We start from the raw sequence: 115343 nt of genomic DNA on the forward strand, positions 1-115343 counted from the left end.
AGTCATCGCCAGCTTTTAAATCTAAACACCCCCATTCGTATGAGTGGGGGTGTTTTTTATTGCGTCGAGGAAAATATACTATTAAAACTGAATTTTTAGTTTGAAAATTATCTAAATAACATCATTAAAAAATAAATAATTAATTTTATATTTTTCGCCTTATTAATTATTTTAACTAAATTTATTTTTAAAAAATAAGAGATCAACAAGCTTTAGGGTTTATTTCGCAGTTATTATTAAACTAGGACCATTAAAAGATTACACCTTTTCTCTTCACTGCCTGAAAATGGTGGAAGAACTGCTCAGTGTGTTACAGAATGTCGTTGAGAAAGACAGTTTGATGGTGGTGAAGTATGCGAGTAAAAGGTGCTATAGAGTTAGCTGAAATAGCTGAGCATGCCGAAGTGGTTGCGTGTCTTAAAAGCCTTTAAATGAAGCATAAGAAGAATAGATAAAAAGAAGCCCCATCATCCTGACGGGGCTTCTTCATATTCAGTTTATGTCGTTGATATCCTATTAACGACCACGTCCTGTGTCTGTTCTTATTCTCAATGATACTTCCTGTCTCTCTATGCTTTGTATATTAGCGACCAAGTCAAAAGTGGAATAGACGTAAATTGACCTGATGAATGTACGCTTAGACATACAACTAATCGATATGATATTCCCGTAATTTGGCAACAAGTGCTGTTAGTCCTTTCACTTCAAATTCATTGGCTTCAAATTTTTCGTCTTTATTACGTTTAAAGATGTCGCGAATTTCAATCACAGCATTCGGATCAACTAGACCTAAGCTTGAGGTTACTTGGCGAATTTGACTGATTGAACGTGAGCCATTGGTTGAACCATAGCCGATAAAGGCTGCAGGTTTACCTTGCCATTCTTTACCCACATAATCCAAGGCATTCTTCAGTGCTGGACTATAGCCATGGTTATATTCAGGGCTAATGAAGATAAACGCCTGCGCCTGCGCAATTTTATCTGCCCATTGTTGTTGTTTGGGCTGATCATAGATGCCTGTCGCAGGTGGATGAGAACCGGCAAATAGCGGTAAGTCCCATTTCTTAAGATCGACGATTTCTGTTTGAATATCTTTTAATGCGAGTTCAGTGGTTGCTTGTTGTACCCAATTGGCGACTTTGATCGCTGTACGACCTTCCCGAACACTACCAACAATAATATAAATCAGCATACTTAAATTCCTATGTGTTATTACTTTGATTATAAAAATGAATACTTTTAATGATGTTATACTTTTTTTAGGCGATAAAAAAAGCTCTCATTTGAGAGCTTTTTTGTTACATCAATTTGATGCCTTGCTGGCCTGCAGGGGTAACTTTGAAGATTTCCACTTCAAAGGTAATATTTTTGCCTGCCAATGGGTGGTTAAAATCGATTTCTGTAATGTCATCATTGACCGATTTTACGATTCCAAACAAGGTTGCTTTGGCTTTATCTTCAAATTCAATCATGTGACCAACAATTGGACGTTGTTCAAATTTGACGGTATCGAAGGTTTGAATATTTTCAGGATTCCAAGGACCGAATGCATCTTCTGGCGGTAAATGTACAGTACGACGATCGCCTGCACGTAAACCAAATAATGCCTTTTCAAATCCTGGCAGTAAGTTACCATCACCAATCACAAGATTTACAGGTTCTTCGCGTCCACGAGTGTTGTCGATTTCAACACCATTTTCAATGGATACAGAAAAATGTAAGTCAACTTTTGAGCCGTCTTGAATACGGATTTCTTCGTTAGGTTGGATAATTTCGTTCATCTTATGCATCCGCATTTTGGTTGCGTTTCTTCTCTAAGAAGAAAGTATCAATCAACAGTAAAATAGTCCCTAAAGTAATAGCGCTATCTGCAAGATTGAAAGCAGGAAAGTGGCTGTTTTGGTAGTACACATGGATAAAGTCGACGACATAGCCTAGGCTGACGCGGTCAATCAAATTACCAATCGCACCGCCCAGAATCAAGGCAATCGCCATCGGTAAAATCACCATTTTCTTCGGCATACGCATTAACCAAAACACAAAAATGATCGATACGATACCCGCTAAAGAGGTAAAGAAATAACGCTGCCAACCACCCGCATCTGATAAAAAGCTAAAAGCAGCCCCGTAGTTATGCAGTAAAGTCCAATTTAAAAAAGGTAAAACTGGGATTGGATCGGCGTAATTTAAATGTGTACTGGCAATCCATTTTGTCCATTGATCCAACACAATGGCAAGGACTGAAAGTCCAAGCCAAAGTAAATTGTGCGGATAAAACTGAAACAAGCCTTTTTTTGCTTGTGAATTAGGCATACTTTCTCACTTCGCCACCACCAGTGACGTTGATGATACAACGAGCGCATAAACCTGCATGACCAACATGTGTATTTACATCAGGCAATACATGCCAGCAACGTACACATTTCTCACCATCTGCTGCTGAAACTTGAACGCGCAGACCAGCAAGATCTGTGCTTTCACCTTGTTCAGCATAAGGGTGAACGATGACTTGAGAGGTAATCAAGACAAAACGCAATTCATCGGCCAATTGATTTAACAATATTTGTAATGATTCATCTGCCCAAAGTTCAACTTTGGCAGATAAGTTACTGCCGATGAGTTTAGCGTTACGTGCGGCTTCAATCTGTTTATTTACTGCTGATTTTACGCTAATCAATGTTTGCCAATCTGCTTCTGAAAGCAAGTTTGCAGTTGATGCAGTTGGGATGTCATACCATTCAGCGGTAAATACATATTTTCCTGTTTGTTCAGGAATCAACGGCCAAGCCTCTTGTGCAGTAAAGCTTAGGATTGGTGACATCCAGCGAACAAAGGCTTGAACAATATGATAGAGCGCTGTTTGAGCAGAATGGCGTGCTTGAGAATCTGCTTTGGTGGTGTATTGACGATCTTTGATGATGTCGAGGTAGAAACCACCCAAGTCATTGATACAGAAGTTAGTCAGTGCATTGGTCACAATATGGAAATTCATCTCTTCATAAGCTTGCTGAATAGTTTTTTGAACCTCAGCAGCGCGTTGTAAGATGTATTGATCCAATGCAATCAATTGGTCTACCGGTAGCGCATCTGTAGATGGTTTAAAACCATTTAAGTTTGCCAATAAGAAACGTAAAGTATTACGAATACGACGATAACCATCAGAGGCACGGCTAAAGATTTCTTTACCTGCCGTCATTTCATAACGGTAGTCAGCTGAAGCAATCCAGAAGCGTAAACCATCCGCACCCATATCTTTGATAATGTCTTGTGGGGTAATGATGTTACCCAATGATTTAGACATCTTACGGCCTTTCTCATCAACCACGAAACCATGGGTGAGTAGGCCTTTATAGGGTGCACGTTCATTGATTGCAATTGAGGTCAGCAATGAAGATTGGAACCAGCCACGGTGTTGGTCTGAACCTTCAAGATAGAGATCTGCTGGATCTTGTAGGTCATCACGTTCACGCAGCACAGCGTAGTGTGTCGTTCCAGAGTCAAACCAAACGTCTAAGGTATCGCGTACTGCATTATATTGTTCTGCATCAGCACCGATGAACTCACTCGCTTCACGGTTATACCAACCATCGATACCTTCTTGCTCGATTAGTTTAGCCACTTCTTCGATCAACTCAGGCGTGCGTGGATGCAGAGCATTGGTATCTTTATGTACGAAGAATGGGATTGGCACGCCCCAAGTACGTTGACGTGAGATACACCAGTCAGGACGACCTTCGATCATCGACTGAATACGGCTTTGTCCCCAATCAGGAACAAACGCGATGTCATTTTCAATCGCATTCAAGGCATTTTGGCGTAGACCATTGGCATCCATGCTGATAAACCATTGCGGTGTTGCACGGAAGATAATAGGTGTTTTATGACGCCAGCAGTGTGGGTAGCTGTGTTTAATTGGTTGGTGTGCCCATAAACGACCCACTGCGCCCAATGCCTCAATGATTTGAGGATTTGCTTTATAGATGTGCTCGCCAGCAAAGATCGGAGCTGTTGGCAAATAAACACCATTGCCGCCCACTGGATTATCTACTTTTAGATTGTACTGTAAACCGACTTTATAGTCGTCTACACCATGGCCGGGTGCGGTATGAACAGCACCTGTACCACTTGTTGCGATGACATGCTCACCTAAAATCACTGGTACTTGACGATCTGTTAACAGTGGGTGTTGCAATAACAGATTTTCGATTGCCACGCCTTTAAAATCAGCCAGTACCACTGGATTTTCTAGTTTGTAGCGTTCGATCGCAGATTCAACTAAATCTTTAGCTAGAATAAAGTTTTGCGTGCCACGTTCAGTCGTCACTTGAACCAATTGATAGTCGATTTCAGCGTGTAGTGCTACAGCTTGGTTAGCAGGCAAAGTCCACGGTGTGGTGGTCCAAATCACAATATCAGTTGCATCTTGCACATCAACATTCAAACGTGTGCTTAAATCTTTGAGATCAACAACGCTGAAGCCAACATCAATCGCATCTGATTTCTTATCTTCGTATTCAACTTCCGCCTCTGCGAGTGCAGAGCCACAGTCCATACACCAGTTGACTGGTTTTAGACCCGGTTCAATATGACCAGCTTTGGCAATTGCACCCAGTGATCGTACGATGTCTGCTTCTTGTTTGAAGTTCATGGTAAGGTAAGGATTGTCCCAGTCACCAAATACCCCCATACGCACGAAGTCTTTCTTTTGTAGCTCAACTTGTGAATAGGCATATTCACGGCATGCTTTACGAAAAGTTGAAGCATCAACTTTAACACCGACTTTGCCGACTTTTTCTTCAACTTTCAGTTCGATTGGTAAACCATGACAGTCCCAGCCCGGTACATACGGTGCATCGAAACCATCTAAAACGCGGCTTTTAATGATGATGTCTTTTAAAACTTTATTGACTGCATGACCTAAATGGATTTGACCATTGGCATATGGAGGGCCGTCATGCAGTACATATTTTTTCTTGCCAATACGCGATTCACGAATCTGCTGATAAATGTTGTCGGCATACCACTCTTCTAACCATTTAGCTTCACGCACAGCTAAGTTTGCTTTCATCGCAAATTCAGTATGAGGTAAATTGAGTGTGGCTTTATAATCCACTGCATTTTCAGGAGTTTGCTTATCGCTCATGCAAGTTTTCTTCCAGTTTGATCAGTTTGTAAACTGACATGTATTACAAATGAAAATTAAATTTAAAAAGGAAATTCTGAAGTACGACTACGATAATCACGTAATTTTTGTACATCATCATCAATTCCGACTTTGAGTGCTTCAAGCGAAGGGTAATTCAATTCACCATGTAAATAGTGAAGAAAAGTCACCCGCATCAATAAGCCATACAGATTAGCAGAAACATCAGGGAAATGTACTTCTAATCGCCATTCTGGCTGTGCTTGTTGGATGGCAGGACGTGTCCCCACATGACCTGCACCAAATAAACTATCATTTTGATAGCCTGCAATACCGTTGAGCGCAGGATCTGAATGTTTAATTTTTTCACTCAATGACGCGTTTTCACAGACCACATCTACTGCATAGATGCCATTTAAACAGGGTTTATGGCGATTTAAACGCACATTAATGGTTGGAAAATCAAGAGTACGACCAATCTGATCTCCATATTGCACTCGACCTGTAATGCTATAAGGACGACCCAGTAGTTTTGCAGCTAAAGCAAGATCACCTTCTTGTAGCACTTGGCGAATACGGGTAGAACTGACGCGTTCACCTTTTAAGGCAACGGTATTTAAATTTGTGACATCAAAACCATAATCACGTAAAAATTCGCTATTGCCCTGACGATCTTTACCAAAATGAAAATCATCGCCCAACACTAGACTTTGTGCATTGAGTTTTAATTTGAGCAAGTCAGCAAATAGTGTTGCGCTGAGGCTTCTAAAATATTGATCAAATTTTGCGACTGCGATGTAATCGACACCCAGTTCAGTTAAATATTCGACTTTTTCACGTAATGAGCTAATGCGCGGAGGTGCGTCATAACCTTTAAAAAATTCAAGTGGTTGCGGCTCGAAAATCATGACTAATGTGTTTAAGCCTTGTGCTTTGGCTAATATTTGCAATTGAGCAATCATCGCCTGATGACCGAGATGGACACCATCAAAATTGCCAATCGTTACCGCAGTCGGAGGTAACTGAAAATCTGGCGATAATGCGTTGAGACGAAGCAACTTCATGGGCGTTAAATACAGTGAATTTTGCAAAGGCTATATATTGCCATAATCTCGGCGTTTCGTCTTGTTGTTGTGTTTTTACACAGAAAAATTTCAATATTTAAAACTTTTATATCAATTTAATTTATTCATTAAATAAAAATAAATCAATTTTTCTTATTTAAAATCTCTTTTAATATAACGTTATTGTCGCTTTATATCGAGATAGAGATGAAAAAGCCATTTTATCAGCTAGAACAGAGCAGGGATGTAATTCGCCATTTTACCCCAAACTGGTTTACTGCAACCATGGGAACAGGCGTTGTCGCAATGATTTTAGCACAGCTGCCTTTTGCTTCATCTGTTTTGTTTATGCTTGCAACTAAATTATGGCAGTTTAATATTTTGTTATTTAGCACTTTTAGCGTGCTTTATGCTCTACGTTGGATTTTATTTCCAAATGAAGCAAAACAGATTTTTAATCATCCCAACATGAGCTTGTTTTTAGGTGCTATTCCAATGGGTTTAGCCACTATTACCAATGGTTTCCTCAGTTTTGGTATTCATCTCTACGGGGATATTGCAATACATATTGCTGAATACCTTTGGTATCTCGATGTTTTGCTCGCAGTGATGATCGCATGGATTGTGCCGTTTTGTATGTTTAGCTGCCAAGATCATCAGCTACATCGTATGACGGCAGTATGGTTACTCCCGATAGTGGCGTGTGAAGTTGCAGCCAGTTCTGCAGGCCTTTTATTGCAACATTTAGCTGCTGACCAACATGCTTTAGCGATCTTGATCACTGGTTATGTGTTGTGGGGGATTTCAGTACTACCTGCTTTTGCGATCTTAACCATTTTAATGTTGCGTTTGGCCTTGCACCAATTGCCAGAGAAAGAAGTCGCGATTTCTAGTTGGTTATGTTTAGGACCGATTGGAACGGGAGCATTAGCGTTATTATTGCTTGGTGAGCAAGCGCCACGAATTATGCAAGCGATGGGTTTTGATGGCTTAGCGACATTACTGCCAGCCTTGGGTATTGTGGCAAGTTTGGTGCTATTAGGTTTTGGCTTATGGTGGTTTGGGATTGCGATTTTGACCACACTGCGTCATATGAGTACTGGCATTCCATTTAACTTGGGTTGGTGGGGACTGACTTTCCCATTCGGTGTGTTTATCTTGGCGATCTTTAATTTGGCACATCAGTTACATATCGACTTCTTACAGTATGTAGCGGTGGTTTTAAGTGTATTGTTGGTTGGCTTGTGGGCGTTAGTGGTGAAGAAAACCATAGCGGGGGCGTATAGTGGTCAATTATTTTTCTCTCCCTGTTTGGTCGCCTTACAGCAGAAGATGCAATAATATTGAGGTGTGCCGAAGCACACCTTTTTTGTGTCTCTATTTTGATTTGAACGAGTTTTTTTTATGAATGCTGATATTGCCCTGATTATGGCGTTGCCAAATGAGTCGAAAGGTTTATTTGAGCAAGCAGGCATTGACGTTCATTACAGTGGAATCGGCAAAATTAATGCAGCATTCAAAGCCTTTGACGTGATTCAAAAAACAGGCTGTAAAACGCTGATCAATTTAGGTAGTGCAGGCAGTTCGCACTTTGATGCGCATAGCTTGGTCGAGGTTACGACTTTTGTGCAACGTGATATGGATGTCTCACCTTTAGGTTTTGCTGTTGGGGTGACACCGATGGATGAGCATTTTCCAGCAGAGATTCATGCACAACCCCACTTTGAATCCTTACCAAAGGGAATTTGTGGTACGGGTGATTCGTTTGAAACAGGAGTACCAAAGGTCAGTTGTAATCTTGTGGACATGGAAGCCTATGCCTTGGCTAAAGTGTGTAAAAAGCTCGGTGTACGATTGATCTCAGTCAAATACATTACTGATGGTGCCAATGATACTGCTCATTTGGATTGGGAAGAGAACTTGTTGCTTGGCGCACAAAAATTATTGGCGTTGTATCAGGCACATTTTTAAAAGGTGTTAATCTTGGGCTTTTTTGGGAACGATTAAAGGCAGAAATCATTCAGGAAGCGATTGCAAAAAAGTGGTGAAGCCATCTTGAAAGCTCCGCTGTATCCTCTTGTAAGCCTGTATTTAGCGATTTTCATACGGTGCTATGGTTTCTCCCTTTGGTCAAACCAATTGGCTTTGTGATAGGTTTGTGCAACAAAGCCGTTTAAGGTCCAATAGTGCCTTCAAGATAAATGTCTGGATAACCATCATTAGACATTTTAAATTGGTTAAAATTTACTGTTAAATTGATTGGATTAAATGAAATATTTCCAATATTAGTATTACTTTTACGCTCCCATATAGATAAAGGAAGACCTAGACCTATTGGGGTAGCGTACCAAACTTCATTCACAATGCTATTGATAGTTTTAATATATAGAAAATTTTCAAAAATAGACTTTGATGTTATAAAACGATTAATATTATGATTAGTAAAAGAATAGAACCTAAAGTTAGGTTGTGTCATCGGTATATCTTGATTATTATCGGAAATTCTATATATCATATTATATGAACCTGATGTTGGTATATTAACAACTGTCGGATTCTGCTGGAGGTGACCTGAAATTGAACCTGATAATGTTAAATATTTTTTATCGTAATCATAAATTTTAGATTGGTTAAAAATAATTTTACTACTGCCTGTTTTATGATCTATTTTCATAGAAATATTATCACAAATAGGCACTTGTTGATCACCACAAGAAAATACTGAAGCCAAGTCGGGATTATTATTATCTATCCATAATTGCATTTTTGAAGGTTGATTTTTTGAGTCTTCAAAAGAAATACTAAGAGAGTAATTACTTTCAACTTTAAACTGATAAATCAGCTCATAACTTTTCTTGTAACTTTCCTGTTCAAAATCAAAATTTTGAGAATAAAGATATACTGGTTGAGTATCATCTATACTCGTTATTTTTCTTTTGAGTAATTTCAATTGTGAATTTTCATCACTTATTTGTAAAAGCGAGTTAACAGAGTTTTCTCTTTTAATTTGATTTTCATTGCCATTAGTAGAATTATTTTCCCCACAGGCTGTTATTAAAACGGGTATAAATATTGCAAGGATGTTTTTTTTCATTGTTATACTTCATTTGTAAAATGATTAGCTATTACATAGCTTACTATAGATCATGAATTTCTTTTTTATTCTAAGCATAAAAAATCACAATTATTTTTAAACAGAGAAACAGAATTCAATATGACAGTAATAAACTATACGGTAATTAATGCTATTAAATACTCTGCAATATCTAAAAAAACAATAACTTGGTTATCTATAGAACCCCCAATAGTCTGAGAAAATGAATAAAATATTCGAACACAACACATAAAATATCTAAAAAAATGTACTCAACTTCTCAATTCGTGTCCCAAAGCGTCGCACTTCGTGCTTTGACTTTACTAAGCGGTTGAGAGAGTTTCAGCAATACTCCTTATTGACTGTGCTAATGGAACAAGTATTTCCTAATCCATCACAGCTTTTTCCTTTATATAATTTTTACCTCATAGATAGGTAAACAGGTTGCTATTGAAAGCTGACCAAAGAATGCTGTTGTTCCCGCAGGGAAATCATTGTTTTAAACTGAAGATGATTGATATTTATTCAACATAATCCATCCTATTTTGTATAGATATTAGTTGGCTAATTTGTAAGTTTTTTTAAAATTAACATAACACAGCTTATACGAAACCTTGAATATTTTATATTTAGTATCAATATCTTAGTAAATATCATTTCTGTGTTCTGCTCACGGAAACTGATTTTACATGATATAGGTCTATTTATCATTGTTCCATTATTTTGTTTAGATCAACTTAATAACATCCTCATGTATTGAATAAAAAAGCGACTATCGAAGTCGCTTTTTTAATGTATTTCAATCGTTAAAATTAAGGCTCTTAACTAAAGAAAATTTAACGTGGTAATACGCCGTACAACATCATATGCACAGTGTGCTCAACCGTGCGTTGAAACATGCTACGGTTACGCAAAGTTTTACCCGTGACCATTTCCATTTGCGTCGAAAAGTCCGCGTAATTCTGGGTGATAGCCCAGATATTGATAATCAACAATTCAGGGTCAATCTCTGCTGATAATTTACCTTGCTCTTGCCAAGTTTGGATCACTTTGGTTTTACGCTTAAATAGCTTTTTCAAAGGCCCTTTTAAAATAGGTAGAATATGCGGAGCACCCTGAATAATTTCTAAAGCAAACAAACGAGATGCTTTAGGTTGGTCGCGTGAGCTTTCGAGTTTTTGAATGAGATAATCAGTAAGTGCTTGAGTAGGCTCAAGTTCTGCTTCTAAAATTTGCAAAGGTGCAAGCCATTTCTGTAATACAGTTGTCAGCACTTCAACATAAAGCGATTCTTTATTTTCATAGTAATAGAAAATATTCGATTTATGCATATTTGCAAGCTGTGCAATCTCATCCAAACTTGCTCCGCTGAACCCATAGACGGAAAAAACATCTAGGGCAGCATTCAGCAATTGATTGCGCTTTTGTGTACTTTTTTTCTGTTCCATCTGAGAGCTTGATTCAAAAAATGTCATTGACATTGTAAGATAATTTCTTATATCTGTGCACAACAACACATTTATTTTAGCAAAAAACCTATAGTTCTAAGATTAACGGTAATGTTCGGTTGATTAACGGTAAAAATACCACTAAGTTTTAATCATAAATTTGGTTATTTTGTGTTCAATATGAATGGATAGTCATTTATTCTAATCATACTATATTGAGTAACTAACGCTCTAAAACTGCATCTAGTACTTGTTGTTCAAGCTGAGCGAAAGCAATGCTTTTTTTACGGGGACGGGGGAGGTCGACTTGGAAATTCCGTGCGATGTGACCTTGATCCAGCAAAATGATTCGATCTGCCAATTGCACTGCTTCACTGACATCATGTGTGACTAAAATTGCAGTAAAACCTTGTTCTTTCCATAGACGTTCAATCAAATTTTGCATTTCTAAACGCGTCAAAGCATCTAATGCGCCTAATGGCTCATCCAGCAATAAAATACGTGGTGTATGTGCAAGTGCGCGTGCAAGAGCAGCACGTTGGCGCTGTCCACCAGAAAGCTGTGCTGGCCATTGATTGGCTTTGTCTTTTAAGCCTACTTTTTCTAATAATGTTGCTGCAAGCGCATATTGTTCTTTAGCTAAACCAAGTTGAGCATTGTGCAGAACACTTTTCCACGGTAATAATCGAGGATCTTGGAACATCACGCGAATATCAGCGCTCGTAATGCCCTCACGGAAATTGCGAGCTGATTGAAATTTAATTTCACCATAACTGACATTTTCTAACTGAGCAATCAAACGCAGTAGCGTACTTTTGCCGCAACCACTGCGTCCAACAATGGCAACAAACTCACCCGCTTGAATGTTGAGGTCTAAATCCTCAAGAACTTTGACATCACCATAAAATTTATACAGTTGCTCAATCAAAATATCAGCGCCATTGGCGGGTACTGTGATAGTTTCTGGTTCTGTTATCGGTTGGATCAGACCGTTATCGTAAAAGTTTAAATTTAAGTTACTCATGTTTCTGTGCCTTTTATTTTTGATAGCCTGCATGCCAACGCAATAGATAGCGTTCTAGCGCTTGTGCCAATACATCTGCTAATTTACCCAGTAGGGCGTAGAGTAAAATACCGACTAAGACAATATCGGTCTGTAAAAACTCGCGTGCATTCATGGTCATATAACCAATTCCTGACTGTGCTGAAATCGTTTCTGCAACGATTAAGAGTACCCAAACCAAACCTAGAGAAAAGCGCAGTCCAACTAAAATCGAGGGCATCGCACCCGGTAAGATAATGTCTCGATAAAGCTGCCAACGATTCAGACCGTAGCTTTTACCCATTTCGATGAGCTGTGGATCGACGGAGCGGATACCATGATAAGTATTGATGTAGATCGGGAAAAACACGCCGATCGCAACCAAAAATAACTTGGCAGTTTCATCAATACCAAACCATAAAATCACCAGTGGAATTAGTGCTAGTGCAGGGATATTACGGATCATTTGCAGGGTAGTATCCAGCAAGGTTGAAGCCACACGCGATGAGCCATTGAGTAGTCCTAGTATCAGACCGAGTCCACCACCAATTAATAAACCGAGTAGCGCCCGACCTGCACTGACTTTGACATGCAGCCAAAGTTCGCCACTGACTAGCAAATGCCAGAAAGCACTCACAACAGCAGTTGGGGCAGGTAATATTCGATTTTGTAGCAACCCAGAGCTAGATGCTGTTTGCCAAATCAGAATCAGCAGAATTGGGAATAACCATGGCAGCAGACCTTTACCAATTTTTAGTGTTCCACGTGAAACATCATTCAAAAAAGGTTTTGTACTCATGCCTCCTCCTTGACCAAGGTTTTTGGTACTTTCTCTTCTGGCACATAGTTATTGGCAATGATTTCTCCGAATGGACCTGTGAGATGAGGTTGCGCCAATTTTTCACGAGTTTTAAGTGGGAGTAGTGGGAACACCAATTCGGCAAAGCGGATTGATTCTTCCAAATGCGGATAGCCAGAGAAAATAAAGGTATCAATGCCTAAGTTTGCATATTCTTGAATACGAGCGGCAACTGTTTCAGGGTCGCCAACTAAAGCAGTCCCAGCACCACCACGGACTAAGCCAATGCCTGCCCATAAATTCGGAGATACTTCTAATTGATCTTTACGTCCACCGTGTAGTGCAGCCATACGTTGCTGACCGACAGAGTCCATCTGCGCAAATTTTTTCTGAGCTGCCGCAATTGTGGCATCATCCAAATATTGAATCAGTTCATCGGCGGCGGCCCATGCTTGTTCATTGGTTTCGCGTACAATCACATGTAAGCGAATGCCATAAGTGAGTGTGCGACCTTTAGCAGCTGCTTTAGCACGGAGATATTCAATTTTCTCCTTTACCGCAGCAGGTGGTTCACCCCAAGTCAGATAGGTATCAACCTGTTCAGCTGCCAACTCTGTTGCAGCTTCTGAAGAACCACCAAACCAGAGGGGTGGGTACGGCTGTTGTACAGGTGGATAGAGCAGTTTGGCATCGTCAACTCTGAGGCGTTCGCCATGAAACGTAAAAGATTCACCCGTATGTGAGCAGGTTAGGATTTCGCACCAGATTTTGACATATTCGGATGCGGTCTGATAACGGGTACTATGATCTTCATATAGACCATCACCTTTCAGTTCTTGTTCGTCACCGCCAGTCACCAGATTCAGCAAAATACGACCATTGGAGAGGCGGTCAAAAGTGGCTGCCATACGTGCCGCAAGTGCAGGGGTGGTAATACCCGGGCGTAGTGCTACTAAAAACTTAAGTTGCTTAGTCGCATCAATCAGACTTGCTGCAGTGATCCATGGATCTTCACAAGAACGGCCAGTCGGAATCAATACCCCTGCATAACCGAGATTATCCACGGCAACGGCAATTTGTTTCATATAAGCATGATCGACCTGACGAGCACCCTTGCTGGTGCCTAAATAACGACTGTCACCATGAGTGGGAATAAACCAGAAAATATTCATGTCGATGTTCCTTATAAAATGAAAAGTATGACTATTGGGCAGACCAGACGCTGTGCTGAATATTGATGTGCACAGGAATGAGTTGCTCTTGTTTAAATAAATCGGCGATTTGCTGCTGACTTTTGATCACTTCACTGTTGAGTGCATATACAGGTGAAGGTTTTGGACGTTTATTGAGAACTTGTTGGGCGACAGGGGTACTGAGACCTGTGCTTTGTGCATAAATCTGTAAGGCTTGATCTTGATACTTTACAATCCATTGATCTGCGCTATTTACACTGTTAATGAGTTTCTGCACTGAATTTGGATGCTTTTGAATGAAGTCAGGATTGCCGATATAAAAAGAATAAGTGGTTGGAAAAGCAGAGCCATCGACCAAAGTTTTTGTAGGGCCTTGTAACTCTGCAGTTCCTAAGTAGGGTTCCCAAATTGCCCACGCATCTACGGCCTGCTTATCAAATGCTGCTCGTGCATCGGCAGGAGGTAACCAAATCGGTTGAATATCTTGCCAAGATAGCCCCGCTTTTTGCAGGGTTTTGGCGAGTAGTTCATGTGCACTGGAACCTTTTTGTACTGCAATACGCTTACCTTTTAAATCTTGTAAAGTGTTGATCTTGTTGTTGGCATGTACCAGCACCGCTTGACCTGTCGGTGCAACCATCTCATAAGCTACGTAGCTCAGTGGCTTGGCTGCGGCTTGAGCAAAGATCGGTGGGGTATTGCCCACATAGCCAAAATCGATAGCACCGACGGCAAGTGCTTCTAACATTTGCGGCCCAGCTGGGAATTCACGCCATTCAATTTTGGCGTTCGGAAATGCTTGCTCAAACAGTTGTTGCTGTCTAGCTACCAATAAATTCAGTGATGATTTCTGAAAGCCAATAGACAGGGTTTTGACCGCCGTATTTTCTTCGGCTGAAGTTACTTTCTCCGTACTTTGCGGCTCAGTTTTTTGGCAGCCGCTGAGTAAAAATGCAGAGATCAGTAAACTAAGAACAGAAATCTTCGCTAACAACGTCATGATGCTCTCCTATTATTGAACGTTGTTCTTTAATACGGCATCTTGAATCACAAGCTGCTTGGGAATCAGTTTTTGTGAAAAGAAAGCATCGGCAACATATTGCTGTCCTATTGCGACTTTATTAGAGATGGGTTGAACTCCGAAACCCATACGTGAAATTGAGCTTTTCAAAACATCAAACTCAAGCCCTGTTGGTTTTTCCAGTAATTTTGCTGCATCGTCAGGATGGGTTTTGACCCAATCTGTCGTTTGATTGAGTGTTGTCACCACGGTATTTAAAACCTGTGGATGACGCTCAGCAAATTGACGATCAGCCAAATAAAATTGGTGATTGCTGACTAAATGTTCCCCCGTTGCAATGACACGCGCATGAATTTGATGTTCAGCTGCGGCGAAGAATGGATCCCAAATCACCCATGCATCTATCGCACCTTTTTCAAATGCCGCACGAGCATCCGCTGGTGGAAGATAAACGGCTTGAACATCTTTTAAACTGAGATTGTTTGCTTCTAAGAGTTTGAGTAGAAGATAGTGAACATTGGAACCTTTATTCAGCGCCACACGTTTACCTTTCAGATCTTGGATGGATTGAATAGGAGAATTTTTTTGTACGATCAAGGCTTCGGCTTGTGGTGCTGCAGGTTGGTTCGCGACATAGACCAGATTGGGATTGGCGGCTTGAGCAAAGATTGGCGGTGCTTCACCTGCTTCGCCAAATACCACGCTACCTACATTTAATCCTTCCAAAAGTTGTGGGCCAGCTGGAAATTCAACCCATTTAACATTTACACCTTGAGCAGCAAGATTTTTTTCTAATTCACCTTTTGCTTTAACAATCGGCAGGATGCCATACTTTTGAAAGCCGATATTTAATGTTGTGGTTTCTTGTTTTGTTGTCTCTTGCTGCTCTGGTTTTTTTGCACAACCTGCAACACCCATTACACTGGCAAGACTTGCTGCAATGATTGTAGATGTTGCCCATGAACGATGAATAGAAATAGCCATGTGAGTTGCGCTCCCCGACAAATCAAAAGATTTAAATAAGATGAGCAACTAAGCTAAAACTTTTTTTATTGCATAAAAAATAACTAATTAGGCTTTGCTTATGATGAAAAAAGCAAAATAGAAGATTGCATAACTTTATCGATAGTTAGAATAAGAAAAACAATACTTTATTTAAATAAAGTATTGTTTTTATATTAAATTTTAATCTTTTAGTTTAGATGGTATTGATTTCTGATCTACTAGTTAAGCAGAGATTATGATGATGAAGAGAGCTATTTATCAGAAATAAACATATCTCTTCACCGTATTTAGTCTTCATATTAGCGTTTTTTTAAACACCAAAGAGTTCCGCTGATAATTATAGAGTGCTTGGCGTGCATTCGGTAAATCATCTACGCTGGCAGGAATAAAGCCTTGTTCCAAGAACCAATGCGCCGTCCGAGTGGTGAGAACAAAAAGTTGCTGAATACCTTGTTGCTTGGCTTTGGTTTCTAAAAATTGCAAAATCTGGCTACCACGATTCGATTTTCGATAGCTTGAATCGACAGCAACACAGGCAATTTCCGCTGAACGAATTTCATCTGATCCAGCAGGAATTGGATATAGTGCAGCGCAGGCCAAGATCATGCCGTCTCGTTCAATCACTGCAAACTGTTCAATTTCACTTTCAAGGCGTTCGCGTGAGCGATAAACCAGAATACCTTCTTGTTCCAAAGGGCGAAGTAAGTTAATTAGACCACCAACATCTTGAATATTGGCAATTCGCACCTCTTCATAGTGTGCATCTGTAATCAGCGTACCAATACCATCACGGGTAAATAGCTCTTCAATCAAAGCACCATCATATGCATAAGAAATTAAATGTACGCGATGGACACCAGATAAAGAGGCTTGTTGTGCTTGCTTTAGGTGTAAAGCAAATTCTGGATATTGTTGCTGATTTTGTTGAATATAGGGTTCAAGCTGCCGAGAACTTAGTTCACGAAGTAACTGTTTTTGCTCATTCATTAGCCCTTGTTTTTCCCCAAGGAAAATCAACTTATCTGCTTTCAAGGCAATCGCAGTTTTGGTCGCAACTTCTTCAGCGAGTAAGTTAAAGACTTCCCCTGTGGTTGAATAGCCTGTTGGACCAAGCAGAACAATATTGTGATTGTCTAAATGACGTTGAATGGCATCTGTATCTACGGAGCGAACTTCTCCCGTCAGCTGGAAATCAATACCTTCACGAATGCCATACGGTTTGGCTGTGACAAAATTGCCTGATACGACATCAATGCGAGCACCATACATCGGTGAGTTGGCGAGTCCCATCGACAGCAGCGCTTCAATTTCGAGGCGAATTGAGCCGACAGCATTCATGACACCACGTAGAGATTCGCGAGTCGTCACGCGACGGTTTTGATGAAAAGGTGTTTCGATATGACGTTCGAGTAGATTTTGATTGATCTGTGGACGTGCTCCATGCACGAGAATCAAGCGAATACCTAAAGAATGTAGCAGCGCAATATCGTGAATAATATGTTGAAAGTTATGGTGTTGAACGGCTTCACCACCAAACATTAACACAAAAGTTTTATCACGATGCGCGTTAATATATGGTGCAGAGTGGCGAAACCAATGTACATAATCTTGCGTTGTACTATTTGAAGTTTCAGTCATTTGGTTCGCCATGTTCATCTCAGAGATACATCAATTTATCTGATTCTAACCAAAAAAATGAAAAGATAAATCTATTCTCAAACTCACGAGGCAACTTTAATTGAATTGGATGATCAAAAAAACTTAAAAGCCCATGATACGAATAATACTATTATCGTCAGCATTGACTAAAATAAAGTCATTATTGATTTTATACCATTGTTGGTTACGGCCTGGTTTTGGTAAATTATTATCTTTATAATCAACCTTATAACCATTTCCACGGTAGTGCTGAGGCATCACATAGCCTGCTTGCCAACGATGTTGTTTTAAACGCTCGACACCACGTTCTTCGCGCATACGACGTTCACGTTGACGATTTTCACCATCTGGACGATCAAAGCCACGACCATTTTGCCAGCCACCACCACGCTGATCTTCATCACGATCAAAATGCGGACCTGCAAAACTAGCCATACTGCTAAAGATGGTCGTTGAACCTAAAATCAAGATAATGAAAAATTTTTTCATGATGCACCTTATGTATTTCGGATGTCTCTCATGTGAACTACTGTACGTTAAAAATGCAGAGAAACTGTGAAGATCAATTCATTATTCGATTAAAATAATGAAGAGACTTTAGTCCTTTCGCTGAAAACAACATCTTTAACGACAGTGTTCAATGTTATTTAGAATTATTCTATAAAATTAATTAACCTTGTGCATCAATACTTTGCCCGTTCATCTCTAAACTATCATCACCCATAAGGTAGAGATAGGCTGGCATGATGCTATCAGGCGTTGGAAGCACTTTTGGATCTTCTTCAGGATAGGCTTTTGCACGCATTGCAGTACGTGTGCCACCTGGGTTGATACAGTTAAAACGAATGTTTGGATACGTATTTTCTGCAGCAAAGATTTTGCTCATGGCTTCAGTTGCAACTTTAGAAACAGAATATGCTCCCCAAAGTGCACGTGCTTCACGGCCCACACTTGAGCTAGTGAATACCACAGAAGCGTGTTCCGATTTTTCAAGTAATGGCAGCAACGCTTGGGTCAATGCAAAAGGCGCACGTAAGTTGACCGCCATTACATCATCCCAAACATCAACAGGATAATGCGCAAGTTCAACTCGATCGCCGAGCATACCTGCATTATGCAAAATGCCATCAAGGCGACCAAATTGTTGTTCAAGCGTATCGACTAAAAGTTCATAGTCGTGGCTTGATGCCGTTGAAAGTTGTAAGGGTAAAATCGCAGGTTGGGGTGCTCCTAAGCCTTCGATTTCATCATAAATCACTTCAAGCTTATTGAGGGTACGGCCATGCAAAACAACTGTTGCGCCGTGAAGGGCATAACTCATAGCAGCAGCACGTCCGATCCCATCACCTGCACCAGTGATCAGGATAATACGATCTTTTAATAGATCAGGACGAGGTTGATATTCTGAATATTTCATTGTTATGCCTCCTGTTATGATCTTCAATATAATGTTTAACCCATCATACCCTGATTTTCTGACAAAACAGTGATTTTCTGTTTAAGCAGTTGATGGAGTTCAGGGATGGTGTAAATAATGGCATCAGCTTGCCATGCTGCGAGATCGTCACGTGATTCAACAGGTAAATAACCATAAGCTGCTAAGATGGTGTACATGTCCGCATTACGACCTGCATCGATGTCACGCGGATGATCGCCTACATAAATAATCTCTTGCACATCAATATCGAGCTGTTTTGCTGCAAGATACATGGGTTCAGGATCAGGTTTGGTCTTGCTGACATCCTCAGGGCAAACCAGCACTGCACAGCGTTCAGTGAGATTCAATTTTGCCAATAGTGACTCACTTAAACTGCGTGGTTTATTGGTGACAATTCCCCAAGGAATTTGATGTGCTTCAAGCTCCTCAAGCAAAGGATACATCCCTAAAAAGAGATCGGTATCGACCACAATATTGTCACCATACACATCTAAAAAGCGTTGGCGATGTGCTAAAAATACAGGATCAGTGACATCTAATTCTGGATAAACCAGTTTGACCATCGCACGCGCACCTTCAGACACTTGGGTGCGAATGGTCTCAGCATCAACAACAGGGCGTTGTTCATCACGACACATCTGCTGGATGATGCGGATAAAATCCGCAGCAGTATCGATTAAGGTACCATCAAGATCAAATAAAACAGCTTTCATTAAGCACCTGTATTCGTAGTATGAACCATATAATTCACATCAACATTTGGTGCTAACCAATAGTGTTTGGTAATTGGATTGTAATGAAGCCCAGTCATTTCCTTTAAGGTCAATCCAGCATTACGAATATCATGTGCCATTTCAGAAGGGCGAATAAATTTATGATAATCATGCGTACCTTTTGGTAGTAAACGCAGCACGTATTCGGCACCAATAATGGCAAATAAATAAGATTTAGGATTGCGGTTAATGGTTGAAAAGAACACATGGCCACCTGGTTTGACTAAGCTTTGGCAGGCTTTTACGATGGATGCTGGATCAGGAACATGCTCCATCATTTCCATGCAAGTCACTACATCATATTGACCTGCTTGTTCTTGAGCTAGTTGTTCAACAGGAATCTGGCGATATTCAATATTTTGTACATTGTATTGTTGGGCATGTAAGCGACCAACAGCAAGTGGTGCTTCGCCCATGTCGATACCGAGGACATTGGCACCGCGGCGAGCCATACTTTCTGCCAAAATTCCGCCACCGCAGCCGACATCGATCACTTTTTTGCCCGGTAACCCGCCAACACGTTCATCAATCCAATTTAAGCGTAATGGATTAATTTGGTGTAGAGGGCGGAACTCAGAATGTTGATCCCACCATTTGGCAGCCAGTGCTTCAAATTTTGCGATTTCTTGTGGGTCAACATTCAATTGCGACATGGTGTCACCTCTATATTTTAGGATGATTATTTCGGTTTAATCTGTTGGTAGTGTAGCGATTCTAGAAAAAAAAGCGATAAATCCAATAAAAAACTTCACAGAAGCAAAACGAATTGGTCGTGTTTGTTTTATATTTAGCATATAAACTTACGAAAAATGCTTAGAGGAAAAGCAAACTCAATGAAAAAGTTAGTATTAGGTGGTTTAAGTGCGGCTGTAATGGCATTTTCAATGAATGCAATGGCTGCGGATTTTGTTGCTGGTAAAGATTATATCGTGGTTGCAAATCCAAGTAAGACGGCCGCACCTGCAGGACAGCTCGAAGTTCGAGAATTTTTCTGGTACGGTTGCCCGCACTGCTTCAAGCTTGAGCCACATATGCAAACGTGGTTGAAGAAAATTCCAAAAGATGTTTATTTCCTTCGTACACCAGCGGCAATGAACAAAGTATGGGAACAAGGTGCGCGTGGTTACTACGTGTCTGAAGCGCTTGGCGTGCGTAAGAAAACACATATTCCTTTGTTCCATGCGATTCATGAAGGTGGTCAGCAGATTTTTGACCAAGCATCACAAGCGAAATTCTTTGCGCGTTATGGTGTCCCTGAAGCGAAATTTAATAGCATGTTTAACTCTTTCCCGATCACAGCAAAAATTGCTGAGTCAAATAAATTGGCTCAACAGTATCAATTGACGGGTGTACCAGCAGTTGTTGTAAACGGTAAATACGTTGTACAAGGCGAAGACGGAAAAGTGACTCAAGTTATTGATTACTTATTGGAAAAAGAGCGTAAAGCAAAATAATTTGTATTTCGCAAAGATTAAAAAAGGACTGTTAATACAGTCCTTTTTCTTTTAATTCTTTTCGTCGAGATGAAATTCTTTTAAATCAATTTGCACGGTTTGCGTTGGCAAAGAGAGTGCTTGACTGACATAGAGGTTGATTAATTTCTGGCGTGAACCAATTGAACGTTGATAATAACTTGAGTTTAAAAGCAACGCAGCGCCATAAGTTAGTGACCAGATATAAGATAAATAGTCACGAATCGACATATCATAGTTCTGCGATTTTAAATATTTCTCAGTCATATCTTTCAAAGAAACAATACGTTGCTGGCGAACTTCATAAAGCTCATCAAATAGATGCTTTAACTTTGATTCGGTCATCGTTAAATGCTCTTCGAGCTGATGCAGCAAAATCGTACGACTAGGTGCCATCAGGTGATGCAACATATAACGAGGTGCGTATTCTTTGAAGTCAGTGTTGTACTGGTCTGAAATCTTTAGAATTTCTTTTTCATTTTGAATGATTAATTCAAGTAGCAATTCATTTTTGCTACGAAAATGCTTGTATAAAGTGCCCTTAGCAATATCTAGTTCGGCAACCAGTTCATCTAAGGTCATTTCTTGGTTGTTTTCTAATAATAATTTTTCCGCAACCTGCAAAATTTTTTCTTTACGAATTAAGAACTGGGTATGACGATCAGGATTCATGATGCTTATAAGCTCCTCATAGTGTTCTAAACGGCATCGCATAATTGTTGAACACAATCATAATGCTAAGCAATGCTTTTATATATCAAACTTTAGCTTTGATATGATCAAGCGTTTTGTGGTTCCCAATTTGAGATACCGCGGAATAATAAGCGTACTTGCGTCGCTGCATTATCAATAAAGAGGTTTTGCTGTTCCAGTAGATGATCAATCGTAAATTGTTTTGGTAAATTGATCCATGTCATTGCCCATGTAAATGACATATTAATTAAGATGGTGGATAAGACTTGCAGATCTTTGGCTTCTTTGATGTGCTTAAAGGTCTCAAGCTTGCATAAGTCGATAGCAAGGTCTTCAATTAAAAACTCAATTTCGCGTGCGATTGCGATCCGGACGGATTCTGAACCACCCCAACGCTCCGCAATCATAAACTGCCATTGTTGTGGGCTGTGGTTAACTGCCTGTACAAATAGCTCAATACTAGTACGTGTTTTCGCACCGCCACTATGCTGTAAATAACTTTGTCCAAGTTGATGAATCAAACTTTTTAAGTGCAGCGAAACTTGGTCAACAAGCTCTTGCCCCAAAGCTTCCATATCTTGGAAATGACGATAAAACGCAGTTGGTACTAAACCAACTTCACGTGCAACTTCACGCAAACTAATACTACTAAATGAGCGCCCTGAAGTACTCAGGTGAAGTGCCGCATCTAGTAGAGCCTGCCGACTTTGTTGTTTTCGTTCATCTCTAATCGACATGAATAAGACTCATTGAAACCGTACAGCAGAGTCTAGCAAAAAAAACAGGATTTTTTTAGCCCTGAGCGAGGATTAAACAAAGCAACTTTTGTCCTGAGAAGCGTCTAAAGCTTCGCAAGAAGATGAACAGCTGTGCTGTGAATATGGGATTAAATAAAGCTACTGTGTCTTGAGAAGCCCCTCCGAAGCCTCGTAAGAAGAAAACAATCTGAGCGCTGAGAAGTCTTTATCAGCTTATCAAAAAGCTGATTAGTTATTTGAACGGGAGCGGATGATGCTCAATCAAGATGCATAGATGTATTGGTGCAGGACTGAATACAATGTGATCAAAAACTATTTTCTTAATCTTTTTAAAAACTTATTAAAAAGTATAAAAAATATTCAAAAAATTAGTGAACAAGTGTTGACTCAGTGAACACAAATAAATATAGTGTACATATGTTCACTACATGAACATTTGTTCACTCAATATAAATAGCCAGATACAAAACGAGGAACGTATGAATGCAAAGTTAGGTTATCAGCCACATTGGGTAAGAGAAGATTTCGTTGATTTTGTTTTGCAAAAAATAAAACCAACATTTGCTTGGAAACGCATTCTTGCTGAAGTGACAGCTGTGCGTCCATTAAGTACAGATATGGTTTTATTGACCTTAAAACCAAATCATAACTTTGACCTTTCTCGTGTATGTGCAGGGCAAAGTGTTTTGATTACCTTGATGATCCAAGGGGTATATCACCAACGTAGCTACTCTATTATAGATATCACTGAACAAGGTGAAATCCGTTTAGGCATTAAAGTACAAGGTCTTGTATCAAGTGCAGCACAACTTTTACATGTCGGTGAAAGTGTTGAGATTTCTCAAGCACAAGGTGATTTTGTACTCCATCAAGGACAGCAACCTGCGGTATTCATTGCCTCAGGTTCTGGGATTACTGCAATTTATTCATTAGTGAAACAAGCAATTGCACAACAGTTAAAAGAAATACATGTGGTGTACTTCAACCGTGCTGAAGTCTTCCACCAAGAAATCTTGGATTTGGCGCAGCAATATCCACAAGTGAAATATCACTTTTTTAATACTGCTGAACAAAAGCAGCATTTAGATGATGTGTTATTAAAGCAATTGGTTCCGAACTTTGCTGAATTGCAAGCCTATGCTTGTGGTCATCACAGCATGATGCGCCAAGCACAAGAAATTTATACGCAACATGGTGTAGTAGAAAATTTTCATCAAGAGTTTTTCCAACCTGTTCAACTTGAACAGTCGAATGAAGCTCAGAACATTACATTCCGTCGTTCGCAACAAAACTTTATTGCAACGACAAATCTTTTAAGTAGTGCAGAACAAGCAGGATTACGTCCACAACATGGTTGTCGAATGGGGGTATGTAATCGTTGTAGCTGTACCAAAGTCAGTGGTGTAACGCAAAACGTGCTCACAGGTGAAATTGATGATCAGCCAAACCGTGCGATCAAATTATGTGTGAGCCAAGCCCTTAGCCCAGTCACGATTGACCTATAAAAACAAAGACATTTGAGGATTATCGCAATGAATATGGCATTAGAATTTAAAGCAGCATCAAAATCAGCTCATCTAACACCAGAGCAAATAGAAGAGTTTGGTCGTCGTGTAGAACAGATTCGTTTAGATGTGATGCAGAATCTAGGCGAACAAGATTCAAAATATATTTATAAAGTACGTAATTTCGTGCGTTATACCGAAATCGCATCTCGTGGAATGTTGATGTTCGGTGGTTGGATCCCACCAGTATGGTTGTTGGGGACAGCCATGCTTGGTGTGTCTAAGATCGTAGAGAATATGGAACTTGGTCATAACGTGATGCATGGTCAGTTTGACTGGTTGAATGATCCAAGTTTACGTGGCGAAGATTATGACTGGGACAACACTTGTTCAGGTAATGACTGGCGTTATACCCATAACTATATGCACCATACTTATACCAACATTGTCGGTAAAGACCATGATGTGGGATATGGCATCTTACGTGTAACAGAAGATCAGAAGTGGGAAGTGCGTCATCTGTTCAATATCCCATTGGCATTACAATTGATGTTCTTCTTCCAATGGTATGTGGGCGTGCAAAACTTACATCTTGAAGATGCTTTGGTATATAAAACCAAAACGTGGAAACAAGTTTGGGCAGATGCAGCTGAGTTCCGTAAGAAAGCTAAACGTCAAGTCTTAAAAGATTATGTGTTCTTTCCAGCGATTGCGACTATTAACTTTATTCCTGTATTAGCAGGGAATGCGGTGGCAAATATTATCCGTAATCTTTGGTCATCAGCCGTGATTTTTAATGGTCACTTTACTGAAGATGCTGAAACATTTGAAGCGGATAACACTGAAAATGAAAGCAAAGCAGAGTGGTACTTACGTCAGATCCGTGGTTCGAGTAACTTTACAGGCGGTAAGTGGATGCACTTTATGAGTGGTAACTTGAGCCATCAAATTGAGCATCATTTATTCCCAGATATGCCAGCCAATCGTTATGAAGAAGTTGCACCAAAAATCAGAGCTTTATGTGCTGAATATGGCGTGAACTATAACGAAGCAAACTTTATGAAACAGTTCTGGACCGTTTGGGTACGTTTAGCGAAGTGCTCATTGCCAAATGATATGGGTGCAAACCTAACTCAAGCATTCAGCAAACTGAAAGCAAAATTGAAGCTTGCTTAAACTGGTGAATTGTAACGAATAAGTAAAACTGAAAGTACGTGTAATTGAGCTATACTATGGCGCAATGATATTTGAGCCATAGTTTTAAGGAATCGTTATGCGTATTGACCAAAGAGCATTAGACCAATTACGTGAAGTAAAAATTACGCGTAATTATACCCGTTACGCGGAAGGTTCAGTTTTGGTTGAGTTTGGTCATACCAAAGTGTTGTGTACGGCGAGTATTGATAATTCAGTACCGCGATTTCTGAAAGGTCAGGGTCAAGGTTGGGTCACTGCTGAATACGGTATGTTACCGCGTTCAACACATACCCGTAGTGACCGTGAGGCAGCACGTGGTAAGCAGACAGGTCGTACTCAGGAAATTCAACGTTTAATTGGTCGTAGCCTTCGCGCCATGGTTGATTTGAAAAAGTTGGGTGAAAACACGATTACGATTGACTGTGATGTTATCCAAGCTGACGGTGGTACACGTACTGCAGCAATCACAGGTGCAGCGGTTGCCTTGGTTGATGCGATGAATGTGTTACTGAGCAACAAAAAAATTAAACAAGACCCATTAAAGGGTTTGGTTGCAGCAATTTCGGTCGGGATGTATCAAGATGAAGTCCTACTCGATCTTTGCTACGAAGAAGATTCAAATTGCCAAACGGATTTAAACGTGGTGATGACACAAGCTGGTGAGTTTATTGAAATTCAAGGAACGGCTGAAGAAAAACCGTTCACACGCCAGCAGTGCAATGCCATGTTAGAGCTTGCAGAGAAAGGAATCTTGGAATTGATTCAGAAGCAACAGCAAGCACTCGGTTGGTAAGTTCCAGTTGATAGTGCGGGCGGTCTGGTTTTTTTAGACCGCCTTTTTTTATCTTCGATGTCATTGAATTGCTATAAAACAATCATTCAACTGTCATTTATATTGTATTGACTATCTGCACGAATATTTTAACGGATAGTAAAATGCGAAATTTCCTTTTAGTGCTGCTGAGTAGTAGTGTCTTCTTATTAAGTGCGTGTAATGACAATAATAATGGCGATAACAATAAACCTACGCCAACACCAGAGCCGCCAACCTCGAACTGTAAAATCCATTGCGCCCCATAATAAGAATAAGGAAATAACAAATGAACCGTCGTGATTTTTTATTAAATTCAACCAAAGCACTTTTTGGAACAGCCGCTTTAACAAGCTTTCCAATGAGTATTCAAAAAGCATTAGCGATTGATGCCAAAGTAGAAACAGGAACAATTAAAGACGTTAAACATGTGGTGATTCTGACCCAAGAAAACCGTTCGTTTGATAATTATTTTGGTACCTTGAAAGGTGTACGTGGTTTTGGTGACCGTTTTACCATCCCTTTAACTCAGGGACGTAAAGTTTGGGAGCAATATGATGCGAACAAAAACAAAGTTTATCCCTACCATTTAGACAGTACGCGCGGTAACGCACAGCGTGTCAGTGGAACACCGCACTCATGGACCGATGGGCAGTACGCGTGGGATCATGGTCGTATGGGAAATTGGGTTCAATATAAACAACCTCAGTCTATGGGTTATTACAAACAGCAAGAAGTTGAGTTTCAGTTTGCTTTAGCCAATGCCTTTACTTTATGTGATGCATATCACTGTGCGATGCATACAGGAACTAACTCGAATCGTATGATTATTTGGACAGGAACGAATGGCCCAACTACAGGAAATGTGGCTAGTGTAGTCAATGATTTAGATGCGATAGGTCCATCAACGACAGGTTATGATTGGACAACTTATCCAGAACGTTTACAACAAGCAGGTGTAAGCTGGAAAGTTTACCAAAACATGCCAGATAACTTTACAGATAATCCTCTAGCAGGATTTAAACAATATCGTCGTGCCAATGAATTGTCTGGGAAACCCGTCAGTAACAGTACCATTTGTCCTGCCTATGATCCTGCGATTGATCCAAATCAACCATTATATAAAGGGATTGCCAACACCATGCCGGATGGCGGATTTCTTGGGACATTTAAAGAGGATATTGCCCAAGGTCAATTACCTCAAGTGAGCTGGTTGGTCGCTCCAGCGACCTATAGTGAACATCCTGGACCTTCAAGTCCAGTTCAGGGCGCGTGGTATATTCAAGAGGTTTTGAATGCTTTAACGGAGCGTCCAGAAATTTGGAGTCAGACTGTCTTTTTAATTAATTTTGATGAGAATGATGGTTTCTTCGACCATGTGCCATCACCAAGTGCACCATCAATTGATGTGTCTGGTGAGGTCTGTGGTAAGTCGACATTAACTGAAGCGCAGATGTCGTATGAATATGCAACACATGACAAGGCATCATCGGGACAGCCAAACTTTACCGATCCAAAAGTAAGTAATGGGGTTGGGGTATATGGACCAGGGATTCGTGTTCCAATGTACATCATTTCCCCTTGGAGTCGTGGTGGTTGGGTCAATTCACAAGTATTTGATCATTCTTCGGTGATTCGTTTCTTGGAACAGTGCTTTGATGTAGAAGAACCGAATATCAGCCCTTATCGTCGTGCAGTATGTGGTGATTTAACGACAGCTTTTGATTTTGAAACACCGAATATTGTTCCATTGCCAGATCTATCAGGGAAGAAAACCAAAGCTGAAGCTGATGCAATCCGTAAAGCACAAGAAGGTTTAGCTCAGGTGAGTCGCCCGCTGAATCAAGCTTATCCAATACAAGAAACAGGTATTCGTCCATCACGTGCACTGCCGTATATTCTTCATACCAGTGCCAAAGTTAATGTTGCTGAGAAAACTGTAAAGTTGATGTTCTCCAATACAGGTACACATGCTGCAGTTTTCCATGTCTATGACAAATTGAATCTGGATGCTGTGCCGCGCCGCTATATGGTTGAAGCAGGCAAACAATTGGATGACATTTGGCAAACCAAAGAAAGTCGTTATGACTTATGGGTACTTGGGCCAAATGGTTTCCATCGAAGTTTTACTGGTGATTTATCTCAAGCAGAGCAGTCTGCTGCCTTACCTGAGATACGCGTGTGTATGGAAGAGTGTGATCCGAAACTTTTCTTAAAAGTGCGTAATGATGCAGCTCAAACTGCAAAATTCATCGTAAAAGCCAACGCGTATTTACCAAGTCAAACATGGCAAATCGAAACAGATGCAGCAGAGAAAGAGTTAAGCTGGGATATGAGCGAGTTTGGTGGCTGGTATGATTTCACGGTGACTATGATCAACGAGCCAAGTTATAGCCGTCGGTTTGCTGGTCGCATTGAAACAAATGAAGATTCAATTTCTGATCCATACATGGGCTTTGTTGGTTCATGATGTTTTAATTCTGCGATTGCAAAAAACAGTCTAAACACAGTTTAGGCTGTTTTTACTTGATTCTAGTTGGAGATGTAAAACATGATGTTATCATTTTCTACATACCTTAACTGACGCATTTCATAATGTAACAGAGCACGCAAATTTGACTCATTTTGCTTTGTTAAATTTATAAAATTGAAAGAAAACAAAATAGGGATGAGAATGTTACAAGTATTTCTCGTATTTTTGACCGCAGTTACTTTTGTCTTGATGGCTGCTGACCCCAGACCTACTGATTCAACCGAAGCCAAATCAGCATGGACTGAGCGAGCTGAAGAAAGAAAAATAGAGATGCCTGAGGTTTCGGCTCAACCAAAACGTTCAGAGCAAGAGAATAAATCTGAACAAGGTTAAGCGTTAAAACGCATCGATAAATCGACAGCGGTTACATCTTTGGTGAGTACGCCCATCGAAATATAATCCACACCTGTCGTTGCGACTTCACGTAGATTTTCAATGGTGATATTACCTGATGCTTCTAATTTACAGCGTCCAGCGACATGCTTCACCGCATCAATCATTTGTTGTTGGCTAAAGTTATCCAACATCACAATATCAGCCCCAGCTTCAAGCGCCTGATTCAGCTCGTCCCAAGTTTCAACTTCAACTTCAACAGGTTTACCTGGTGCAATGTCATGTGCTTTGACAATCGCTTGGGCAATACCACCAGCTGCCATGATGTGATTTTCTTTAATTAAAAATGCATCAAATAGACCTAAACGATGGTTTTGTCCACCGCCAACAGCCACAGCATATTTTTGTGCGATGCGTAATCCGGGTAAGGTTTTACGCGTATCCAATAATTTTGTATTTAATCCATCAAGCTGTTTAACGTAGTTTGCTGTTTTGGTCGCAACGGCTGAAAGCGTTTGTACAAAGTTTAACGCTGGACGCTCAACGGTGAGAAGGCTACGTGCTGAACCAGCAAGCTTTAGAAAAGCTTCATTTGCTGCAACAACATCACCTTCTTGCTTTAACCATGTAATTTGTACAGTTTCGTCATATGCCTTTATTAACGTATCAACCCAAGGTCGTCCCGCTAGAACCATCTCTTCACGAGTAATGATCGTGGCAGTCGCTTGTTCATCTACAGGTGTTAACATGGCAGTAATATCGCCATCCCCAATATCTTCTTGTAATGCTTGTTGAATATTGATTTGAATAGATTGTTCAAGCAAAGATTGAGGAATACTCATACCATTTCCAGTATATTTTTGGCCAAAAAACTTGTGCGTTATATTAGCACCCTCAACATAAAAAATAAGTATTTCGTCTCGATTATTCGTGATAAAGCATGTCAGAATGCAGCATAGAAATATTAAATTGCTGATTCGAATGACAATGCAACACTCTAAATTTGCTCAAGTTCAGGATGGTGTATTAATTGGGGCAACTCAAATAGCATCTCCAAATTTTAATGTACGTCCAGATGGCACTGATATCCAACTGATTGTAATTCATAATATTAGTTTGCCTCCTTCACAATTTGGTGGGGGCTATATTCAGCAGTTTTTTCAGAATAAATTAGATTGGTCATTGCATCCTTATTTCCAGACTATTGAGGGAATGCAAGTTTCTGCACATTTATTGATCTTGAGAACAGGTGAGGTCATCCAATTTGTGAATTTTAATGAGCGTTCTTGGCATGCGGGACGTTCTAGTTATTTAGCTCAAAAAGAATGTAATGACTATTCGATTGGAATTGAGCTGGAAGGAAGTGATGATTTACCATTTGAAAAAGAACAATATCAATCACTGGTAGAGGTTGTACAAACGCTTCAGCAAGCTTATCCAAAAATTCAAAATCATATTGCAGGACATTCTGATATTGCACCAAAACGTAAGACTGATCCCGGACCATTTTTTGACTGGCAGTTGTTCCGTTTCCAATTATCAGCAGCAAAATTATCCAAAAAAACATCGTTCGATTTATGATTTCACAACGAAATCTATTTGGACTTTCATTACAATAACGCTTTTTAAAAGATAAGCCGTAGGTGAATGCGATGGCATTGTGGCGATCGACTGTCATTGTCAGTGCAATGACGATGTTATCCCGAGTGTTGGGATTAGTACGAGATGTAGTACTACTCAACGTATTTGGTGCAGGGAAGGACTTCGATACATTCGTTGTTGCATTTCGTATTCCTAACTTTTTTCGGCGTTTATTTGCTGAGGGTGCATTTTCACAGGCCTTTATTCCTGTTTTAACAGAATATAAGACCAGTCGTGCACATGCCGAAGTTCAGATTTTAATTAGTCGGGTATTTGGCTGCTTATTAACAGCCATGACCCTATTAACGTTTGTGGCAATGGTTGCTGCACCTGCCATTATTTATCTGTACGCACCTGGTTTCCATAACGATCCTGAAAAATTTGCATTAGCTGTTGATATGTTTCGTTTAACGATTCCATATTTGATGTTTATGTCATTAACGGCATTTGCAAGTAGTATTCTGAACAGTTATGGCTCTTTTGCCTCACCTGCATTTGCACCTGTTTTATTAAATGTTGCCATGATCGCAGGGGCATGGTGGTTAACGCCGTTCATGGCTGAGCCAATTATGGCACTAGGTTGGGCAGTCATTGTGGCAGGTGTATTGCAGCTTGCGATTCAAATTCCTGAGTTATGGAAGAAAAACTTACTTATTCCACCAAAAGTAGATTTTAAACATGAAGGTGTAGATCGTATTTTAAAGCTGATGTTGCCAGCTTTATTTGGTGTCTCAGTAACGCAAATTAATTTATTGCTCAATACAATCTGGGCATCATTCATGCAAGATGGTTCAGTCTCTTGGCTTTATAGTGCTGAGCGAATGACGGAGCTTCCATTGGGATTGATAGGTGTGGCAATTGGTACGGTGATTTTACCGTCATTATCAGCACGTCATGCCGAGCAAGACCAAGCCAAATTTAAGAGCATGATCGATTGGGCCGCTAAAATTATTATGTTAGTCGGTATCCCTGCCAGTATTGCTTTATTTATGTTATCGACACCGATTATTCAAGCATTGTTCCAACGTGGTGAGTTTACGTTAGAAGATACTCAAATGACGGCTTTAGCATTGCAATGTATGAGTGCTGGCGTGATTTCATTTATGTTGATCAAAGTATTCGCACCAGGATTTTATGCACAGCAAGATACTAAAACGCCAGTGCGTGTGGGTTTAATGGCGGTTGCGGCTAATGCTATTCTAAACGTGGTATTTATTGGTTTCTTTAAATTAATTGATTGGCATGCAGAGCATATGGCACTGGCCCTCGCTTCATCAGGTTCTGCTTTAGTGAATGCAGGAATGCTGTATTTCTATTTACATAAGCGTCATATCTACCGTTTTGGCGCACATTGGAAGAAATTATTTTTCCAATTTGCGGTAGCGAATATGACCATGATTGCAGCCTTGAGGTATGCCTTAACATGGTATCAAGGTGATGTTTCACAATGGTTCCGTATTGTAGAAGTGATTGGTCTATGTGTGGTTGGCGTTGTGGCCTATTTAATTGGTTTAGTGGCTATGGGTTTTAGACCAAGACATTTAAAACATTAATACTCAATTATTCTAAAATTGAACCCTCCGAGATGGAGGGTTTTTTGTTATTTTACTTCGATCAGTTCGATATCAAAAATCAGTGTACTGTTCGGGCCAATTCCATCACCAGCACCAATGTCGCCATATGCTAAATCGGCAGGGATAAAGAAGCGGCTTTTACCACCTTCTTTCATGGTTTGAACACCTTCGGTCCAGCCAGAAATGACTTGATTGAGTTTAAACTCAGCAGGATGATTGCGTGCAATAGAACTATCAAAAACAGTGCCATCAAGCAAACGGCCTTCATAATTCACTTTCACCATAGAGGTGGCTTTAGGTGATTTACCTTTACCTTCTTGTAAGACTTGATACTGTAAGCCTGATTTTGTTGTGATGATGTCTGCTTTTTTGGCATTTTCCGCTAAAAAAGCTTGACCAGCTTGCTCGTTTTGTTGCGCTAATTCTTGAAATTCAATCAACTGTTTTGCTTCAAGGCGTTTTTTATATTGATTTAAAACATTCGCCATTTCTTCATCGCTTAATGATGCTGTTTTACCTTGGGTCGCATCCTTTAAGCCCTGCACAAAGGTTTCAATATTTAAATCTTTCAGGGTTTCTGCATTTCCTTTACCCATCAAGTATCCATAACTATAGCCCAACTGTTCCTTTTGGGGGCTTTTTAATGTTGTCGGTGCTGCTTGAACCGTACCAATAGCTGATGCAATTAAAATTAGACTTAGTTTTTTCATTATTTCTTCCAAAATAAAGGAGAGCACATGCTCTCCTTATATCAATTATTTTACAGAGATTAATTCAACATCAAAAATTAATGTACTGTTAGGTGGAATAGAACCCGGTACGCCTTGCTCACCATATCCAAGATTTGCAGGGATGTATAAAGTTGCTTTACCGCCTTCTTTCATCAGTTGTAGACCTTCAGTCCAACCAGGAATCACTTGATTAAGCGGGAATTCAATTGGCTCGCCACGATCGTAAGAGCTGTCAAAGACCTTACCATCAGTGAGCTGACCTTTGTAGTGAACTTTAACGACAGAGGTGGCAGATGGCTGTTTACCAGTACCTTCTTTAATAATTTTGTACTGTAGACCTGAAGCAGTTGTTTTGACACCTTCTTTTTTGGCATTTTCTGCTAAAAAGCTATTGCTTGTCGCCTCTGCTTTTTTCGTTTCATTTAACTGTTTTTGTTGAATTTCTTTTTGAAAATCAACATAGGCTGCTTGTAGCTCTTCTTCTGTATATGCTGCCGGTTTTTGCGCATGTGCATCGCGGAAACCAGTAATAAATGAATTTGTATCTAATTCAGGAGGTGTTTGCTTTGCAACTTCATAACCTAAGGCATAACTGATTTTTGCTACAGGTGCTGCATTTTTATCAGCTTTAGCCCCAAGTTCAGTTGTTGGATGTTGTGTAGCGTAATAAACAGGAACAAGCGCTGCACCGCCTAAAACGGCTGCAACAACAAAAGGTAAAGCTTTACTCATGAGATGTCCCGATATGAGTTCTTAGTAAAAAATATGGCATTGATCTTAGCATGTCTATGCTGATCCATTGAATAACCCATTTGAATAATACGTGTATTTTTTATTAGGTTTTTGTTTTTAACAAAAAAGCCAGATCAATTGATCTGGCTTTTTACTCACTTTAAAGCTAGTTAAAGTTAGTCTTCTTTATTGGCTTTATAGGCATAAGCATAGTTGTAGCTATAACCAGCACCAGCCGTACGTTGGATATCGTTTAAGATGAAGCCATTCACTTTGACACCTGCCTGCTCAAAACGATTCAAGCTGAGCTCAAGCTCTTTCATTTGCGATTTAGAATAACGAGCAATCAATAAATTTACGCCAGCATATTGAGAAATAATAATACCATCCGTTACAGCCAAGATCGGTGGTGTATCAATGATGATATGATCATATTGTTGGCTAAGTTCATCAAGCAATGCTTTAAATTTTTGAGAACCTAACATTTCAGATGGATTTGTTGGACTTTTACCACGTGTGATGACATTCAGTCCATTTACCTCAGTCTGATGAATTACTTGGCTTAACTCAGCTTGATTGCTTAAAAACTCAGACAATCCAGGTTTCACCTCAACATCAAAGTATTTATGCATATAACCACGACGCATATCTGCATCGATGAGAAGAACTTTTTTATCGCTTTGAGCAAAAATGGTTGCTAAATTCGTTGAAATAAAAGATTTTCCGACCTCTGGAGCTGGACCAGCGATCATAATGATATTGTTTTTTGCACTCGCAAGGGCGAAATGGATTGCCGTACGGATACTGCGTAAGCTCTCAATTGCAATATCATCACTATGTTTGACAGCCAAAATCGGGATCGATTTTTTCTTTTTCAAGATACTCATACGAGTTTCCTGAATTGGTGAGCGTGGTACTGTAGCATAAACGGGAAGATCGAATTCTCTCTCGATTTGTGTAGAGTCTTTGACCCCCGTACGTAGCATATTTCGTAATAACGCAAGTAGTGTTCCTAGGAAGCCACCAAGGAAAATAGAAAGAATTAAAATTTGTAATTTCTTAGGTTTGATTGGTTCTACAGGTTCTACAGCAGTATCCACAATCCGAACATTACCAATTTCACCTGCTTTTGCGATACGTAATTGCTGATATGAATTAAGCAATGCTGTATACAGTTGGGTTTTAACTTCAACCTCTCGATACAACTGTAAGTATTGGCGCTGCAAATCTGGTAGGCGTTTAAGTGTGCCATTAAGGTCTGAGATTTGTTTATTTAATGCTGATAGCTGAGCATTAATTTCACGCATTGCAGGATGTTCAGACGTATACTTAGCAGCAAGATCAGCTTGCTGTTGCTGCAATTCTATTTTCTTTGTTTCTAAAGTAATACTTTGAGTCAAATAAAGTTCTGATTCTTTAGTCACATCAACCGTATTGTATTGTTGACGAAACTTATTGAACTCGCGCTCAGCATCATCTAACTGTTTTTTTAGCTCAGGAAGTTGCTCATCTAAGAATTTCAATGTTTGTGCTGTCTCCGCAGAGCGACGAGCAACGTTTTGTGCACTATAAGCTGATAAAATCGCATTTAGAACTTTGGTAATATGTTCTTTATCCAGACCTTGAAGGCTTAATCCTAAAATTCCAGTCAGTTTACCTTTTTCTGCAACTGAATAATTTGCCAAAATAGTGTTGACTGCAGCAGGTAAAGAACTCTTCTTTACAAAATAATCTGAATCAAAACTATCTTTTGTAAAAATTGCAATTTTCCACAAACCGTATTCGGTATTAACATGATTTAACTGATTCAGAGGAGCATTAAAAACAACCTCATCTGTTTTTAGATCCGTAAGACTAAAGCTATTATTTTTAAAGCTTAAGCTAAGTTTTTGATCGAGATAGTAGTTAGGGATTTCAAATTGCTTGATATCAAAAGATTTCTCCCCATCGTTAAAAATAACAGCTTTTGGAGTATATTCAGTCGTGTAATCTAGTTTATTAAATAAACGATGGGAAAAGGTATCTTCAGTGCTAGAAATATTAAGATCGAGATGAAGTGCCTGAATGACTGAACCAAGAACCAAGCGAGACTTCAAAATCTCGATTTCAGATTGAGCTGGGGATTTTTGCTCAATCATTTGTGAAAGATCACCAAGTAATGCAGCCGATGCACCTTTGCTGTCTTCTACTTGGACCAAAGCATCAACGGAATAGGTATTTGGAGTTGCGCGTAGGTATAAAAAAGCAAAGACCAAACTCAAAATAATACACAAGGCAATCAGCTTCCATTGTGCAATCAAAGCAAAGAAGAGCTCTTTCAAGTCAATCGTGTCTTCAGTATTGGTGTTTTGGCTCATAATCTTAAATCTAAAAGTTAAATATAGTTTTTCCAGTCAGAAACACAGTCTTGAATCAACTGACAGGTGTGATCAAAAAAAGTTTGATCGTGTTGGTAAGGGTCAGGTACGTTCTTGTTTTGCCAATGACCTAAACGGAAAACTTTCCCTTTTGCAAATGGCCAAGTTTGTTCGATATGTTTTTGTTGATTATGACTCATCACAAGAACTAAATCTGCATTTTTTAAATGTTCAGCATTTAACTTTTTGGCAACATGGGCACCCATATCAATATTGAGTTGATGCATACATAGTATTGCTTTTTCATCAGCAGGATGTCCGATTAAACCAGAAATGCCTGCTGACTCAATGTGTAAGTTAGGATAATCGGCTTTTAAAAAGTACTCTGCCATTGGACTACGACAAATATTACCAACACATACAACCAGAATATTTTTGATATTCATTTGAATTATTGTCCTAAGCGATCAATGTTATACAAAGCGCTTGAGAAAGGAATCATTTGATTCACAACACGTTGCCAGCGCGTTAATCCTGTCGCATCTACATAGACAATATCGTTACTGCGTAACTGGAATTGATTGGCTAATCCAAAGTCACCGAGACTCAACAAATTCATATGATACAGAGCAGTACTGTGATCAGTTGGGTTGGTTCTTAGTACATAAATGCGACTAGCGCTAGCGGATAAAGGGTTTAAGCCTAAACTTTCACCGAGTGCATCACTCAAAGACATGCCTTGATCACGCATAGGTAAAGCCTGATTCTTACCAGATTCACCCATAACGTAGATTTTTTGATTCTCTCTTGTACTGACATAAATCGTATCATTAGGTTGAATTAAAAGGTTATGCAGCGAATATCCTGATTTTTCTAACTCTATCGTATTGAGGTTATAGGTTTGACCATTTCGAATAAGTTGAATGTAAGTATTTGCACCTTTATCATTGATTCCACCAGCAAGACCTAATGCTGTATAGATACTTGTGGGTTTATCATTTAAATAGAACTGACCTGCGCGAGTTACACTTCCTTGGACTGAATAACGTTGCCCTTGATAGGAAAGAACTCTTACGATGAGATCTGGGTTTTTTAAATATTGTGCAAAGTGCTTTCTAAGTTCTACATTTAATTGGCTGAGTGATTTACCTGATGCCTTATATCGACCTACCAATGGCAGTTGAATATATCCATTAGCATCAATTGGATAACCATTTGCTTGGATCGCTTGGTCATTGCTCATCGTCACTGATGGCGGCGTAATTTCAGGGTAGGCCCATAACTGAATAGATAAAATATCCCCTGAGCTTAAGCGATAAGTTTGGGGGTGAACCTTAAAAAGTGATGTATAATTTTGTTGTGTGTTTACTTGTTGAGAGAGAATAGTCGTTAGGCTATCTTGAGTAATTTTTACAACATTAATATGTGACCCTAGATCAGTTGTATAGCTTCCTTCACTGGGAATGTCATAAGTTTGCAAGCCAGAAGTAACGGCACAACCTGTAGCGCTAATGCTAATTGCGAGGATAGAAAAAATTTTATAATGCTTCACACTCGACCCTTGAATACTTATATCTCATTGATATCAGTTGTTGTATAACAGTCTGACTTTAGGCTTAGAATTTCGACCATTCTAGCTGAAATTCTTAAAAAAAGCATGGAAAAATCTTTGAGCTTTGTATGTTTAGTATTTCTAATCTAGTAAAGAGTGTGTGAATAGTAGTTGCTTGTAAGAGGTATCTATTTAACTCAATTATGGTGAGGAGTGAGTCAAAGATTTGATAAGGAATATAACTGATTTATTGATGTGGTATACGCTTTAGCCTGACGCAGTTACGGTGTATGTTGTTGATTCATTGGTAAGTGATAAAATATAAACAATTTAGAAGTTGGTTTTTAAATCATCTAAAATATAAGTGTTTATGTTGAAATTAATGAGGCTAAAAATTTTTGCTTGATCTTGTTTTTAGCTTATTAGTCTCAATTAAAACAATAGTATAGATTGTTGTTGAGTTGTATAAATCTTTTTTTATATTTGATCGGTTTGAGTAAACACATTCATACAATTGAAATTAGGTATTCTAAAAAAATTTGTTATAGTACGCACGGCGTTTAATGTGAAGCATTAAGCCTTCAAAAAATCATTTGATATTGATGTAAACTTTATAAAGGAATAGGCTGATTGTGATGCAACTTGCCGAATTGAAAATAGCAATTATTGGTTTAGGGTATGTAGGTTTACCATTGGCAGTCGAGTTCGGTAAAAAAACTCCTGTCGTGGGATTTGATATTCATCAAAGACGTATAGATGAACTCAGAAGTGGGCAAGATCTTACTTTAGAGGTTTCACCAGAAGAATTAAGTCAAGCAACACAATTAACCTATACTGCTAATTTAGAAGACTTAAAAAGCTGCAACTTTTTTATTGTGACAGTCCCAACACCGATTGATGATTATAAACAACCAGATTTAACACCGTTAATCAAGGCTTCTACAAGTATTGGTAAGGTTCTAAAGAAAGGAGATATTGTTGTTTATGAATCAACGGTTTATCCAGGCGCAACAGAGGAAACCTGTATTCCTGTACTCGAACAGGTATCAGGTTTAAAGTTCAACAAAGACTTTTTCGCTGGTTATAGCCCAGAACGAATTAACCCTGGTGATAAATTGCATCGTGTCACCAATATTTTGAAAATTACGTCAGGTTCAACACCAGAAGTTGCTGAATTTATTGATCAAGTTTATAACTTAGTGATCGAAGCTGGAACGCACAAAGCAGAAAGTATCAAAGTTGCTGAGGCTGCAAAAGTTATTGAAAATACCCAGCGCGACGTAAATATTGCATTAATCAATGAGCTTGCAGTTATTTTTAATAAAATGGGAATAGATACGGAGAGTGTGCTTAAAGCAGCTGGTACGAAGTGGAACTTTCTTCCTTTTCGCCCAGGTTTAGTTGGTGGGCATTGCATTGGGGTTGATCCATATTACTTAACGCACAAGGCACAGTCTATAGGCTACCATCCTGAAATTATTTTAGCTGGTCGTCGTTTGAATGACAGTATGGGGGCGTATGTCGTGACCCAGCTTGTTAAAAAAATGATTAAACAGAAAATCCAGGTTGAGGGAGCAAAGGTTTTGCTACTGGGTTTGAGTTTTAAGGAAAACTGTCCAGATATACGAAATACAAAAGTTGTTGATATTATTAAAGAGTTGCAAGAATACAATATTGAAGTTGATGTTTACGATCCTTGGATTTCTGCTGAGGAAGCTCAACTTGAATATGGCATCACACCCGTGACAGTTGTGAATAAGGCTTGTTATGATGCTATGATTTTGGCTGTTGCCCACAATCAATTTAAGGAAATGGGAGAGACAGGAATTCGTGCTTTGGGTAAAGAAATCCATGTGCTTTATGATTTGAAATATGTGCTTGATCAATCTGAATCTGATCTTCGTCTATAACATCAATTATAAGAGGAACTTAACATAATGTTTCAATATCAAGTTGTTTGTGATCAATTAAAGCAAACCCCAAAAATTTGGTTAGTGACAGGTGTGGCGGGTTTTATTGGTTCCAATTTATTGGAAACCTTATTAAAACTAGATCAGAAAGTAGTTGGGGTGGATAACTTTGCGACAGGTCATCAGCATAATTTGGATGAAGTAAAAAGTAACATTAGCCCAGAGCAATGGGCTAATTTTACTTTTTATGAGGGGGATATTCGAAACTTAGTTGATTGCGAAAAAGCATGTCAGGGTGTTGATTTTGTGCTACATCAAGCCGCATTAGGTTCAGTTCCTCGCTCGATTGCAGATCCGATTACAACAAATGCAGCAAATATTACGGGTTTTTTAAATATGCTTGTTGCTGCACGTGATGCACAAGTCAAAAGCTTTACCTATGCTGCTAGTAGTTCAACTTATGGAGATCATCCTGCTTTACCTAAAGTTGAGGAAAATATTGGTAATCCATTATCACCATATGCTGTGACTAAATATGTCAATGAGCTATATGCAGAAGTATTTGCTCGTACATATGACTTTAAATGTATTGGACTACGTTATTTCAATGTATTTGGTCAGCGCCAAGACCCAAATGGTGCCTATGCCGCAGTAATTCCAAAATGGACGGCAGCCATGATTCAGGGTGATGATGTATTTATTAATGGTGATGGTGAAACCAGTCGAGATTTTTGCTTTATTGAAAATACAGTCCAAGCAAATATTCTGGCAGCAACTACACAAAATGATGAAGCGAAAAACCAAGTTTATAATGTTGCTGTCGGTGATCGTACAACGCTAAATGATTTATTTAATGCTATTAAGCAGGCCTTAAATGAACAGGGTGTTAGTTATAGCAAAGCACCTGTATATCGTGAGTTTAGAGCAGGTGATGTAAGACATTCGCAGGCAGATGTCACAAAAATAAAAACATTATTAGGTTATGAACCGCAATATCGAATTATGCAAGGCGTCGGATTAGCAATGACTTGGTATGTGTCAGATTTACATAGTGCTTCTAGGTAGAGAAGTTAAGATGTTTAACCTGTTTGTAGAGTAAAATTCTATTTTAGAGGTTAAAATTTGGGTAAGTATTTGATTCATATTCTAAAGAGATTTAAGATTTTCCATGAGTATAAAAGACCTTTTGAACTGGAATCTTGTCAAAACATTCTTAGGTACTTTTATTGTTCGTATCCTAGCTGTGGGAGCAACTTTTGCTAGCTCTGTTTTGCTGGCAAGGTCTCTTGGAGTTGAGGGTTTTGGTACATATTCATATGTTTTTGCTTTAGTAAGTCTTTTAGCGTTGCCAGCACAAGCTGGGATGCCTACACTAGTATTAAGAGAAACTGCAAAAGCAAAAGCATTAAGCGATTGGAGTAAGATGAAAGGTATTTGGCTGTGGAGTGGTTCTGCAGTCATGATGATATCTCTTATTACTTATAGTGTAGCTCTTCTTGTACAAAAGCTTTTTTTTGATGAAGCTATACAACAAGCTGGAGGTACCAGTATATTTGCTTTAGGGCTCATTACAGCACTTCTAATTGCTATGGGTAATGTTCGTGGTGCTGCGCTTAGAGGTCTTGGCTTTGTCGTAATGGGGCAACTACCTGAGGCGCTTATACGTCCGCTTTTACTCGTTATTTTTCTTTTAATTGCTATTTTAGTAAATGTTGAGTCCAATCCAAATTCCGCAATGAAGATACATCTTTTTGCTGCTGCGGTGGCCTTTTTGATAGGCGCTTGGCTATTAATCAAAGTAAAACCTACAGAGTTAAAAGAGGTAAAACCAGATATTCATATGAAAGTCTGGTTCTTTTCTATTATTCCCTTGGCAATGATGACTGGTATGCAAGTTGTAAGTGGGCAAATTGATATTGTGATGTTGGGTCTTTTGGGTACACTTCATGATGTTGGAGTTTATAAGGTTGTGGTATCAGGAGCTGCCCTAACACTATTCGGTTTGCAAGTTGTAACCATGATAATTACGCCTAAGCTTGCTAGTGCATTTGCTAAAAAAGATTCCAAAAGGGTTCAACAAATAGCTTCAGTAGGCTCATTAATTAGTTTTAGTTTTACATTGCCATTGGTTTTAGTTTTTTTCTTTTTTGGAGCAGAGATACTTCGATTTGTTTTTGGTGATGATTTTATACTAGGTCATCGAGCTCTTTATATAATAGCTATTGGGCAGGCTATTAATGCTTTTTTTGGCTCATCAATTTCAATTTTAACCATGTCTAATAATGAGCGATTTGTAATTAAGGGGATGATTTTATCTGCGCTCAGCAATGCCATATTAAATCTATGTTTGATACCTCGACTAGGTGTAGATGGTGCTGCGATAAGCGCATCAATGTCTATAGTTGTATGGAATCTGTATTTGTGGGCGGCAATAAAACGTCAAATAGGGGTTGACAGTACGTTCTTTTGGATTTTTATGAGAAAATAGATATGAGTAATAAAAGAGTTGTGGTTGTAGGAGAAGTATTTAGTGCTAATCTTGGAGATTACGCTATATTTGATAGCCTTAAGAAAATTTTGATATCAAAAGATATTGATGTTATACCGTTAGATCTCTCATTTAGAAAAAATTTTTCTAATCATAATAGGTTGATGGAAGTATCTTCAGAAAATAAAAGCTCTTTGAAACCTACCTTAGTAAATAGATTAAAGAATAGTCCATTTATTCAATATTTTATATCTAGGGTTATATGGTATTTTTCAGTTAAAGCAAGATCTGATCAGTATTGGGATACTTTAATAAAAACCTCAGATGGAGTGATTATTGGTGGGGGGCAGTTGATAACTGACAGTACATCCTTTTTTTCACCAAAATTAGATCAGATTGTAAAAATAGCGCAGAGAAACAACAAGCCATTTGCAATCTTGGGCTGTGGGGTGGGTGATAATATCGGTGAGCGGGCAAAGGGTGTATATAAAACTATTTTGAAGCAAGCTAAGTATGTTTCTTTTCGAGATCAAGGTTCCGTAAATAAAGTCGAGTCTTTTATTGATAATAAAACTTCTTTAAATGTATATCCAGATCTAGCATTTGCTTTGAATGCTTCAATAAATGATTTATTGAATAAGAAAGAAATGACTTGTGGCTTTAACGTGATGCCTCTATCTGTGTTCAAAAAGTACGATGCTCAATTAGAAGATATGGATGAATCTGACTATTTACTTTTCTGGAAAAAAGTAGTGAAAAGTGCTATTGATGAAAAAATGAGAGTTGTTCTCATGACTAATGGCAATCCCAATGATTATGTATGTGCTAAAACTATACACCGAGCATTGTTGGATGACTGTATTGATGTAACTTTATTAGATAGACCAGAACAACCTAGTGAACTTTATGAACAAATTGGGCAAGTAGATTATTTGGTAGCAATGCGCATGCATGCTGGAATTATTGCTCAAGCATTCGGAAAAAAAGTTGCAACTATCGTATGGGATACAAAAATACCAGATGTTTGGAGAGTTGTTGGTGGAGGGGGGGTCGTAGTTGATTGTAACGTTTTAAAAGATGAAGACCCTTGGCAGAAGTTGAATGTATCTTTTAACAACTCAAAGGTTCTTTTAGAAAATAGAAATGACTTGAAAGTTGAAGTGTTGGATGGAGTAGAGGACTGTTTACAAGCAATGTTTTAATTAAGAAAGACTATCTTTTTAATCACTAATTTTGGTACTCGGATTGAGAGATTGCCATTTAGCTATTAATTTTACATTTGGATTTGGTGTTCGCTATTACATTGAATAAAAGTTTTGCATATTTTTTGGCTTATGTAATGCTTTTTTTGAGGGTTAAAGGGCAGACCATATAATTTTGTGGATAATCATAATGACAGATATCGCATTGTTTGTGCCTTCAATGAATGGGGGCGGTGCTGAGCGTGTAATGTTAATATTAGCAAATACTTTAGCAGAGAAAGGATATTGTGTTGATTTATTGTTAGCAAAAGCAAAAGGTAACTTTATTAAAGATGTATCTAACAAGGTACGAATTGTTGATTTAAATTCATCTAGAGTTTTTTTTGCAATAAATCCATTAATAAAATATTTAAAAAAAGAACAGCCAAAGGTTGTTTTATCAGCAATGCATTATGTCAATGTTGTTGCAACTATTGCTGTAAAGTTAAGTGGTATAAAATGTCGTGTCGTGATAAGTGAACATAGTACTTTATCATTGAGTCTTGCTGGTTCATCTTATAAAAATATTATATTAAAAAAACTTATGTATTTTTCATATCGCAGAGCTGATGGAATCGTGGCAGTTTCTTCAGGCGTAGCAAAAGATTTGGCTTTAACGTTAGGTTTAGATTTTGAGAGAATTAGAGTTATCTATAATCCTGTAGTGACCTCAGAGTTATTAATAAAGAAAGAAGAAGAGTTGAATCATTTTTGGGCAAAAAAGAATCTTCCATTTATATTGGCGGTAGGGCGTTTAACGGAAGCAAAGAATTTTCCCTTATTAATTAATGCTTTTTCAAATGTTGTAACTCGGCAGAAAAATATTCATTTAGTCATACTTGGAGTAGGAAAGCTTGAGTTCGAATTGAAAAAGCTAGTAGAAAAGCTTGGAATTGAAGATAGAGTACATATTTTGGGTTTCATGGAGAACCCTTATTCTTGGATGAAAAAGTCTGAGTTATTTGTATTATCCTCCTTATGGGAAGGATTTGGTAATGTTTTAGTTGAAGCTATGGCTTGTGATACGAGGGTTATTAGTACAAATTGTCCCAATGGACCCTCTGAAATTCTTGAAGGTGGTAAGTGGGGGGTACTTGTTCCAACGAATGATCCTGATGCTTTAGCTGAAGCTATAATTACAGAACTAACTAATAAAAGCGCTGTAAACTTTTCAGAGCAGCTCTTAAAATATAAACCTCATAATATTGTAGATCAATATTTGACAGTGCTGCTGCCTTGAATTTGGTTTTATAAATAATACTTTGAGGTTTTGTTTTGAGAAAACTTTTAATATCCAAAAATATGATTATATATTTTTATATATATCTTATTTTTATTTCAGTTTTATTGTTGGTTTTTAATGATAGTAAGATTGGTGATTTTTTTGTTACCTCTCATGATGAATATCGTTATTATGTTTTATCTAATTATGTGATGGCTGATTCCAAGAGCTTGGGGTGGTTGTACATTTTTCAAAACTATTATGATTATAGTCAAAGTTTACATTTTGGTTATTATATGTACTTGGGTTTTGTGAGGAATTTTATAAATGATAATCTGGGGCTTTGGTATGTATTTCAAACTACAATATTTTTCTTGGCAAACTTGTATTTTTCAAAGTTTATATGCTTGGAATTTAAGTTACCTGAAAAAGATTCTTACTATTTAAGTATTTTAATGATTTTTTATTTACCCTTATTTTATTTGACTTTTTCTTTGATGAGAGATGTGTCAATTTTCTTTTTAATCAGTATATCTTTGTATTTGTATAAAAAAGAAAAGTTTTATTTAATGGGTTTTTTTATGCTAGTGCTAATAACGTATAGGATGAATGCTTGTCTTGGTATTGTTGTATATGTTATTTTTGATCTAATTTTATCTAGAAAAATTCAGTTCAAAAGTTTGGTATATGCCTTTCTTTTTGTTTTTTTTGTATCTTTGTATATTTTAAATAATTACTTTGATAAATTTATGGAGAGAATCTACTCTTTAGATTACCTTTCAGTTTTATTCGAGTCTTTTAGATTTATGTTTTCACCTATTCCTTGGCAGGTGGATGCTTATATTCCCTTCTATTTATATATTTGGTATTATATTTCCTTTTTTGCATGTATTTTTGGGGTTTTTTTATACATGTTGTTTTTTTCTTATAATAAAAATAATATTCTTTTTTCAAAATCTTTGGTTGCAATGATTTTATTTAATGTTTTTGCATATAGCACAGAGGTAGGGGTGGGTTTTAGGCAGACTGCTGTTTTATCTCCATTTCTATTTGTTCCAGTTTTTATTAGTGTAATTAAACGAGTGAAGATTTGATGAAAATTATTTTTATATTTCCAAGCTCTAAGATTGGAGGTGCTGAAAGAGTTATGCTTAATCTAGCGAAGTATCTTTGTCAGATTAATTATAGTGTTTTTTTATTCTTTATATCGTCAGGGGAAAATGATAAAATAAATTCATTCTTTGAAGGAATGAATGTAGATATTACTTATTGCCCCACAACAAATAGTAAAAGTATGTTTTCTTATATAAAGCTTTTTAAGAAAATAAATAATTCTGATTTTGATTACATCTTCACTTCACATATTATAACAAATGCACTGGTTAGTTTTTTTAAGAAGGTTTTTAATATCAAATCTAAACTAATTTCTAGGGAGTCAACAGTTCCATTTGAGCGGTTTTCAGGAATTAAGCTTATTGTTATAAGGTTATTTTATAGGTTTTTCTATGGGGGGCAGAGCCTACTTATTTATCAAACTGATTTTATGAAAAATTCTTTATTTAAAAATATTGGATTTTACCCTGCCCCTAATAATTTGGTTGTACCAAATTGTGTGGATATTAATAATATTAACATGCAAGTTAAGAGTGGGCTTTTAAAAAAAAATGAAAAAATATTAAATTTTATTGCATGTGGTAGGCTTGTTGAGTTAAAGCAATTTGATATACTTTTATATGCATACTCGGATTTTATAAAGAGTTATAAGAGTCCAAGTCAATTATGTATTTTAGGTGATGGCCCTCAGTTAGAGAGGCTTAAAGAAATAAGCTTTGAACTAAGGTTAAGCAGCCATGTTATCTTTATGGGTAATGTTAGTAATCCAGCTTCATATTTTGCAGCCTCTGATATTGGTATAATTTCATCAAGAGTAGAAGGGTTTCCAAATGTTGTTTTGGAAATGATGGCATCAGGAATTAAACAAGTAATATCTACTCCTTGTACTCCAGCGATAAACGAATTGCCTAATGTTATAGTATCAGATGGATTTTCAAAAGCTGAAATACTAAAGCTGTTGACTTCTAGTGCTGAAAGTAATTGCGACTATTCACGTGAATACAAAGAATACATTGCTAATTTTAGATCGATACCTTCATTTTGGGATGCTGTAATTCATAAAGTCTCTCCGACTAAAGATAAAGAGCTTTAATCTTTCAAGGAATTTAGAATAGAAATATTATATGAAAATTGTATACATAGTAAACGTGGATTGGTTTTTTATTTCACATAGACTTCCATTAGCATTAGAAGCAATAGATCAAGGTCATGAAGTTTATATTTTTGCTAAAGATACAGGTAGAATGGATTATTTGAAGTCTTTAGGAATTAAAGTATATCCTATTAGTTTAGAGCGTGGGAGTCTTAATCCATTTTCTTCTTTAAGTTTATTATTTGATTTAAAAAGAAAGTTAATAAAAATTCAACCAGATGTCGTGCACTTAGTAACAATTAAACCTGTTCTTATTGGGGGAATTGCATCAATTCTAGCTAAAGTCCCTTCGATAGCTTATGCAATATCAGGACTAGGTTACATATTTACAAATACAAGGATAAAAGCAAAGTTTTTGCGTTTAGGTGTAATTCCATTATATCGCTTAGCTTTAAGCGCAAAAAATAAAGTCGTTATTGTTCAAAATTCTGATGATTTAAGAATTCTAAGACAATATGTCTCAATACCAAGCTCACAAACAGTTCTCATTCCTGGCTCTGGAGTTGATCTCGCTAAGTTTAGTGCTCATAATTTGCCGTTAGAAAATAAAGTGGTGCTAATGGCTTGCCGTATGTTGGCAGACAAGGGTGTATATGAGTTTTATAGAAGTGCCTTACTGCTAAAGGATAAATATCCTCATATTCGCTTTGTTTTAGTTGGAGGAGTTGATCCAGATAATCCTGCATCTTTAAGTGAACCAGAGTTAAATGACTGGGCACAAAGTGGGGCGGTCGAATGGTGGGGTCATCAGAGTGATATGGCTGCAACTCTAAGCAAAGCAACAGTAGTGGTTTTGCCTTCATACCGAGAGGGAATGCCTAAAGTTTTATTAGAGGCTCAAGCTTTAGGAAGACCAGTAGTTACGACAGATGTTCCAGGTTGTCGAGAGGCTATTGAAGAAGGAGTGACTGGTTTTCTTGCAGAAGTTAAAGATGAGAATAGTCTAGCTACAGCAATTGAAAAGTTGATCAGTAATGATAGTCTTTGTGAAAAATTAAGCCATAATGCGCGTCAACGTGCTGAAGAAAAATTTGATATAAAACACGTTGTAAAAACCCATTTTGAAGTATATGAGTCATTAAAGCGAAATGTAGGTTTAAAATGAAAATATTAATTACAGGCAGTAATGGTTTTTTAGGGAAATATTTGTGTCAATATTTTTCTAAGCAAAACTACTCGATTTTGGCACATACCCGATTATCTCAAGATTTTAATGATCTTAGAATTACAAATCTAAATTTTGATTTAAATGATGATCTAGATGGTGTAAAACTCTCAGATGTCGATGTTATCATTCATTGCGCTGGTCGTGCGCATGTTATGAACGAAACTGCTGCTTCGCCATTAGAAGCATATCGTCAAACTAATGTTCTAGGCACCTTAAATCTTGCGCAAAAAGCAGTAAAAAGTGGTGTAAAACGTTTTATTTACTTAAGTAGTATAAAGGTAAATGGAGAAGAGGCTACTCAACAGAAGCCTTTTACTGCCGATGACTCCATTAATACAGATGATCCCTATGGTTTGTCTAAATATGAAGCCGAACAAGCTTTAATGGAATTGGCTTACGAAACTGGTTTAGAAGTTGTTATTATCCGACCTGTTCTGATTTATGGGCCAAATGTAAAAGCCAACTTTAAGAGTATGGTCTCTCTTGCGACAAAGAAAATTCCCTTACCAATTGGTTGTTTAGATAATAAACGCAGTATGGTGAGCGTGTATAATTTAGCAGACTTGATCCATATATGCATGACGCACCCAAATGCAGTTGGTCAAGTCTTTTTAGCGAGTGACCAAGATGATATCTCAGTGAAACAACTTTTTGAGAAGTTAGCTTTTTTGCAGAATAATAAGTTAATTGTGGTACCAATACCTAAGTATCTTATTTGTTTTCTCGCAGGTCTTATTGGTCGGTCTGCAATGGCATCTCGTTTGTGTTCAGAGTTAGTTGTAGACAGTTCAAAGAATACGCAAGTCTTAGGCTGGAAAGCTCCATATTCGACAGAAAGAAGCCTAATTAATATGTTTAAGGGAATGTGATACACCTATGGTATTTGCTCTTATTTTCTTCTTGCTCACCTTTATGTTGACCTATTTTATGAGGGTGTATGCATTAAAGAGAAATATTATTGATAATCCAAATGAGCGTAGCTCCCATAGTATTCCTACCCCTCGAGGAGGGGGAGTTGCCGTTGTTGTTAGCTACATTTTAGGGGCGATATTATTTATTTATTTGGGTCATTTATCTCCACACATTGGCTTAACTCTTATAATTTCTGGTTTCATAATCGCTTTATTAGGCTTTTTAGATGATCATGGACATATTAACGCCATGCTTCGCTTAGCAATTCACTTTATGGTGGCTGTTGGTGTTGTGATCAGTTTAGGTGGTTTCTCAGAAGTAAAGATTTTTAATAATTTTTCGTTAGGTTTTAGTGCAAATATAATTGCGGTTATTTTTTTAGTTTGGCTACTGAACTTGTATAATTTCATGGATGGAATTAATGGTATTGCTAGTGTTGAAGCAATCACGACGCTGATGAGCATGGCTATAATTTATTCTATATTTAACCTCCAATTAAATATAGAAATACTCTGGTTATTGTCCGCATGTGCATTTGGTTTTTTACTTTGGAATTTTCCTAAAGCTAAGATTTTTATGGGGGATGCTTGTAGTGGTTTCCTTGGCTTGACACTAGGTATGTTCGCTTTAATAGCACTAAAAGAAAATTTAGCTTTATTTTGTGCTTGGATCATTTGTTTAGGTGTATTCATCGTGGATGCTACTTTTACATTGATACGTCGTGTGTTGGGCGGTTATAAAATGTATGATGCTCATCGTAGTCATGCATACCAAATTTTGTCTAGGAAACTCAGTAGCCATACTCCAGTAACGATAGCAGTTGCTCTGGTTAATGTCCTGTGGTTACTTCCTATCGCATATTGGACAGTAAATACAGAATTTAATTATCCTGAGCTTGGTGTTCTTGTCGCTTATCTACCATTAATACTAGTCGCTATCTATTTGAAAGCTGGTACTTCTAATGAATAATAAAAACAAGCCAAATTTACTGATTTTAGGGGCTGGTGGCTTTGGAAAATCTGTTGCTGAATTAGCGAAGTCTTTGAATCTTTGGAGCGAAATTTGCTTCGTGGATGATAGTTGGCCAAACACACTCGAAATTAATAATCATAAGGTTATTTCTGATATTTTAGGCTTAGGTAAGTTAAATTTAGATGCTCATCAAGCAATTGTTGCCGTTGGGAATAATGAATTGAGACAAAAATGGTATAGTCTCTTACATAGCTTAGATATACCTTTCGCTTCTGTTATTGATTCTAGTGCTATCATTAGCCCAAGCACAAAAATAGCAGATGGTGTAATCATTAAGGCTGGTTGTATTGTGGGTGCATCAGTAAAAATTCACAGTGGCGCTATTTTAAATTTAGGGACTTTAGTCGATCATGATGTCGAAATTGGTTCGTGTGCCCATTTAAGTATCGGGGTTAAGGTTGCAGGTGGTAAGAAAATTGCCCCTCTCACTTTTTTAAAGGCTGGTACTCTTGTAGCGGATTAAAAAGTTACAAATTTGATTAAGAAGATATTTAATGTTTATTAAGGCAATAATACAAAAGTTTTCAGTAGCACCAAGGCTTTTTAAACAAGCTTTTCTTGTCCTTTTAGATTTAATGGCTTTTCCTATAATTTTATGGCTTTGTTATGTCATCCGCCTATTTGATTTGGGTGCCAAAATTATCCCAGGCATTGACCATGGCATTTTGCTTGTCACTTTAATTGCAATTTTGAGTTTGGCAATCACGGGTGTTTATCGCTTTATTGTTCGAACCTTTAATGAAGTATTTATTGTTAAGTTGGCGATTGCTGTTAGCTTAAGCATGATCGCGCTCTACACTCTGAGTACGTGTACACAAGCTTATATCCCGATGTCTATCCCATTTATGTTTGGGTTTATGATGTTTGCTTGGGTTTGGACTAGTAGAGCATGCATACGTTTTATTATTAAGGCATCTTTTTATTCAGAAATTGGACGGAAACGTATTGCGATATATGGTGCAGGTGATGCAGGACAACAAATTGCAGCTGCCTTGCATCGTTCAGATGATCATTTACCCATTTTCTTTATTGATGACTATGCATCATTACAAGGCCAAATCGTTGGTGGTTTAAAAGTATATTCTGTTGAAAAAGCATTACAGCGTTTTGAGAAAGATCGGATCGAGGAAATTTTACTGGCGCTTCCTTCGGTTGGTCGCGTAAGAAAAACTGAAATTATTCAACAATTTGAAAGTGCACATTTAAAAATCACTGAATTACCAGGATTGACGCAATTAGTCGATGGTGAGATTAAGATTACAGATATTCAGGAGGTTGACATTGTTGACTTGTTGGGGCGTGATCCAGTTCCTCCAATTTCGCATCTACTTGCAAAGAATATTCAAAATAAAATTGTGATGGTAACAGGAGCGGGGGGCTCTATTGGGTCCGAATTATGTCGTCAGATTATCAAAAACAACCCTAAAATTTTGGTGTTATATGAGTTAACAGAGTTCGCATTATATGACATTGAAAAAGAATTGAGACAGACAGCGAATTGCGAAATTATTCCGATTCTAGGGACTGTACAAGACCAACAAAAACTAGAGCGCATTATTGAACAGTATCACATTCAGACGGTTTACCATGCTGCTGCTTATAAACATGTACCACTCGTTGAGTGCAATCCAATTGCTGGTTTAAAAAATAACGCGATTGGTACAGCAAACAGTTTGAATGCCGCTGTTAAAAATGGTGTTGAGACTTTTGTTTTAATTTCTACAGACAAAGCTGTACGCCCAACCAATGTGATGGGTGCTTCAAAACGAATGGCTGAATTATACTGCCAAGCGGTTGCTGATACACAACCCAATACACAAATTAGTATTGTTCGTTTTGGTAATGTGCTTGGGTCTTCGGGTTCTGTTGTACCATTATTTAAGCAGCAAATTGCACGTGGTGGCCCCATAACAGTGACACATCCAGATGTTACACGTTATTTTATGACGATTCCTGAAGCATCACAGTTGGTGATTCAGGCTGGCGCACTCGGGACGGGAGGAGATGTATTTCTGCTTGATATGGGTGAGCCTGTACGTATTCAAGATTTGGCTCGACAAATGATCAAGTTAAGCGGCTTAACTGTACGTGAAGCTGGATCATTAGACGGTGATATTGAAATTGCATATAGCGGATTGCGTCCAGGTGAAAAACTGTATGAGGAATTATTGATTGATCAAGAAAATACAGAATACACAGAACATACTCGTATTTTACGGTCTTTTGAGAAACATTATCCATTAGCTGAAATTCAATTGATTTTTGATAGAATTAATCAAATGACTGCGGTCGAACATGACGTTGATTGGGCATTAACCCAGCTTGAATATTATGTTGATGGCTACAAGCGTAGTGATGAAGTTAGAGTGAATTAAACTGAGAAATTAAATGATTAAGAAAGCAATTTTGCCTGTCGCTGGTCTTGGAACTCGTTTTTTACCAGCGAGCAAATCAATTCCAAAAGAAATGGTGACTGTGGTTGATCGCCCAGCAATTGAATATGTGGTGCGTGAAGCAGTTGAAGCAGGCATTGAGCAGATCATTTTGGTGACTCACTCATCAAAAGCATCGATTGAGAACTATTTTGATCGTAATTTTGAACTTGAAACGATATTAGAACAAAAGAAGAAGTTCGATTTACTGAAAGAAATTACAGATATTTTACCGAAGCATGTTAGCGTGATTAGTGTACGCCAACCGCAACCATTAGGTTTGGGACATGCGGTTTTATGTGCCAAAGATGTAATTGGGAATGAAGCTTTTGCAGTGTTATTACCCGATGTACTGGTCAAAGATGTTGAAGTGGACAATGATTTATCGCGAATGATTCGCCGTTTTGAGCAGTCGAATGTTGCACAAATTATGGTTGAAGCTGTTCCTGATCATCTGGTTGATCAATATGGCATTGTTGATGTCGCAAATTCGCCAAATGAAGGTGAAAGTATTGCAATGCAAGGCATTGTAGAGAAACCAAGTGTTGGAACTGCACCATCCAATTTGTCAGTCGTTGGCCGTTATATTTTACCAGCACAAATCATGGCACTGTTAGAAAATACACCGCGCGGTGCAGGAAATGAAATTCAATTGACTGATGCGATCGCAGCATTGCAACAATCAGAAACTGTTGAAGCCTATCGTATGAAAGGGCAAACTTTTGATTGTGGTAGCAAGATTGGGTATCTTAAAGCTGTACTACACTATGGTGTTGAACATCCAAAATTGGGTGAAGAGTTTAAGGGCTTAATTCGTGAGTTAGCCCTATAGTTTAGGGTTAACGGTTATGAAAATTGCAGTTTTTGGCAATACCCTATATGCAGGGGTCATGTCTGCATTACTATCAGAGTCTGGGCACAGTGTTTATTGGTGTTCAAACACCGATGATAAAGAAAACACTGTGCAATATTCATTTCATGATGAAAATGTAAGCCGTTTGCTTGATAAGCAGCTCAACAGTGGTTTTTTATATTATGCAAATTTCAAGCATATTCCACTTGATATTGATGTCTATTTATTCAGTTTTAATCAGACACAAGAGCAGCAAGTTTTAGCGTTATTAACTGAATTGCAGCAACGTCCGATTATTCATCCTAAGCTGATGGTGAATGCATCAACATTTGGTTTGCATAGTACAGAAAAATTTAAGCAAATTTTGCCTGAAGATGAATGGGTTTATCTGCCAGATATTATCCAAGAAGGAAATGCTTTACAGAGTTTCACTCAAGCAAAACAACTCATTGTTGGGTATACAGAGCCATCGGCACAGCAGAAAGTCAAAGAATTGTTACGCCCATTTTTTCCGTTTGAGCAACAATTTTTATTTATGCCTGTATTAGATGCTGAGTTTACCAAGCTTAGTATTTCAGGCATGTTGGCGACACGCATTAGTTATATTAATGACTTGGCTGTAGTCGCTGAAAAGTTGGGTATTGATATTACTTCGGTTCGCCAAGGGATGGCAGCAGACAACCGTATTGGTACTGCTTATCTATCGCCTGGTGCGGGTTTTGGTGGAGAAAACTTTTCCCATGATGTATTGACGCTTGCGAATACCGTTGCCAATACAGGGGTAAAGAGCCAGTTGCTTGCTCAAGTTTGGGAAATCAATGAGCAACAAAAAGAAATTTTATTCCGCAAATTATGGAATTATTATCATGGCGATTTGCATGGTAAGACGATTGCAATTTGGGGCGCTTCGTTTAAGGAAAATACCTCAAGCATACAACATTCACCGATTCATTTGATGTTAAAAGCTTTATGGGCGCAGGGCGTTAAAGTGCAATTACATGATCCTCAAGCGCTAGAAGAGATTCAGATGATCTACGGTCAGCGTGATGACTTGATACTTTGTCAGCAGCAGTATGAAGCGCTTGAAAATGCACATGGGTTGTGTGTGCTTACTGCATGGAAACAATATTGGAGTCCTGATTTTAAACAAATGATGCAACGTATGGCTCATCCTTTGGTTTTAGATGGCCGTAATATTTATGATCCCCAATATGTCAAAGCACAACAGTTTGCTTATATGGGGGTGGGGCGTTGATAATGAATTATAAGCAGCCTTTGATAGTTAAAAGCCAGCAACAAGCACTTTCAGCGTTGCGCAACCTTAAAATGCAAACCCAAGACACGCACTTGAATCAATTTTTCTCAGATGATTCAGGGCGCTTCGAGCGCTTTTCAGTCGAACAAGAGCAAATCGTCTTAGATTTCAGTAAGCATCGTATTGATCAAAATGTTTTAAATGGACTTGTTGATTTAGCTCATGCTCAAGACCTAACACAATGGATTCAAAGATTATTTTCTCTTGAAGAGATTAACTATACTGAACAACGTGCTGCAATGCATTGGGCTTTACGTGTGCCTGAGCAAAATCAGCAAGTACTTCCTGAAATTACGGCACAAGTTCATACTCAATTAGAGCGGATGTATAGCTTAGTTGAGAAAATTCATGCAGGCCAATATCGTGGTGCAACAGGTGAAGTGATTCAGGATGTGGTGAATATTGGGGTCGGTGGCTCTGATCTCGGCCCATTAATGGTCACACATGCGCTTTCGGATTTTAAAGTCGTAACAGCAAAGCCTTTGGATGTTCATTTTGTATCGACGATGGATGGCAGTCAGCTTTCTGATTTGCTGCATCAACTTCGACCAGAAACAACGTTATTTATTATTTCGTCTAAGTCCTTTGGTACGATTGATACGCTGTCGAATGCACAAACTGTACGTCAATGGTTAGAAAAAGCTTTAGGTAAAAATAGTCATGTGCTGAAGCATCACTTTATTGGTGTATCAACCAAACCGGATAAGATGTCTGAGTGGGGTATTGCACCAGAAAATCAGTTACTACTTTGGGATTGGGTCGGTGGTCGATACTCACTCTGGTCATGTATTGGTTTACCGATCGCATTAACTGTGGGTATCGATGGTTTCAAACAATTGTTGTCAGGTGCATATGCCATTGATCAGCATTTTCAAACGGCACCGTTTGCTCAAAATATTCCTGTTTTAATTGGATTGCTAGGTGTTTGGAATAATAATTTTCTAGATATTCAAACACATGCAGTACTCCCTTATGATGGGCGGCTCAAATATTTTGCTGCTTATTTGCAGCAGCTGGAAATGGAGTCGAATGGTAAGTCAACACAGAGAAGTGGTGAAAAAGTTGATTCCACGACTTGTCCAATTGTTTGGGGAGAGGTCGGGCCGAATGCACAACATGCTTTTTATCAGCTCCTTCATCAAGGCACTCATAAAGTCAGTTGTGATTTTATCGCACCAGTTAAGCGATACAATGCTAATCATTTTACTTATGCTGAAAATGCAGAAGCTTTGATTGAGCAACATCATTTGGCATTATCAAATTGCCTAGCACAGTCACGTTTATTGGCGTTCGGTAATCAAGCATTAACGGCTGATGAAATTGAAGATTTACCTACTTACAAACAATATGAAGGCAATCAGCCAAGTTCAACGATTTTATTAAAAGAGCTCAATCCATATAGTTTGGGAATGCTCATTGCGACTTATGAACATAAAGTATTTGTACAGTCGGTGTTATGGAATATAAATCCTTTTGATCAATGGGGCGTTGAAAAGGGTAAAGAAATTGCCAATCAATTATTACCTATTCTTAATTGTGAGCAAGATGATTTATCTACATTTGATGCATCGACTCAAGGCTTACTTAAAATCTTATTAGGGAAAAATAATGGCTAAAATTTTGGTCACGGGTGGTGCGGGCTATATTGGCTCGCATACGTGCATAGAGCTATTAAATGCAGGGCATGAGGTGATTGTATTTGATAACCTTTCAAATAGCTCGGAAGAAGCCTTGCGTAGAGTGCAGAAACTCACCAATAAGAGTTTGGTTTTTATACAGGGAGATATCCGAAATCAATCTGAGTTAGATTTGGTCTTTCAAGATCATCAAATTGATGCTGTCATTCATTTTGCGGGTTTAAAAGCGGTTGGAGAAAGTCAGCAGATTCCATTAACTTATTTTGATAACAATATTGCGGGTAGTATTCAGTTAACTAAGTCAATGGAAAAAGCAGGTGTGTTTAAATTAGTTTTTAGTTCATCTGCAACGGTTTATGATGAAGTGAATACTTCGCCACTAAATGAGGATATGTCAACAGGCATACCAAATAATAATTATGGTTATACAAAGCTAATTGTGGAACAATTATTACAAAAACTTGCACACGCTGACCGACGTTGGTCAATCGCATTATTGCGTTATTTTAATCCTGTTGGTGCACATAAGAGTGGTCAAATTGGAGAAGATCCTCAAGGGATTCCAAATAATTTAATGCCTTATGTAACCCAAGTCGCTGTTGGACGAAGAGAAAAGTTATCCATTTATGGCAATGACTATGACACTGTTGATGGAACAGGCGTTCGTGATTATATCCATGTCGTAGACTTGGCTAATGCCCATTTATGTGCATTAAGCAATCGCTTGTCAGCACAAGGTTGCCGAGTTTGGAATATTGGTACTGGAAATGGTTCATCAGTGCTACAGGTAAAAAATACTTTTGAACAAGTTAATGGCGTCTCGATTGCTTTTGAATTTGTGTCGCGCCGTGCAGGCGATGTTGCAACTTCATTTGCTGACAACACTCGTGCACAATTAGAACTAGGTTGGAAACCGCAATATTCTTTGGAAGATATGTTGGCTGACAGTTGGAATTGGCAAAAACAGAATCCAAATGGTTATAACTGAACCATTTAAAACAAAAAAGGAGCAAATTGCTCCTTTTTTGTTCGGGTATTAGCCTTGAATCAATCTCGTTAATTCATCTACATAATGTTGCATTGGTTTTGGATTTTTATCCACGCGACTTTCGATATTCAGTCGAAGCAATGGCTCAGTATTCGATGCACGTACGTTTAAACGCCATGCGCCAAAATCGAGACTGACACCATCTGTACGGTCTACTTGTGGATTTTGGTTGGCATAATGATCAAAAATCTTTTGTACTGTTGCTTGTGTGTCTGCAACTTTAAAGTTGATTTCACCGCTACATGGGAACTTCGCAATCATATTTTCAACTAATGACGAAAGCGATTGTCCTGTTTCTGAGAGAAGGGCAATCGTCAGTAACCAAGGAATCATGCCACTATCGCAATAAGCAAAGTCACGGAAATAGTGATGCGCACTCATTTCACCGCCGTATACTGCATTGTGTTCGCGCATCACATCTTTAATGAAAGCATGTCCTGATTTGGATTGAACTGCGATGCCTTGGTATTGTTCTACGATATCAAAGGTATTCCAAACTAGACGTGGGTCATGCACAATTTTTTCGCCAGATTGTTTGATCAAGAATGCTTGTGCCAGTAAGCCAACAATGTAATAGCCTTCGATGAATTGACCTTTCTCATCAAATAAGAAGCAGCGATCAAAATCGCCATCCCATGCAATGCCCATATCTGCATTGTGCGCAAGCACAGCATCGCGGGTGCTATCACGATTTTCAATTAAAATTGGATTCGGAATTCCATTAGGGAAAGTTCCATCGGCTTCATGATGAATTTTGATAAATTCAACAGGAATATTGAGCCGTTGGAACTTTTGTTCAATCGCATCGATGACATGACCTGCCGCACCATTACCCGCATTCACCACAAGCTTGAGCGGTTTAATCTTTTGTGGATCAATATAAGTGAGTAAATGATCAACGAATTCAGGCAAGATATTATAGTTTTCAGTCGAACCTTTCTGCTCAACTTCACTAAAAGTACCTGATTCTGCAAGGGCTTGGATGTCTTTTAAACCTGTTTCTGCGCTAATTGGGCGTGCATTTTCACGAACCAATTTCATGCCATTGTAGTCCATTGGATTATGGCTAGCCGTCACTTCAATGCCACCTTGTACATCAAGATGGAAAGCGCCGAAATAAACTTCTTCAGTGCCTGTCATACCTAAATCAAGGACATTCACACCCGCATCATTTAAACCGCGAATAGTTGCTTGTTTTAATCCTTCGCTGCTTAAACGAATGTCGCAGCCAATGACGATTTTTTTAGGTTGGTAGATTTGCCCATAGGCACGACCAATGTTATAGGCGATTTCTTCGTTCAGTTCTGTACCTAATTTTCCGCGAATATCATACGCTTTGAAGCAAGTCAGTTGAGTCATTTTGAAAAGTGCTGTTGTGTGTGAATGCCTTGCAGTATACAAAGAGATGGGGGAGTTGAACACTCACATATATACGTCTAATGAAGATCAAATTTGATAGATATGCTCATGTTCACTTGTTTAAGAATAAACAGGCACAGTCTCATTGACTGTGAGTAGCAAATTAGTTTTGTATAGGCATTGCCTGACTTTTAGGGGGGCAAAAGTAACAAAAACCTTGCGCAGCTTTAGTCGCTGCTCATGGACTGACGGCACATCCTGAACAATTTCAAAGCACTGCTTTGAAAGCAGAGCAAGGCAGTCCAACCAGTCGGCATTCATACCAATTACCACGGTAGCAAGCAAGGTCTGGATTTAAATTAAGGATAAGAGCTTGGGCTTAATAAGGCAGTGAAAAATAAAAAAGGTTGTTTCACGTGAAACAACCTTTTTTGATCCATAAAGTCTCCCTTTTAAAAGGGAGATTTAGAGGGATTTTAAGCTGACTTTGCTAGAACTTCAGCCATTGCTTTTGCAACTTTATAAACATTGTTCATGTTTAAACCAGCCACACAAATACGACCACTACGGACTAAGTAGATCGCATATTCTTCACGCAATGTATCGACTTGTTCAGCCGTTAAACCTGTATAGCTGAACATCCCTTTTTGATTCACAAGGTAACTAAAGTCACGATCAGGTAAGGCTTTAGTCAGTTCATCTTTGAGGATGCTACGCATTTTAATAATACGCTCACGCATCTCTTTCACTTCACCCTGCCATTGTTGGTTTAAATCAGCATCATTTAATACTTGATCAACCAACCATGCACCTGTTGTTGGTGGGCTAGAGTAGATACGACGTACTGTTGCTTTTAACTGGCCGAATGTGCATTTTGCGGCTTCAGCATCATCACATACGAAAGTTAAACCACCAACACGCTCACCATACAGTGAGAAGATTTTAGAGAAAGAGTTGCTGACAATAAAGTTCAAGCCCGCTTGGTCTAGAGCACGGATTGCATAAGCATCTTGTTCCATACCATCGCCAAAGCCTTGATAAGCGATGTCGAGGAATGGAATCAGATTACGCTCTTTTAACACTGCAATCACTTGATCCCATTGTGCTGGATTTAAATCCGCACCTGTTGGGTTGTGGCAGCATGGGTGTAATAACACGATGCTTTGTTCAGGTAGCGTATTTAATGTCGATAACATGCCATCAAAATCAACACCACGTGTTTCAGCATCAAAATATGGATAGAAGTTGCTCTTGATGCCTGCACCGTTGAAGATCGCAACATGGTTATCCCACGTTGGTTGGCTCACCCAAACTTCTGAATTTGGGAAATAAGTTTTTAAGAAATCTGCACCGACTTTTAATGCACCTGAACCACCCAAAGTTTGAATGGTAGCAACACGACCTTGTTGAGTTGCAGGGCTATTTGCACCAAACAATAATGCTTGAATCGCATCACGGTATGGTTTGAAGCCTTCCATTGGGAGATAAAGTTTGGTTTTATCATTTTTAGGCGCAATACGTTTTTGAGCTTCGATAATGGTATCAAGCTGAGGAACGATACTGTCTTCGTTGTAGTACAAACCAATACTCAGGTTAACCTTTTCAGCGCGAGAATCAGCATTAAACTGTTCCATTAAAGAGAGGATTGGATCGCCTGCATAAGGTGGGATATGTTGAAACATTAACAATGTCCTTTTATTCAACAAGGTGCATGGATGTGTCTTGAGGAGCGCTGCTCCAGATGCCCAATAATGTACCAATAAAGCGATGATGAAGCACGCTGTTATTTACATCTAGTGCAGTATTTACTTACAAATTTCATGGTAAATGGATCAATTATAGAGATTGTCTACAATCAAGCTGTCATACCATGGTCTTAGGATAAAGCCTAGTCAGAGTCAAAAAGCGGAATAATCTAAATCAAAGAATAAAAAATAAATTCTATTAACCCATTGTTATGTAATGAAATTATTCATAATTTCCTCTGTTTATCGTGTGTTGTAAACGTTGTATCTAGATTATAGGGTTGACTGAGCAAGTCTATTTTATTGTCGACAATCCTATTGCATTTTTTATTGTATCTCGTTATAAAATCATCAAAACTGTAGAGATTGTCGACAATATGCAAGATACCCTTGTTCCTCAAGCCATCAGCACAAGTCAGGGAATGACCCTGACGGAACATGTATTTAAGCAAATTCAATCGGCGATTGTATTAGGACAAATTCCTGCGGGCAGTAAGATTTCTGAGCCTGAGTTAGCACGTATTTATGGCATTAGCCGTGGCCCGCTACGTGAGGCGATCCATCGTCTCGAAGGTCAAAAACTGGTTGAGCGTACCGCCCATGTCGGTGCACGTGTTGTCTCATTGTCACTACAACAATTTAAAGAACTGTACCAAGTGCGTGCATCCTTAGAAGGTCTAGCTTGTAAACTCGCTGCACAGCATATTGATAAAAAACAAATTCTAGCCTTACGTGATGTATTGCGTATGCATGCCGAAGATGAAAACTTTAAAGCAGGTAAGGGTTATTACTTGCAAGAAGGCCAAGACGATTTCCATTACTGCATTATCAAAAGCAGTGGCAATAAAACCTTAGAAAAAATGTTATGTGATGAGCTTTATCACCTCATCCGTATGTATCGAATTCAATTTTCAAATACCCCAGATCGACCAAGTAAAGCTTGGGACGAACATATCCGCATATTAGATGCGATTGCTGAGGGTGATGGTGAGTTGGCTGAAATGCTGATGCACCGTCACATCAATGCATCCTACAAAATTGTTGAGCAAACATTGCTGCAAACTCAAGGAGAACATCAACATGGCTAAATCTGCTGGTCAGCTATTCCGCGACGCGGTCGCAAATGAAAAACCATTACAAGTGGTCGGTGCGATTAACGCCAATCATGCATTGTTAGCAAAACGTGCAGGCTATAAAGCAATTTATTTGTCTGGTGGTGGTGTGGCTGCTGGTTCGTTGGGCTTACCTGATTTGGGTATTAGCAACCTTGATGATGTATTGACGGATGTACGCCGTATTACTGATGTATGTGATTTACCATTATTGGTTGATGTGGATACAGGCTTTGGTGCTTCAGCATTTAATATCGCACGTACCACTAAATCAATGATTAAGTTCGGTGCAGCAGCAATGCACATTGAAGACCAAGTGGGTGCTAAGCGTTGTGGTCACCGTCCAAATAAAGCAATCGTGACACAACAAGAAATGGTGGATCGTATTAAAGCGGCAGTGGATGCACGTACTGATGAAAACTTTGTGATCATGGCACGTACTGATGCACTTGCAGTTGAAGGCTTGCAGGCAGCGATTGACCGTGCAGGGGCATACATTGAAGCAGGTGCGGATATGTTATTCCCTGAAGCGATCACTGAATTGGCAATGTACAAGCAGTTTGCTGATCTGACCAAAGTTCCAGTATTAGCGAACATTACTGAATTTGGTTCTACACCATTGTTTACGACTGAAGAATTGGCTTCTGCGGATGTGAGCATTGCGTTATATCCACTTTCAGCATTCCGCGCGATGAACAAAGCAGCGGAAAATGTGTATGAAACTCTGCGTAAAGAAGGCACACAGAAGAACGTTGTTGACACCATGCAAACCCGTCAAGAATTGTATGAACGCATTAATTATCATGCGTTTGAACAGTATCTTGATGCATCGTTTGAAAAGGCAAAATAAGAAATCCCCCTAAATCTCCCTTTGGAAAGGGAGGGCTAGGGAGGGATTTTAGAACTCATAATTCACATAGAAAGAACAGAAAAGGACAATCTTATGAGCAGTAATGAAACTCCAACAGGCTTCAAGCCAAAAAAATCAGTTGCATTAAGTGGTCAAGTTGCAGGTAATACAGCACTTTGTACCGTAGGTCGTAGTGGTAATGACTTGCACTACCGTGGTTACGATATTCTTGACCTTGCAGTGGGTAGTGAATTTGAAGAAGTTGCACATTTGCTTGTACATGGCAAACTGCCAAACAAAGCTGAGTTGAAAGCGTATAAAGCAAAACTTAAAGCACTTCGTGGCTTACCAGCAGCATTAAAAACTGCACTTGAGCAGTTACCTCCATCTGCACACCCAATGGACGTCATGCGTACAGGTGTATCAGTTCTCGGTTGTTTAACACCTGAACATGAAGACCACAATGAAGCAGGCGCAAAAGACATCGCTGACAAATTAATGGCAAGCTTGGGTTCAATGTTGTTGTATTGGTATCACTTCAGCAATAACGGTCGTCGTATCGAAGTGGAAACCAATGATGACTCAATCGCTGCGCATTTCCTCCATTTACTTCATGGCGAAGCGCCATCTGAAGAATGGATTCAAGCGATGCATACCTCTTTGATTCTGTATGCAGAACATGAATTCAACGCTTCTACATTTACTTCACGTGTTGTTGCAGGTACAGGTTCAGACATGTACTCAGCAATTACAGGTGGTATTGGTGCGTTGCGTGGTCCAAAACATGGTGGTGCTAACGAAGTTGCATTCGTGATTCAACAACGTTATGACAACGCAGACGAAGCAGAAGCAGACATCCGTAGCCGTGTAGAGAAAAAAGAAGTTGTGATCGGTTTTGGTCATCCTGTCTATACCGTTTCTGATCCACGTAACGAAGTGATCAAGAAAGTGGCGCGTGAACTTGCTGAAGCACAAGAAAATACCAAGATGTATCTGATCGCTGAGCGTTTAGAAGCAGTGATGAAAGAAGTGAAGAACATGTTCCCGAACCTCGACTGGTTCAGTGCGGTGAGCTATCACTTAATGGGTGTTCCAACAGCTATGTTTACACCATTATTCGTGATTGCACGTACAGCAGGTTGGTCAGCGCACGTGATTGAACAACGTCAAGACGGCAAGATCATTCGTCCAAGCGCGAACTATACTGGCCCTGAAAACTTAGAATTCAAACCATTGGCGGAGCGTGGTTAATGTCAAATCAATACCGTAAACCGCTGGCAGGTACCCAGCTCGAATACTATGACGTGCGTCAAGCCGTTGAAGATATTCAGCCAGGCGCATACGAGACCTTGCCATACACCTCTAAAGTGTTGGCAGAGCAGCTTGTACGTAAAGCTGATGCAGAAAACTTAACTGATTATTTAAAGCAATTGATTGAACGTCGTCAGGATATGGATTTTCCTTGGTATCCTGCACGTGTGGTATGTCATGACATCTTAGGTCAAACAGCGCTCGTCGACCTAGCTGGTTTACGTGATGCGATTGCTGACAAAGGTGGCGATCCTTCTAAAGTGAACCCAGTAGTTCCGACACAGTTGATCGTGGATCACTCTTTGGCAGTGGAATATGGCGGCTTTGATCCTGACGCGTTTGAGAAAAACCGTGCAGTAGAAGATCGTCGTAACGAAGACCGCTTCCACTTTATCGAGTGGACGAAAACCGCATTTAAAAATGTCGACGTAATCCCTGCGGGTAACGGCATCATGCACCAGATCAACTTGGAGAAAATGTCTCCAGTGATTCAAAATCGTGATGGCTTAGCATTCCCAGACACATGCGTAGGTACAGATTCACATACACCACATACGGATGCACTTGGTGTGATCTCAGTGGGTGTGGGTGGTTTAGAAGCTGAAAATGTAATGTTGGGTCGTGCATCTTGGATGCGTCTTCCTGACATTATTGGGGTTGAGTTTGTTGGTCAGCGTCAAGCAGGCATTACTGCAACCGATATCGTTCTTGCATTGACTGAGTTCTTGCGTAAAGAGCGTGTGGTGGGTGGCTATCTCGAGTTCTTTGGTGAAGGTGCTGACAGCATGTCTGTGGGCGACCGTGCCACGATTTCGAACATGACACCTGAATATGGCGCAACTGCGGCAATGTTCTACATCGACCAAAACACCATTGATTATTTACGCCTGACAGGTCGTGAAGATGCACAAGTGGCATTGGTTGAACAATATGCAAAAGAAATCGGTCTTTGGGCATCGGATATGACCAAAGCGCAGTACCCACGCGTACTGCGTTTCGATCTTTCAACAGTCACTCGTAACATTGCAGGGCCATCAAACCCACATGCACGCGTATCGACGGCTGACTTGAAAGAGAAAGGTATTGCAGGTGTGGTTGAAAACCGTACGGATGGTTTAATGCCTGATGGCGCGATCATCATTGCCGCGATCACGTCTTGTACCAATACCTCAAACCCACGTAACACAGTGGCAGCAGGTCTATTAGCACGTAAGGCCAATGAACTTGGCTTAGTGCGTAAACCTTGGGTGAAATCATCATTTGCACCGGGTTCTAAAGCGGCTGCACTTTATCTTGAAGAAGCTGGCGTACTCAAAGACCTAGAGAAACTTGGTTTTGGTATCGTGGCGTATGCATGTACAACCTGTAACGGTATGTCAGGTGCACTTGATCCAGTGATTCAACAAGAAATCATTGACCGTGATTTGTATGCGACAGCGGTACTTTCGGGTAACCGTAATTTCGATGGTCGTATCCATCCTTATGCAAAACAAGCGTTCTTGGCATCGCCTCCGCTTGTCGTAGCGTATGCAATTGCAGGTACGATTCGTTTTGACATCGAAAAAGATGCACTGGGTACAGACAAAGACGGTAACCCGATTTACCTTAAAGACATCTGGCCATCTGATGCTGAAATTGACGCGTTGGTCAAAGAAGCGGTGAAGCCTGAACAATTCCGTAAAGTCTACATTCCAATGTTTGACCTCGGTGAATTTGAACAAGCGGAAAGCCCACTTTACGACTGGCGTCCGCAAAGTACTTACATCCGCCGTCCACCCTATTGGGAAGGGGCGTTGGCTGCACCACGTACTTTAGCCAATATGCGTCCGTTGGCAATCTTGGGTGACAACATTACCACCGATCACTTGTCACCATCGAATGCGATTCTGATGGATTCGGCTGCGGGTGAATACCTACACAAAATGGGCGTACCTGAAGAAGACTTCAACTCATACGCAACCCATCGTGGTGACCATTTGACGGCACAACGTGCAACCTTTGCTAACCCGAAACTGTTTAATGAAATGGTGGTTCGTTCAGACGGTACCATTAAGCAGGGTTCAAAAGCGCGTGTCGAGCCAGAAGGCGAAGTGATGCGGATGTGGGAAGCGATTGAAACCTATATGAACCGTAAGCAACCGTTGATCATTGTGGCGGGTGCGGATTATGGTCAGGGTTCAAGTCGTGACTGGGCGGCGAAAGGTGTTCGTCTTGCTGGTGTTGAAGCAATTGTGGCTGAAGGTTTTGAGCGTATTCACCGTACTAACCTAGTGGGTATGGGCGTGTTACCGCTTGAGTTTAAACCAGGTGTGAATCGTAAAACATTAGGTTTAGATGGTACTGAGCTTTATAGCGTGATTGGTAATATCTCACCGCGTTCGACTTTGACTTTAGTGATTGAGCGTTCAACTGCTGATGGTAAAGAAGAAATTCTTGAAGTGCCTGTGACTTGCCGTTTAGATACAGAAGAAGAAGTTTCTGTATATGAAGCGGGTGGGGTATTACAGCGTTTTGCACAAGACTTTTTAGAAGGTCAAGTGGCTTAAAATATTATTAAGTCTTGAAATTATAAAAAAAGACTCTATTTTCAATAGAGTCTTTTTAATTTGAATAAATATATATGAAAATAATTGGTTTTAGATCTGGAACTAAAAGTATTAGGTTTGCAATCTTGGAACAAAGTGCTCAAGAAATTAAGTGCATTAATTTAGATACAGAAAATGAAATAAAAATACCTGCAAATATTTCAAATGTAGCAGATCAGATTGAATGGATGAATGAGGAAATAGAGCGAATATTTCGGCAAAATCCAGATATTGTAAAGGCAATGATTAAATCACCTGAATTCACTAATTCAGATACTACAGCAAAACGCACAACTAATTATTTTGATTCTATTCTTCTTCTAAATGCTAAAAAGTTTAAAAAGCAAGTTAGTACAAAGCTTTATAAGCAAATTGGTGTTAAAAGAGTTGATGTTAAAACTAGAGCAGAATCATTATGTGGAGTTACATCAAAAAAATGGGATGAACAAATTGCTGATGCAATTTGTGTTGCCAATATTGGATTTCAATAGGAAAAGAATATGCTTGGGATGCTGGATGTTGGTGATAAACTTTATAAATATGAGCTAGTTGATAGAATTGGTGGTGGAAATTTTGGTCAAGTTTGGGTTGCTAAAGATCATACGTTAGATAAAAATGTTGCTGTTAAAATTCTTGATGATACAAACGAACCTGTTTTTAAACATTTACAAGAAGCAAAGTATGGTCATTGTGTGACACATCAAAATGTTGTGCATGTCCATTATGCAGATGTGATAGAGCATAATGGTTTGAATTTAGTCGTAATAGCCATGGATTTACATCCCGGCTCTGTAGAAGACGAACTAAATTCAGCACATTATGTTGAAATTAAACGAGCTACTAAAATTATAATCGATGTATTGAAAGGGTTGGAGTATCTTCATGAAAAAGATATTTTTCATAATGATATTAAACCTTCAAATATTATTATTTCTAACACTAAAAGTGCGCTACTAACTGACTATGGGATCTCGATACAAACAAAAAATTTACAGCCTATACAATCTCCTAACTCATATCGTCTTCACGCTGCTCCTGAAACATTAATTACACAAAATATTTCCGTTCAAACTGATATTTATCAGCTTGGTTTGACTTTTTATAGAATAATCAATGGTATAGGGAATATTAAAGATATTCGTGCTAAATTAGGTGAGGATGAGTTTAATCAATCAAAAATAACAGGAGATTTATTAACTCATAGTGAATTTTTACCATTTGTTCCTTCTAATTTGAAGAAAATTGTTTTGAAGGCTAGTCATGTTGATCCAAAACAAAGGTATCAAACAGCTTTGGAAATGCGAAAGGATTTAGAGAAAATCTCTTTGTTTGGTTTTTGGACTATTAATAGCACTGGGGAAGAAGTGGGTCACTTAAATAATAATATATATACTTATCAACAAATAAAGAAGAATGGATACTTCGAATTTGTACCTTTAAAGACATCAGCAAATGGCAGGACAACTAAAATGCAAAGTAGAATCGTAAAGTGTAGAGATTTAAATAAACTTGAAAAAACAAAGAGTAAATTTATGCAAGATGTTGTTTTAGGAAATATTTAATAAAACTCTTATTATTAAAAGTAATTGATGAGTTTACCTCAATGATGCACGTGACCGAATTTGATAAAGATGTTGTCGATCACTCTTAACCTTTCCGACACTACCATTTGTCAGAAAGGTCAATAAATAATCAAAACTATCACGCTATAGTATATATACCATTTCTAAAATCTATGGAGAACAAAGATGGTAACTGCTGGCGAAAAACCTGGAACTGGCTTCTATTTTTGTGTTCAATGCGGACACCGCACCTATTTAGAAATTGGTACTGATCGTTTACCTCCGTGTACCAAATGCCTTGGCAATCAATTCAACAGTAAGAATGCCTAAGCCGCAAACACCAAACAGTTACCCACTGTTTTGATGAAAGCCCTGTCACTCGATAGGGCTTTTTTGTTACTTTAAAATATGAAATAACAATAAAGACCGTAAACCTTTAAATAAGGAAAACCATATGGAAACAATATTAGGACTCTGTATCGGCGTAGGATTAAGTGCAGCCTGTGGTTTTCGTGTGTTTGTTCCATTATTGGCGATGAGTATTGCAACACTGATGGGATGGTATGAACCCGCACAAGGTTTTGAATGGTTAGCATTGCCTTCAGTCTGTATGGCTTTAGGTTTTGCGACGATCTGTGAAATTGCCGCTTACTATGTGCCATGGGTGGATAATCTCTTAGATACCATTGCCACACCTGCTGCTGTAGTGGCAGGTACACTCAGTACGATGGCAGTCAGTAGTGGAGAAATGTCCCAGTTTGCGACTTGGGCAGCGGCACTGATTGTCGGTGGTGGAACAGCAGGTGTGGTGCAAATGAGTACGGTCGCTGCACGAGGTGTTTCAACTGCAACCACTGGCGGATTAGGCAATTTTGTGGTGGCAACAGGTGAGTTGATTGGGTCAATTGTCTTATCAATCTTGGCATTTGTGATGCCTGTGGTGATTACGGTTTTGGTGATTATTCTTGTGATTGTAGTGATACGTTGGGTACGTGCTAAAAAGCAGGAACAAATGGGTCATTCAACATCATAAAATTGAAAGACAAGAAGATTACGGAAACTTAAACTGTATTTTCGAGTGAAAGTTTCCACGTTTTATCACCACTTCACACGTTTTAATAAAATGTCTTTATACATAATAAAATCGCAAGCAAGGCTAAAAAACGGCTGCTTAAAGGTCGCAGGTTTATTATGCTCATAAAAGAAATGACCGACCCACGCAAAGCCATATCCGACCACAGGTAAAGCCCAAAGTAATTTGGCATTTCCAGTCACAACAGATGCAGCAGCAATACCAATCACGCAGCTTGTTCCCACGAAATGCAGACGACGACAAGTCGCATTTTCATGTTGCGAAAGATAAAAAGGATAAAATTCAGCTAGGGTTTTATAACGAACATCACTGGCTTCCATCTGCTCAGTATTGTTTTTCATCAGTTCTTGAGTATTGTGAGACATACGACTGCTCCATTCGTTTAAGTCGTATTTATTTTGAACATTCCACCCAAAATGGTCTTGAACGAATATGCTATCTCAACAAAAGGAATCTGATTCAGCGAAGCAGAGCAAAAATTTGGTCTATGCTTGGGATGGTGTGATTATTTATGTGACTCAAGAACATTTGAATAAAGCACATGCGCATTTCCCTGCATTGCTACAAATTAGCTGTGGTTCACCATTTGCAATCACAGTGGATGAGCAGCCCCGCAGTTATCATGAGGTTGTGGTGATGGCATCTAATCTGCCGCACAGCACCGATTCAGAAAATCAGCCTTATATTGCGATTTTGATTGATCCTGATCATGCACTGTATGCTTATCTACATCCATTATTGAATGGGAATGCATTTTGCTCCTTAGCAGCATCCGCACTTGGGTTATTTCAACAACGCTTTCAGCAACTCATGCTAGGGCAGCTCAGCCTAGAGCAAGTAAAACAATTGGTCTCAGATATTTTAGTTGTTTTAAATCCCAAGCCTCTTGCTTGTTTACCGTGGGATCAACGCATCTTGCACGCTTGTGACTACATCAAGCAGTGTGTGCCGCAACATATCCCAACCATTGCAGAAGTTGCAGCGCAGGTCGGATTGTCTGAGTCACGATTGATGCATTTATTTAGTGAGCAATTGGGCTTGTCGATGCGGCAATATATTTTGTGGCTCCGCATACGCTATGCAATCAAGTTGTGGATGCAAGGTAAAAGTTTGATTGAGATTGCAATGGAGTCAGGCTTTTCGGATCAGGCGCATTTCACTCGAACTTTGCGCCGTATGGTTGATTTTGCACCGTCTATGCTGAAAGCCAATACCATTTTTATCAGCGATTTTTCTACTTCAAAATAAATTTAATAGCTTATAAATACGCGGGTTATTCCAACTAAGACTCGAAAAATAATGAGGAAACGAGTAAATTACATTCACATTTTGATCGTGCGTTAGCGTTTATGGCTTTTACTTGGATTCTATTCACTATCATGGCTGCATTTATGCAGGCTTGGCGTAACGCATTTCAAAAACAACTCAGCACTTCAGTGGATGCTTATGGCACAACGCTGGCGCGCTTTCTATTTTCACCGCTTTTTGCCTTTAGTTATCTGGCTTTCCTGTATATGCAAAAACCTGTCACGGCAGCGGTTCATTTCTCAGATAAGTTTTGGTTTTACATTGTCATTGCTGGTGTGAGTCAGATCTTTGCGACTGCTTTGATGGTGATGTTATTTCAACAAAAAAACTATGCTATTGGTGTTGGACTTGCCAAAAGTGAAGCAATTTTAGCGGCAATCGTCGGGGTAATCTTTTTACATGAACATCTCACGACATGGGGCTGGGTGGGGGTTCTGATCGGTGCGGTTGCAGTCTTTCTATTAAGTAAAGGTCGTCAACATACTGAACTTTCAGTGAAAACCTTAATGATCGGTTTGGGTAGTGGTCTATGTTTTGCGATCACTTCATTATTGGTACGTGAAGCCAGTTTAGAGCTGACTATGTTGCCATTTCTGCATCGTGCAGCGTGGGTATTATGCTGTTTGATCAGTTTTCAATGCATCATCATGTTGCTGTATTTGGGAATTTTCAGCCGTGAAACGCTTTATCGAATGTGGCAACGCCTCGGCTTGGTCTTTAAAGTCAGCGTATGTAGCTTTCTCGCGTCGGTGGGGTGGTTCAGTGCGATGAGTATGCAGACGGTTGCGATTGTGAAAACGCTTGGTCAGGTCGAAATTTTATTTAGCCTGTTAATTTCTGCCTTTTTCTTTAAAGAAAAATTGGCGAAAACAGATCATTTGGGTTTGTGGTTGGTGATTGTGGCTGCGATTATGGTGATTTGGGCATAGTTGAGTGATGCATCAACAAGAGTTGAAAATATTGATTGGACAGGAAAGATTGCTTTAGCGTATTCAGGGCAATATGAATTTGAGCATGATTTTTCAGTTTATCTCGAAAATGTGGCGTTTCCTCAGCTGATTTATGATTAAAATTTCGATTAAATATGCTTTGATTAGAATTTTTATATGATTAATTTGTGAAGTATGGGAAAAAATTCGGATTATAAATATAGATATGCAAAATTATTTTATTATTGGCTAAAAATACCATTTTTTAGGAAAACAATCCCATCAGCTTCCCCCTAAACTATATCGCAAGGGTGTGAAAGGGATCGAAAAGAGTAGCATGCACCGACGCTTACAAAGCAAGTGTGTACTTACCCAAAAGGTCTCGATTCGGCTTAGGACGCTATAGATCAAAAGTTTATAGGCAAAGGTTATGGCTTACAAAGTCATAGGTGTTGAAGTAAACAACCTCTGTTTTCCCTTGATACCCTAAAAAATTTAATCTCAACAGAATATGACCAATCAGATATAAATAATAAAAACTAGATCAAGAAAACTAAAATCGAATGTGAAATAAATCGTTAAATCTTCTAATTTTGAATATAAGTCGCTGTTTTTATATTAAAAAACAAAATGATATAATTTGCCTAAAGTTAAAATCAAAAGATGATCATACTGGAATAGGTCAGAAAAATAATGAATGAATTCGATCTAAAAATACGTTATCCGCACCAAACAGGCCGCAATGATGCTGATCATTTGGGCGCATTTGATATTGAAACGATTTTGAAAAAATTTGATGAGGTTGCTTGGCGACAGCAGTTGGTACGTCAGTTGCAATTAGACGGGGCAAGTACCAGTTTTATCGTTACAGATGAACGTTCAGGACAAACCATTCGAATCATCTTGGATGCTTTTGCCAAAACACAGCATTTAGAATTTAAACTAGAAAGTAATATTCCTGTTTTAATTGCAAAAAAGGATGTTTTTGGGTTGCTGACACGGAAAACAAAAGACAGTATTTCGTTTAAACATTTAACGCAAAGTCGTGCCAAAGAATATCTGCTTGCATTTATGAATGGTGAAATAGCGGAACTAGAAACGCTATATCGTGAAAATTTAAGCAAGCCAATGAAGTCGGCTTCTTAATGAATCAATAACAAATCATGAAACCAGATGAATAAATGAGATCAAAGATTCTTTATTCATCACACCTGCTAAAAATAAAAAATCATTGTAGCCGAATGGTTTGGTTGTTCTATCGAGCGGGATGGTTAAATTCCCAAGATAAGCCGCTATAATCATTTGGCTTTTTTGAATCTGTTTTATATCCCATGCCATTAAATGACAATTTTATCTATATGCCACCGCAAGAACCTTTAGAGATCTTGTATGAAGATGATGATTTAGTGGTGGTCAATAAGCCCGCAGGTTTATTGTCGGTGATGGGGCGATTGCCAGAGCATCAGGACAGTGCTTATTTACGCGTTTTGGAAAAATATCCAGCTGCCAAAGTGACGCACCGTTTAGATATGGCGACCTCTGGTTTGTTGATGTTCGCCAAGCATCGAGAAGCCGAAGTCGCGGTCAGTAAAATGTTCCAAGCGCGGACAGTCAAAAAATACTATGTTGCACTGGTTCAAGGACAAATTCAGGCAGAAGGGAGTGTAGAAGTCCCATTGATCACGGATTGGGAAAATCGTCCACGTCAGATGGTGCATTTTGAGTTAGGGAAATCTGCCAAAACCTTATTTCAGTTGATGGATTATGATGCTGCAACGGATCAAAGTCGCGTGCGTTTAGAGCCTGTGACAGGTCGCTCGCATCAGCTCCGCGTGCATATGATGCATATAGGTCATTCGATTATGGGCGATAAACTTTATCATCCTGAACCTACCAAATTTCATTTAAAACGGATGGCATTACATGCAGCCTATCTCGCATTTCAACATCCCTTGAACATGCAGGCGATAGAAATCCGCTCTGATGTGCCATTTTAGTATTGAGAAGAAATGGAAAATACTATGCAGGCAATTCAGCAAACGCATTGGACAGATTTAACTGCTGAACAACAAGCGCAATTGAAAGCACTTTTATTAGAAGCTGATCCCAGTTGGGAGCACATCTCAACATATCTTTTTGATGCGAAGATTTTTGTCGTGTGTAATGCCGAAAATGAATGTATCGCGCAGCTATGTTTGCTCGAAAATCATGATCAAGCTGAGATTAAAAACTTAACAGTAGCGGATGCTTTTCAGGGGCAAAGAATTGCTAAGGCGCTCATTCAACATGCGATTGTATATGCCAAGCAACGATCAACAGTATCTATTATCGTTAAAACAGGCAATTCTAGCTTAGATCAGTTGGCACTCTATCAAAAATGTGGTTTCCGAATGTCGCACATTGAGGTCGATGTTTTTAAAGATTATCCAGAAGCAATCTATGAACATGGTATTCGTTGTCTAGATCAAGTGGTACTGATGATCCAACTCAGTCAAGCTGAGTGATTCTATAAGGCAATTTTGATTATTTTTTAACTACAATAATGATATCGATAGGTCTAAAAACTGACATAAAAATAGGTTAATCTATAGCCAAACAATCAAATCCAAAACATAACAAAGGATACTCATATGACACGCGACTACGATCAATTCCCTGATAACGATAATGGCAATGTACTCTGGCAAATGGTTGAAGATGGCAATGACCTGAGCGAACCGCATGAAGTTGAGTTTTCGGTTGTCTTTGCAAAACAAGAACAAGTGGAAAAGTGTGCATTGCACTTATTACACCAAGAGCAAAAAATCTCCTTGTATCAAGAGGAGCTTCATTCCGATGGTTCTGATTTATGGGTGCTGAATATCCATGTCAACATGATCCTAGAATATGAAGATATTGAAGATCTAGAAGAATGGATGACCCGTATCGCTCAAGAGTTTGGTGGTGAATACGATGGCTGGGGTTGTATGAGCTATATCTATGATGAAGAAGATGAATAGCAGCAGCCTGAATGATTAAAAATATCAGTTCGCTCGTCATCATTTGGAGATTCTTGATTTAAGGATCTCCTCTAAGCTTTTATTTCAATAACAGGATCATTCGTCCTCAAGCGCTTTAAATCATTTATACACCCATATCGAGATATAAGCTTTCTTTCACTTCTTCCATCACCACATAACTATGTGATGAGGCTGAAGCAGGTAGTTTCTTTAATAAATCACCTAACAGTCGGCGATAGGCGCTCATTTCTTTGAGTCTTGCTTTGACAAGATAGTCAAACTCACCCGAAATCAAATGGCATTCCAATACTTCTGGAATATCGACTAAATCTCGAGCCACTTGATCAAATACATCACCAGATTTTGCGGAAAGTTTGATCTCAAGAAACACTAGTAGATTACGATCGACCAGCTCTGGGTTCAGACGAGCGTAATAGCCCATGATGATACCTTCGCGTTCTAAGCGTTTAACACGTTCTGAACAAGGTGTGGTCGATAAGTTGACACGAGAAGCCAGTTCACTAATCGCGATCCGTCCTTCGCGTTGCAGAATATCTAAAATCAGGCGATCAATACGGTCTAATTTACGCATAGATTATTCCCTTTTATTTTAATTTTTGCATGACAAAAAATATGAATTACCTAGATTATAAGCATAAAAACAGTCAAATAAACTATTGATCCAAAAATATACTAGTTAAATAAACTAGTGTGTGCGTGAGGGATCTGTTATGCGCGTAATCGTTTTAGGAAGTGGTGTCATTGGTGTAGCAAGTGCTTACTACCTAGCGCAACAAGGTGCTCAAGTGACTGTACTTGACCGTCAATCTGGCCCTGCCAAAGAAACTAGCTTTGGTAATGCAGGACAAATCTCCCCAGGATATTCAACGCCGTGGGCTGCTCCTGGTATTCCATTTAAAGCAGTTAAATGGATGTTCCAACATCACGCACCGTTGGCAATTAATATTGATGGCAGTATGTGGCAGCTTCAGTGGATGGCACAGATGCTGAAAAACTGTAACCCACAAAGTTATGCGGTGAATAAAGAGCGCATGATGCGTGTGGCGGAATACAGTCGTGATTGTTTACGTGATTTAAGAGAACAAACAGGTATTAACTACGAAAATCGCGCTAAAGGAACACTACAGATTTTCCGTAATGAAGCCCAACTTGAAGCTGTACAGCGCGACATTCAAGTACTCAAAGAGTGTGGCGTTGATTTTGATTTATTAAATGCACAACAACTCGGGTCAGTTGAGCCTGCATTGGCACATAACGATCATTTGGTGGGTGGCTTACACTTACCCAATGACGAAACAGGCGACTGCTTTCTGTTTACCAATGCGTTGGCAAAACTAGCGCAAGACCTAGGTGTTGAGTTCAAGTTTGATCAAAACGTTGAAAAACTGATCGTTGAAGGTGATGAGATCAAAGGCGTTATGGTCGATGGAGCCGTTTTAACCGCTGATCGTTTTGTTTTGGCATTTGGTAGTTACTCGCGTGATTTCTTAAAACCGTTAGAGTTAAATCTGCCAGTTTATCCAGTGAAAGGTTATTCACTCACGATTCCAATTGTTGAGCCGAAATTTGCACCACAATCTACGGTACTCGATGAAACTTATAAGGTTGCGATTACTCGTTTTGATCAGCGGATCCGTGTGGGTGGTATGGCTGAATTAAGTGGTTTTAATTTAGGTCTCAATCAAGATCGCCGTGCAACATTGGAAATGGTGACGCAAGATTTATTCCCAGGCGGTGACTTGAAACAAGCATCTTTCTGGACAGGTCTTCGTCCAATGACCCCTGACAGCACACCAATCATCGGAGCAACACAGTATAAGAATCTATTCCTCAACACAGGACATGGAACTTTGGGTTGGACGATGGCATGCGGATCTGGAAAACTGATCAGTGACCTTGTGTTAAATCATCGTACCGACATCAGTACAGATGGTTTATCGATTCAGCGTTATTCACACGCGGCATAGTAACGAAGTACAAGGAAGTTCATTATGCCTCGTCCAATTACTGCTGTGATTCATCAGCAAGCATTAACACAGAATCTTGCCGTTGTTCGACAGTCCGTGCCGAACAGTAAGGTTTTTGCTGTGGTCAAAGCCAATGCCTATGGGCATGGAATTGAGCGTGTTTATTCGTCATTTAAAAGTGCAGATGGTTTTGCCTTACTCGATATTGAAGAGGGCAAACGCTTACGCGCTTTAGGATGGACAGGTCCAATTTTACTGCTTGAGGGTATTTTTTCTCCTCAAGACTTGTTTGATTGTGCTCAATATCAGCTTAGTTTCACCATTCACAATGAGCAACAAATCGAATGGTTGCAGCAGCACATTTATCCTGCCCAGTTTGATATTTTTCTCAAAATGAACAGTGGAATGAACCGTTTAGGCTTTAAACCACAGCAGTATCGTAAAGTTTGGCAACACCTAAATAGCCTCCCAAATGTGGGCAAAATCACCCATATGATGCATTTCTCTGATGCAGACGGTGAGCGGTTTGGGCATGTCGGCATAGATTATCAAATCAAAGAATTTGAAGCTGCAATTCAATATCTTCCGGGTGAAAGATCCGTCAGTAATAGTGCTGCGATCCTACGATACCAAGATCAACTTCAGTCCAATTATGTACGTGCAGGCATCATGCTGTACGGCAGCTCTCCTGACTTTCCCAAACATAGCATCCAAGATTGGGGACTTGCGCCGACTATGAGCTTACGTAGTGAGTTAATTGCGGTGCAGCATCTCAATCCGAAAGAAAGCGTGGGTTATGGCTCAAGCTTCGTCGCTGAACGAGCAATGAAGATTGGCATCGTGGCATGTGGTTATGCCGATGGTTATCAGCGTATTTCACCGACTGGAACACCTGTGTTGGTCAATGGGATTCGGACGCGAACCATTGGTCGTGTCAGCATGGATATGTTGGCAGTTGATTTGACGCCAGTTGAGGATGCTGAAGTCGGCAGTGAAGTGGTGCTTTGGGGTAAATCCCACACAGGAACAATTTTATCCATTGATGATGTAGCAGCGGCTTCGGGCACAGTCGGTTATGAACTGATGTGTGGAGTTACTGCGCGCGTTTCATTTATAAATCAGCAATAAGGAAAGAACAGTGTCTCATTCAGATATCCAAAAGATAAATACCAATGAAGTGATGAGTGCCGTAACGGTATTTAACAAGGTGGTGTATTTATCTGGACAAGTACCCAAAAATGCAGATCTTGATATCGAAGGTCAAACGCGCGAAGTGCTTGCGACCATTGATACGTTATTGGCATCGGCAAATACAGATAAATCTCGTTTATTGTCAGCACAACTCTTTATCAAAGATTTATCGGATTTCCAAACGGTGAATACGATATGGGTTGATTGGTTAAAAGGTTGTGTCGCTCCCTCGCGCGCGACCATTCAAGCGGATTTAGTCAATCCGAAATGGTTAATTGAAATTGCAGTTGTTGCAGCACAAAAATAAGGCAGTCAGCCTTATTTTTGCTTAAAGAATATTAAAAAAGAAGAAAAATAACGTATTTGCTATAGCTAAAACTAAGTCAGATACGTATTTTCTTGCAAACAGAATGGATTGGTTATTTTAAAAGACAGCTGGGAATAGCGCATAAATAAGCAGCCAATCCATTTAGGAAGTAGTAAAAGGAACTTTTGTTATGACGGTTATTCATAATCAGTCAGAAGGTGAACAAGCACCTCAAGACTTACAACGGAAATTATCCAATCGCCATTTGCAATTGATTGCGATCGGCGGCGCGATTGGTACAGGTCTCTTTATGGGATCTGGCAAAACCATCTCCCTCGCAGGGCCATCCATCTTGTTTATTTACATGATTATTGGCGGCATGTTTTTCTTTTTAATGCGTGCTCTCGGTGAGTTGTTACTGGCAAATTTACAGTACAAATCTTTCGTAGATATGGCGCATGATTTAATCGGGCCTTGGGCTGGCTATTATTTAGGTTGGACGTATTGGCTCGGTTGGGTGCTGGTTGGTATTGCTGACTTAGCCGCAGTGATTAACTATCTCGGTTTTTGGTTACCTGACGGCACAACCTTTACCCCGATAGGGCAGGCGGCGATTAGCGCGGGCTGCGTATTGTTTGTATTGGCCCTCAATTTACTTACAGTCAAATTGTTTGGTGAAGTCGAATTTTGGTTTGCACTGATTAAAATCCTCGCGATTATTGGTTTGATTGCGATTGGTGGTTACATGATTTTCAGTCACTTTACCGCACCTCATGGCACAGTGGCATCACTCAGCAATATTTGGGCGCATGGCGGGATGTTCCCGAAAGGTGCTGAAGGCTTCTTGGCAGGTTTCCAGATCGCCGTATTTGCCTTTGTCGGGGTGGAGTTAATTGGAACAACAGCGGCAGAAACCAAAGACCCGCACAAAAACCTTCCAAAAGCGATCAATGCCATTCCGATTCGTATCATTTTATTCTATGTGCTGGCATTGCTTGTGGTGATGGCGGTTACACCGTGGAATAGCATTAGCCCAGATAAAAGCCCATTTGTAGAGTTGTTCATGAATGCAGGTATTGTGACGTCTGCAATCATCATGAACTTGGTGGTGCTTTCATCAGTAATGTCATCGATGAACAGTGGTGTATTCTCTACCAGTCGTATGTTATTTGGCTTATCTAAAGATGGTCAGGCACCGAACGCGTTTGGTCGTTTGTCAAAAAGTGCAGTTCCTGCCAATGGTTTGATTTTCTCATGTGTATTCATCATGGGTGGCGCAGTACTTCAGTACTTTGTCCCAAATACGATGGAAGCATTTACCTTAGCCAGTTCTTTATGCGTGATTCTATTTATCAGTGTGTGGAGTCTAATTATGGTGTGCTATATCCGCTATCGTAAGTTACGCCCAGAATTACATGCACAATCAAATTTCAAGATGCCAGGCGGTGTGTTCATGTCTTATGTGGTGATTGCATTCTTGCTATTTGCTTTGGTGATTCTGGCACTTGAGCCTGACACCTTAAAAGCATTGTATGTCAGTCCATTGTGGGTGGTCATTTTAGCGGTCACCTATCAATTGTTATATAAGCCACGTATGCGCAAACTTCGTGGTGAACTAGCTTAACCAACTATTGCATATCTCCCATCAAAAGAGCTGATCATGAAAGATCAGCTCTTTTTCTATTTGCCATTTAGTATCTTAATCGACTAATAAATGTTGATATTTATCAGCTTGTTTACGTAAGTAATCCCAAACCAGTTTGATTCGTGGCTCATGCTGTAAATCCACAAAAGTTAGCATCCAAAAGGTATGATTAAAACGGACTTGTTCAGCGAGTACATCATTTAGTTCTGTTTTATCGTGCGCTAAAAACTTGGGCAAAATGGCCAATCCAGCACCTGCGCTGACTGCAATTTGCTGAGCCAAAATACTACTGCTTCGGAAATTTGCTGTCAGTTTGAGGGGAAGGCGCTCTAAGCAATACAGTTCAGGGCTATAGACTAGGTCATCAATATAGTTGACGAAGCGATGTTGAGTTAAATCTTCTAAACGTCGAATCGGTGGGTTTTGTGCTAAATAATTTTTACTGCCATATATCTTTAGAGAATAGTCTGACAACCGCGTAATGATATATGGCCCAGATGTGGGACGGTCAATTGACACCACAATATCTGCTTCACGATGTGACAGCTTAATCATCTTGGGTACAGGGATGAGGTCGATAGTGAGCAAAGGATAATGAATCGAAAACTCGGCAAGTAGACGTGCAAGAAATGCTGTACCAAAACCTTCAGGTGTGCCAATTCGCACACGGCCTTGCAAAGGTTGATGTGGTTTTTCGATTTGTAGAAAGGCCTGTTCCATCTGCTCAACTCGTGGAACAAGGGCTAATCCTTCCATCGTTAGTTCATAGCCAGAGGCTTCTCGCTTAAACAACGTCGTGCCTAAAGTCAGCTCCAAAGCTTGAATCCGTCGCGCTACAGTGCTGTGTTCAACACCGATTACCCGTGCTGCATTGGTCAAAGTCTTGGTTCTCGCCAAGACCAAAAAAAATTGTAGATGATCCCAATCCACTTTCATTTTTATTGTATTCCCTGTGCATATTTGCACATCAATCGTGCATGAATTTGCGTTGGTGGTCAAAGCATTCTTTGCTAGTCTCGAACAAACGTTAAAAAAAGAAAATACGACGAATCGCTATTTTCGACAATGTGAACACAATAAAAATAGGCCTATGGAGAGGTTATGAATACAATCCAGAAAATCGAGCTGGAAACAGCAAAGCTACTCATTAATGGACAATTTATCGAGTCTGAAACACAGGAATGGCAAGATATTGTCAATCCTGCAACTCAAGAAGTGATTGGTCGTGTGCCATTTGCGACTGTTCAGGAAGTTGATGCTGCCATTCAAGCTGCACAAGATGCATTTGCGTCTTGGCGTCAAACGCCGATTCAGGCACGTATGCGTATCATGTTGAAGTTACAAGACTTGATCCGCACCAACATGAAAGAAATTGCACGCGTGCTGACCGCTGAACAAGGTAAAACTTTGGCGGATGCAGAAGGCGATATTCAACGTGGCTTAGAAGTGGTTGAGCATGCTTGCTCAGTCGGTACATTACAAATGGGCGAATATACCGAAGGTGTTGCTCGTGGTGTCGATACTTATACCTTGCAGCAACCTTTGGGTGTTTGTGCTGGGATTACCCCATTTAATTTTCCTGCCATGATTCCATTGTGGATGTTCCCAATGGCAATCGTTTGTGGCAATACCTTTGTCCTCAAACCATCTGAGCAAGATCCACTTTCGACCATGATGTTGGTCGAATTGGCGATTCAAGCAGGCGTTCCAGCAGGTGTACTCAATGTAGTACATGGTGGTAAGGAGGTCGTAGATCGCTTATGTACCAATCCGCTGATTAAAGCGATTTCTTTTGTTGGCTCAACCGCAGTTGGAACCCATGTGTATAACCTCGCAGGGCAGCATGGCAAACGCGTGCAGTCGATGATGGGTGCAAAAAATCATGTGGTGGTCATGCCTGATGCCAACAAAGAACAAACGTTAAATGCCTTAGTCGGTGCTGCATTTGGTGCAGCAGGGCAACGTTGTATGGCGCTTTCAGTTGCCGTCATGGTGGGCGAAAGTCAGCAATGGGTACAAGAGCTGGTTGAAAAGGCCAAAACCTTAAAAGTAAATGCAGGTCATGAGCCAAATACAGATATTGGTCCTGTGATTTCAAAACGTGCCAAAGCCCGTGTAATGGATCTGATCAACAGTGGCGTTGAGCAAGGTGCTGAACTTCTGTTAGATGGTCGTGATGTTCAAGTGCTTGGTTATGAGTCGGGTAATTTTGTTGGCGCAACAATTTTTAATGGCGTGACAACTGACATGCGCATTTATAAAGAAGAAATCTTTGGGCCTGTGCTAGCGATTATTTCGGTCGATAGTTTGGACGAGGCGATTGCTTTGATCAATGCCAACCCATTTGGTAATGGTGTGGGTTTATTTACCCAAAGTGGCGCGACGGCACGTACTTTCCAAAACTTAATCGATATTGGTCAAGTGGGCATCAATATTCCAATTCCTGTGCCTGTTCCATTCTTTAGTTTTACAGGTTCAAGAGGCTCAAAACTGGGTGATTTAGGTCCATATGGCAAGCAAGCAGTGCAGTTCTATACGCAAACCAAAACCATTACCAGTCGTTGGTTTGAAGACAGCCACGAAGTGGGCGGTGTAAATACCACGATTAGTTTACGTTAAGGGGAATCAGGGATGAATATTGCCTTTATCGGTTTAGGAAATATGGGCGGCAGAATGGCCCACAACCTGCTCAAAGCAGGGCTTACAGTTTATGGTTATGACCTGAGTGAAGTAGCCAATCAGCACTTTGCCGAAGCAGGTGGTGTGGTGTGCGACAGTCCACAAGCAGCTGCCAAACAAGCGGATGTAGTGATTACCATGTTACCTGCTGCAAAGCATGTCAAAGAGGTTTATCTCGGAGAACATGGTGTGCTGGAAGCATTGAAAGCAGGTGCTTTATGTATTGACAGCAGCACGATCGACCCTAAAACCATTCAAGATATTGCTGAGATTGCACACAGTAAAAATATCAACATTTGTGATGCTCCTGTTTCTGGCGGAACCATTGGTGCTCAGGCAGGTACGTTAACGTTCATGGTGGGCGCAGATGAGTCTACCTATCAGGCGGCTAAAGCAGTGCTTGGTTATATGGGTAAAAATGTCATCCACTGTGGCGATGTTGGTGCAGGGCAAATTGCCAAAATCTGCAATAACCTCATTCTCGGTATTTCCATGACTGCTGTGGCTGAGGGCATGGCACTCGGTGTGAAACTTGGCATTGATCCAAAAGCGTTGGCTGGTGTAATCAATACATCAAGTGGGCGCTGTTGGAGTTCAGATGTGTGTAATCCTTGGCCGCATATTAGCGAAAATGCTCCGGCTTCTCGTGGCTATCAAGACGGTTTCGCGACACAACTGATGTTGAAAGATTTAGGTCTTGCTGTTGAAGCTGCTGGTCAGGTCAAACAGCCCATTCTATTAGGCGGTATGGTGCAGCAGCTCTATCAACAAATGTGTATGCGTGGAAATGCACATTTAGATTTTTCGAGCATTATTCACCAATATTTGCCTGAAGAAGCTTAAATAACACAAAGCCATAGGATGGCTTTTCAATCAATAAATGAAACTCTGTCGTAAATAACAACAAATCCAGACTGAGGGAATAGAGATGCTCAATTATAAAGATGTGGCACAAACTTTTGATTTTGAAAGTACGGCTCAAAAAATGCTGTCAGGTTCGTTAGATGCACTCAATGCGTGTTTTGAGTGTTGCGACCGACATGTAAATGGTGAAAAAGTGGCGTTGTATTGGCAAGGCAAAGATGGGCGTAAGGCGCAGTTTACCTTTCGCCAATTGCAACAATGGTCGAGCCAATTTGCTAACTTTTTAAAATCTCAAGGTGTGCAGGCAGGCGATCGCATTTCGGGATTATTGCCAAGAACCCCTGAATTATTGGTCACGATCTTTGCTGCGTGGCGAATTGGTGCCGTATATCAACCGCTATTTACGGCATTTGGCCCGAAAGCGATCGAACATCGTATTCAGCTTGCGCAAAGTAAGTTGGTGGTGACGGATGTGGTCAATCGCAGCAAGCTTGATGAGGTTGAACATTGCCCAGCAATTGTGACGGTTGCTGATGCTGACGGTGCAGCACTTAATCCAAGTGATTTTAACTTTTGGCAAGTTTTAAATCAGCAGTCTGATCAATGTGAATTGGTAATGCGTAATATTCAAGATCCCTTTTTATTGATGTTTACCTCTGGAACAACAGGGCCAGCCAAACCACTTGAAGTACCTTTGAAAGCCTTACTTGCCTTTGGTCGATATATGCAAGATGCGATTGGCTTAACTGAAGATGATGCGTTTTGGAATATTGCTGATCCGGGTTGGGCTTATGGTCTGTATTACGCCATTACTGGGCCGTTATTCTTAGGGCATGCGACTTTGTTCTACGAAGGTGGCTTTAGCACCGATAGTCTGTGTCAAATCGTCAAGGATTATCAAATCACCAACTTGGCAGGAGCACCAACGGCTTACCGTATGATGATGGCTGCTGATCCCGCACAAATGGCAGCGTTAAAAGGACAATTTCGTGTCGTCAGTAGTGCTGGAGAACCGCTCAATCCTGAAGTGATCCGTTGGTTTAGACAGGTACTTGATGCACCGATTTATGACCATTACGGACAAACTGAGGTGGGCATGGTGGTGTGTAACCATCATGGTTTACATCATGAAATCCGTGAGGGTGCGGCAGGATTCCCTAGTCCGGGCTATCGAATTGCAGTTGTCAATGAACAGGGTGAGGAACTTCCGCCTGATACTGCTGGGATTTTAGCAGTGGATATCAGTCAATCGCCGATGATGTGGTTTGGTGGCTATAAAGAAAGTCGCAAATCACCTTTTGTTGGTCATTATTACTTAACAGGTGATACCGCTGAACTACACAGTGATGGCAGCATGAGTTTCGTTGGGCGTAGTGATGACGTGATTACTACATCAGGTTATCGAATTGGCCCATTCGATGTTGAGAGTGCGTTGTTGGAACACGATGCCGTTATCGAGGCTGCTGTAATCGGCGTGCCTGATCCAGATCGTACCGAGTTGGTGAAAGCCTTTGTGATTTTGGCTACAGGAGTGCAGTCTACCGCTACACTTGCTGAGGAACTCAGTCAGTTTGTGAAAAAACGTCTTTCTGCACATGCATATCCGCGTCTGGTTGAGTTCGTAACGGAATTACCCAAAACACCAAGTGGCAAGATTCAACGTTTTTTATTGCGTAATCAGGAAATTGCTAAGCAGCAAGCAAAAACAGGATAAAGGAAGTAACGATGCAATTTACTGAAGAACAATTGTTAATTCGTGATATGGCGAAAAGCTTCGCTCAAGAACAAATTAAACCAAATGCCAGCGATTGGGATCGTGATGGCACTTTTCCCAAAGCAGCACTAGCGCAAATGGGGCAGCTTGGTTTTATGGGCATGCTTGTTCCAGAGCAATGGGGTGGGTCAGACACAGGCAATTTGGCCTATGTGTTGGCACTGGAAGAAGTGGCTGCGGCTGATGGTGCAACGTCGACCATTATGAGCGTACATAATTCGGTGGGCTGTGTACCGATTTTAAAGTTTGGTAATGACGAGCAAAAAGAACGCTTTTTAAAGCCCTTAGCCCAAGGAGAAATGATCGGCGCATTTGCTTTAACCGAACCACACACAGGTTCGGATGCTGCAGCCATCAAAACTCGCGCAGTTAAAGATGGTGATGATTATATTCTGAATGGTGCAAAGCAGTTTATTACTTCTGGTCATAATGCAGGGGTGATTATCGTCTTTGCCGTGACTGATCCGAGCGCAGGTAAAAAGGGTATTAGTGCCTTTCTCGTGCCACGTGATACACCGGGGTATGAGGTCATTCGTGTCGAAGAGAAATTAGGTTTACATGCTTCGGATACCTGTCAGATTGCATTGACCGATGTACGTGTGCATAAAAGTTTGATGTTAGGTAAAGAGGGTGAGGGGCTGAAAATTGCACTTGCCAATTTAGAAGGCGGTCGTATCGGAATTGCAGCACAAGCAGTGGGTTTGGCGCGTGCAGCTTTAGAAGAAGCAACACACTATGCCAAAGAACGTCTGACATTTGGTAAACCAATTTTCGAGCATCAAGCGATTGCCTTCCGTCTTGCCAGTATGGCAACAGAGATCGAAGCTGCACGACAACTAGTTCATTATGCTGCACGTCTCAAAGAAGCGGGTCAGCCTTGTTTGAATGAAGCATCAATGGCCAAATTATTTGCTTCTGAAATGTCAGAGCGTGTCTGTTCAAGTGCCTTACAGGTTTTTGGTGGTTATGGCTATCTGAAAGATTTTCCGATTGAACGCATCTACCGTGATGCACGAATTTGTCAGATTTATGAAGGTACTAGCGATATTCAACGTTTAGTGATCGCACGTAGTCTATAAAACTTAAACAAGGATTGAATGATGCAGTGGCAAACTATTTTATTGGAAAAGCGTAATGGTGTTGGGTTAATTACCCTCAATCGTCCTAAAGCATTAAATGCCTTAAACAGTGAATTGATCAGTGAAGTAAATCAAGCCCTCGACCAACTGGAAAAGGATCGTGAGATTGGTTGTATGGTGTTGGCTGGTTCTGAAAAAGCATTCGCAGCGGGGGCGGATATTAAGGAAATGGCACAGCTGAATTTTCCTGATATTTATTTTGATGATTTTTTTCATCTTGCAGATCGAATTGCTCAACGCCGGAAACCGCTGATTGCCGCAGTAAGTGGTTATGCTTTGGGCGGTGGCTGTGAATTGGCATTAATGTGTGACTTTATCTATTGTGCAGAGAATGCCAAATTTGGGTTGCCTGAAGTCACTTTGGGCGTGATTCCTGGGATCGGTGGTACGCAACGTTTAACTCATGCGATTGGTAAAGCCAAAGCCATGGAAATGTGTTTGACTGCACGTCAAATGGGTGCTGTGGAAGCAGAGTTAAGTGGTCTGGTTGCGCGTGTATTCAATAAGGAAGATTTACTCGAACAAACGCTACAAGCTGCTGAACAAATTGCGACACGCTCACTCACTGCCAACATGATGTTGAAAGAAACCATTAATCGTGCATTTGAAGTCAATCTGACTGAGGGTTTACGTTTTGAACGACGCATGTTCCATTCTATTTTTGCGACTGCGGATCAAAAAGAAGGCATGCAAGCGTTTGTTGAAAAGCGACAGGCAAACTTTAAAAATCAATAAAGAGAACGAAAAAAATGAATACAGAACATCTCATCATTGAGCAGCAAGGTGCTCTTGGCATCATCAGCTTAGATCGGGTAACACATTTGAATGCGTTATCTTTAGAAATGATCGAAGGGATTCGTACACAACTCGAACTTTGGCGAAATGATGCAGCTATTCAAGCAGTTTTGATCAAGTCGAATAGTCCAAAAGCTTTTTGTGCAGGTGGAGATATTCGTTATCTCTATGATAGCTATCAAAAAGGCACGGCAGATCACCAAGCTTATTTTAGTGCTGAATATCATATGCTGACCACAATCCGCGAATATGAAAAGCCAGTGGTGGTTTTGCTGGATGGTTATGTCTTGGGTGGCGGATTTGGCTTGGCACAAGCCTGCCACATTATTGTGAGTAGCGAAAAGTCCCGTTTTGCGATGCCTGAAACAGCAATTGGTTTTTTCCCCGATGTGGGAGCGACCCATTTTCTATCTCGATTAGATGATATTGGCGTTTACATGGCGATCACGGGCGAGCAAATCAGTAGTAGCGATGCGCTCTATTTAGACCTGATCGACTACCATGTACCAAGTGAAAAACTTCAAACCTTACAAGATGCACTGATCGCTGAAGAAAATCTCAATCAACAAAATATCGAACATATTGTCAGTTGCTTTATTACACGCCCTGCCGAGAGTGAGCTAAAACAGTTGTCGGATGCCATTCGTCAACATTTTGGTTTCCAGCATTTGGATGAAATTGAGCAAAGTCTTGCGAATGAACAAGATGAAAAATTGCAGCCGTGGGCAAGCAAAATGCTTAATCTCCTACAACAACGCTCATTTGTCGCTAAACAGACCAGTTTAAAGCTACAACATCTCGGACGCGGATTGTCATTGCAGCAATGCATGCAACTTGAACGTGATTTGCAGGATATTTGGTTCGAACATGGCGATTTCATTGAAGGTGTGCGTGCGTTGATTGTGGATAAAGACAAACAGCCAAAATGGAAAAAACAGAACCCTGAACTTGAGCAAATTTTAGAAAAATTGAGCTAATCATTAACCGATTTATTTGAACTTAAAGGAGAGGAAAAGACATGCAAGACGCTTATGGTTCAGTCGAATCGTAAGGATAAAAATTCAGAATAAAAATTTCCAAGAAAGGAAAATGAAGATGCAAACATTACATGGAAACGGTTCAAATTCTAAAAAGTCATCTCATCGGTTGGCGGGTATCTCCAGTATGGTGGGTACGACGATTGAGTGGTATGACTTTTTTATCTATGGTGCGGCAGCAGCGCTTATTTTTAATAAATTATTCTTCCCAAATCTTGATCCTCTGACAGGTGTTCTTGCCGCATTTGGCACCTATGCTGTGGGTTTTATTGGACGGCCTCTTGGTGGTTTGGTATTTGGTCATTTTGGTGACAAAATCGGTCGTAAATCCATGTTGTTATTAACATTAATGTTGATGGGGATTCCGACGGTACTGATTGGACTGTTACCGACTTATGAGTCTATTGGATATTGGGCGGCGATTTGCTTAGTCGTCTTACGATTTATTCAAGGTATGGCGATGGGTGGTGAATGGGGCGGTGCAGTACTCATGGCCGTTGAACATGCACCCGAAGGTGGTAAAGGTTTCTGGGGCAGTTTACCTCAAGCCAGTACAGGTGGTGGCTTATTACTCGCATCAGTTGCACTTGGATTAGTCTCATTATTACCCGAACAAGCATTGTTCAGTTGGGGTTGGCGTATTCCTTTCCTTGCAAGTATTGTCTTGCTGGCAGTGGGTTGGTATATCCGTGTCAAAGTGCCAGAGTCACCTGATTTTGAGAAAGTAAAACAGCAGGCGGAAGAGGTTAAAATTCCTGCTTTACAAGTATTTAAACAACATCCGAAGCAATTGATTTCTATTATTCTAGCGCGTGCCGCTGAAAATGCTTGGTTTTATCTTGCTTCAACCTTTACCTTGGCGTACACCACGACTCAGCTTGGTGTTCCACGACAAGACATTTTATTCGCAACGATGTGCGGTGCTGTGGTGATTTTATTTATGACGCCGTTATGTGGACATTTGTCAGATAAAGTCGGTCAACGCAATATGTTCATGTTTGGGCTATGCGTGTTGGCACTCTATAGCTATCCATTCTTTAGTATGCTCAATACCAAAGACCCCGTCTTGGTTTGGACGGCAATTGTCTTGGCAATCGGTGTGGTTTTCCCGATTATGTATGCACCCCAAGCACAGTTGTTCGCGCGTCAGTTCCCTGCGGAAATTCGCTATAGCGGAATCTCGATTTCGGTACAGTTAGCGGGAGTTCTTGGCGGTGGGATTGCACCATTGATCGCTACAAAATTATTGAGCATAGGTGGAGGAAATCCTTATCTCATTATGCTGTATATCGGATCAATGGCTATTGTTGCGATCATTGCGACAAGTTTTATGCCGAGGGATAAGCACTATTCTAGCCAACATGCTCATTCGGTAGAAAAAAGATTGGATATGGATGCAAAGATGACTGAACATTCCTAAGTGAATGTATCATATAGAAAAAGGCCCTAATCTTTCGACTAGGGCCTTTGAATTTGGAGCGGGAAACGAGACTCGAACTCGCGACCCCAACCTTGGCAAGGTTATGCTCTACCAACTGAGCTATTCCCGCATATTGAGCAGTTTTTACTAAAACTTACACTTAAAAAACCAATCTGGAGCGGGAAACGAGACTCGAACTCGCGACCCCAACCTTGGCAAGGTTATGCTCTACCAACTGAGCTATTCCCGCGTGCCAGCTATAATACATTAAGCAAAACAAGGGTCAACAACTTTATGCAAAGAAAATGTTTAATTGCATAAAATAAAAGCATTTCTTCATAATAATGCTGAAAAAGTCGAGAATTTTCCGAAAAAATTGAATGCTCATGGTCATTTAGCCACTGCTGAAGCCATGTGAAATGCCAACAGACCGAGCTGTTTCTGTCATGTATAATGATTGCCTATCTCAATCTGACCTTACAGAGTGACTGATGAACTTAGAACAACAGTTAATTGAACGCTTACAAACATTAGCACCTAGCCATCTTGAAGTAATCAATGAGTCTGCTGGGCATGGTGGATATTTCCCAGGGAAAGAATCACATTTTAAAGTGATTGTAGTAAGTGAAGAATTTCAAGGTCTGCGCTTAGTACAACGTCATCAAAAAATTTATGCAGTTGCTGCCGAACTCATGAGTCCAGGTCGTATCCACGCATTAGCAATTCACGCTTATGTTCCAAGCGAGTGGCAAGGTCAAGCACCTTCAAGTCCTGAATGCGCACACGCACCCAAGGCATAAGGATTGATTATGGATGCTCATTTAATTACCAAGATTGTGCATATGTCTGCGGTGAGTTTATTGATTCTTGTGTTTGTTGCTCGAGCGGCGACGCTGTTTATTGGCGTACAGGGTCAACAACCCAATATTAACTCGCGTAAAAGCTTAGTCGGTTTACAACATTTGTCTCTGACTCTGATTATTGTTACGGGTGCGGTTTTACTGTTTATGAAGAACTTTGTAGTTGAACCATGGTTCTACGCCAAAGTCATTTTATTTTTTGTCCTATGGTCATCTATGAGCAAAACTTACAAGCAAGATAGCAATGTTTTGTTGGTACAACGCCGTGCTGGATTATTGATCAGTACAGTGGCTTTGATAGGTATCCTTGGCTTGGTGATGATTAAACCTGTTTTTACGTAATTGTTTGACATTGTTTTAGTAATTGTTTTGGCACTAGGTTAAACTGCGTGCAGTTTACAAAAAAATCTTGTAGAGGGAAGTCATGTTAACGCGTGTGGTATTTAACCAAAAAGGTGGTGTAGGGAAATCAAGTATTACGATTAATTTAGCAGCTATTAGTGCTAAACAAGGTTTTAGAACCTTAGTGATCGATCTTGATCCACAAGCAAACTCTAGCCAATACCTTTTGGGTGAAGATGCGACATACTCTGCGGATAAAGCGGCATTAGAGCCAAATATTGAAAATTTCTTTGAAGATGTGCTTGGTGCAACGCAACAAAAGGGCTTGATTGGCAATGCGATTGGTTCGATTTTAAAAGCACCGCGTGGTAAAGGCTTAGATAGCTATGTGCACCGCACCTCTTTTGAAAACTTGGATGTGATTCCAGCAAGCCCAAGCTTAGGCGCGCTCGAGCACGCTTTAGAAAGTAAGCATAAGATTTATAAATTACGTGATTCGATTCAATCGCTCAGTGCTCGTTATGATCGTATCTATATTGATACACCGCCAGCCTTTAATTTCTTCACTTTATCGGCCTTGATTGCGGCTGATCGTGTCTTGATTCCATTTGATTGTGACGTGTTCTCGAAACGTGCGTTACAAACTTTGATTGAAAATGTTATCGAAACCCAAGATGATCATAATGATCGCTTGGAGATTGAGGGTATTGTTGTTAATCAGTACCAGTCTCAAGCAAAATTACCTCGTGAAGTGGTTCAACAGTTGAAAGATGATGGCTTACCTGTATTAGAGGGAATGTTACCGCCTTCTGTGTTAATGAAAGAATCACATCAAAAGAATTTACCCTTGATTCACTTAGCATCTGAACATAAGTTGACCCTTGCTTATGTCACTTTGTTCAATGAGATTGAATCAAAGAAATAAGAGAATCTTATGAAACGCTTATATTGGATGCCTGTGTTGGCAGCTACGATGTTATTAGGTGCATGTGCATCAACGGTTAAACCGACTTATGTTTCTCCAACACAGTATCAAGCGCTGAATTGCCAACAGCTACAAGCTGAGTACAACCGTATTCAGCTTTACATCGACAATGGTGTACAAACCCCAAAACGCACAGGTGTCGGTGTGGGAGTCGGACTGGGCGGTGGCTGGGGCAGTCGTAGTGGTTGGGGCTTTGGGCCATCTATTTCAGTGAATATGGGGCAATCAATGAATACCAAAAACACTGAACTCTCGAAAGTTTTAGGTCAACAAGATGCCATTGTGCAAGCTGCACAGTTCAAAGGTTGTCCAATTATCGTCAAACCGCGTCCAAAATCATAACAAAAACAGGTTTATCACTCGTGATCTTACGAGTGATAAATAACAAAATTTTAGCAAAATGTTTCAAGTTAAATATAATAATAACAATGATTTATTAATTTTTTACCTCTAATTTTTCTGCTTTTTATCGTTCATTTTTCCGCTAAAACTTGTTTGTTTGAACCAAATTCGTATAAGGTTGCGACCATGTGTGGTCATTTGGTATCTGTATGATTGAGAGTTGGTTTTTTGTTTTGGCGATGATAGCGGTATTACTCATTCCCGGACCTACGAATGCGTTATTGGCCAGTTCAACACATCAACACGGCTTTGTTAAAACCATGTCTTTCATTCCTGTGGAGTGGCTAGGTTATACCTATGGTATTGGTTTATGGGCTCTCTTCATCCATTTATTTGATCCGATTTGGCCTGCTTTACACCTCATTTTGCATGTATGTAGTGTGATCTATGTATTGTGGCTCGCTTTTCATTTATGGAAAAGTTCACATCTACAGAAACATTATCAAAATCATCAGCAAATCAAAACGTATCAATTATTCTTATCGACCCTCAAGAATCCAAAGACACTGTTACTCGCAGCAGGGATATTTCCAGATGAAACATGGAACTCTGTTGAAAATACAGCATGGGTACTAGGTGTATTTACCCTTGTATTAATTCCAGTTTCCTTATTTTGGATGATGTTCGGACGGGCATTATTGACAGGAAGTTTGATTGGAATCAAAGCCGACCACTTATATAAAGGATCGGCAATGTTATTAATCGTTTGTATGCTACCAATGGTGTTCCGTTTCTTCTAAATTAAGCTTTGTGGCTTTTACGGCTATTGAGTTTTTGACGGATAAAACCAATCACACCCGGTAATACACTAATAATGATGATACCGAAAATTAAATGAGTGAAATTATCTTTCACGATTGGCATATTACCGAATAAATAACCAAGCGTAATAAAAGAAGCAATCCAGCAGAATGCACCAATTACGTTATAAGTCAGGAAAAACTTATAATTCATGCTGCCTGCGCCCGCAACAAATGGCGCAAAGGTTCGTGCAAACGGCACAAAACGAGCAAAAATAATGGTTTTACCACCATGACGTTGAAAGAATTCTTGTGTTTTTAACAAATGTTGCTTATTGATTAAGCGTGAGTTCGTTTCAAACACGCGCGGGCCAACATATTTACCGATATGGTAGTTGAGTGTGTCACCCAATACCGCAGCGATAAATAATAAAATACCAAGTAACCATGGATCCATTGCACCCGTAGAGGCAGCAAGCGCACCAGCGGCAAACAGTAAGCTGTCACCTGGTAAGAATGGCATAACCACTAAACCAGTTTCGACAAAGATAATTAAAAATAGAATGGCATAAATCCAGATGCCATAATTGGTAATAAATTCTAAAAGATGTTCGTCAACGTGCAGAATAAAATCAATGAGTTCCATGAAGGTGTGAGCAGTATAAATTTGAACTAAATCCTAGCAGTGCATCTATAGAATGTCAGTATAAAAAGCAAATTAATTGGTAACTTTAGTTGATACTCCAAATAAAGAATTTTGCTGATAAATTGAGCTATATTGTTCTAAATATAGAATGATGCATTAACAAATATGGTATTTATTGCAAATTATAAGATACATAAACTGTTCTCATGTTAAAAAACAAACAGTGTGGAATTTATTATGTTTAATCCGAATGTGGTTGTAAAAAATATCGTTACTCAATCAGGCGTAGATAATATGGTTACGCTGGTTGCCCGTATTCTTATGGCTTATATCTTTATTATCGCTGGCTGGGGCAAATTAACAGCTTATGGTGCTACAGCAGGTTATATGGAATCAATGGGGGTACCGGGAGCACTTTTGCCTTTAACGATTCTCGTTGAGTTTGGTGGTGGCCTTGCGTTACTTTTTGGTTTCCAAGCGCGTTTGGCAGCATTTGGCTTAGCCGTGTTTAGTATTATTACTGCCTTCATTTTCCATAGTGCAGATGATCAAATGCAACAAATCAACTTCATGAAAAACTTAGCAATGTCAGGTGGTTTATTCTATCTAATGCTGCATGGAGCAGGTCGTTTGAGCCTTGATCATGCAATTGAAAAATAACATATTAACTTAGTTGTTGTATGAGACCCCACTCCATCAGTGGGGTTTAATCATATCTATACATTACGGTTGATTACAAACCGAAGCCGACATTTGAGTATAAATCTGTTTAGATAATAGTGGGTTAAAAGAATAGAGCGTGTTATGAAAAGAAGCTTGCTAGGATTAGGTTTTGTGGTTTTATTCGGTTTATCTGCGCCATCATGGGCTGGTAAAGATGATCATGTTATTTTAAAAGAAGCTTTAAATAATGTTGTGACCGTGAGTCAAATTGCTAAATTAGCTGATGAAACAGGTGTGACGCTGACAGGGCAAATCACTAAGCATGTGAAGAGTGATCATTACGAATTAAAAGATAAAAGTGGCACGATTGGTGTCGAAATTGATGATGATATTTGGCAGCGTGCTGGCTTAAAAGTTGGAGACCATGTTCGTGTGGTCGGCGAAGTGGATACACATCGCTATAAACCGACAGATGTTGAAGCGATCACTGTTGAAAAGCTTGCACATTAAGCAAGAAAAAAGGAAGCAGCAGCTTCCTTTTTTATGATCGCAATTTTTATAACATGAAGTGAATTTGCATTTCCCCAACAAGAAAACCCAATACAGCACCCACGATAATCAAAGACCATTCATCTTCTTTAAATGCAGGGCGAAGCATGCCTTCAAACTCTTCAGGACTAAGTTTCTGCATCCGTTCCACCAGTGTATTACGAACATTCATTGCATCTTCAGCATATGATTCAACATAGCGCATGGTATCTGGAAGCTGTTTTAAAATACGCTCAGCAACTTCTGATTTAAGGTTTTGGTATTTCTCACCACCAATCGCATAAACCACCAATGGGCGCACAATACCTGCTTGTAAATCAATTTCTTGTTTGACGTGACGGCTGACTAATTCAATCACTTTATCTGAGTGCGTCCCAGAGAAAAGTTCCTCCATCATGTTGCGAGATGTCAGTAATTGTTTTGAGATCAAAGCAGCATAATCTGCGGCAACCTCGTTTTGACGTTTAATGAATAAACCTTGCCATGTGTAGCCCAGCACCTTCTTTGGATATAACGGGCGGAACATCATTTGTAGCGCCATCCAGTCACTGAAGAAACCGACAAAGCCACCAAACATCGGCAACATCCATGGGTATTTACCTTGTGTCACGATCCAGCACAGCATTTGCACAACACCAATCGCGAAACCAAAAACAAAGCCGACATTACTAAAAAATTTAAATTCTTGTTTGCCGACTTTTTTAAAGATTTCGTTGAGGAGGCGTTTATCTTTGAGTAGATTGTTGACGACCATGTGTTTGATATCGAAGTACTTAGCAACATCTTTTTGTACTTCACCCATGATATGTTCAACGATTTCAGGCGCTTTGGCTTGAACACGTTTGATCAGTTTTTGACGTGCAAACTCTGGCATGCCTTCCCATAAACCGGGTTGATATTGTTGCGCAACTTCACGGGTAATATCTTCGGCAGCTGCCATGAGAGGTTTTTCGATTTCTTGTGCGATACGCTTTGGATCTAATCGTGCAAAAATTTCTTCAGGTTTGATGAGCTTGGAGGTCATCAGTTCAACCGCAGTGGTTGCCATTTTTTCTGCTTTACGAGGAACGATTCCCTGCCATCCAATTGGAAGACCAAATAATCTAAACCCTTTAAATTCAAGTGGTGCGAACATCATTTGGATCGCAATCACTTTGGTTATATAACCAATAAAGCCACTAATAAATGGGATCGAAATATATAACCAGAAATTCTGATGAAAATCCGCAATCATTTCTTGAAACATTATTGTATTGGTCCTTCAAGTCCTAATTGTTGCTCGTGGTCGGGCAAGCGATAGAGGATAGTGAAATATTTTAGGACATTGGTCAGTTCACCAATATCTTTAGAATTTTTAGTTTTCCTTGTATCAAGGACATCGCAATCACATGAAAGGAAACGATGAGGTCGATTGAATACCTTTCCATGGTAATGCATATTTTTCGATTCATCATCTTAGCACCAATTTTTGTTTTGTGTTGAGCATAATTGACAAGAAATGTTGATTTAACTCGCTTAAATAGACTCTTTACTGTGGAATTTTAGTTTAAATATCAGTGCTAATTGACAACAAAATCTAAAAAGTAAGATAGATGATGAATTGCGGTGCGCCAATGCATGAAAAATGTTAGAATATGGCGCTTAATTCATTTGTCTTTTATGATTCGCCATGACGACCAATACTCAAATTACTGAAGATCGTATCCTTATTTTGGATTTCGGCTCTCAATATAGCCAGCTCATTGCACGTCGTGTACGTGAAGCAGGTGTCTACTCTGAAATGTTTGCATTTGATATGTCTGAAGAAGACATTCGTGCATTTAATCCGAACGGGATTATTTTGTCAGGTGGCCCTGAGAGTGTACATGAAGAGGGTAGCCCACGCGCACCTCAAGTGGTATTTGAACTTGGTGTACCAGTTTTGGGTATTTGCTATGGTTTACAAACCATGTCTGAACAGCTTGGCGGTAAAGTAGAGCCGGGTACAGTACATGAATTTGGTTATGCAGAAGTTGACATCGTTGTTCGTGATCAATTGATTGGTAACTTACAAGATCGTGAAAACCAATTGCATGTTTGGATGAGCCATGGCGACAAAGTCAGCGCGATTCCTGAAGGTTTCCAAGTCACTGCAAGTACACCAAGCTGCCCATTTGCTGCGGTAAGCGATGAAACTCGTCGTTTCTATGGTGTGCAATTCCACCCTGAAGTAACCCACACAGCGAAAGGTGCTGAATTACTTTCTAACTTTGTGCATAAGATTTGTGGTTGTCGCGGTCTTTGGACACCTGAACACATTATCGACCTTCGTGTAGAACAATTACGTGCACAAATCGGCGATGAAAAAGTTCTTCTAGGTTTGTCTGGTGGTGTAGATTCATCTGTTGTTGCTGCGTTGTTGCATAAGGCAATTGGCGATCAACTTACATGTGTATTTGTAGACAATGGCTTACTTCGTTTAAACGAAGGTGATCAAGTGATGCAAATGTTCGCTGATAACATGGGTATCCGTGTGATTCGTGCTGATGCCGAAGAGCGTTTCCTAACTGCGTTGGCAGGTGAAGTTGATCCTGAGAAAAAACGTAAAATCATTGGTCGTGAATTCATAGAAGTATTTGCTGAAGAAGCACGTAAACTTGATGGCGTGAAATTCTTGGCACAAGGTACGATTTACCCTGATGTGATCGAATCTGCTGCAAGCAAGCAAGGTAAAGCACACGTGATTAAATCACACCACAACGTGGGTGGTTTACCAGAAGATTTAGCATTTGACCTTGTTGAGCCATTACGTGACTTGTTTAAAGATGAAGTTCGTAAATTAGGTACAACTTTAGGTTTACCTCATAGCATGATTTACCGTCATCCATTCCCAGGTCCAGGTTTGGGCGTGCGTATCTTGGGTGAAGTGAAAAAAGAATATGCAGATATTCTGCGTCTTGCTGATGACATCTTTATGCAAGAGCTTCGTGCAAGTGGTTGGTATGACAAAACTGCTCAAGCGTTTGCAGTATTCCAACCTGTGAAATCTGTAGGTGTTGTAGGTGATGGTCGTCGTTATGCCTGGGTGATTGCACTACGTGCGGTTGAAACCGTTGACTTTATGACAGCGCGTTTTGCTCACTTGCCATACGAATTGGTTGATAAAATCTCAACCCGTATCATGAACGAAATTAAAGATGTTTCACGTGTTGTATATGACGTGTCATCTAAACCACCAGCAACGATTGAATGGGAGTAAATTTGGGCTTTCTAAAAGCGATAGCTTTTAGCCAAATTTATGCCAAGAGCTGCGCTCGCGGCAGTGGGCTTTCTAAAATAGATTAAAAAAGCCGACTTACAAAAGTCGGCTTTTTGCTTTCTATAATGAATTAAGTATTTGATATTTATTAAATAATCTAACTTAATTTCGTATAAGGTGTACTATATAAATCTAAGAAATCTTAAAATTTTGTAAATGATCCTAAGGTGCTAATTGAGATATGATGATTTCGGCATTTTCATGTCCTTGGGCTGCTGCCTGTTCAAAGAAACTTTTAGCTAAGTTATAATCTTGAGGAATACCTAGACCTTTTACATATAAAATGCCTAAATTAAATTGAGCACTAGCATGTCCTTGTGCTGCAGATTTTTGATACCATTCTGCTGCTAATTTATAATCTTGAGATACACCATCGCCATATTCATACATCACACCTAAATTATATTCACTATCAGCATGCCCCTGAGCTGCTGCCTGTTCAAATAGACTTCTAGCTAAATTATAATCTTGAGGAACACCCGTCCCATTAGCGTAAAAATTTCCTAGATTATATTGAGCATTAGCACGTCCTTGAGCCGCGGATTTTTGATACCATTCTGCTGCTAATTTATAATCTTGAGATACACCATCGCCATATTCATACATCACACCTAAATTATATTCAGCATCTCTATTAGATTTTTTGGCAGCCTCGTCAAACCATTTTTTTGCTAGCTCATAATTATGCTCAACGCCAACTCCATAAAGATATAAAAGTCCTAATTTTACTTGAGAATCATCATCCCCTTGAGTTGCAAAATCCGTAATTTGTTCAATATTTGGGTTCATATATTCCTGCTCTGTTTTTGCATAAGTTATATTCAAGGTAATGAAATATAATAAACAAAAAATACGTACTGATTTCATTTCTAAAGCTACGAAAAACTTAACTTATCTAATACTAGTAAATCTCTCTTATCATATCCATTTCACATAATGGGCGTTATATTAAAATAAATTAAATTTTTCAAATCTTTATAAAATTAATTTGAACTTTATAAAATTTAGAAAGGTTGTGTTTGGAATAACTTATTTACTTTTCAAAAATTTGTGATACCTATTTCCATTAAAAAGAGCGCCTAGTCGCTCTTTTTTTATTACTTAATTCTTTTAAATCGCTTACTTAAAAATAAATAACTCATTTAATATCAAAATCTTAAAATTTAAAGATATATCTTAGTTTGCAATAAGACTATTTAAGATATATCTTAACATGCATAAATTTTGCAATATGAGAAAAATAAAGATGAGACATCAATCAGATCATCATCATGAAGGCGAACATGATTCACATTATCGAGAGCATCACCGAACAGGTCGTCGTGGGCGCTTGTTTGAATCAGGTCGCATGAAACTGTTAGTGCTGCATTTAATCCAACAAAGCCCAAAACATGGTTATGAAATCATTAAAGAAATTAGTGATCTAGTGGGTGATGGATATACGCCCAGTGCGGGAACGATTTATCCAACATTAACCAATTTGGAAGAAATGAATTTTATTTCATTGCTAGATGCAGAGCGTAAGCAATACCAAGTCACTCAGCTTGGTGAGGCTTACTTGCAAGAGCAACAAGATAAGCTTGAAGCATTGCTAGAAAAACTAAGACTTAGACGTGAAATTCATAATAACGATCAGCTCATTGAGATTCATCGAGCAATGGAAAACCTTAAAACAGCATTGCGTCTAAAACTCAATATTGCTGATTTACAGCAAGAACAGATTTACCAAATTGCTGAAAAGATCGATCAAGCAGCAATAGCAATTGGCCGTTTATAAATACCTTATCCAATATCAATTTAGAGAAAACTTATGAAACAACATCAATACCATGTCACCGTGCAACATTTAAAAGATGCGAAAGGGCAGGCTTCAACGTACACCGAGCGCTTAGAGTTTTACACAGGTAATCATGATGATATTTTTCAAATTGTTGAACGCTTAAAAGGCGCTGAATTTTTTGATGATCAAACCACTAAATCTTTTGCTGTGGGCTTAAAGCTTTTTAGTGAAGTCATGTTGGAACATAAAGATCATCCATTATTCGAGGAGTTCTTACCGCAGTTTGGTCAATTCATGAAAAATCTAAAACAACATGTAAAGAAATAGGCTTAATCAATATGGATGCAAATAGCGTGCAACAAACAAAGAAGCCATTGTTTTCTAAATTACCTGCAAAATACGCCGCTTGGATTATTCCATTGATATTGTCAGGGCTGATGAGTGCAACATTATCATTCATTAACTTATTGATGAATATCGGGTTGATCGATGGTTTTACGATAAAATGGCTTTCAACTTGGCTATTCTCATGGTTGATTGCTTATCCCGTGGTTTTGATTTTTTTACCATTGGTAAGACGTTTAACCAGCCTGATTGTAGATATGACACCGCAATAAACTAGTGCCATATAGATCAACGTATTTAAGGTTAAATGTATTAGGAATGAAATGAATTAGTGAAATTTGGATTGTCTCATGGATGGCACTCAGCGTATTACCAAAAGACTATATAGAAGCTAGATGGTGTTGTTAAGATCAATAAAACAACTCATTGCAATAGCATAGGTAAAAGAGAGCGAGATCATGAGCAATAATAATGATTACGATATTTCAGATTCAAAAGACTGCGAAACCTACATCGATCAATTTATTCAAGACTTTAAAATTCGTTCCGCAGAAATTGGCAAGGGGACAGTGATTAAGCGGGCTTTACCTAGCCGTAATAAGCGTTTAGTTGGCGCATGGTGTTTCCTTGATCATGCTGGGCCTGTGAGTTTCCCTGCAGGAGATGGTTTGGATGTCGGGCCACACCCCCATATTGGTTTGCAAACATTTACATGGATGATTGAAGGCACCATGATGCATACTGATAGCCTTGGTTCTAAACAACTGATTCGTCCAAAACAGGTCAATCTCATGACTGCGGGGCATGGGATTTCACATACTGAAGTTGCACCAGATACAGAAACCAAGATGCATGCAGCGCAGCTTTGGATTGCTTTGCCTGATGATAAACGCAATATGGATCCGAAGTTTGAACACTATCCAGAATTGCCTGTGGTAAGTAAAGATCAAGTTGAATTTACTGTGTTGGTTGGTGATTTCTTAGAGACAGTTTCACCAGTGCAAGTTCATACCCCATTGGTTGGTGTGGATCTCACGGCACAAGCTAACACCAAAACTCGTATTCCACTCAACCCAAAATTTGAATATGCCTTCATGGCATTAGAGGGGACAGCACGCGTAAATGGGCACGAACTAGATGCTGATAATATGGTGGTGTTGGAAACAGGTTTAACGGAAATAGAAGTTGAACTGACGCAAGGACATCGTGTGCTATTGATTGGTGGCGAGCCATTTGAATCACCGATCTTACTGTGGTGGAACTTCGTTGGACGCACCATGGAGGATTTGCAACAAGCTCGTGAAGATTGGATTAATCATGATGCACGTTTTGGTGAGATTCCTGATTATCAAGGTAAGCGATTGGAAGCACCTGTATTGCCTGAGCAAATGAGGGCTTCAAAATGAGTATTATCGCAAGTTCAAAAGTCCAAACATTTGCTGAACCTTGGAAAGGTGAAGTCACAAGTGGCAAACATCATTATTTGACAGATAAACCTGAATCTTTTGGTGGTCATGATACTGGGCCAGCACCTTATGATTTTCTAACAGCAAGTTTAGCGTCATGTACCATGATCACCTTGCGGATGTATGCACAACATAAGGAAATCGAGTTGGGGGAGTTTGCAGTGGAGGTCGATTTCTATACCAATCGTGAGCAGCAAGAGCATATTGAGCGTCGATTAATATTTGAACAACCTATTTCACAAGACTTAAAAGAAAAACTTCTCAATGTCTGTAGCAAAACCCCTGTTACTAAAACTTTGTTACGTAGTTTAGACATTCAGACCATGATTCTTTAAGTTGATAGTGCTATTGTGCTTTGGCAAAACATAATTCTAAACGCAACTGTTAGAGGGACTAAAAACGGCAGTTGCGTAGCACAAAGCAGGCACAAAAATGATTACCTTACATTATCTACAATGTTCTCGTTCATTCCGAATATTGTGGGCGTTAGAGGAACTTGGTATCGATGATTATCAAGTTGAGCTTTATCAAAGGACCTCAAGTTACGCAGCTCCAGAAGATCTCAAGCAAATTCATCCGCTTGGGAAAGCGCCAATTTTAGTTGATGATGGTGATGTGATTGTTGAATCTGCTGTGATCTTGGATTATTTGCAGCAACGCTATGATCAGCAACAACAATTTAGACCGCAAGATTTGAAAGATCAGCGCCAATATTATTATTGGATGCATTATGCAGAAGGCTCTCTCATGCCTTTATTGGTCATGACCTTGGTGATGAATAATGTCAGCAAGCATGTGCCTTGGATAGTTCGCCCAGTTGCAGAAAAGATTACCGGTGGGGTAAAGGCTGGATTTGTCCGTCCTCGTGTCAAAGAACATATTTTGTATCTTGAGCAATATTTATCAAAGCATGATTACTTTGCAGGTGAATTTTCATTTGCCGATATTCAGATGGCATTTCCATTGATTGCATTACAAAAGCGTTTACATGGAAAATATCCTAATATTCAAGCATTTGTACAGCGTATTCAACAGCGATCAGCTTTCCAAAAAGCTGAACAAAAAAGCCTTGATTCCGAATGCTCATAATGTGGTGATCAAAACAAAAAAGGAACGATTTATCGTTCCTTTTTTATGTTCTATCTTTTGATTAACGTTTAATCACGATTGAATCAATTCCGCTATGTTGTAGTGTTTGTTGTGCGGCTAAAGCAGCATCTTGGCTATCATAAGGCCCTGAAAAAACACGATACCATGTTTGACCATTTTCGACAGTTTTTACCACATCCGCAGACAAGCCATTCAAAATAATCTCCGCGCGTCGTGCATCAGCACTATCAGGATCAGGATAACTACGAACTTGTAAAATATAAGTCGCTGCGACGGGTGTAGTCGGCTCAGTTGGTGTTAGTGTTGCTGAATCTTCGGTTGTTGTAGTTTCAGGTTTAGGTGATTCAATAATGACCACGTTGCCTTCTTGCTTGGTTTCAGGAACAGCTTGTTCAGGAATAGGCGTAACTTGTTGCTGCGGTAGTAAATCATAGAAGCGATAATCCTTGTTGGTATCTTCTTCTTGATAATGTTCAGAGGTCACTTGTGTTTTTGTCGGGACGGGTTGCCAAGGCTGCCAAAGCATTAGCATAACGGCAACACATAGGATCGCTAGAATTGCCACAAGCATTCCTAGCCACTTGGGAATAAGTGGTTTCTTGGGCTTATTTGGTCGTTCAGATACACCACGTTGCGTTTTTCCAAACACCTGAAATTCCTCTTGATCCTATTATGTTATTTGTAACTTGAATCTTCTGAGAAACAAAGCACTATCTGTAAAAAATAATGCTTTGTTTGTCGTATTTTTATCAATATATCGTCTAGTGAAGCGGTTGAGAAATCAACAGCAAACGAATGACGATATCAAAATGCTGCGAGCAACATTGTTTTGAGCATAGCTTTTTGCTAATTACATCGCTACGCGGGTACAGCCCTTGTCTTGCGACGATGTGCAAAGCGTTACTTTGCTGATTACATCACTACGCGAGCATAGCTCTTGTCTTGCGACGATGTGCAAAGCATTACTTTGCTGATTACATCGCCACGCGGGCATAGCCCTTGTCTTGCGACGATGTGCAAAGCATTACTTTGCTGATTACATCGCCTCAGGTGCAGACACGCCCAAAAGCTCTAAACCGTTGCGTAATACTTGCTGTACGTTAACTGAAAGTAGTAAACGTGCTTGAGACAACGGAGTATTTGTTTCATCAACAAATTTTACGCCATCTTGAGCATACCAGCCATGAAATAGTGCCGCTAAATCTTTCAAATAATTGCCGATTTGGTGCGGTTCACAAACATTTGCTGCACGAATAACAATCTCAGGATAAGCTGCTAATTTCGCTAAAATTTCTGTTTCTGTGTCTAAAGTTAAAAGATCAGCAACTTGGCGTGCAGTTGCGACATCAAATGCAATTTCTTTTTCTTTAGCACGGTTAAGAATACTGTTGACACGCGCATGTGCATATTGGATGTAATACACCGCATTGTCTTTACTTTGCGAAACGGCAAGGTCTAAATCAAAGTCGATGTGTTGTTCAGATTTACGCATCACGTAGTAGAAACGCGCCGCATCGTTGCCGACTTCTTTACGCAAATCACGTAAAGTCACGAACTGACCTGAACGAGATGACATTTGTACCATCTCACCGCCACGCCATAAACTGACGAATTGAACTAAAAGTACAGTCAGTTTCTTTGAGTCATAACCCATTGCGTCGATTGCAGCTTTCACACGTGAAATATAACCGTGGTGGTCAGAGCCCCAAATATCAATGAGGTCTGTATAGCCACGTTGCAGTTTATTTAGGTGGTAAGCAATATCAGATGCGAAATACGTGGTTTGACCATTACGACGTTTAACAACACGGTCTTTCTCATCGCCAAATTCTGTCGATTTGAACCAGATGTTGCCATCTTTTTCGTAGAGGAAACCACGCTGATCAAGTGTTGTTAATGCTTCATGAATCTTTTCTGTCAATGATGCTTCGCTAAACCATTTATCAAAGGTCACACCAAAGTCAGCAAGGTCATCTTTGATGTCATCTAAGATTGCGTGTAATGCTGCTTGATGGAAAACACGATAGCCTACGCCTAACTGTTGTTGCGAGTTTGCGATTAAACCATCGATATGTTTTTCTTTGTCGCCTGAAAGAACAACTTTATTGCCTTCCGCGTCAAGTTCTTCTGCGTATTGAACATCTTCAGGAACATCTTTATAGATATCGGCAACAGGGCGTACATGCGCATCGCCATCTTTATCAATAATGCTTTGAGCGATCTCTTTTACATAGTCGCCTTGGTATGCATTTTTAGGGAAAACAAGTGTTTGACCTGTAAGCTCTAAATAACGTAAATAGGTTGATGTTGCCAAAATATCCATTTGACGACCAGCGTCATTGACATAGTATTCGCGATCAACTTTAGCGCCAGTTGCCTCTAATAAGTTTGCAACGGTCATGCCGTAAGCAGCGCCACGACCATGCCCAACATGTAGGCTAGAAGTAGGGTTCGCTGATACAAACTCAACTTGGATTTTTTTCGCAGCATTCACTTGGCTACGACCATATTGATCTTTCTGTGCTTGAATTTGGTCGAGCACAGCAAAGCGTTGATCAGCATTTAGAAAGAAGTTAATGAATCCTGGACCAGCGATTTCTGCTTTACTAATATCAGCAACTTCTGGAAGTGCTGCTAGGATTTTTTCAGCAAGATCACGAGGTTTCATACCTGCTGCTTTTGAGCCGATCATGGCAATATTTGAAGCAAAGTCACCGTGACTTCGGTCTTTAGTACGGGTTAAATGGCTCGTGTTTGTCCAATCTGAAGGAAGTACCCCTTGTTGTTGAAGGGATTGCACCGCATGATCAAGAGCTGCTTGTATTGCCGTATTCATAGTTACCGAAATAAATGTCGCGGAAAAACGCTAAATATAGCAAATTTCGCCCCATTTAGGGGAGACATTTCCGCTGTAAATGCATAAATTTGGTAATTCATTACCCTTTAGAGTGGAGCGTGCTTTGAAAGTTTTTGTATGGTGATAATCGAAGATTTGATGATTAGATTCTGCTCATTCTCAATTGATAAATGATGAGGAAAGAATTGGAAATACGTGAAATGTAAAATGAATATTTCGAAAATGGATTTTGGTATTTTTAAATAAAATGATTTAAATACAAATTAAAGATTAAACAAAAATGATGGAAGGATAAGGTGTTTATATCGTATTTCTGTAAATGTTTGAAATAAAAGTATTTACTTGAATTATTTTTATAGTATGTTTTTATTGAATACTCAGCAAAATGAGTATCACTTTTTAAAATACCATTTTTATGAGAAATGGCCTTAAGCTTATAGGTACAAAGCATTTTGCAAAGTATGAAAGACATACTTTTCAGATGCTAAGCAGGCAAATGAGATAGGCAATGACATCAGGAAACCCAAATAAACACTCTCTTTACATCCCTTATGCAGGTTATACACTTTTAGAGTTACCACTACTCAACAAAGGTTCTGCTTTTACCCAAGAAGAACGTAGCAATTTTAATTTACACGGTTTACTGCCTCATATTATTGAGACCATAGAAGAACAAAGCCAGCGCTCGTATCAACAGTTCTGTTCATTTAATGACGATATAAATAAACACATCTATTTGCGCAATATTCAAGATACCAATGAGACGTTGTTCTATCATCTGATCGAAAATCATTTAGAAGAAATGATGCCAGTGATTTACACACCGACGGTGGGTGAAGCATGTCAGCGTTTCTCGGATATCTATCGCCGCCATCGTGGTATTTTCATTTCATATCCAGATCGCGATTTTATCGAAGATATTTTGCAAAATGTGAATAAAAACAATGTAAAAGTCATTGTGATTACGGATGGTGAGCGGATCTTAGGTTTGGGTGACCAAGGGATTGGTGGTATGGGTATCCCAATCGGCAAGTTGTCACTTTATACCGCTTGTGGTGGGATTAGCCCAGCTTATACGCTACCGATCACCATTGATGTTGGAACCAATAATCAACAATTGTTAAATGACCCGATTTATATGGGATGGCGTCAGCCACGTATTAGTGGTGATGAATATTATGACTTTGTCGATGATGTTATTACTGCAATTAAGCGTCGTTGGCCTAAAGCGTTAATCCAGTTTGAAGATTTTGCGCAAAAAAATGCGATGCCGCTTTTAGAAAAGTATCGTGACAAAATCTGCTGCTTTAATGATGATATTCAAGGTACAGCTGCGGTTTCTGTCGGTAGTTTATTGGCAGCGAGTAAAGCTGCTGGCAAGCAGTTAAAAGATCAGGTTGTAACGTTCTTAGGTGCTGGTTCAGCTGGGTGTGGTATCGCAGAGCAAATCATCCTGCAAATGGTTGCAGAAGGTTTGACTGATGCTGAAGCGCGTGCACGCGTATTCATGGTAGATCGCTTTGGATTGATTACTGAAAATCAGCCAAATTTACTCGATTTCCAACGTAAGTTGGCGCAAAAGGCCGAAGTTGTAGAGCAATGGGCAAATATCGATGAAGTGATTTCATTGATGGATGTTGTGCAGAATGCCAAACCGACAGTATTAATTGGTGTTTCAGGACAACCAGGGCTCTTCACTGAACAAATTATTAAGACATTGGCACAGCATTGTGAACGTCCTATCGTGATGCCTTTGTCTAATCCAACCTCTCGTGTTGAAGCTGTTCCAGCAGATATCGTGCAATGGACGGAAGGGCGAGCATTGATTGCAACAGGTAGTCCATTTGCTCCAGTAAATTATCAAGGTAAGTTGTATCACATTGCACAATGCAATAACTCTTATATTTTCCCAGGTATCGGTTTGGGTGTTGTAGCGAGTGGTGCGACTCGAATTACTGAAAATATGTTGATGGCATCAAGTCGTGCATTGGCAGATTGTTCGCCGTTGCTGCAAGATCCTGAAGCTGATTTATTACCGTCATTAGGTGAGATTCAAAGTGTTTCAAAAGTGATTGCGTTTGATGTTGCAAAAGCTGCGATTCAGGATGGCGTTGCTGTGATGATCAATGATGAGTTGCTGAAGCAAAAAATCGAAGAGTCTTTTTGGCATCCAGAATATCGTCGTTATAAGCGAATTCCATTTTAATAGAACGAAAAAAGGAGCTTAATGCTCCTTTTTTATGCCTCTAAAATTTCTTCGAGTAACTCATCACTTGGCGCAAAGTAATACGCACCATCAATTGCTGTAGTGAAATGTAATAGGCGATCATGGATACCATCACCTGATGTGCCAAACATGCGTTTTAGCATGGCATCGATAATGGTTAAGTCATTGGTATAAGCCACGAAAAACAAACCTTGCTCACCATTACCATCGCCATAAGGTAGGCTGTGGCGTAAGATTTCCATTTCTTCACCTTGTTCATCTTCAACCACAGTTCGTGCAACATGTGCGTTCTCAGGTTTTACGTCGTCATCTAACTCGATTGATTCAAGCTTGGTGCGACCAAAAACATGTTCTTGTGCATCGACTTTGAGTTTTTGCCATTTCGCTAAATCATGAATATAGCGTTGTGCAAAGATAAAGCTGCCATCTGCAAAAGTATTGGCTTGTTCAGGAAGCAGCGCCGTTTCAGCACGATCATCTGGGAACTGAGGATTTTCAGTACCATCAATAAAGCCAGTCATATCACGACCATCAAAGAATCGGAAGCAGGCACGCTCATCTAGAACTTCAACTTTATCCTGAATGTCGTGAAAGAAGGCTTGGCTAATTGCAAAACAAATATCTGCTCTTGCGCTGGCAATATGAATAAACACATCCGCAGGAACGACAGGCATATTAAAAGCACCTTGCTGAGGATCAAGTTGCTTAAAACCTTGAGGCGTTTCTGAATAAAGTTTTGCCCAAAGCTCAGGACCAAAAGCGATGGCTGTTTTGATCTGATCATTTGGATGCTGGGTAATTAAACGGTCACGAGTCGATAGTAATGCTTCAATTTGTTGTTTTAATTCAGAAACAGTTAAATCTTTTAAACGTAAAACAATAAAACGTGCATGATCAGAAGGTAATGGAAGAATGACAGATTGAGCAGTCATTAATATCTCCTCAGTTATTTTTAGAAAGACGACAAAAAGAAATATTGTGCCTGATGTTGTTGCTGCTTAATAGTTTATTTATTCTTTTTTACTGTATGAAATAGCAGCAAATTGCGGTAATAAAACGGTATAATTCCACTTTTATTTGTCTGTTTAATTATGGCCTTTCAAATGTGGTTTGCCTTCATGTTGGCGTGTTGGGTGATTAGTCTCTCTCCAGGAGCAGGTGCTATCGCATCGATGTCGAGTGGCTTGAACTATGGCTTTAGACATGGTTATTGGAATGCGATTGGTCTTCAACTGGCTTTAATCATTCAAATTTTGATTGTCGCAGCAGGGGTGGGGGTACTTTTTGCCACAACGCCTTGGGCATTCCAAGTCGTGAAATGGTTTGGTGTGATTTATTTGTTGTATTTGGCTTATGCGCAGTGGACTGCACCTGTTCAAACGATTGATATACAAACTGAACAGAAAAATACATCAGCTTCGGTATTGGTCTTCAAAGGCTTTATCGTCAATATGAGTAATCCCAAAGCGATCGTCTTTTTATTGGCTGTACTGCCGCAGTTTTTAGATTTAAGTCGACCACAATGGCTGCAATATCTGATCATGGCAATCACGATGGTGATGATTGATTTGATCGTGATGGCAGCTTATACAGGACTCGCATCAAAAATATTGAGGTTACTTCGCTCACCGAAACAACAAAAATATTTAAATCGTAGTTTTGCTGTGATGTTTAGCTGTGCGGCGGCATTGCTGAGTGCGATTCAGCAAGCGAGTTAATCACTTACTGACGAAGGTGCCATTGATTTAAATTTTTGCGCTGCAAAAATTGCTGCGAAAGTAAGTGCCATACATAACACAATGCTTAAACCTGTTGCGATATTTAAGGCAGCACTCGACCATAAACCGACAGTTACGCCAAATTGTGCCAAGACAAAAGCCCAAATCACCATTTGTTTGGGGGAGTGCGCGAGTAAACGAGCACTTAAGGCAGGAATAACCAGTAGTGCGCCCATAAGCAAGGAGCCAACGGCACGTAAAGCGAGGACGGTAAATAAAGCGAGTAGTAACATAAAGATTAGACGTTGCCAGTTCGCATTGACCCCTTCACTCATGGCAATGTCTGGATCAATCGCAATTTGAATTTGTGCAGACCAAGCGCGATAGAGTACGACAAGTGCAGCACTAATCACGATTGCAAATATGGGTAAATCAGCCCATTCGATACTTAATAGATCACCAAATAAATAGCTGAGCAATTCAGGACGTAAGCTCGGTACTTGCTGAATCAGTAGTAAACCTGAACACAGAAGTGTGGCTGAACAGAGTGCAAGCAGCGCATCATTAGGTAAGCGTGAATCATGCAAAATCCATAAAATTGCCACTAACAGCGCGGCTAAACAGCCAACCCCCAGCCAAAAGGGTAAATGTAGAATTCCTGCGATTGCCACACCGAGCAAAGTACCGTGTGCCATCGTGTCGGCAAAGAAAGACATTCTTCGCCATAGCATCAGACAGCCGAGAGGGGCGGTGAGAAAAACTAACAGACTCCCCATGATCCAAGCAGGTAAGAGCAGTTGTAACCATTCCATCATGGCTTAGACCTTTGGTTCGGGATGAATATGTGGGCGAGGGTCATGTGAACAGGGTTCAGCATGGTCGCTATGTCCACAATGATTATGGTGATGCTGATAGAACATTCGTTGCGTACCGAAAATCGCTTGATACTCTGGATGCTGCTGGATGCTCTCAGGTAGACCGCTACAACAAATATGTTTGTTTAGACATACAACACGATGAGTACCTTGCATGACCCATTGCAGATCATGAGAAACCATCAGTACTGCACAACCATAACGCTCAGGTAAGCTACGAACATACTCATAAAGTTCTGCTTCGGACTGAATATCTAAACCTTGCATTGGTTCATCAAGCACTAAAATATCAGGTTGGCGGAGTAAAGCACGGGCTAAAAGAACGCGTTGACGTTCACCACCTGAAAGTTGCTGTACCTTGGATTGCTGTAGTTTTTGAATACCTGTATCGCGAACAATTTCTTGACGAAGATTATTTTCGCAAACTTCTAAATCCAGTAGATCTTGCACACGTAAAGGAAGGCTAGCAGAAGGGTTGAACTTCTGTGGTACATAAGCCATTTTTAATTTTTTAGAAAAATGAACCTTTCCTTTATTTGGCGACATAATGCCAAGCAAGATTTTAATTAATGTTGATTTGCCAGCACCATTCGGGCCGATAAGTGTCACAATCTCTTTTGCCTGTAAAGCGAAATCGACATTACGCAAAATATCTCGTTCATCTCGACGAACAGAAATATTCTCTAATCGAATGATGGGTGGTGTTACTGGTGTGTGCTGCACTGATGACATTTTCCTGAAATCTCAATAATGCTGTGTTGAGCAGAAAATTGGTCTGAGGCAGCAAGTTGATCAAGTTGTTGAATTAAGCCTTGAGCTGAAGCTTCTTTTACAGAATGACATTCAGTACAAATTAAAAATGCTGCCTGATGTCCTTCGCGCGGATGACAACATGGAATATAGGCATTAATAGAAGTGAGGCGATGAATTAAGCCTTTTTCTAATAAGAAATCCAATGTTCGATAAACTGTAGGCGGGGCAGCAGGGCGGTCTGCTTGACCTTTTATTTTTGCCAATAAGTCATAAGCACCCATTGGTGCAGAGGCATTTAAAATGAGTTCAAGCACTTCTTTACGTAAAGGTGTGAGGCGTGCGCCAACCGCAGTACAAAGAATCTCTGCTTCAGCAAGTCGAGCTTTGATATCATGATGGCCGTGAACACCGTGTAAAGCATTATCATGTTCATGTGAACAAGAACTCATAAGTTGTCCTCATTGTTTTGCAGCTATCATATCATGCAAATCATTTATAACTATCTATATATAGTAGACATCACGATAGGTAGCTGGGTGTAGCAAAAAATAGACGTAGGCAATCATCCACTTTTGTTATATTATAACATGCTTCGCTTTTTGAGTAATACTGTGATGTCCCGCCTTCTCATTTTTGTTTTCGTTTCGATGTTCAGTACATGGGGGTGGACGCAAAGTTTAGTTGTGTCAACACATCCAATTTACTTAATTGCGAAAGAAGTGACCAAAGATGTAGAAGAGCCTGTGTTGCTATTGGGCGATCAAAGTGGTCATGATGTACAACTTACACCGGCACATCGTAAGGCAATTCAAGATGCTTCTTTGGTGATTTGGTTGGGCAAGGTTCATGAGGCACCCTTAGAAAAATTACTCGGGCAGAACAAAAAGGCGATTGCACTTTTAGACTCAGGCATTTTAACAATTTTACCGCTACGTAGTTTGCGTGGTAATGCTTTACCGAATACGATTGATAGTCATGTGTGGCTAGAGCCAAATAATGCCGTTCGTATTGCGTTCTTCATCGCGACTTTACGTGGGCAACAGTATCCAGAAAGTAAGGCAAAATACCTTGCCAATGCCAAAGACTTTGCTCAACAGATGTTACAAGCATCACAACAATTCGATAGTTCGAATAAGGCCAAGCCATATTGGTCTTATCATGATGCCTATCAATATCTTGAAAGAGCCTTAAATCTAAAATTTTCAGGTGCGCTTACGGATGACCCTCATATTGCGCCAACAGCTGCTCAAATAAAATACTTAAAAGATAACCGTCCGAAGACACAAATGTGTTTATTGGCTGAAATTTCAGCAACACCGAGTCAATATCAGAAACTGAACCCATTAGTTTTCGAGTCAGCCGATGAAAGTATGCGTGGAGAAGACAATTTCGTGACTGCTTGGAAAAAATTGGCTTCAAAAACCGATAAGTGCGTATTAAGTGCGCAAAAATGATGAAAAAAATAAAAATGAGTTGACTCTATCGTCAGAAAATATGGTAACGAAAAAAGCAGACTTAAGTCGAGAAAAGATTGCATGTTCAGGGGTGTAACTCTATAATGCCTGCGATTCGAAACGATCATCAACAAAACTTGTCAAGCAGTTACGCTGTAAGTGGGTAAAAAATGAGCCGAACTAGTCGCATGATTGACCGACGATTAGCAAAAGCTTTGGTCTTCTTACAAGCATGTATGATTCCTGTTGCAGCATTACTTGCATGGGTGATTAAAGATACAACTGCCGCGTTAAGTGCTGCGCTTGGAGCTTTGGTATGTTGGTTGGCACATTGTTATTTTGCTTGGCAGTCGTTTAGAACGGCAGGCGCTAGAGCATCAAAACAAGTCATGCTGAACATGTATCGAGGGATGCTTGGTAAGTTTGCGATTGTGATCGTGGGTTTTATATTAATTTTGAGCAATGTTAAACCGCTGTCACCGGTTGCATTGTTTAGTGGATTTATTCTCGTACAAGCGATGTCGTGGGTCGCGCCATTTTGGGTGTCGCGACTACAAAAACGAGGGTAAAACACATTTGAGATTTTTGGGAGTAGAAGCGGGGTCATTGCAGTCCGCAAGATTCGTTTCTCTCCTTTTTAATGATTGACATTGACCAGGTGTGATTTATGGCTGCTGAAGAACATGCCCTGACTTCGACCGAGTATATCAAGCATCACTTGACCAATATGACCTATGGCAAAATGCCTGATGGTACATGGAAGTTAGCTGAGACTGCTGAAGAAGCTCAATCGATGGGGTTCACTGCAATTCACTTGGATTCAATGGGTTGGTCTATCGGACTTGGTGTGATTTTCTGTTTGTTATTCTGGACAGTTGCGAAAGCTGCAAATGCGGGCGTTCCAACTAAATTCCAGTCTGCAATTGAAATGATTATCGAGTTTGTAGACTCAAGTGTACGTGATACTTTCCACGGCAAATCACGCTTAATTGCTCCTTTATCATTGACCATTTTCGTGTGGATTTTCCTCATGAACGCAATGGACTTGATTCCTGTTGACTGGATTCCTTATCTAGCTCAACAAATTGGTGCAAGCGTATTTGGTATGGACCCTCACCACGTTTACTTCAAGGTTGTTCCATCTACTGACCCTAACATTACTTTAGGTATGTCGTTGTCAGTATTTGCGTTAATTTTGTTCTATAGTATTCGTGAAAAAGGGATCGGCGGTTTCGTCGGTGAATTGGCACTTAACCCATTTAACCCAAGTAACCCAGTTGCAAAAGCGTTATTGATTCCAGTGAACTTAATTTTGGAATTAGTAACTTTCCTTGCTCGTCCAGTTTCGTTGGCTCTACGACTGTTCGGTAACATGTATGCGGGTGAGTTGATCTTCATCTTGATCGCATTATTGCCGTTCTGGATCCAGTGGGCGTTATCTGTGCCTTGGGCTATCTTCCACATTCTTGTAATCACGCTGCAAGCATTTATTTTTATGATGCTGACCATCGTTTACTTGAGCATGGCAAGCGAAAAGCATTAATGGTATTGCCTAACTATCACCTGATGGTTGGGCTTAAATTTTAGTTTAATTTGGTAATAACCTAACCTCTGAGGAATTTTTCATGGAACTCACTTTAGGTCTAGTTGCAATTGCATCTGCTATCTTGATCGCTTTCGGTGCTTTAGGTACTGCGATTGGTTTCGGTCTTTTAGGTGGTCGCTTCTTAGAAGCTGTTGCTCGTCAACCAGAATTGGCTCCACAACTTCAAACTCGTATGTTCTTAATTGCGGGTCTTCTTGATGCTGTGCCTATGATCGGTGTTGGTATTGGCTTGTTCTTCATCTTCGCTAATCCATTTGTAGGTTAATAGCTTAATTCCTAAATCCACATATTGAGGAATAGCGAAATGAATATCAACCTCACATTGATTGGTCAAGCAATTGCATTTGCGATGTTCGTCGCATTCTGCATGAAGTTTGTTTGGCCACCACTAATCAATGCGATTAGTGAGCGTCAGCGTAAAATTGCTGATGGCTTAAATGCTGCTGAAAAAGCAAAAGCTGACCTTGCTGATGCGCAAGCACAAGTTAAGGCAGAGTTAGACGCAGCAAAAGCACAAGCGGCTCAATTGATCGAACAAGCGAACCGTCGTGCAGCACAATTGGTAGAAGAAGCTCGTACCCAAGCATCAGCTGAAGGTGAGCGTATTCGTCAACAGGCGAAAGAAACTGTTGATCAAGATATCAATGCTGCTCGCGAAGAATTACGTCAACAAGTTGCTGCTTTGGCAGTTGCTGGCGCAGAAAAAATTCTGAACCAACAAGTTGACGCAGAAGCTCATAATGCCATGCTGACTCAGCTGGCTGCTAAACTTTAAGCGAGGCGAATATGGCTGAACTCTTGACGTTAGCACGCCCTTACGCCAAAGCAGCATTTGCTTATGCATCTGAGCAGAATGCAACTGACGCTTGGTCAAATGCGTTACAACTGCTCAGTGCTGCGGTGCAAGATGAAGCATTTTCCGCTTATTTAAATCGCCCTGAGCTGACTCCTGCGGAACAAGTAGGTCTTTTTGCTAAGGTTTTAGGTGAAGATCAATCTCAATCAGTGTCGAACTTTTTGACACTTCTTGCAGACAATGATCGTTTAACTTTATTGCCTGAAATCGAAGCAGAATACGAATTACTTAAATCGCAGAACAACAACACATTGGAAGTAGAAGTTGAATCTGCTTTCCCAATTGATGCGACACAAGAGCACATTTTAGCTCATGCGCTTGAAAAACGTTTCAACAGAACAGTTCATGTTACTGTTAGCGTTAATCCAGCGTTAATCGCAGGTGTTGTGATTCGTGCAGGCGACCAAGTGATAGATGACTCTGCGCTTAACAAGCTTGAAAAAATGCGGACTCGTCTTCTTGCGTAATTGCAAAAAGACTGAACTTAAAAAAGATTGAGGAATAGCGCAATGCAACAACTGAATCCATCCGAGATCAGTGCGCTCATTAAACAGCGTATCGGCGATCTGGACACCAGCGCGACCGCTAAGAACGAAGGTACCATCGTCATGGTATCTGACGGTATCGTGCGTATTCACGGTCTTGCGGATGCAATGTACGGTGAAATGATCGAATTCGACGGCGGCTTATTTGGTATGGCACTGAACCTAGAACAGGATTCAGTGGGTGCCGTTGTTTTAGGTAACTACCTAAGCCTGCAAGAAGGTCAAAAAGCTCGTTGTACAGGTCGTGTATTAGAAGTTCCAGTTGGTCCTGAACTTCTTGGCCGTGTCGTAGACGCTTTGGGTAATCCAATTGATGGTAAAGGCCCTATTGATGCAAAACTTACTGATGCTGTTGAAAAAGTAGCACCAGGTGTAATTTGGCGTCAGTCTGTCGACGAACCTGTTCAAACTGGTTATAAATCAGTTGATACCATGATCCCTGTAGGTCGTGGTCAGCGTGAGTTGATTATTGGTGACCGTCA

At 39.8% G+C, this 115343-nt stretch carries 115 protein-coding genes and 2 tRNA genes (1 of these 117 running past the window's edge); 75 read left to right on the forward strand and 42 right to left on the reverse strand.

Features of this window, described 5'->3' with window-relative positions; translation table 11 throughout:
- Window positions 1-649: 649 nt before the first annotated feature.
- The 5 genes from IO68_RS18975 to ribF all read right to left on the reverse strand — a co-directional run bounded on the left by IO68_RS18975 (window position 650) and on the right by ribF (window position 6207).
- Complete coding sequence (locus IO68_RS18975) at window positions 650-1192, reverse strand: NADPH-dependent FMN reductase (RefSeq protein WP_023012557.1); 543 nt, start codon at window positions 1190-1192, stop codon at window positions 650-652.
- A 106-nt stretch (window positions 1193-1298) separates the two neighbouring features.
- Window positions 1299-1781, reverse strand: a complete 483-nt coding sequence (locus IO68_RS18980; RefSeq protein WP_004882179.1) for an FKBP-type peptidyl-prolyl cis-trans isomerase — start codon at window positions 1779-1781, stop codon at window positions 1299-1301.
- A 1-nt stretch (window position 1782) separates the two neighbouring features.
- Entirely contained in the window at window positions 1783-2313 is a 531-nt protein-coding gene (gene lspA / locus IO68_RS18985; RefSeq protein WP_007478162.1) for a signal peptidase II, read from the reverse strand.
- Entirely contained in the window at window positions 2306-5143 is a 2838-nt protein-coding gene (gene ileS / locus IO68_RS18990; RefSeq protein WP_023012558.1) for an isoleucine--tRNA ligase, read from the reverse strand. The genes lspA and ileS overlap by 8 nt, the downstream gene beginning before the upstream one ends.
- A gap of 62 nt (window positions 5144-5205) precedes the next feature.
- Window positions 5206-6207, reverse strand: coding sequence for a riboflavin biosynthesis protein RibF (gene ribF / locus IO68_RS18995; RefSeq protein ID WP_023012559.1), 1002 nt, complete (start codon window positions 6205-6207; stop codon window positions 5206-5208).
- A 207-nt stretch (window positions 6208-6414) separates the two neighbouring features.
- Here ribF and IO68_RS19000 point away from each other — a divergent pair, with 207 nt between their 5' ends.
- Together IO68_RS19000 and IO68_RS19005 are read left to right on the forward strand one after the other, a co-directional pair.
- On the forward strand, window positions 6415-7548 hold the full coding sequence (locus IO68_RS19000) for a TDT family transporter (protein WP_023012560.1): 1134 nt from the start codon (window positions 6415-6417) through the stop codon (window positions 7546-7548).
- 63 nt (window positions 7549-7611) lie between these two features.
- Window positions 7612-8178 carry a 5'-nucleosidase gene (locus tag IO68_RS19005; protein ID WP_007478166.1) on the forward strand — a complete coding sequence of 189 codons (567 nt, stop codon included), beginning with the start codon at window positions 7612-7614 and terminating at the stop codon, window positions 8176-8178.
- Between the two features lie 202 nt (window positions 8179-8380).
- Here IO68_RS19005 and IO68_RS19010 read toward each other — a convergent pair whose 3' ends face one another.
- The 12 genes from IO68_RS19010 to ubiG all read right to left on the reverse strand — a co-directional run bounded on the left by IO68_RS19010 (window position 8381) and on the right by ubiG (window position 20332).
- Window positions 8381-9301, reverse strand: a complete 921-nt coding sequence (locus IO68_RS19010) for a hypothetical protein (RefSeq protein ID WP_023012561.1) — start codon at window positions 9299-9301, stop codon at window positions 8381-8383.
- Window positions 9302-10137: 836 nt separating this feature from the next.
- Complete coding sequence (locus IO68_RS19015; protein ID WP_031234660.1) at window positions 10138-10749, reverse strand: TetR/AcrR family transcriptional regulator; 612 nt, start codon at window positions 10747-10749, stop codon at window positions 10138-10140.
- A 223-nt stretch (window positions 10750-10972) separates the two neighbouring features.
- Window positions 10973-11773: an ATP-binding cassette domain-containing protein gene (locus IO68_RS19020; RefSeq protein ID WP_023012563.1), complete on the reverse strand. Its 801-nt coding sequence runs from the start codon at window positions 11771-11773 to the stop codon at window positions 10973-10975.
- Between the two features lie 13 nt (window positions 11774-11786).
- Window positions 11787-12590, reverse strand: a complete 804-nt coding sequence (gene ssuC, locus IO68_RS19025) for an aliphatic sulfonate ABC transporter permease SsuC (protein ID WP_023012564.1) — start codon at window positions 12588-12590, stop codon at window positions 11787-11789.
- Window positions 12587-13762: an FMNH2-dependent alkanesulfonate monooxygenase gene (gene ssuD / locus IO68_RS19030; protein ID WP_023012565.1), complete on the reverse strand. Its 1176-nt coding sequence runs from the start codon at window positions 13760-13762 to the stop codon at window positions 12587-12589. The genes ssuC and ssuD overlap by 4 nt, the downstream gene beginning before the upstream one ends.
- A 31-nt stretch (window positions 13763-13793) precedes the next feature.
- Window positions 13794-14783 carry an aliphatic sulfonate ABC transporter substrate-binding protein gene (locus IO68_RS19035; protein WP_023012566.1) on the reverse strand — a complete coding sequence of 330 codons (990 nt, stop codon included), beginning with the start codon at window positions 14781-14783 and terminating at the stop codon, window positions 13794-13796.
- A 12-nt stretch (window positions 14784-14795) separates the two neighbouring features.
- The gene (locus IO68_RS19040; RefSeq protein WP_023012567.1) at window positions 14796-15788 is read right to left on the reverse strand and encodes a sulfonate ABC transporter substrate-binding protein; all 993 of its coding nucleotides are present in this window, start codon (window positions 15786-15788) and stop codon (window positions 14796-14798) included.
- 315 nt (window positions 15789-16103) lie between these two features.
- Window positions 16104-17459, reverse strand: coding sequence for an amino-acid N-acetyltransferase (gene argA / locus IO68_RS19045; RefSeq protein WP_023012568.1), 1356 nt, complete (start codon window positions 17457-17459; stop codon window positions 16104-16106).
- 111 nt (window positions 17460-17570) lie between these two features.
- Entirely contained in the window at window positions 17571-17957 is a 387-nt protein-coding gene (locus IO68_RS19050; protein ID WP_007478180.1) for an RcnB family protein, read from the reverse strand.
- A gap of 181 nt (window positions 17958-18138) precedes the next feature.
- On the reverse strand, window positions 18139-18885 hold the full coding sequence (locus IO68_RS19055) for a YciK family oxidoreductase (RefSeq protein ID WP_004882160.1): 747 nt from the start codon (window positions 18883-18885) through the stop codon (window positions 18139-18141).
- 35 nt (window positions 18886-18920) lie between these two features.
- The gene (locus tag IO68_RS19060) at window positions 18921-19619 is read right to left on the reverse strand and encodes an HAD family hydrolase (protein WP_023012569.1); all 699 of its coding nucleotides are present in this window, start codon (window positions 19617-19619) and stop codon (window positions 18921-18923) included.
- Complete coding sequence (gene ubiG / locus IO68_RS19065; protein WP_023012570.1) at window positions 19619-20332, reverse strand: bifunctional 2-polyprenyl-6-hydroxyphenol methylase/3-demethylubiquinol 3-O-methyltransferase UbiG; 714 nt, start codon at window positions 20330-20332, stop codon at window positions 19619-19621. Before ubiG ends, IO68_RS19060 begins: the two co-directional genes overlap by 1 nt.
- A gap of 180 nt (window positions 20333-20512) precedes the next feature.
- On the opposite strand from ubiG, the gene IO68_RS19070 reads away from it, so the two are divergent.
- Window positions 20513-21133 (forward strand): thiol:disulfide interchange protein DsbA/DsbL, encoded by a 621-nt coding sequence (locus tag IO68_RS19070; protein ID WP_023012571.1) that lies wholly within the window; start codon window positions 20513-20515, stop codon window positions 21131-21133.
- A 51-nt stretch (window positions 21134-21184) separates the two neighbouring features.
- Here IO68_RS19070 and IO68_RS19075 read toward each other — a convergent pair whose 3' ends face one another.
- Both IO68_RS19075 and IO68_RS19080 read right to left on the reverse strand, forming a co-directional pair.
- A complete protein-coding gene (locus tag IO68_RS19075; RefSeq protein ID WP_004882156.1) occupies window positions 21185-21823 on the reverse strand; it encodes a TetR/AcrR family transcriptional regulator in 639 nt (212 codons plus the stop codon).
- Window positions 21824-21930: 107 nt separating this feature from the next.
- Window positions 21931-22581, reverse strand: coding sequence for a TetR family transcriptional regulator (locus IO68_RS19080; RefSeq protein WP_004882151.1), 651 nt, complete (start codon window positions 22579-22581; stop codon window positions 21931-21933).
- 500 nt (window positions 22582-23081) lie between these two features.
- On the opposite strand from IO68_RS19080, the gene IO68_RS19085 reads away from it, so the two are divergent.
- The 6 genes from IO68_RS19085 to IO68_RS19105 all read left to right on the forward strand — a co-directional run bounded on the left by IO68_RS19085 (window position 23082) and on the right by IO68_RS19105 (window position 28981).
- Window positions 23082-24107: a ferredoxin reductase gene (locus IO68_RS19085; RefSeq protein WP_023012572.1), complete on the forward strand. Its 1026-nt coding sequence runs from the start codon at window positions 23082-23084 to the stop codon at window positions 24105-24107.
- Window positions 24108-24140: 33 nt separating this feature from the next.
- Window positions 24141-25283 (forward strand): fatty acid desaturase family protein, encoded by a 1143-nt coding sequence (locus IO68_RS19090; protein ID WP_171056614.1) that lies wholly within the window; start codon window positions 24141-24143, stop codon window positions 25281-25283.
- A gap of 97 nt (window positions 25284-25380) precedes the next feature.
- Window positions 25381-26097, forward strand: coding sequence for a ribonuclease PH (gene rph / locus IO68_RS19095; RefSeq protein WP_004882145.1), 717 nt, complete (start codon window positions 25381-25383; stop codon window positions 26095-26097).
- Window positions 26098-26240: 143 nt separating this feature from the next.
- Entirely contained in the window at window positions 26241-26384 is a 144-nt protein-coding gene (locus tag IO68_RS33980) for a hypothetical protein (protein WP_165593525.1), read from the forward strand.
- A 20-nt stretch (window positions 26385-26404) separates the two neighbouring features.
- Window positions 26405-28585, forward strand: a complete 2181-nt coding sequence (locus tag IO68_RS19100) for a phosphocholine-specific phospholipase C (protein ID WP_023012573.1) — start codon at window positions 26405-26407, stop codon at window positions 28583-28585.
- A gap of 204 nt (window positions 28586-28789) precedes the next feature.
- Entirely contained in the window at window positions 28790-28981 is a 192-nt protein-coding gene (locus tag IO68_RS19105; RefSeq protein WP_023012574.1) for a hypothetical protein, read from the forward strand.
- Here the strand turns inward: IO68_RS19105 and nadC are convergent.
- Complete coding sequence (gene nadC, locus IO68_RS19110) at window positions 28978-29823, reverse strand: carboxylating nicotinate-nucleotide diphosphorylase (protein ID WP_023012575.1); 846 nt, start codon at window positions 29821-29823, stop codon at window positions 28978-28980. The two genes, IO68_RS19105 and nadC, sit on opposite strands and share 4 nt — an antisense overlap.
- 145 nt (window positions 29824-29968) lie before the next feature.
- Between nadC and ampD the strand changes: the two genes are divergently transcribed.
- Both ampD and murJ read left to right on the forward strand, forming a co-directional pair.
- Window positions 29969-30562, forward strand: coding sequence for a 1,6-anhydro-N-acetylmuramyl-L-alanine amidase AmpD (gene ampD, locus IO68_RS19115; RefSeq protein ID WP_034603172.1), 594 nt, complete (start codon window positions 29969-29971; stop codon window positions 30560-30562).
- A 62-nt stretch (window positions 30563-30624) separates the two neighbouring features.
- Window positions 30625-32175, forward strand: coding sequence for a murein biosynthesis integral membrane protein MurJ (gene murJ, locus IO68_RS19120; protein WP_171068554.1), 1551 nt, complete (start codon window positions 30625-30627; stop codon window positions 32173-32175).
- A gap of 47 nt (window positions 32176-32222) precedes the next feature.
- Here murJ and IO68_RS19125 read toward each other — a convergent pair whose 3' ends face one another.
- The 5 genes from IO68_RS19125 to IO68_RS19145 form a co-directional block, all read right to left on the reverse strand.
- On the reverse strand, window positions 32223-32906 hold the full coding sequence (locus IO68_RS19125) for an FKBP-type peptidyl-prolyl cis-trans isomerase (RefSeq protein ID WP_023012578.1): 684 nt from the start codon (window positions 32904-32906) through the stop codon (window positions 32223-32225).
- A 45-nt stretch (window positions 32907-32951) separates the two neighbouring features.
- Window positions 32952-33659 carry an FKBP-type peptidyl-prolyl cis-trans isomerase gene (locus tag IO68_RS19130; protein ID WP_004882136.1) on the reverse strand — a complete coding sequence of 236 codons (708 nt, stop codon included), beginning with the start codon at window positions 33657-33659 and terminating at the stop codon, window positions 32952-32954.
- A 176-nt stretch (window positions 33660-33835) separates the two neighbouring features.
- Entirely contained in the window at window positions 33836-36016 is a 2181-nt protein-coding gene (locus IO68_RS19135) for a polysaccharide biosynthesis tyrosine autokinase (protein ID WP_023012579.1), read from the reverse strand.
- A 17-nt stretch (window positions 36017-36033) separates the two neighbouring features.
- Window positions 36034-36462: a low molecular weight protein-tyrosine-phosphatase gene (locus IO68_RS19140; protein ID WP_023012580.1), complete on the reverse strand. Its 429-nt coding sequence runs from the start codon at window positions 36460-36462 to the stop codon at window positions 36034-36036.
- A gap of 5 nt (window positions 36463-36467) precedes the next feature.
- On the reverse strand, window positions 36468-37568 hold the full coding sequence (locus tag IO68_RS19145) for a polysaccharide biosynthesis/export family protein (RefSeq protein WP_023012581.1): 1101 nt from the start codon (window positions 37566-37568) through the stop codon (window positions 36468-36470).
- A 635-nt stretch (window positions 37569-38203) separates the two neighbouring features.
- Between IO68_RS19145 and tviB the strand changes: the two genes are divergently transcribed.
- The 16 genes from tviB to galE all read left to right on the forward strand — a co-directional run bounded on the left by tviB (window position 38204) and on the right by galE (window position 57032).
- A complete protein-coding gene (tviB, locus tag IO68_RS19150; protein WP_023012582.1) occupies window positions 38204-39478 on the forward strand; it encodes a Vi polysaccharide biosynthesis UDP-N-acetylglucosamine C-6 dehydrogenase TviB in 1275 nt (424 codons plus the stop codon).
- A gap of 27 nt (window positions 39479-39505) precedes the next feature.
- A complete protein-coding gene (locus IO68_RS19155; protein ID WP_023012583.1) occupies window positions 39506-40543 on the forward strand; it encodes an NAD-dependent epimerase/dehydratase family protein in 1038 nt (345 codons plus the stop codon).
- 103 nt (window positions 40544-40646) lie between these two features.
- A complete protein-coding gene (locus tag IO68_RS19160) occupies window positions 40647-41966 on the forward strand; it encodes a polysaccharide biosynthesis C-terminal domain-containing protein (protein WP_023012584.1) in 1320 nt (439 codons plus the stop codon).
- 2 nt (window positions 41967-41968) lie between these two features.
- The gene (locus tag IO68_RS19165) at window positions 41969-43168 is read left to right on the forward strand and encodes a polysaccharide pyruvyl transferase family protein (RefSeq protein ID WP_023012585.1); all 1200 of its coding nucleotides are present in this window, start codon (window positions 41969-41971) and stop codon (window positions 43166-43168) included.
- Between the two features lie 190 nt (window positions 43169-43358).
- On the forward strand, window positions 43359-44447 hold the full coding sequence (locus tag IO68_RS19170; RefSeq protein ID WP_023012586.1) for a glycosyltransferase: 1089 nt from the start codon (window positions 43359-43361) through the stop codon (window positions 44445-44447).
- 35 nt (window positions 44448-44482) lie between these two features.
- Window positions 44483-45523, forward strand: a complete 1041-nt coding sequence (locus IO68_RS19175; RefSeq protein WP_152514789.1) for a hypothetical protein — start codon at window positions 44483-44485, stop codon at window positions 45521-45523.
- The gene (locus IO68_RS19180; RefSeq protein WP_023012588.1) at window positions 45523-46635 is read left to right on the forward strand and encodes a glycosyltransferase; all 1113 of its coding nucleotides are present in this window, start codon (window positions 45523-45525) and stop codon (window positions 46633-46635) included. Before IO68_RS19175 ends, IO68_RS19180 begins: the two co-directional genes overlap by 1 nt.
- A gap of 31 nt (window positions 46636-46666) precedes the next feature.
- On the forward strand, window positions 46667-47800 hold the full coding sequence (locus IO68_RS19185; protein WP_023012589.1) for a glycosyltransferase family 4 protein: 1134 nt from the start codon (window positions 46667-46669) through the stop codon (window positions 47798-47800).
- Window positions 47797-48732 (forward strand): NAD-dependent epimerase/dehydratase family protein, encoded by a 936-nt coding sequence (locus IO68_RS19190; protein WP_023012590.1) that lies wholly within the window; start codon window positions 47797-47799, stop codon window positions 48730-48732. Before IO68_RS19185 ends, IO68_RS19190 begins: the two co-directional genes overlap by 4 nt.
- Before the next feature lie 7 nt (window positions 48733-48739).
- Window positions 48740-49744, forward strand: coding sequence for an MraY family glycosyltransferase (locus tag IO68_RS19195; protein WP_023012591.1), 1005 nt, complete (start codon window positions 48740-48742; stop codon window positions 49742-49744).
- Window positions 49737-50270, forward strand: a complete 534-nt coding sequence (locus IO68_RS19200) for an acetyltransferase (protein WP_023012592.1) — start codon at window positions 49737-49739, stop codon at window positions 50268-50270. The genes IO68_RS19195 and IO68_RS19200 overlap by 8 nt, the downstream gene beginning before the upstream one ends.
- A gap of 37 nt (window positions 50271-50307) precedes the next feature.
- The gene (locus IO68_RS19205; RefSeq protein ID WP_031234664.1) at window positions 50308-52182 is read left to right on the forward strand and encodes a polysaccharide biosynthesis protein; all 1875 of its coding nucleotides are present in this window, start codon (window positions 50308-50310) and stop codon (window positions 52180-52182) included.
- A 13-nt stretch (window positions 52183-52195) separates the two neighbouring features.
- Window positions 52196-53071: a UTP--glucose-1-phosphate uridylyltransferase GalU gene (gene galU / locus IO68_RS19210; protein ID WP_023012594.1), complete on the forward strand. Its 876-nt coding sequence runs from the start codon at window positions 52196-52198 to the stop codon at window positions 53069-53071.
- 16 nt (window positions 53072-53087) lie between these two features.
- A complete protein-coding gene (locus IO68_RS19215; RefSeq protein WP_023012595.1) occupies window positions 53088-54347 on the forward strand; it encodes a nucleotide sugar dehydrogenase in 1260 nt (419 codons plus the stop codon).
- Between the two features lie 2 nt (window positions 54348-54349).
- Window positions 54350-56023, forward strand: coding sequence for a glucose-6-phosphate isomerase (gene pgi, locus IO68_RS19220; RefSeq protein ID WP_023012596.1), 1674 nt, complete (start codon window positions 54350-54352; stop codon window positions 56021-56023).
- Window positions 56016-57032 carry a UDP-glucose 4-epimerase GalE gene (gene galE, locus IO68_RS19225; RefSeq protein WP_023012597.1) on the forward strand — a complete coding sequence of 339 codons (1017 nt, stop codon included), beginning with the start codon at window positions 56016-56018 and terminating at the stop codon, window positions 57030-57032. Before pgi ends, galE begins: the two co-directional genes overlap by 8 nt.
- A 48-nt stretch (window positions 57033-57080) precedes the next feature.
- Here galE and IO68_RS19230 read toward each other — a convergent pair whose 3' ends face one another.
- The gene (locus IO68_RS19230) at window positions 57081-58451 is read right to left on the reverse strand and encodes a phosphomannomutase/phosphoglucomutase (protein WP_023012598.1); all 1371 of its coding nucleotides are present in this window, start codon (window positions 58449-58451) and stop codon (window positions 57081-57083) included.
- A gap of 476 nt (window positions 58452-58927) precedes the next feature.
- Window positions 58928-60133 (reverse strand): aromatic amino acid transaminase, encoded by a 1206-nt coding sequence (locus tag IO68_RS19235; protein ID WP_023012599.1) that lies wholly within the window; start codon window positions 60131-60133, stop codon window positions 58928-58930.
- Between the two features lie 440 nt (window positions 60134-60573).
- Here IO68_RS19235 and IO68_RS19240 point away from each other — a divergent pair, with 440 nt between their 5' ends.
- The 8 genes from IO68_RS19240 to IO68_RS19270 all read left to right on the forward strand — a co-directional run bounded on the left by IO68_RS19240 (window position 60574) and on the right by IO68_RS19270 (window position 68649).
- Window positions 60574-61284: a GntR family transcriptional regulator gene (locus tag IO68_RS19240; protein WP_007478243.1), complete on the forward strand. Its 711-nt coding sequence runs from the start codon at window positions 60574-60576 to the stop codon at window positions 61282-61284.
- Entirely contained in the window at window positions 61277-62158 is an 882-nt protein-coding gene (gene prpB, locus IO68_RS19245; protein ID WP_004882090.1) for a methylisocitrate lyase, read from the forward strand. The genes IO68_RS19240 and prpB overlap by 8 nt, the downstream gene beginning before the upstream one ends.
- Window positions 62159-62251: 93 nt before the next feature.
- Window positions 62252-63409 (forward strand): 2-methylcitrate synthase, encoded by a 1158-nt coding sequence (prpC, locus tag IO68_RS19250; protein ID WP_007478247.1) that lies wholly within the window; start codon window positions 62252-62254, stop codon window positions 63407-63409.
- Window positions 63409-66015 carry a Fe/S-dependent 2-methylisocitrate dehydratase AcnD gene (acnD, locus tag IO68_RS19255; RefSeq protein WP_023012601.1) on the forward strand — a complete coding sequence of 869 codons (2607 nt, stop codon included), beginning with the start codon at window positions 63409-63411 and terminating at the stop codon, window positions 66013-66015. The genes prpC and acnD overlap by 1 nt, the downstream gene beginning before the upstream one ends.
- A 74-nt stretch (window positions 66016-66089) precedes the next feature.
- A complete protein-coding gene (locus tag IO68_RS19260; RefSeq protein ID WP_023012602.1) occupies window positions 66090-66545 on the forward strand; it encodes a hypothetical protein in 456 nt (151 codons plus the stop codon).
- A gap of 9 nt (window positions 66546-66554) precedes the next feature.
- The gene (locus tag IO68_RS19265; RefSeq protein WP_023012603.1) at window positions 66555-67616 is read left to right on the forward strand and encodes a serine/threonine-protein kinase; all 1062 of its coding nucleotides are present in this window, start codon (window positions 66555-66557) and stop codon (window positions 67614-67616) included.
- A 186-nt stretch (window positions 67617-67802) separates the two neighbouring features.
- A complete protein-coding gene (locus IO68_RS33520; protein ID WP_004637424.1) occupies window positions 67803-67946 on the forward strand; it encodes a zinc ribbon-containing protein in 144 nt (47 codons plus the stop codon).
- Between the two features lie 124 nt (window positions 67947-68070).
- Window positions 68071-68649, forward strand: a complete 579-nt coding sequence (locus tag IO68_RS19270) for a DUF4126 domain-containing protein (RefSeq protein WP_023012604.1) — start codon at window positions 68071-68073, stop codon at window positions 68647-68649.
- 65 nt (window positions 68650-68714) lie between these two features.
- On the opposite strand, the gene IO68_RS19275 is transcribed toward IO68_RS19270, so the two are convergent.
- Window positions 68715-69074, reverse strand: a complete 360-nt coding sequence (locus IO68_RS19275; protein WP_007478285.1) for a DUF962 domain-containing protein — start codon at window positions 69072-69074, stop codon at window positions 68715-68717.
- 67 nt (window positions 69075-69141) lie between these two features.
- On the opposite strand from IO68_RS19275, the gene IO68_RS19280 reads away from it, so the two are divergent.
- The 6 genes from IO68_RS19280 to IO68_RS19305 all read left to right on the forward strand — a co-directional run bounded on the left by IO68_RS19280 (window position 69142) and on the right by IO68_RS19305 (window position 73945).
- Complete coding sequence (locus IO68_RS19280) at window positions 69142-69957, forward strand: helix-turn-helix domain-containing protein (RefSeq protein WP_023012605.1); 816 nt, start codon at window positions 69142-69144, stop codon at window positions 69955-69957.
- A 101-nt stretch (window positions 69958-70058) separates the two neighbouring features.
- Window positions 70059-70946 (forward strand): DMT family transporter, encoded by an 888-nt coding sequence (locus IO68_RS19285; protein WP_031234666.1) that lies wholly within the window; start codon window positions 70059-70061, stop codon window positions 70944-70946.
- A gap of 693 nt (window positions 70947-71639) precedes the next feature.
- Window positions 71640-72092, forward strand: a complete 453-nt coding sequence (locus tag IO68_RS19290) for a hypothetical protein (RefSeq protein ID WP_023012608.1) — start codon at window positions 71640-71642, stop codon at window positions 72090-72092.
- A 185-nt stretch (window positions 72093-72277) separates the two neighbouring features.
- Window positions 72278-72943: a pseudouridine synthase gene (locus tag IO68_RS19295; protein ID WP_023012610.1), complete on the forward strand. Its 666-nt coding sequence runs from the start codon at window positions 72278-72280 to the stop codon at window positions 72941-72943.
- A 24-nt stretch (window positions 72944-72967) separates the two neighbouring features.
- Entirely contained in the window at window positions 72968-73450 is a 483-nt protein-coding gene (locus IO68_RS19300) for a GNAT family N-acetyltransferase (RefSeq protein WP_023012611.1), read from the forward strand.
- A gap of 126 nt (window positions 73451-73576) precedes the next feature.
- On the forward strand, window positions 73577-73945 hold the full coding sequence (locus tag IO68_RS19305) for a ribonuclease E inhibitor RraB (RefSeq protein ID WP_007478295.1): 369 nt from the start codon (window positions 73577-73579) through the stop codon (window positions 73943-73945).
- Window positions 73946-74069: 124 nt separating this feature from the next.
- Here the strand turns inward: IO68_RS19305 and IO68_RS19310 are convergent, their stop codons facing one another.
- The gene (locus IO68_RS19310; RefSeq protein WP_007478297.1) at window positions 74070-74537 is read right to left on the reverse strand and encodes an Lrp/AsnC ligand binding domain-containing protein; all 468 of its coding nucleotides are present in this window, start codon (window positions 74535-74537) and stop codon (window positions 74070-74072) included.
- Between the two features lie 139 nt (window positions 74538-74676).
- On the opposite strand from IO68_RS19310, the gene IO68_RS19315 reads away from it, so the two are divergent.
- The 4 genes from IO68_RS19315 (at window position 74677) to IO68_RS19330 (ending at window position 79055) form a co-directional block, all read left to right on the forward strand.
- Window positions 74677-75933 (forward strand): D-amino acid dehydrogenase, encoded by a 1257-nt coding sequence (locus IO68_RS19315; RefSeq protein WP_004882071.1) that lies wholly within the window; start codon window positions 74677-74679, stop codon window positions 75931-75933.
- A 24-nt stretch (window positions 75934-75957) separates the two neighbouring features.
- Window positions 75958-77061, forward strand: coding sequence for an alanine racemase (gene alr / locus IO68_RS19320; protein WP_023012612.1), 1104 nt, complete (start codon window positions 75958-75960; stop codon window positions 77059-77061).
- A gap of 10 nt (window positions 77062-77071) precedes the next feature.
- Window positions 77072-77431, forward strand: a complete 360-nt coding sequence (locus IO68_RS19325; RefSeq protein ID WP_007478302.1) for a RidA family protein — start codon at window positions 77072-77074, stop codon at window positions 77429-77431.
- A 190-nt stretch (window positions 77432-77621) separates the two neighbouring features.
- Entirely contained in the window at window positions 77622-79055 is a 1434-nt protein-coding gene (locus IO68_RS19330) for an amino acid permease (protein WP_023012613.1), read from the forward strand.
- A 75-nt stretch (window positions 79056-79130) separates the two neighbouring features.
- On the opposite strand, the gene IO68_RS19335 is transcribed toward IO68_RS19330, so the two are convergent.
- Window positions 79131-80012 carry a LysR family transcriptional regulator gene (locus IO68_RS19335; RefSeq protein WP_004882065.1) on the reverse strand — a complete coding sequence of 294 codons (882 nt, stop codon included), beginning with the start codon at window positions 80010-80012 and terminating at the stop codon, window positions 79131-79133.
- A 165-nt stretch (window positions 80013-80177) separates the two neighbouring features.
- Between IO68_RS19335 and IO68_RS19340 the strand changes: the two genes are divergently transcribed.
- The 7 genes from IO68_RS19340 to IO68_RS19370 all read left to right on the forward strand — a co-directional run bounded on the left by IO68_RS19340 (window position 80178) and on the right by IO68_RS19370 (window position 88784).
- On the forward strand, window positions 80178-81695 hold the full coding sequence (locus IO68_RS19340; protein ID WP_023012614.1) for a CoA-acylating methylmalonate-semialdehyde dehydrogenase: 1518 nt from the start codon (window positions 80178-80180) through the stop codon (window positions 81693-81695).
- Between the two features lie 12 nt (window positions 81696-81707).
- Complete coding sequence (gene mmsB, locus IO68_RS19345; protein ID WP_019385296.1) at window positions 81708-82598, forward strand: 3-hydroxyisobutyrate dehydrogenase; 891 nt, start codon at window positions 81708-81710, stop codon at window positions 82596-82598.
- Between the two features lie 85 nt (window positions 82599-82683).
- Window positions 82684-84333 carry an AMP-binding protein gene (locus IO68_RS19350; RefSeq protein ID WP_023012615.1) on the forward strand — a complete coding sequence of 550 codons (1650 nt, stop codon included), beginning with the start codon at window positions 82684-82686 and terminating at the stop codon, window positions 84331-84333.
- 11 nt (window positions 84334-84344) lie between these two features.
- Window positions 84345-85472, forward strand: a complete 1128-nt coding sequence (locus tag IO68_RS19355; protein ID WP_004956740.1) for an acyl-CoA dehydrogenase family protein — start codon at window positions 84345-84347, stop codon at window positions 85470-85472.
- 21 nt (window positions 85473-85493) lie between these two features.
- Window positions 85494-86267 (forward strand): enoyl-CoA hydratase, encoded by a 774-nt coding sequence (locus IO68_RS19360; protein WP_023012616.1) that lies wholly within the window; start codon window positions 85494-85496, stop codon window positions 86265-86267.
- 14 nt (window positions 86268-86281) lie between these two features.
- Window positions 86282-87304: an enoyl-CoA hydratase/isomerase family protein gene (locus IO68_RS19365; RefSeq protein ID WP_023012617.1), complete on the forward strand. Its 1023-nt coding sequence runs from the start codon at window positions 86282-86284 to the stop codon at window positions 87302-87304.
- A gap of 118 nt (window positions 87305-87422) precedes the next feature.
- Window positions 87423-88784, forward strand: coding sequence for an MFS transporter (locus IO68_RS19370; RefSeq protein WP_019385291.1), 1362 nt, complete (start codon window positions 87423-87425; stop codon window positions 88782-88784).
- Window positions 88785-88838: 54 nt separating this feature from the next.
- Here the strand turns inward: IO68_RS19370 and IO68_RS19375 are convergent.
- Both IO68_RS19375 and IO68_RS19380 read right to left on the reverse strand, forming a co-directional pair.
- A tRNA-Gly gene (locus tag IO68_RS19375) sits at window positions 88839-88914 on the reverse strand.
- Between the two features lie 44 nt (window positions 88915-88958).
- Window positions 88959-89034, reverse strand: a tRNA-Gly gene (locus IO68_RS19380).
- A 241-nt stretch (window positions 89035-89275) separates the two neighbouring features.
- Between IO68_RS19380 and IO68_RS19385 the strand changes: the two genes are divergently transcribed.
- The 5 genes from IO68_RS19385 to IO68_RS19405 all read left to right on the forward strand — a co-directional run bounded on the left by IO68_RS19385 (window position 89276) and on the right by IO68_RS19405 (window position 92113).
- Complete coding sequence (locus tag IO68_RS19385) at window positions 89276-89584, forward strand: BolA family protein (protein WP_019385290.1); 309 nt, start codon at window positions 89276-89278, stop codon at window positions 89582-89584.
- Between the two features lie 9 nt (window positions 89585-89593).
- The gene (locus tag IO68_RS19390; RefSeq protein WP_023012618.1) at window positions 89594-89986 is read left to right on the forward strand and encodes a SirB2 family protein; all 393 of its coding nucleotides are present in this window, start codon (window positions 89594-89596) and stop codon (window positions 89984-89986) included.
- An 82-nt stretch (window positions 89987-90068) separates the two neighbouring features.
- Entirely contained in the window at window positions 90069-90911 is an 843-nt protein-coding gene (locus tag IO68_RS19395) for a ParA family protein (RefSeq protein ID WP_004882046.1), read from the forward strand.
- 9 nt (window positions 90912-90920) lie between these two features.
- The gene (locus tag IO68_RS19400; RefSeq protein ID WP_019385289.1) at window positions 90921-91313 is read left to right on the forward strand and encodes a hypothetical protein; all 393 of its coding nucleotides are present in this window, start codon (window positions 90921-90923) and stop codon (window positions 91311-91313) included.
- 209 nt (window positions 91314-91522) lie between these two features.
- Window positions 91523-92113 carry a LysE family translocator gene (locus IO68_RS19405; RefSeq protein ID WP_017196902.1) on the forward strand — a complete coding sequence of 197 codons (591 nt, stop codon included), beginning with the start codon at window positions 91523-91525 and terminating at the stop codon, window positions 92111-92113.
- Between the two features lies 1 nt (window position 92114).
- On the opposite strand, the gene IO68_RS19410 is transcribed toward IO68_RS19405, so the two are convergent.
- Window positions 92115-92759 carry a DedA family protein gene (locus IO68_RS19410; RefSeq protein WP_023012619.1) on the reverse strand — a complete coding sequence of 215 codons (645 nt, stop codon included), beginning with the start codon at window positions 92757-92759 and terminating at the stop codon, window positions 92115-92117.
- Between the two features lie 237 nt (window positions 92760-92996).
- On the opposite strand from IO68_RS19410, the gene IO68_RS19415 reads away from it, so the two are divergent.
- Together IO68_RS19415 and IO68_RS19420 are read left to right on the forward strand one after the other, a co-directional pair.
- Window positions 92997-93419: a DoxX family protein gene (locus IO68_RS19415; protein ID WP_023012620.1), complete on the forward strand. Its 423-nt coding sequence runs from the start codon at window positions 92997-92999 to the stop codon at window positions 93417-93419.
- Window positions 93420-93563: 144 nt separating this feature from the next.
- Window positions 93564-93932, forward strand: a complete 369-nt coding sequence (locus IO68_RS19420) for a NirD/YgiW/YdeI family stress tolerance protein (protein WP_004882037.1) — start codon at window positions 93564-93566, stop codon at window positions 93930-93932.
- A gap of 46 nt (window positions 93933-93978) precedes the next feature.
- On the opposite strand, the gene IO68_RS19425 is transcribed toward IO68_RS19420, so the two are convergent.
- The gene (locus IO68_RS19425; protein WP_171054747.1) at window positions 93979-95205 is read right to left on the reverse strand and encodes a DUF445 family protein; all 1227 of its coding nucleotides are present in this window, start codon (window positions 95203-95205) and stop codon (window positions 93979-93981) included.
- Between the two features lie 435 nt (window positions 95206-95640).
- Here IO68_RS19425 and guaA point away from each other — a divergent pair, with 435 nt between their 5' ends.
- A complete protein-coding gene (gene guaA / locus IO68_RS19435; RefSeq protein ID WP_004882034.1) occupies window positions 95641-97209 on the forward strand; it encodes a glutamine-hydrolyzing GMP synthase in 1569 nt (522 codons plus the stop codon).
- 222 nt (window positions 97210-97431) lie between these two features.
- Here the strand turns inward: guaA and IO68_RS19440 are convergent, their stop codons facing one another.
- Window positions 97432-98136 carry a tetratricopeptide repeat protein gene (locus IO68_RS19440; RefSeq protein ID WP_227502876.1) on the reverse strand — a complete coding sequence of 235 codons (705 nt, stop codon included), beginning with the start codon at window positions 98134-98136 and terminating at the stop codon, window positions 97432-97434.
- Between the two features lie 379 nt (window positions 98137-98515).
- Here IO68_RS19440 and IO68_RS19445 point away from each other — a divergent pair, with 379 nt between their 5' ends.
- The 6 genes from IO68_RS19445 to IO68_RS19470 all read left to right on the forward strand — a co-directional run bounded on the left by IO68_RS19445 (window position 98516) and on the right by IO68_RS19470 (window position 101949).
- A complete protein-coding gene (locus tag IO68_RS19445; RefSeq protein WP_023012622.1) occupies window positions 98516-99046 on the forward strand; it encodes a PadR family transcriptional regulator in 531 nt (176 codons plus the stop codon).
- Between the two features lie 33 nt (window positions 99047-99079).
- Window positions 99080-99376: a DUF3861 domain-containing protein gene (locus IO68_RS19450; protein WP_023012623.1), complete on the forward strand. Its 297-nt coding sequence runs from the start codon at window positions 99080-99082 to the stop codon at window positions 99374-99376.
- Between the two features lie 11 nt (window positions 99377-99387).
- Window positions 99388-99666 (forward strand): DUF2798 domain-containing protein, encoded by a 279-nt coding sequence (locus IO68_RS19455; RefSeq protein ID WP_023012624.1) that lies wholly within the window; start codon window positions 99388-99390, stop codon window positions 99664-99666.
- 186 nt (window positions 99667-99852) lie between these two features.
- Complete coding sequence (locus IO68_RS19460; RefSeq protein WP_023012625.1) at window positions 99853-100800, forward strand: pirin family protein; 948 nt, start codon at window positions 99853-99855, stop codon at window positions 100798-100800.
- Window positions 100797-101195 (forward strand): OsmC family protein, encoded by a 399-nt coding sequence (locus IO68_RS19465; protein ID WP_023012626.1) that lies wholly within the window; start codon window positions 100797-100799, stop codon window positions 101193-101195. Before IO68_RS19460 ends, IO68_RS19465 begins: the two co-directional genes overlap by 4 nt.
- Window positions 101196-101292: 97 nt before the next feature.
- The gene (locus IO68_RS19470) at window positions 101293-101949 is read left to right on the forward strand and encodes a glutathione S-transferase (protein WP_023012627.1); all 657 of its coding nucleotides are present in this window, start codon (window positions 101293-101295) and stop codon (window positions 101947-101949) included.
- A gap of 61 nt (window positions 101950-102010) precedes the next feature.
- On the opposite strand, the gene IO68_RS19475 is transcribed toward IO68_RS19470, so the two are convergent.
- From IO68_RS19475 to argS, 3 genes are all read right to left on the reverse strand, one after another.
- On the reverse strand, window positions 102011-102619 hold the full coding sequence (locus IO68_RS19475; RefSeq protein WP_004882018.1) for an SPOR domain-containing protein: 609 nt from the start codon (window positions 102617-102619) through the stop codon (window positions 102011-102013).
- 201 nt (window positions 102620-102820) lie between these two features.
- Complete coding sequence (locus IO68_RS33915) at window positions 102821-102964, reverse strand: hypothetical protein (protein WP_161626768.1); 144 nt, start codon at window positions 102962-102964, stop codon at window positions 102821-102823.
- Window positions 102965-103006: 42 nt separating this feature from the next.
- Complete coding sequence (gene argS, locus IO68_RS19480; RefSeq protein WP_023012628.1) at window positions 103007-104806, reverse strand: arginine--tRNA ligase; 1800 nt, start codon at window positions 104804-104806, stop codon at window positions 103007-103009.
- 529 nt (window positions 104807-105335) lie between these two features.
- Between argS and IO68_RS19485 the strand changes: the two genes are divergently transcribed.
- Complete coding sequence (locus IO68_RS19485) at window positions 105336-107033, forward strand: NAD-dependent malic enzyme (RefSeq protein WP_023012629.1); 1698 nt, start codon at window positions 105336-105338, stop codon at window positions 107031-107033.
- Between the two features lie 32 nt (window positions 107034-107065).
- Here IO68_RS19485 and IO68_RS19490 read toward each other — a convergent pair whose 3' ends face one another.
- On the reverse strand, window positions 107066-107986 hold the full coding sequence (locus tag IO68_RS19490; RefSeq protein ID WP_023012630.1) for a Dyp-type peroxidase: 921 nt from the start codon (window positions 107984-107986) through the stop codon (window positions 107066-107068).
- Window positions 107987-108145: 159 nt separating this feature from the next.
- On the opposite strand from IO68_RS19490, the gene IO68_RS19495 reads away from it, so the two are divergent.
- The gene (locus tag IO68_RS19495; protein WP_031234668.1) at window positions 108146-108772 is read left to right on the forward strand and encodes a LysE family transporter; all 627 of its coding nucleotides are present in this window, start codon (window positions 108146-108148) and stop codon (window positions 108770-108772) included.
- On the opposite strand, the gene znuB is transcribed toward IO68_RS19495, so the two are convergent.
- From znuB to IO68_RS19510, 3 genes are read right to left on the reverse strand one after another with little or no spacing between them, the layout of a single operon-like run.
- A complete protein-coding gene (gene znuB, locus IO68_RS19500; RefSeq protein WP_026094176.1) occupies window positions 108769-109587 on the reverse strand; it encodes a zinc ABC transporter permease subunit ZnuB in 819 nt (272 codons plus the stop codon). The genes IO68_RS19495 and znuB overlap by 4 nt on opposite strands.
- 3 nt (window positions 109588-109590) lie before the next feature.
- Window positions 109591-110379, reverse strand: coding sequence for a zinc ABC transporter ATP-binding protein ZnuC (znuC, locus tag IO68_RS19505; protein WP_023012631.1), 789 nt, complete (start codon window positions 110377-110379; stop codon window positions 109591-109593).
- Window positions 110352-110849, reverse strand: coding sequence for a transcriptional repressor (locus IO68_RS19510; protein WP_004882003.1), 498 nt, complete (start codon window positions 110847-110849; stop codon window positions 110352-110354). Before IO68_RS19510 ends, znuC begins: the two co-directional genes overlap by 28 nt.
- 165 nt (window positions 110850-111014) lie before the next feature.
- On the opposite strand from IO68_RS19510, the gene IO68_RS19515 reads away from it, so the two are divergent.
- From IO68_RS19515 to atpA, 7 genes are all read left to right on the forward strand, one after another.
- On the forward strand, window positions 111015-111854 hold the full coding sequence (locus IO68_RS19515) for a metal ABC transporter solute-binding protein, Zn/Mn family (RefSeq protein WP_023012632.1): 840 nt from the start codon (window positions 111015-111017) through the stop codon (window positions 111852-111854).
- Between the two features lie 170 nt (window positions 111855-112024).
- Entirely contained in the window at window positions 112025-112423 is a 399-nt protein-coding gene (locus tag IO68_RS19520; RefSeq protein WP_031234669.1) for an ATP synthase subunit I, read from the forward strand.
- 98 nt (window positions 112424-112521) lie between these two features.
- Window positions 112522-113397, forward strand: coding sequence for a F0F1 ATP synthase subunit A (gene atpB, locus IO68_RS19525; RefSeq protein ID WP_004674085.1), 876 nt, complete (start codon window positions 112522-112524; stop codon window positions 113395-113397).
- A gap of 82 nt (window positions 113398-113479) precedes the next feature.
- Window positions 113480-113725, forward strand: a complete 246-nt coding sequence (atpE, locus tag IO68_RS19530; RefSeq protein WP_000424060.1) for a F0F1 ATP synthase subunit C — start codon at window positions 113480-113482, stop codon at window positions 113723-113725.
- Between the two features lie 39 nt (window positions 113726-113764).
- Window positions 113765-114235, forward strand: a complete 471-nt coding sequence (locus IO68_RS19535) for a F0F1 ATP synthase subunit B (RefSeq protein WP_004881997.1) — start codon at window positions 113765-113767, stop codon at window positions 114233-114235.
- Between the two features lie 11 nt (window positions 114236-114246).
- Window positions 114247-114783: a F0F1 ATP synthase subunit delta gene (locus IO68_RS19540; protein ID WP_004881995.1), complete on the forward strand. Its 537-nt coding sequence runs from the start codon at window positions 114247-114249 to the stop codon at window positions 114781-114783.
- 42 nt (window positions 114784-114825) lie between these two features.
- Window positions 114826-115343, forward strand: partial view of a F0F1 ATP synthase subunit alpha gene (atpA, locus tag IO68_RS19545; RefSeq protein ID WP_004881993.1) — the 5' end (the start) only. The gene runs 1027 nt beyond the window's last position; 518 of the gene's 1545 nt are visible here — the first part of the coding sequence; it begins with the start codon at window positions 114826-114828; its stop codon lies off the right edge, out of view.

Source organism: Acinetobacter sp. COS3, from assembly GCF_000475335.1.
GTDB lineage: Bacteria > Pseudomonadota > Gammaproteobacteria > Pseudomonadales > Moraxellaceae > Acinetobacter > Acinetobacter venetianus.

Coding starts and splice junctions, on each gene's coding strand:
- IO68_RS18980 (WP_004882179.1), bottom strand. CDS start 1,781: ATGAACGAAATTATCCAACCTAACGAAGAAATCCGTATTCAAGACGGC.
- IO68_RS19355 (WP_004956740.1), top strand. CDS start 84,345: ATGCAATTTACTGAAGAACAATTGTTAATTCGTGATATGGCGAAAAGC.
- IO68_RS19055 (WP_004882160.1), bottom strand. CDS start 18,885: ATGAAATATTCAGAATATCAACCTCGTCCTGATCTATTAAAAGATCGT.
- IO68_RS19350 (WP_023012615.1), top strand. CDS start 82,684: ATGCTCAATTATAAAGATGTGGCACAAACTTTTGATTTTGAAAGTACG.
- IO68_RS19060 (WP_023012569.1), bottom strand. CDS start 19,619: ATGAAAGCTGTTTTATTTGATCTTGATGGTACCTTAATCGATACTGCT.
- alr (WP_023012612.1), top strand. CDS start 75,958: ATGCCTCGTCCAATTACTGCTGTGATTCATCAGCAAGCATTAACACAG.
- IO68_RS19015 (WP_031234660.1), bottom strand. CDS start 10,749: ATGGAACAGAAAAAAAGTACACAAAAGCGCAATCAATTGCTGAATGCT.
- IO68_RS19215 (WP_023012595.1), top strand. CDS start 53,088: ATGAAAATTGCAGTTTTTGGCAATACCCTATATGCAGGGGTCATGTCT.
- acnD (WP_023012601.1), top strand. CDS start 63,409: ATGTCAAATCAATACCGTAAACCGCTGGCAGGTACCCAGCTCGAATAC.
- IO68_RS19005 (WP_007478166.1), top strand. CDS start 7,612: ATGAATGCTGATATTGCCCTGATTATGGCGTTGCCAAATGAGTCGAAA.
- IO68_RS19310 (WP_007478297.1), bottom strand. CDS start 74,537: ATGCGTAAATTAGACCGTATTGATCGCCTGATTTTAGATATTCTGCAA.
- IO68_RS19390 (WP_023012618.1), top strand. CDS start 89,594: ATGGATGCTCATTTAATTACCAAGATTGTGCATATGTCTGCGGTGAGT.
- IO68_RS19465 (WP_023012626.1), top strand. CDS start 100,797: ATGAGTATTATCGCAAGTTCAAAAGTCCAAACATTTGCTGAACCTTGG.
- IO68_RS19400 (WP_019385289.1), top strand. CDS start 90,921: ATGAAACGCTTATATTGGATGCCTGTGTTGGCAGCTACGATGTTATTA.
- guaA (WP_004882034.1), top strand. CDS start 95,641: ATGACGACCAATACTCAAATTACTGAAGATCGTATCCTTATTTTGGAT.
- IO68_RS19365 (WP_023012617.1), top strand. CDS start 86,282: ATGAATACAGAACATCTCATCATTGAGCAGCAAGGTGCTCTTGGCATC.
- IO68_RS19270 (WP_023012604.1), top strand. CDS start 68,071: ATGGAAACAATATTAGGACTCTGTATCGGCGTAGGATTAAGTGCAGCC.
- IO68_RS19540 (WP_004881995.1), top strand. CDS start 114,247: ATGGCTGAACTCTTGACGTTAGCACGCCCTTACGCCAAAGCAGCATTT.
- IO68_RS19370 (WP_019385291.1), top strand. CDS start 87,423: ATGCAAACATTACATGGAAACGGTTCAAATTCTAAAAAGTCATCTCAT.
- IO68_RS19090 (WP_171056614.1), top strand. CDS start 24,141: ATGGCATTAGAATTTAAAGCAGCATCAAAATCAGCTCATCTAACACCA.
- prpC (WP_007478247.1), top strand. CDS start 62,252: ATGAGCAGTAATGAAACTCCAACAGGCTTCAAGCCAAAAAAATCAGTT.
- tviB (WP_023012582.1), top strand. CDS start 38,204: ATGCAACTTGCCGAATTGAAAATAGCAATTATTGGTTTAGGGTATGTA.
- IO68_RS19130 (WP_004882136.1), bottom strand. CDS start 33,659: ATGAGTAAAGCTTTACCTTTTGTTGTTGCAGCCGTTTTAGGCGGTGCA.
- znuB (WP_026094176.1), bottom strand. CDS start 109,587: ATGATGGAATGGTTACAACTGCTCTTACCTGCTTGGATCATGGGGAGT.
- IO68_RS19195 (WP_023012591.1), top strand. CDS start 48,740: ATGGTATTTGCTCTTATTTTCTTCTTGCTCACCTTTATGTTGACCTAT.
- IO68_RS19425 (WP_171054747.1), bottom strand. CDS start 95,205: ATGATTGCGGATTTTCATCAGAATTTCTGGTTATATATTTCGATCCCA.
- IO68_RS19260 (WP_023012602.1), top strand. CDS start 66,090: ATGAAAATAATTGGTTTTAGATCTGGAACTAAAAGTATTAGGTTTGCA.
- IO68_RS19510 (WP_004882003.1), bottom strand. CDS start 110,849: ATGAGTTCTTGTTCACATGAACATGATAATGCTTTACACGGTGTTCAC.
- lspA (WP_007478162.1), bottom strand. CDS start 2,313: ATGCCTAATTCACAAGCAAAAAAAGGCTTGTTTCAGTTTTATCCGCAC.
- IO68_RS19420 (WP_004882037.1), top strand. CDS start 93,564: ATGAAAAGAAGCTTGCTAGGATTAGGTTTTGTGGTTTTATTCGGTTTA.
- ssuC (WP_023012564.1), bottom strand. CDS start 12,590: ATGAGTACAAAACCTTTTTTGAATGATGTTTCACGTGGAACACTAAAA.
- IO68_RS19165 (WP_023012585.1), top strand. CDS start 41,969: ATGAGTAATAAAAGAGTTGTGGTTGTAGGAGAAGTATTTAGTGCTAAT.
- IO68_RS19305 (WP_007478295.1), top strand. CDS start 73,577: ATGACACGCGACTACGATCAATTCCCTGATAACGATAATGGCAATGTA.
- prpB (WP_004882090.1), top strand. CDS start 61,277: ATGGCTAAATCTGCTGGTCAGCTATTCCGCGACGCGGTCGCAAATGAA.
- IO68_RS19470 (WP_023012627.1), top strand. CDS start 101,293: ATGATTACCTTACATTATCTACAATGTTCTCGTTCATTCCGAATATTG.
- IO68_RS19105 (WP_023012574.1), top strand. CDS start 28,790: ATGTTACAAGTATTTCTCGTATTTTTGACCGCAGTTACTTTTGTCTTG.
- ubiG (WP_023012570.1), bottom strand. CDS start 20,332: ATGTCGCAATTGAATGTTGACCCACAAGAAATCGCAAAATTTGAAGCA.
- IO68_RS19340 (WP_023012614.1), top strand. CDS start 80,178: ATGAATACAATCCAGAAAATCGAGCTGGAAACAGCAAAGCTACTCATT.
- IO68_RS19440 (WP_227502876.1), bottom strand. CDS start 98,136: ATGAAATCAGTACGTATTTTTTGTTTATTATATTTCATTACCTTGAAT.
- IO68_RS19385 (WP_019385290.1), top strand. CDS start 89,276: ATGAACTTAGAACAACAGTTAATTGAACGCTTACAAACATTAGCACCT.
- IO68_RS19230 (WP_023012598.1), bottom strand. CDS start 58,451: ATGACTCAACTGACTTGCTTCAAAGCGTATGATATTCGCGGAAAATTA.
- IO68_RS19415 (WP_023012620.1), top strand. CDS start 92,997: ATGTTTAATCCGAATGTGGTTGTAAAAAATATCGTTACTCAATCAGGC.
- IO68_RS19125 (WP_023012578.1), bottom strand. CDS start 32,906: ATGAAAAAACTAAGTCTAATTTTAATTGCATCAGCTATTGGTACGGTT.
- IO68_RS19315 (WP_004882071.1), top strand. CDS start 74,677: ATGCGCGTAATCGTTTTAGGAAGTGGTGTCATTGGTGTAGCAAGTGCT.
- ribF (WP_023012559.1), bottom strand. CDS start 6,207: ATGAAGTTGCTTCGTCTCAACGCATTATCGCCAGATTTTCAGTTACCT.
- IO68_RS19070 (WP_023012571.1), top strand. CDS start 20,513: ATGAAAAAGTTAGTATTAGGTGGTTTAAGTGCGGCTGTAATGGCATTT.
- atpB (WP_004674085.1), top strand. CDS start 112,522: ATGGCTGCTGAAGAACATGCCCTGACTTCGACCGAGTATATCAAGCAT.
- mmsB (WP_019385296.1), top strand. CDS start 81,708: ATGAATATTGCCTTTATCGGTTTAGGAAATATGGGCGGCAGAATGGCC.
- IO68_RS19285 (WP_031234666.1), top strand. CDS start 70,059: ATGGCTTTTACTTGGATTCTATTCACTATCATGGCTGCATTTATGCAG.
- IO68_RS19460 (WP_023012625.1), top strand. CDS start 99,853: ATGAGCAATAATAATGATTACGATATTTCAGATTCAAAAGACTGCGAA.
- IO68_RS19075 (WP_004882156.1), bottom strand. CDS start 21,823: ATGAATCCTGATCGTCATACCCAGTTCTTAATTCGTAAAGAAAAAATT.
- IO68_RS19180 (WP_023012588.1), top strand. CDS start 45,523: ATGAAAATTATTTTTATATTTCCAAGCTCTAAGATTGGAGGTGCTGAA.
- galU (WP_023012594.1), top strand. CDS start 52,196: ATGATTAAGAAAGCAATTTTGCCTGTCGCTGGTCTTGGAACTCGTTTT.
- IO68_RS19290 (WP_023012608.1), top strand. CDS start 71,640: ATGAATGAATTCGATCTAAAAATACGTTATCCGCACCAAACAGGCCGC.
- argA (WP_023012568.1), bottom strand. CDS start 17,459: ATGGCGAACCAAATGACTGAAACTTCAAATAGTACAACGCAAGATTAT.
- IO68_RS19040 (WP_023012567.1), bottom strand. CDS start 15,788: ATGGCTATTTCTATTCATCGTTCATGGGCAACATCTACAATCATTGCA.
- IO68_RS19020 (WP_023012563.1), bottom strand. CDS start 11,773: ATGAGTAACTTAAATTTAAACTTTTACGATAACGGTCTGATCCAACCG.
- IO68_RS19485 (WP_023012629.1), top strand. CDS start 105,336: ATGACATCAGGAAACCCAAATAAACACTCTCTTTACATCCCTTATGCA.
- IO68_RS19535 (WP_004881997.1), top strand. CDS start 113,765: ATGAATATCAACCTCACATTGATTGGTCAAGCAATTGCATTTGCGATG.
- IO68_RS19010 (WP_023012561.1), bottom strand. CDS start 9,301: ATGAAAAAAAACATCCTTGCAATATTTATACCCGTTTTAATAACAGCC.
- ampD (WP_034603172.1), top strand. CDS start 29,969: ATGCAACACTCTAAATTTGCTCAAGTTCAGGATGGTGTATTAATTGGG.
- IO68_RS19520 (WP_031234669.1), top strand. CDS start 112,025: ATGAGCCGAACTAGTCGCATGATTGACCGACGATTAGCAAAAGCTTTG.
- IO68_RS19050 (WP_007478180.1), bottom strand. CDS start 17,957: ATGAAAAAATTTTTCATTATCTTGATTTTAGGTTCAACGACCATCTTT.
- IO68_RS19190 (WP_023012590.1), top strand. CDS start 47,797: ATGAAAATATTAATTACAGGCAGTAATGGTTTTTTAGGGAAATATTTG.
- ileS (WP_023012558.1), bottom strand. CDS start 5,143: ATGAGCGATAAGCAAACTCCTGAAAATGCAGTGGATTATAAAGCCACA.
- atpE (WP_000424060.1), top strand. CDS start 113,480: ATGGAACTCACTTTAGGTCTAGTTGCAATTGCATCTGCTATCTTGATC.
- nadC (WP_023012575.1), bottom strand. CDS start 29,823: ATGAGTATTCCTCAATCTTTGCTTGAACAATCTATTCAAATCAATATT.
- IO68_RS19140 (WP_023012580.1), bottom strand. CDS start 36,462: ATGAATATCAAAAATATTCTGGTTGTATGTGTTGGTAATATTTGTCGT.
- pgi (WP_023012596.1), top strand. CDS start 54,350: ATGAATTATAAGCAGCCTTTGATAGTTAAAAGCCAGCAACAAGCACTT.
- IO68_RS19515 (WP_023012632.1), top strand. CDS start 111,015: ATGTCCCGCCTTCTCATTTTTGTTTTCGTTTCGATGTTCAGTACATGG.
- IO68_RS19490 (WP_023012630.1), bottom strand. CDS start 107,986: ATGACTGCTCAATCTGTCATTCTTCCATTACCTTCTGATCATGCACGT.
- IO68_RS19410 (WP_023012619.1), bottom strand. CDS start 92,759: ATGGAACTCATTGATTTTATTCTGCACGTTGACGAACATCTTTTAGAA.
- znuC (WP_023012631.1), bottom strand. CDS start 110,379: ATGTCATCAGTGCAGCACACACCAGTAACACCACCCATCATTCGATTA.
- IO68_RS19135 (WP_023012579.1), bottom strand. CDS start 36,016: ATGAGCCAAAACACCAATACTGAAGACACGATTGACTTGAAAGAGCTC.
- IO68_RS19395 (WP_004882046.1), top strand. CDS start 90,069: ATGTTAACGCGTGTGGTATTTAACCAAAAAGGTGGTGTAGGGAAATCA.
- IO68_RS19335 (WP_004882065.1), bottom strand. CDS start 80,012: ATGAAAGTGGATTGGGATCATCTACAATTTTTTTTGGTCTTGGCGAGA.
- IO68_RS19240 (WP_007478243.1), top strand. CDS start 60,574: ATGCAAGATACCCTTGTTCCTCAAGCCATCAGCACAAGTCAGGGAATG.
- IO68_RS19185 (WP_023012589.1), top strand. CDS start 46,667: ATGAAAATTGTATACATAGTAAACGTGGATTGGTTTTTTATTTCACAT.
- ssuD (WP_023012565.1), bottom strand. CDS start 13,762: ATGAATATTTTCTGGTTTATTCCCACTCATGGTGACAGTCGTTATTTA.
- IO68_RS19445 (WP_023012622.1), top strand. CDS start 98,516: ATGAGACATCAATCAGATCATCATCATGAAGGCGAACATGATTCACAT.
- IO68_RS19035 (WP_023012566.1), bottom strand. CDS start 14,783: ATGACGTTGTTAGCGAAGATTTCTGTTCTTAGTTTACTGATCTCTGCA.
- IO68_RS19265 (WP_023012603.1), top strand. CDS start 66,555: ATGCTTGGGATGCTGGATGTTGGTGATAAACTTTATAAATATGAGCTA.
- IO68_RS19100 (WP_023012573.1), top strand. CDS start 26,405: ATGAACCGTCGTGATTTTTTATTAAATTCAACCAAAGCACTTTTTGGA.
- IO68_RS19280 (WP_023012605.1), top strand. CDS start 69,142: ATGCTATCTCAACAAAAGGAATCTGATTCAGCGAAGCAGAGCAAAAAT.
- IO68_RS19455 (WP_023012624.1), top strand. CDS start 99,388: ATGGATGCAAATAGCGTGCAACAAACAAAGAAGCCATTGTTTTCTAAA.
- galE (WP_023012597.1), top strand. CDS start 56,016: ATGGCTAAAATTTTGGTCACGGGTGGTGCGGGCTATATTGGCTCGCAT.
- IO68_RS33520 (WP_004637424.1), top strand. CDS start 67,803: ATGGTAACTGCTGGCGAAAAACCTGGAACTGGCTTCTATTTTTGTGTT.
- IO68_RS19080 (WP_004882151.1), bottom strand. CDS start 22,581: ATGTCGATTAGAGATGAACGAAAACAACAAAGTCGGCAGGCTCTACTA.
- argS (WP_023012628.1), bottom strand. CDS start 104,806: ATGAATACGGCAATACAAGCAGCTCTTGATCATGCGGTGCAATCCCTT.
- IO68_RS19495 (WP_031234668.1), top strand. CDS start 108,146: ATGGCCTTTCAAATGTGGTTTGCCTTCATGTTGGCGTGTTGGGTGATT.
- IO68_RS19330 (WP_023012613.1), top strand. CDS start 77,622: ATGACGGTTATTCATAATCAGTCAGAAGGTGAACAAGCACCTCAAGAC.
- IO68_RS19405 (WP_017196902.1), top strand. CDS start 91,523: ATGATTGAGAGTTGGTTTTTTGTTTTGGCGATGATAGCGGTATTACTC.
- IO68_RS19300 (WP_023012611.1), top strand. CDS start 72,968: ATGCAGGCAATTCAGCAAACGCATTGGACAGATTTAACTGCTGAACAA.
- IO68_RS33980 (WP_165593525.1), top strand. CDS start 26,241: ATGCGAAATTTCCTTTTAGTGCTGCTGAGTAGTAGTGTCTTCTTATTA.
- IO68_RS19160 (WP_023012584.1), top strand. CDS start 40,647: ATGAGTATAAAAGACCTTTTGAACTGGAATCTTGTCAAAACATTCTTA.
- IO68_RS19275 (WP_007478285.1), bottom strand. CDS start 69,074: ATGTCTCACAATACTCAAGAACTGATGAAAAACAATACTGAGCAGATG.
- IO68_RS19085 (WP_023012572.1), top strand. CDS start 23,082: ATGAATGCAAAGTTAGGTTATCAGCCACATTGGGTAAGAGAAGATTTC.
- rph (WP_004882145.1), top strand. CDS start 25,381: ATGCGTATTGACCAAAGAGCATTAGACCAATTACGTGAAGTAAAAATT.
- IO68_RS19155 (WP_023012583.1), top strand. CDS start 39,506: ATGTTTCAATATCAAGTTGTTTGTGATCAATTAAAGCAAACCCCAAAA.
- IO68_RS19170 (WP_023012586.1), top strand. CDS start 43,359: ATGACAGATATCGCATTGTTTGTGCCTTCAATGAATGGGGGCGGTGCT.
- IO68_RS18975 (WP_023012557.1), bottom strand. CDS start 1,192: ATGCTGATTTATATTATTGTTGGTAGTGTTCGGGAAGGTCGTACAGCG.
- IO68_RS19360 (WP_023012616.1), top strand. CDS start 85,494: ATGCAGTGGCAAACTATTTTATTGGAAAAGCGTAATGGTGTTGGGTTA.
- IO68_RS19200 (WP_023012592.1), top strand. CDS start 49,737: ATGAATAATAAAAACAAGCCAAATTTACTGATTTTAGGGGCTGGTGGC.
- IO68_RS19450 (WP_023012623.1), top strand. CDS start 99,080: ATGAAACAACATCAATACCATGTCACCGTGCAACATTTAAAAGATGCG.
- IO68_RS19295 (WP_023012610.1), top strand. CDS start 72,278: ATGCCATTAAATGACAATTTTATCTATATGCCACCGCAAGAACCTTTA.
- IO68_RS19000 (WP_023012560.1), top strand. CDS start 6,415: ATGAAAAAGCCATTTTATCAGCTAGAACAGAGCAGGGATGTAATTCGC.
- IO68_RS19235 (WP_023012599.1), bottom strand. CDS start 60,133: ATGTTTCAACATATCCCACCTTATGCAGGCGATCCAATCCTCTCTTTA.
- IO68_RS33915 (WP_161626768.1), bottom strand. CDS start 102,964: ATGCCCGCGTGGCGATGTAATCAGCAAAGTAATGCTTTGCACATCGTC.